Origin of the sequence: Kitasatospora sp. NPDC005856 (assembly GCF_040629945.1) — a bacterium.
GTDB lineage: Bacteria > Actinomycetota > Actinomycetes > Streptomycetales > Streptomycetaceae > Kitasatospora.
On the sequence record NZ_JBEXWT010000001.1, the window covers coordinates 57672 to 173014 of the forward strand.

Genomic DNA, 115343 nt, shown 5'->3' on the forward strand with positions numbered 1-115343 from the left:
CCCGTCAGGAGGCCGCGGCCGAGGGCGAGCCCGACCCGCGTGCTGCGCGCGGGCGGCCGGCCGGTGGTGGTCGTCATACCGGTGATTGTGCCGGGTGGCACCGACGGCCGACAGCCTCCTGCACCAACTGCGTCACCTCCGTCACCACGCTCGAGCGGAGCGCTTCCGGGAGCCGGCGGACCCGGTGTCGATCACGAGGTGGCGGCTCCGGTTCCCGGCCCGCCCGCGGGATTTGGTGACAAGTCGTCATGGTCGGCGGATCACCTGTTCTAGGATCCTGGGGCACTTCGGACCGCACGTCGCTCCTTCCGAGCCGCATTTCCTTCCTCAGCAGACCTCGTGCCCGGCGTTCGGGACGGCAGAGCCGGGTTCCCATCCCTCGATGCGGAGGCTTGACCATGAGTCGAACAGGTACGCGTCCAAGAGTTCTCATAGTCGGGGCGGGCCTGGCCGGCACCGCCACGGCCATCCGGCTGCTCTGCTTCGCGCGCAGGCCGCTGGAGATCGTCCTGCTGGAACGACGCTCCGACTACCGCTCCGCGGGCGTCGCCTACCACCGGGACGGCAATCCCTGGGACTACGTGTTCAACATCCAGGCGGGCCGGATGTCGGTGTTCCGCGAGGACGTCCTCGACTTCGTCCGCTGGGCCAACCACGAGGCCGACCGCAGCGGCTGGCCGGCTCCCTGGGCCGAACTCCGGTTCGTCGAGCAGGGACCGGCGCCCCGGCGGATCTTCCAGGACTACCTGAACGACCGGCTGGCCGAGGCGAGACGCGAAGCCCCTCCCGGTGTCGTGCTCGTCGAAGCGGAGGGCGAGGCGATCGACCTGGAAGTCGGGTCCACCGGTGTCGAGGTGACGGTCGCGCAGCCCGGGGCCGACGGGGGCGAGGCCGGTTCGCCCCCGGAGGTGACCGTGCTCCGTGCCGATCAGGTCGTCCTCGCGACCGGCCTCGAACTCCGGGAGCCGGTCTTCGCCGCCGAGGTCCGCGCCCACCCGTCCTTCGTGCGCAACCCCTACTCCGCGGCCGGAATCCGCAAGCTCGTCTCGCTCCCGTCCGGGGCGAGCGTCGCCATCGTCGGTTCCGTGCTGAGCGCCTACGACTCGGCGGGCCTCCTGCTGCGCCAGGGCCACACGGGGAGGATCCGTCTGATCTCCAGGACCGGGACGCTGTTCCGGACGTACCCCGACGGCCACGAGCACGGGGTGGTGCGGCTGCCCTGCCCGAAGTCGCTGCTGGAGCCGTACCGGAACCGTGAGGAGTTCCTCGTCCGGATCCGGGCCGAGTGGGACGCGGCGTGTTCGACGGTCGTCCGGGAGAACCCCGACGTCTCCCCGGTGGTGGTCGCCGAGCGGGTGGTCAAGGCGTGGGAGCCGCACCTCCCGGAGGCCATCGAGCGCATCCCCACTGCGGAACTGCGCGGTCTGCTGGACGAGTTCGGCACCGCGCTGGCCGCGTTGCGGGTCGGGGTGCTGGAGTACACGATGGCGGTGATCGAGCGCGCCCTGCACGCGGCGGACGGGGCGGTGGAGCTGGTCGTCGGCAAGGTGGAGGCGGTCCGGCCGGCGGAGTCCGGCCGGTTGGTCGTGTCGGTCGCCTCCCCGGAGCAGGAGCACACCATCGAGGCCGACCTGGTGGTGTCCAACTTCGGCCGGGAGTCGGACTACAGCAGGGTCGGCCGGCCCCTCTGGCGGAACCTCCTGCGGCGGGGGATCGCCGTCCCGCACGAGCGCACCGGGCGCGGCCTGGAGGTCGACGGACGGGGGGCGCTGCTGAGCCCCGGCGGGGAGCCCGGACCGGTTTCCGCGGTCGGCGCGCTGCGGGAGGGCGACGAGATCGTGCGGAACGGCCGGACCGGTGCGTTCACGTTCAATCTCGCCGCCATCAAGAACCATTCGATCGCGGTCGCCGCCCACGTGATCGAGCAACTGGAAGTGGAGGAGGACGTTTCGGCTCGGATTCCGGTGGGGAGTCCGTCGCGCGGCCTGGTCGGAAACGCGGTCGGAAACGTGGCCGGAAACGTGGCCGGAAACGTGGCCGGAAACGTGGCCCGGTACCACGGTGGCGGCATCGGCAATCTGGAGGAAGCGGCCCGGGGGGAATTCGAGGACGCTGTGGTACTGGAGGCCAGGAGATTGGCCTCGCGCGGTCGAATCGAGCGGGACCTGCTCGATTCCCGGCTGGACGCCTGCATTCGGTCCATGGGTGAACGCCCCGCCGCTCCGGCGGACGCGGCCCGGCACGACCGCCTGATGAGGGTGGTCGTCAACCGGGCCGCGGTCGAACGACTCACCGATGTTTCCGTGACACCACGACAACTGCGCCGACAGCTGGGAATGGCGACCGCCGAAGAACAGGAGGAATAGGTGGACGGGCGACGGATTCAGGGATCCCTGCTGACCGGTGGTACTCGGAGCGAAGTGCGAGGAACCTGCAATCGCTCGAGAAGTCCGCTCGAGGGATCCATCCTCGTCGCCCCTTCCCTCGACGCCGGCCTGTACGAGGCGATCGTGGTGGCGCGCGCGGTGGTCTGCGGTTCGGGCGGGCTCACCGGCCACATGCAGTCGCTCTGCCGCGGCCGGGGCATACCCGTGCTCCGCGTCGAGGAGGCGGACCTCGCCGACCTGGTCGGCGAGGCCGTGCTGGACCTCGACAGCGAGTCGATCGTCGTCGAGTCCGGCGCGGGCGCCGGGGGCGGCCCGGGCGGCTCCGGGCGGCCCTCGACGGCCGACCTCGGCGCGGCGTGCGCGGTCATCGCGGACTTCCAGGACATCCGGACGATCAACTCCTGCGGGCCGGAGGCGAAGCGGGTCGACTGCTTCTTCATCCGGGAGGAGTTCCTCTGCCTGGCGGCGGCCCTGAGCCCGCTGGACGCCCTGGACGGCGGCCCGGCCGACGCGGCGGCCTACGGGCGGGCCCTCGCCGACCGGCTGTGCACCTTCGTCGAGGCTCTGCTGCCCGGCCAGCGGCTGGTCCTCAGGCTGCTCGACCTGCGCTCCGACCACGCCGCCAGTGTCACCGAGCTGGCGCCGGTCGCGGTCGAACCCAACCCCGAACTGGGCCTGCACGGCGCACGCTGGCTGCTGGGGTCGACCGCGTACCGGGACGCGCTGCACGCCGTGCTCGACTCGTTGCGCGAGCGGCTCGGCGACGCCGCGGGCCGGGTGCACCTGTCCGTCCCGTTCGTCAACGACGCGGAGGAGTTCGCGCAGCTCAGGAAGCACCTCGAGCTGCCGGCCGAGGTGCCGCTGTCCGCGTTCATCGAGACACCGGCGGCGGTGCACGCCACCGCGGAGATCTGCGCCGCCGGGGCGAGCGAACTGTTCGTCGGGGTGAAGGACCTGGTGCAGTTCTACCTGGCCGCGGACCGCGGCAACCACCTGGTGGCGGAGTCCTACCGGACCCGGCACCCGGCCGTCCTGGACGGACTGCGCAGGGTGGTGGAGTCCGCCCGTGCCGCGGGGACCCCGGTCAAGGTGTTCGCGCTGGGCACGGACCTCGCCCACTACCTCGCCCACGTGCCGACCCCGGACGGCTACATGATGTGCACCGCCGAACTCCGGGAGCTGCTCCTCGACGCGCGCCCCTGAGCGGGCGGCGGGTGGCGGTCGGGTGGCGGTCGGTCCGGGCCGCCACCCGCCGTCGTGAGGTCGCGTGTGGGTACTACAACTCTATTGTCATCGACAGAAGTTGATCGGTTCTCCATCCATTCCAGTGAATCTGACGATGCATCAGTTTCGTTTGGTGCGCCGCGATCCAGGATGCGAACAGTATCCGCAACGGAAGGGTGGTTCGCATGACCAGCGTCACTGGAGAGCCGATCCCGGCGATCACCGAGGCCACGCTCACCGACATCGCCGACAACGGACTCCGGCGCCCCGACGGCAGCGTCAACCCGGCCGTCGTCGACCTCGGCAACGCCCTGCAGGCGGCCGCCCGGGGCGACGACACGGTGCAGCTCCCGCCGGAGCTGGCCGAGTTGGCGGCCAAGGTGCGGGAGATCGCCGACGTCGACGTCACCGGCATCGAGGTGGAGGAGGGCGTCCGCCTGTCAGCGTTCCGCATCAAGCTGAAGGGCGACGAACCGCGCCCGGTGGTGATCGTTCCGGCCGGGTGGAACCCGCTCGGCTGGCTCCCCTTCGCCTACGGCTACTTCAAGCTGGCGTTGCGCGGCTACCACGTCCTGGCCTACACCCCGCGGGGCCTCGGCTACCCGAACTGGATCTCCACTTCCAGCGGGCACGTCGACGTCGCCGGGCCCGCGGACAGGGCCGACGGGGCGAAGGTGATCACCCATGCGGAGGGCTGGTGCGGCCCGAGCAAGATCGGCTTCCTCGGCGTGTCCTACGGCTCCGGGATCAGCCAGCTGGTCGCCGCGTACGACCCCGACGACCGGGTGGACGCCGTGGTCGCGCTGAGTACCTGGGGCAACCTGGCCACCAGCCTCTACGCCAACGACACCCGGCACGTGAAGGCGGTGGAGCTGCTGGTCGGCTTCACCGGCGGGGAGAAGGAGGACAAGTTCGATGCGGAAACCATCGACATCCTCGACAAGTTCGACCAGAACCGCGACCTGAAGGACGTGGTCGACTGGGGCAACGACCGCTCCCCGGAGACGTTCCTCGCCGACACCAACGCGCGGGACATCCCGACCTTCGTCTCCAACACCTGGCACGAGACGCTCTTCCCGGCCTCCTCCGTGATCGACGTCTACGACCGGCTGACGGTGCCCAAGCAGCTGAACCTGTGGATCGGCGACCACGGCGCGCCCGAGGGCGCCGGCATGTCCGGCCTGCTGCTGCACCCGCCGTTCCCCGGACTGGCGGAGCCCCTCCGGGAGGCCTACGAGTTCCTCGACCACCACCTGCTGGGCGCCGACAACGAGGCGCCGAACCGCAAGCGGGTGACGAGTCAGGTGATGTTCACCTACAAGACCAAGCCCGTGCCGGTCTTCGGCAGGCGGATCGTCGAGGCCGCGCACCGGGAGCCGCGCGACTCGTGGGCGGATGTCACCACCGGCGAGGAGACGTGGTACCTCACCGGCGTCAACGGCGACGGTGACGGTGCGCTGGCCGACAAGCAGAACGACGGCTGGGCGCGGAGCTTCGCCGCCGGCGTGGAGACCAAGGCCACGGCGGTGGACGACGTGATGGACACCGGCCAGAAGGAGTGGACGGGCAACCCCCGGCCGTACGTGCTGGGCGACTTCGAGCGGGAGCACCTGCTGGTCTGGTCGACCGACCCGCTGACCGGGAGCGGCGGGGTGGCCCGCCGCATCCGGGGCGCCGCGAAGGTCCGGTTGACCGTGCGCAGCACCGAGGAGGCCGCCACCCTGGTGGCGTACCTGTTCGACGTCGACCCGGACGGCAACGCGCTGATCATCGCCCACGAGCCGTACACCGTGCTCGGGCTGACCCCCGGCGAGGACGCCACCGTCGACTGGAAGCTCCAGCCCGCCGCGTACGACCTGGCGGACGGCCACCGGCTGGCGCTGGTCGTCAACAGCCGGGACCAGCTGTACTCCTACGCCGCGGAGCGGGGCACCGTCACCGTCGGCTCGCCGAGCGGGAGCGAGTCCCGACTGGAGCTGCCGCTGGGCTGATCCGAACGGCGCCCCGGGTGGTGCGGGTGTGGCCGACGGGACGGTGGCATACGGCCGAGGTACGATGCAACCCATACCTGGGGGCGTCCGAGACGGAGGAGCCGATGCCAGACCCGGAAGGCCACCCCTCGATCGAGGAGATGGACCTGCGGACCGTGCTCAACGCACTCGCCGACCCGTTGCGCTTCGGGGTGATCGTCGCCCTGCTGGGGGAGGCCGAGGGGGCGGAACGCACCGTCGCCTCCTTCGGCCTCCCGGTCTCCAAGTCCACGCTCACCCACCACTTCCGGGTGCTGCGCGAGGCCGGCCTGATCCGCCAGGTCGACCGGGGCAACAGCCGCGCGGCCACGCTGCGTCGCGAGGACCTCGACCGGCGCTTCCCGGGGCTGCTCGACCTGGTCTGTGAGAACTCCTGACGGCACGGGGCCCGGGTGGGGGGGCAAGGTTCCTCGACCCCACCCGGGCTCTCCTCGTGCCGTCGCGCGCGGCGGAAGGAGCGGCGCGGGCGGGCCGCCGCTCAGGCGGGTTCGTAGGAGGTCCGGCGGACCAGGGCGCGGGCCTGCGGGGAGTCCATGGGGTGGGCGAAGAGGTACCCCTGGCCGAGCGGGCAGCCCATGGCGGCGAGCAGGTCGCGCTGGTCGGTGTGCTCGATGCCCTCGGCGATGACCTGGACACCGAGCGTGTCGGCGATCCGGGTGATGCCCTCGACCAGGGCGTACTGCTGGGGCGAGTGGCCGAGGCCGTCGATGAAGGACTTGTCGATCTTGAGCAGGGAGATCGGGAACTCGCGCAGGTAGGACAGCGAGGAGTAGCCGGTCCCGAAGTCGTCGATGGCGATGCCCACGCCGAGGCCGGACAGGGTGGCCATGTCGGCGTGGATGCGGTCGTCGCGGCGCATCAGCACGGACTCGGTGAGCTCCAGGACCAGGGTGTGCGGGTCGATGCCGGTGCTGGCCAGGGCCCGGCGGACCACGTCCACGAACCCGGCGTCGCGGAACTGCCGGGCCGAGACGTTGACGTTGACCCGCAACGGCGGCCGGCCGGCGGCCGTGCGGGCCTCCGAGCTCGCGGCCTGCCAGGCGGCGACCTCCTGGGCGGCGCGCTCCAGCACCCAGGCGCCGAGCGGGACGATCTGGCCGCTCTCCTCGGCCAGGGAGATGAACTCGTCGGGCAGCACCATGCCGCGCCGGTCGTGCGGCCAGCGGACCAGCGCCTCGAAGGCGACCAGGTCCCCCGAGCGCAGGTCGACGATCGGCTGGTAGTAGAGCTGGAAGGCCGATTCCGCGATCGCCGAGTCGAGGTGCTCGTTCAGCTCGTGCCGCTCCACCATCCCGGTCTGCAGGGCTGGCCGGTAGTGGCGCCACTGGCGGCGGCCGGCCGCCTTGGCGGAGTAGAGCGCGAGGTCGGCGTGGGTGAGCAGCTCGGTCGCGTCCACGCTGTCCTCGGTGGTCGCCACGCCGATGCTGGCCGTCACCCGCACCGCGCCCGACTTGAGCTTGAACGGCTCGGCGAACACCGCCAGCACCCCCGACGCGATGGTGTCCACGTCGGCCGGCCGCCGCGCGTCCTCCACCAGCACGGCGAACTCGTCGCCGCCGAGGCGGGCGGCGGTGTCCGAGGCGCGCAGCGCGGTGGAGATCCGCAGCGAGACCGCGACCAGGAGCTCGTCGCCGACCGCGTGGCCCTGGGTGTCGTTGACCACCTTGAAGTCGTCCAGGTCGATGAAGAGGACCCCGGTGACGGCTCCGCTGCGCTCGCCCCGGGAGAGCGCGTGGCCGACGCGGTCCAGGAACAGCACCCGGTTGGCCAGGCCGGTCAGCGAGTCGTGGAAGGCCCGGTGGGTCAGCTCGCGCTCCATCTGCCGCTGCTCGGTCACGTCGCGCAGGGTGAGCACCAGGGCGCCCACGGTCGGATCCGCGCGCAGGTCGTTGAAGCGGACCTCGGCCTCGATCGGCGTGCGGTCCTGGCGCAGCAGCCGCCAGTGCTCGCGCGGCTGCTCGCCCCGGGGCTGGTCGGCCGCCTCGCGCATCCGGGCCAGCACCCTGCCGACCTCCCGGCTGTCCTCGGGCGGGACCAGGTCGGTCAGCCGGGTGCCGGCCAGGTTCGGGTGGCCGAGCACGGTCTCGGCGGACGGGGAGGCGTAGCGCACGCCGTCGTCGGCGTCGAGGATCAGGATGACGTCGCTGGCGTTCTGCACCAGGGTGCGGAAGTACAGCTCGCTGTTGCGGCGGGTGACCTCCCGGCTCAGCACCACCCGCTCGACCGCGAGGGCCGCCTGCGCGGCGAGGATCTCCAGCGAGCTCCAGAGGCTCGTCAGCTCCTGCTCGGTGCCGGTGACGATGAGCGCGCCGATCAGCGGATCGCCGGAGGGGCGCTCGGCGAGGGTGAGCGGGCAGACCAGGGCGTACGGCATGCCGCCGAGCTGGGTGGTGCGCCGGTTGCCGTCGGGCCTGGCGGGAGCGGGCTTCGCGGCGGTGGGCTTCGCGGTGGCGGTCGGGGACGTGGCGGTCGGGGACGCCGTGGTCTGGGACGCCGTGGTCTGGGACGTGGCGGTCGGGGAGGCGGCGGTCGGGGAGGCGGCGTGCTTCGACGCGGCGGGCGGGCCGGCGGCGGCCAGGCCCAGGGAGGCCACCGGCAGCAGCAGGGTCTCCCGGGCGGCGGCGAGTTCCAGCACCCGGTCGGACGGTGCGGCGTCCTCCGGCAGCTGCCGGGCGGCGCCGCTCCCGGCGTGCCGGACGTGCAGCACGCCTTCCTCGGTCACCGCGAGCAGGGCGACGTGCCCGGCCTCGGCCGGCATCAGCGTGGAGGCGGCGGACTGGACGGCGTCGGCGACCTCCTCCACCGTGACGGCCGCGGTCAGCCGGGCGCCCGCCTCGCGCAGCGCCCGCTCCCGGGCGACGGCCTTCCGGCGGTCGGAGACGACCACCGCCAGCCGGGCCAGCACCAGCAGGTAGAGCAGCGCCGAGAAGGCGCCGATCACGCCCGCGTTGCCGGTGTTGCCGGCCAGCGCCTCGATGATCAGGATCGCCGGGGCGATCAGCGAGGCCAGGGTGAGCAGCACCAGCCGGGCGGTGCTCAGGTCCGGCTGCTGGGTGGGCGCCGGGCGGGTCAGTTCGACCATCGACGGGTGCAGCGCCGCCGCGCCCCAGGCGGTGTAGAAGGCGGCCCAGCCGAGTTCGACGGGCGTGCCGATGTGCCAGGTGCCGTGCAGCTGGATCAGCCCGTACAGCACGTCGGAGGTCAGGAGGCCGAGCGAGCCGACGGCGAGCAGCTGCAGCGAGCGGGAGTTGCCCCCGCGCGGGGTCAGTAGGCGCAGCAGCAGGGCGAGTACGACCACGTCGCCGAGCGGGTAGGCGATCGAGACGGCCTTCTGGAACCAGTCGAGGTCCGGGTTCCGGGCGTACGGGAGGATCAGGTAGATCCAGGAGAGCAGGGCCAGCCCGATGGTGGGGATGAGCGCGTCGAGCAGCCCGGCGCGGTCCTGACGGGCCGTGCGCCAGCGGATGAAGCCCAGCACGCCCACCGCGTACAGCACGTACTCGGCGAGGTAGAAGGCGTCCGCGACGGACGGGAACGGGTTGGGAAGGTGCAGGATGTCCAACTGGACAGCCTGGATCACCTCACCCACGGTGAAGCTGAGGTTGGCGAGCGCCAACACGTACCAGAACCGCGCGTGCGCGGGCCGGTTGAGACGGACGCCGACCACGATCGCGGCGACGCCGCCGAGGCCGATGCCCGTCCACCAGATGATCCGCTGGCTCGGATTCGCGTAGTAGATGCCGGTGAACAGCACCATCCAGAGCAGGTAACAGACCATCAGGCGTTGGCGCCGGCGAGTCAACGAGGCTACCTCCTCCGCGACATCACCCCGCCGGTCGGACGGGGGGAGTTCGGGCGAGGACAGGGCGGGCGAGGCGAACCGGCCGGCCCGGGTGCGGGACGGGTGAGCGCTTTCGCGCAGCAGCGAGGCGTCCGGTGGGGGTGCGACCGGACGTCCTCGACGGGGCAGGAGTGCGTATAGTCGGAAATGTCGCACTCCCCAGCATTCTGCCGCCACAGCACGAGGTCAAGCCGGTGGACGACGCAGTAGACAGCGCACAGGGCGTACGAACGGATGTGAGCTCCGGCCGTCACGCCGTGGTCCGCAATGACGACGGTCAGTGTGCGATCTGGCCCGGGGACTTGACCGTGCCGGCCGGCTGGCGGCCGGTCCACGGGCCCGCCGGGCGGGCCGACTGCCGGGAATGGGTGGAACGCGAGTGGCACCCGGCCGAACTGGGCTTCCCCGACGGCACCCCCGTACGGCGGGCGGCGGCCGGATTCGCGGACACGGTGCACGGACTGTTCCGCGCGCGGGCGGCGCACGCCCCCGAGGCGGTCGCCGTCATCGCCGACGACGCCACGCTCAGCTACCGCGAACTCGACCGGCGCAGCGACCGGTTGGCCGCCGCACTACGGGCCCGCGGCACCGGCCCCGAACAGGTCGTGCCGGTCTGCCTGGAACGCGGGACGGGCCTGGTGACCGCCTGGCTGGGCGTGCTCAAGGCCGGCGGGGCCTTCCTGCCACTGGACCCGGCCCACCCACGACGACGGCTGGCCGAGCTCGTCGAGGACTGCGGGGCGGGGGTGGTGGTCGCGGACGGTGACGGCCTCCCGGACGCCTTCCGGGTGCCCGTGCTCGGACCGCGGGGCGGCGCCGGGGAGCTCCACGGGGAGGTCCACGGGGAGGTCCTCGGCGACGACGGCGCCGTCCCGGACGACCTCGCCTACCTGATCTACACCTCCGGCACGACCGGCCGCCCCAAAGGCGTACCCGTCACCCACCGTGCGCTGCTGTTCACCCTCGACCGGATCGTCCACGCCTACCGGCTGCGCCCCGGCGAACGCGTCCTGCAACTGGCCGCCCTGGGCTCCGACACCGCGCTGGAGCAGGTGCTCGGCGCCCTCCTCGCGGGCGCGACGGTCGTGCTGGGCGGCGGCGGGAGCGCGGGCGGCACCTGGGCGCCCACCGAGCTGGCCGGCCGGCTGCCCGGGCTGGGCCTGGCCGTCGCCGACTTCACCCCCGCCTACTGGCACCACCTGCTCGACCTGCTCCCGCCCGGCGGGTCCGGCCCCGGGGAGCTGCGGCTGGTGGTGGTCGGCGGGGACGCCGTGCACGCCGACGACTGCCGGCGCTGCCTGGAGCGGCTGCCGGGTGCCCGGCTGCTCAACGCGTACGGGGTCACCGAGGCGGCCGTCACCTCGACGCTCTGCGAGGTCACGGCGGAACTCCTCGGCGGGAGCGCCACGAGGCCGGGCGCGGCGGGTGCGGGTCCGGCGGGTGCGGGTGCGGGTGCGGGTGCGGGCGCGGCGGAAACGGGTACGGCGGGTGCGGGTCCGGGGGGAACGGCCGCCTCCGCCGCGCCCGTACCGATCGGACGGCCACTGCCCGGGGTGCGGGTGCACGTGCTCGACGCCCGGCTGCGCCCCGTCCGGCCGGGGGAGAAGGGACAGATCCACCTCGGCGGGCCCGGGCTCGCCCGGGGCTACTGGCGCCAGGCCGGGCTCACCGCCGATTCCTTCCTGCCCGACCCGTACGCACCGCTGCCCGGCGAGCGGATGTACCGCACCGGCGACGCCGGGCGGTGGCGGGCGGACGGGCAGCTGGAGATCCTCGGGCGCTTCGACGACCAGGTGAAGGTGCGCGGGCACCGGGTGGACCCGGCCGAGATCGAGGCCGTCCTGGCCGCGCACCCGGACGTCCGGCAGGCGCGGATCGCGGCCGACGGGGAGGCGGCGGACGGCAGCCGCACGCTCACGGCGTACTACACGCTCGGCCCGGGGGCGGCGGGCGGGTCGCAGGGGATCCGGGCGTTCCTGGCCGAGCGGCTGCCCGACTACCTGGTGCCGGCCGAGTTCGTGCCGCTGGAGGCGATGCCGCTCACGCCGGCGGGGAAGATCGACCGGCGGCGGCTGCCGCAGGCGCCGGTGCGCCCGTCCGCTCCGTCCGCTCCGTCCGCTCCGTCCGGTCCGGCTGTTCCGGTCGGAGCGGGGGCGGTCGAGACGGACGGTGCGGACACGGTCGAGGCGGCCGTCGGGCGGCTGTGGGCGGAGCTGCTCGGCGTCGAACACGTCGGCGCGGACGGCGACTTCTTCGCGCTCGGAGGCACCTCGCTGCTCGCGATGGAGATGCTGGCGCGCGCCCGGATCATGTTCGGCGTCGACGTCGGGCAGGTGCGGGCACTCACCCGGGCACTGCTGCGCGAACCCGTCCTGCGCGCCTTCGCGGGGGCGCTCCGGGCGGCGCGCACGCAGGCCCCTGCGGGCGCCGTACGGGAAGCCGGCGTCGACTGGTTCGCGGAGGCGGGGCTCACCGAGGACCTCCGGCAGTCCTGGAGCCCGGCGCCCTCCCGGGCCGAGCCCGCCGAGATCCTGCTCACCGGCGCCACCGGCTTCTGCGGCGCCCACCTGCTGCAGACGCTGCTCGCCACCACCCGGGCGCGCGTCCACTGCCTGGTCCGCGCACCCGACGAGGAACACGCACTGGAACGGCTGCGGGCGGCGCAGCAGCACTTCCTGCGGCACGCCCTCGCCGACCGGCGGGTGGTGCCGCTGGTCGGCGACCTCACCCGGCCCCGGCTCGGGCTGACGAGCCCTCAGTTCGACTGGCTGGCTGAACACCTGGACGCGATCCACCACCTTGGCGGGCAGGTCAACTTCCTCTACCCGTACCACCAGCTGCGGCAGTCCAACGTCGGCGGAACCCGGGAGGTGGTCCGGCTCGCCGGGCACAGCCGGGGCATCCCCGTGCACTACCTCTCCACCCTCGCCGTCCTGGCCGGCTTCGGCGCGGCCGGCGTCCCGAAGGTCACCGAGCGGACCCCGCTCGCCCACCCGGAACGGCTCGGTGTCGGCTACGTCGAGAGCAAGTGGGTCGCCGAACAGCTGCTGCACAACGCGGCCGCCGCCGGCCTGCCGGTCACCGTGCTGCGCACCAACGACGTCACCGGGGACCTTGCCGGCGGGGTGATGAACACCGGCACCGAACTGTGCGCGCTGATCGCCTACCTGGCCGACAGCGGGACCTGCCCGGACGTGCAGCTGCTGCTCGACTTCGTACCCGCCGACCGCTTCGCCCGTGCCATCGCCCACATCGCCGCCCACGCGCCGGCCGCCGGCGAGGTCTACCACCTCACCTCCCCGCGGCCGGGCGTCCTCGCCGACCTCGCCGATCGGCTGCGGGCGCGCGGCCACCGGATCGCCCGACTGTCGTACGGGGACTGGGTGCGGCGGCTGGTCCGGTTCGCCGCCGGGAACCCCACGCACCCGATCGCGCCGTTCGTCCCGCTGTTCGTGGACCGCGCGCCGGGGACGGAGCTGTCGATCAGCGAGATGTACTTCCGGCCGACGTTCCCGCTGTTCGACCGGGTCAACGCGGACGCCGCGCTGGCCGGGAGCGGGGTCGAACTGCCTCCGGTGGAGGCCGGGTTGATCGACCACTACCTGGCGGGGCTGGAGCGGGAGGGCTTCCTGCGGGCGGCCTCGTCGTGAACCGCTCCGACGCCGGCCGCTCCGCCACAGGCCGTTCCGCCGCAGGCCGCTCCGCCACAGGCCGTTCCGCCGCAGGCCGCTCCGACGCGACCAGCTCCGACGCGACCAGCTCCGACGCGACCAGCTCCGAGGTGAGTCTCTTCGACGCGCTGGAGGGTCGACTCGGTTCCGGAGACGGGCCGGTGGCCTTCGGTGGGTCGCTCGGCCCCGGGGAGCTGCTGGAGGCGTACCGGCGCGGACTGTTCCCGCTGCCGGCGGGCGACGTGTACGCCAGCGCGTACAACGAGGCGGTGTACGGGGATGCCGTCGAGGCGGGCGAGGTGGCGCTGCTGCCGGGCGGGGTGGACCCGTACGCACTGGCCTGGTGGTCGCCCGACCCGCGGCCGGTGATCGCGCCCGACGGCGTCCGGCTCGGGAGCGGGCTGGCGCGGCGGCTGCGCAACCGGTCCACGTGGTGGACGAGCGCGGACCGGGCCTTCCGACAGGTGCTGGCGGCGTGTGCCGAAGGGCGTCAACCACCCTGGCTCAACGGAGAGTTGGCGGAAGCGCTGACGCGGCTGCACGAGCTGGGGGCGGCGCACAGCGGAGAGGTCTGGGAGGGGGAGGAGCTGGTCGGCGGGGTGTTCGGGGTCGCGGTCGGCCCGGTGCTGAGCCTGGACTCGATGTTCCGACGCCGCCCGGACGCCGCCCGGGTCGCGGTCGCCGACCTCGGGGCGCGGTTCGGCGCGGCGGGCGGGCGGCTGCTCGACGCGCAGTGGGACGGGCCGCACGTGCGGAGTCTCGGGGCGGAGCCGATGGCGCGCTCGCGGTACCTCGCGGAGCTGTCGGGCGAAGGGCCGGGCGGCGGCGCGGGTGGGGTCGGAGCGCTGGACGGGAGGCCGCTGCCGGCGGCGCGGCTGGGGCGGGCCGGCTCGTCCGGCTGAGCTGTCCACTCTGGCAAGCCTCGCCTGACCTGCGATTAAACCTGGTCGGGCCGGATTTTTTGGCCTGTCTTCGACAAACTTATTCCTCGTCAGTAACATGACGCCGCGTGTTCAAAAGTTCCATAGGCAGGGCCGCCGGCCCGGCCGTCCTCACCCTCGTCCTCGCCGGGGCCGCCGCGTGCGGACCTACCAGCCCCGGTACCTCCCAGGCCGGTGCCGCACCGGCCGCCGCCACCGTCGCCGACCCGGCCGGGACCGCCGCCGGGGGCAGTCCGGCGGCCGCACCGGCCGCCGGCAGCACCCCGCGGGCCAAGGCGGGCACCCCCGCCGCCGGCCGTCCGACCCCGGGCAAGACGCCCGTCGCCGCCGCCCCCGCCGGGGACCAGCAGGCCGCGATCGGCAGTCCGGGCAAGGACGGTGGCGCCGTCACGGCGGCGGCGAAGAACCTCCAGCTGACGTCCTACGACCCGGCGCACGGCACCGCGGTGCTGTCGGCGACCGGGCCGGCCGCCTCGGCCTCGGCCTCGGCCACGGGCACGGCCTCGGGCCCGGCCTCGCCGAGTGCCGCCCCGTCCGCCGCGGCCGCCGCAGCCGTCCAGCCCGGGCAGCTGATCGCCAGCCCGCCCACCGCCGCCGCCCCGCAGGGCGCGCTGGTCGCCGTCACCGGTGTCCGCCCCGGCACGGGCAACACCATCGCCCTGACCACCCGTCCGGCCACCCTGGCCGAACTCCTCGGCGGCACCGAGGCGGACGGCAACATCCCGGTCGACCCGCACGGCATCACCGTGACCCCGCTGGTCAAGGACCTCAAGGCGACCGCCGGTCTGACCGGGAACGGCGTCCAGGCCGACGCCTCCGGCACCCTGGAGGTGGACCTCAAGGCCGCCGTCCCGATGCCCGAGGGTGCGAGCCTCGACGCGTCCGGCTCGCTCCAGCTCCACCCCGCCGTCCACTTCGCCTACCACGGTGCGGCGATCGGCAGCCCCCGCACCGCCTCGATCGGCTTCGACCTCGGCGCCCACGCCCAGTGGAAGGTCACCGGCGACGCCGCCCGAGGCACCGGCGCGGCCCCCGTCCGGGTGCCCTTCGCCAGGCTGCAGGCCAGCCCGGTGCTGACGGTCGCCGGGCTGCCGGTGGTCGTCAACCTCGGCCTCACCTGCTACCTGGAGGTCAGCGCCGACGGCCAGGTCCACCTGGAGACGGAGCAGGACGCCACCGGTACCTGGGCGGTGCGTGCCGACTACACCGGTGACAAGGGCTGGACCCCGGTCACCAGCGCCGAGACCAAGATCACCCCGGTACACGTGCGGCTCAACGGCAAGGCGGGCGTCCGGGCCGCGCTCGGCGCCGAGATCAACCTCGGCCTGTACGACACCGTCGGCGTGGAGACCACCGTCGCCCCCTACCTGCGCGCCCAGGCGGAAGGCTCGCTGGTCGCCGACTCCTCCGGCAACCCGCCGCAGGTGCAGGGCAGTTGGTCGCTGGCCGGCGGCGTCGACCTGAACGGCTCGCTGCTCGGCCACCTGAAGGTCTTCGGCACCCCGATCATCGAGGGCAAGCTGCCGCTGCCGCCGTTCCACAGGGAGTGGCCGCTCCTCGCGGGTTCGGCGACGCCGCCCGCCCCGCAGCACAGCTGACCCGTTCTCACCCCGTGGGCCCCTCACCGGACTTCTCCGGCCGAGGGGCCCTCGTCGTGGGTGGGCTCGGACCGGCGGAAGGCGGCGGGGTGGGAAGCAGGCGTTCGGTGCTCGGCGGTGCGGCCGTCCTGATCTGGGTCGGGACGCTGGTGCTGCACACCGCCACCGGGATCGGCTGGTGGGCGGCCGTCCCGGCGCTGGCGGCGGCGGTGCTGGCCGCGCTGGCGCTGGCCGCGCCGCCGCGACCGCAGGCGTGGGGAGCCGGGCCCGGGAGGCGTCGGCGGGCATCGCTGCCGAAGGGGCCCGTACCCGCGGGCCGGGCGTTTTCCGCCCACGCGGGCCCGGCACCGGGCCTCTGGGAGGCGCGGCCGCCGGGCAGCGCTCCGGTCTTCCGGTCCGACGTCTCCGCGAGTTCCCTCGCCTGGGCGGACGACGACGCGGTGGCTGTCGGGAGCGGTTCCGGGGCCAGGCACCGCCCCCTGCTGGAGTACGCCGACGACCCGCTCACCCCGGTGGCCGCCGAGACCCTCGCCGACGGACTGGAACGGCTCCTCCTCCGTCTCGGCCCGCCGCCGGGCGCCGCCGGCAGCCCCGACCAGACCGCCCCCCACGCCCCGAGGTGACGACCGGTGACCACCCCCGAGGAGCGCGGCACCCGCCGTCCGACGGCGCTGGAGATCGCCACCCAGTGGGCCCGGCTTCCGCCCGCACACCTGCTTCGTGCTCGCCGCAGGGATGCTCGCCGGCTCGGTGATCGTGCCTGGACGGTCGCCAGTGGCTGGCCGGCCTGCTCGCGGGCCCCGGCCTGATCGCCCTCCCGGTGGTCTTCGTGCCGCGTCGCAGCGACCGCCTCACCGTCCGCCCGAGCATGCTCCCCCCGCCGCCTGCCCCGTCGGAGCAGTTCCCGGAGGACCAGCCGGCGTAGCGGCGCGCGGGAGGCTCTTCGAGGGGGCGGGCCGGTCCTTCCGACGGGTGGTGGCCGGGCGGCTTCGGCGGTGGTGCCGCCGCCGCCCGGAACCGGGCGTCAGGTGCCGGCGGCGGCGGTGTCGTCCTTCTTGACGCCCAGGAGGATCTGGTCGAGGACCGAGACGTCCGGGGCGGCCGGGTCGTCGTCCACGCCGCCGTCGAAGACCACGTAGCCGCCGCCCTTGGCGGGGAGGGCGGCCAGCAGGACGTAGCCCTGGGTGCCGTCGGCGTTGGTGATGTGCCAGCGGGTCGCGTAGCCGGCCACACCGGCGACGGTGAGACTGCCCGAGCCGTAGTCGGTCTGCGAGGTCATCCCGCTGAAGATCTGCTTGGCGACGGTCGGCATGGCGGCGTCGGCGGCCGCCTTCGGGGAGTCGCCCTGGATGGTGTTCTTCTCCACCGAGAACCGGCCGCGGATGCAGGCCTTGCCGTTCGTACAGGTGTAGCGGCCGTTGCCGAGGTAGACCGACCACTGCGGGGAGTCGGTCGCCACCGCCTCCCAGCCGTCGAACACCGGGAGGGTGATCGAGTGCTGCTTGTCCGCGACGGTGCTCCTGAGGACCGGGGCGGGCTTGGGCGTGGACGGCTTCGGGGTGGGGGCCGGGGTCCGGCTCGTGGTCGGACCGGCGCTGCGGCTGACGGAGGCGGTGGGGTCGGTGGTCGGGTCCGCCGTCGGGTCGCCGCCGTGGCTGAGCGCGACCCCGGCGATGCTGCCGCCGATCGCCAGGACGCCGACCGCGACGGCGATGATCACGCCCGGCTTGGCCCGCTTGGGGGCGGGGAGCGGGGCCGGCGCCATGGGCGGGTAGCCGGTGCCGGGCTGGTCGTAGCCCACGGCGGGGTACGCCTGCGGGGCCGGGTACGCCTGCGCGGCCGGGTAGGCCTGGGGCGACGGGTAGGCCTGTGCCGCGGGGTAAGCCGGGTACGCCTGCTGGGCCGGAGGCGCCTGCCCGCCCGGGTAGCCGTAACCGCCCTGGACCGGCCGGAGGTCGTCGGTCCAGGTGCTGCCGTCCCACCAGCGCTCGTGGCCGGGGGCGCCGTCCGGACCGGGGACCGGGTACCACCCGGGAGGCGTCTCGTTGCTCACGGCCGTACGCTACCGGGCGGTGCGTCACCCGAGGCGGGAGGGGTGTCGCGCCCGCCGTCACCGCCGTGCGGCCACCGCCGATCGTCACCGCCCGCCGCGGCCACCCCCGCGCCTGACCGGCCGTTCCGGGACGGAAGGCCGTACGGTGCGGCCGGCGCGGCCGGAGTGGGAAGTCGGCGGGCCGGACTTCCCGCTCCGGCCGTGCGCGAAGGACCGTGCCCGAGCGGCAGGTCGCGGCGCCGTCCCCACCCGGGGCGGGCGGTGGATCGTGCACGACACCGGCTGGATACCATCGCCCGGTGATCACCTCCAGCGCCCGCACCACGGTCTTCGACATCGACGGCACCCTCTGCTTCGACGGGCGGACGATCGACCGCCGGATCCTCGACGCCCTCGCGGACTGCGAGCGGGCCGGGCACCAGCTGGTCTTCGCCTCCGCCCGGCCGGTCCGCGACCTCCTGCCCGTCCTCGGCGGGGCCTTCCCCACCGCCACGCTGATCGGCGGCAACGGCAGCCTGGTCTCCGTCGACGGCCGGGTACGGGCGCGCGCCGCGTTCCAGGCCGGTGAACTCGACCGGCTGCTGACCGAGGTCGAGCGGTTCCGGGCGGGCTACCTCGCCGACGGCCCGTGGGACTACGCCTACACCGGACCGGCCGACCACCCGATCCGGGGCCGGGTCGACCAGGGCGGCCTCGCCCGCCGGGTGGAGCTCGCCGAACTCCCCTCCGTCGTCAAGTTCCTGGTGGTCGAGGCGACCGACCTGGCGGCCCTCGCACAGGCCGGCCGCGCGCTCGGGATGACCGTCAACCACCACCTCGACGAGGCGATCATCGACTTCGCCCCGGGCACCACGAACAAGTGGGAGGCGCTGACCTCGCTGGGGATCGACGCCTACAACGCCTTCGGCAACGACATCAACGACCTCGACCTGCTGCGCAACGCCCGGCACTCCGTCCGGGTCGGCACCCACCCGGGCCTGGACGGCGTCGCCCGCGTCACCGTCGCCGCGGAACCGGAGGCCGTCGCCGCCGAGATCTCCCGGCTGGCCGGGGCGCCCGGCCGGTAGCCGCCGGGCGCCGCGACCGCTCGGGACCGGGAAGAGTGCATCGGTGTTGCCTTTCGGGAAAGCCTGCTCGAAGCGGCGCTCCCGGCGACACCTGCGTCAGTCGCCGGCCGTGATCTCCAGGGGGAGCACCCGTATCGGTACTGCGTTCACGGGTCTCACCTCCTCGCACGGTTTCACGGTCGACCGGAAGCCAACAGCCCGGTCGCCGTCCCCGCCGGCCGTTCTTCCGACGCCTGATCAAAGCGTGGGAGAGTCGGGGGAGAGGCGGGAGAGCCGACTGCCGCCCGGCCCTTGGGGAGAATCGGGGGAGAACATGTCCGAGCCCGCCGTTCCGTTGCCCAGCCACCGGGCGATCGAGAACCTGATCGCGCGCTACGCCGAACTCGTGGACGACGGCGACTTCGCGGGGCTCGGCGCCCTGCTCGCCGACGCCGTCTTCGTCGGCAGCGGCGCGCCGGTGCGCGGGGCCGCGGCGATCGAGGCGATGTTCCGGGAGACGCTCCTCGTGTACGCCGACGGGACGCCGCGGACCCAGCACGTCACCAGCAACGTGGCCGTCGAGGTCGACGAGCCGGCGGGGACGGCGGTCGCGCGCTCGTACGTCACCGTGCTGCAGGCGCTGCCCGAACTGCCGCTCCAGGCCGTTGCGGCGGGCCGGTACCACGACCGCTTCGCGCGCGGGGAGGACGGGCGGTGGCGGTTCGTGGAGCGACGCGTGCGGATCACCCTGGCCGGTGATGTGAGCCGCCATCTGCGACGGTAGGGTGCGCCGAGCGCGACCGCGACCGCTTCGAGGAGCGGCTGCGGGGCCTGGCGGCGGCGGTGCGGCCGCGCGCGGAGCACGCGGTGGTGCACGGCGAACTCGGGCCCGACCACGTGCTGGTGGACACCGACGGCCGCCCGGTGCTGATCGACCTCGAAGGCACGATGTACTTCGACGTCGAGTGGGAGCACGTCTTCCTGCGGATCCGCCTGCCCGGAGCCGACTACCGGCCGCTGGCGGCGGCCGGACTGGACGAGGACCGGCTCGCCCTCTACACGCTGGCGCAGCGCCTCTCGCTGACGGCGGGACCGCTGCGCCTGCTCGACGGGGACTTCCCGGCCCGCGAGGCCATGGCCGGCATCGCCGAGCACAACCTGCGGCAGGCCCTGTGGCTGCTCGGCGACTGACGGGCCGCTGCCACCGGCCCCGGCCTCGGCATGGTCGGTTCGGGGGATTGCGGCCGGATTCCTGACATGGACAGGGCGGCGGGGGAATCCATGGCCCGGAAGGGTGCCGTAACCGGTTGGGCACCCTCGGAAGGGAGAACAGTCATGCGTCGTCGGATTGCCGCGGTCGGGATGCTGGCCGCCGTCGGAGTGCTCGCCTCTGCCGTGCCCGCACAGGCGGCGACGGGGGTGCTGGTGGTGAACGGCGTGTCACACCAGAACCCGGCGCGGGGGTGCTACCCGACCTTGTCGCCCGTACTCGTCGAGAACCTCACGGATGCGCGGGTCGACGTGTTCTCCGCGGCGAACTGTCAGGGGGCGGTGACGCGGGAGATCGCACCCGGGATGTCCGCGGCGACGGTCGGATTCAGCTACTTCGTCAACTGAGACCGGCGTAGGGCCGGGGAGTGGGAAGTCGGCCCTGCCGACTTCCCACTCCGTCACGAGGGGGGAGGGCGAGCGAGGGGTGCAGGGCGAGGACGCGCGGGTCTGGCGGGAACCCCTGTCGCGAAGAACCGCCGGGCGCCGGACTCCGGCGTGCCCACCACCCTGCGGGTGGAGCTGGTCGGCAGGAAGCGCCACGGCCGCGTCGTCGTACGGCAGGCGCGCAGGACCGCCGGGCGGTGGCTGTCGAGGAAGCCCACGCCGCTGCCCGCCGACGGCTGACGGCGCGCCCCGGCAGCGGAGTTCGTGTCGTCCGCCGCAACCGTCGAGGTCCGACCGGTTCTGCCCTACCCTTCGTCCATGCTCTCTGTGGTGGTGGCCCCCTGGGTGGGTGACTCGAAGCCGGTGTACGTCCACAACCCGGACGAACTGCACGACGCCGCGAGCACGATGAAGATCGCCGTGCTCGCCGCGCTCTGCCGCAGTGGCGTCGGCCTCGACGCCGAAGTCCCCGTGGTGAACCGCTTCGAGTCCGTCGTGGGCGGGGAGTTCGGCAACGACCCGGACTGGGACAGCGATCCGCTGCCCTGGGAGCTGCTCGGCACCCACGTCCCCCTCCGGCTGCTCGCCGAGCGGATGATCACCCACTCCTCCAACCTCGCCACCAATCTCTGCCTGGCCCGCACCACCCAGCGGGCCGTCGCCGACGTGTGGCGCCGCGCCGGCGCCACGCACAGCTCCACCCCGCGCGGGATCGAGGACTACGCGGCCCGCGCCCAGGGCGTGCACAACCGGGTGACCGCCCGCGACCTGGTCCGGCTGCTGCGCTCGCTCGCCGGGGAGCCGGAACTCCTCGCGCTCCTCGAACAGAACGACTTCCGGGTCGACCTGGCCGCCGGCCTCCCGTCCAACACCCGGATCGCCTTCAAGAACGGCTGGTTCCCCGGAACCCGGCTCAGCGTCGGCCTGGTCCAGTCGGCCGACTGCCCGCCCTACCTGATCGCGGTCTGCTACACCGGCCCGCTCGCCGACGGCACGGACCGCACCGACCCGGCGGCCCGCCTGCTCGCCCGGATCTCCAAGGCGGTCTGGGACCGGCGCGACCAGATCACCGTGCGAGCGCCGTCAACCCGTCCAGCGCCGCTTCGTTCAGCAGGTTGATCCGTACGAACCCCTCATGGCCGGTGAGTTCGAAGTGGCGCTCGTCGAGCGCGAGCAGCCGGTCGGCCGGGGCGGTGACCCGGGCGAACAGGAAGAACCCGGCGTCCACCGGCGCGGAGGCCCGCAGCGCGCCGCTGCGGAGGATCCGCCGGTGGTTGGCACGGATGTGCTCGACCAGCCGCCGGTTGCCCTCACCGTCGAGCATCAGGTCGGCGGCCCGGTGGGCGAACAGGCGGTCGGCGAGCGTGACGTCCCCGTGCAGGTTGATGTGGAGGTCGGCGAGCGGCTCGCGCAGCCGTTCCGGGACGAGCAGGTGGGCACAGCGGTAGCCGTGGATGGACAGGTACTTGGTGGGGCACACCAGTCGCACCGTGAGGTCGGCCGGCAGGGTGGCGCTCTCCTCGCGCCGGCCGCCGTCCCAGCGCAGGTACTGGAAGGTGCCGTCCACGAACACCAGTGACCCGGTGGCCCGTTGCCATTCGGCGATCCGCTTGACCGCCTCCACCGGGACGGGCTGACCGGCGTACCAGAGCGGATCGGTGAGCAGCAGGACCGTCCGCTCGTCGGGTAACTCCGGTGCGAAGCCCGGCTGCTGGGCGTGCAGCTCGCTCACCCGGACCGGCTCGATGCCGAACTTCCGGAAGAAGTAGGCGAACTTGTAGTAGACGGGCGGCAGGTAGTGGACGCGCCGCACGCCGCTCAGGTGCAGCCAGGTGCAGAAGGTGCCGAGCAGGCTGCTGGAGCCGCCCGCCGGGATCACCCGGCCGGGCCCGTACTCCACCTCGTCGTACGTGCTGTGCAGCCGGGCGATCTTGGACCGCAGTGCGTGGTCCTCGTCGATCGCCGAGTAGCGGGTGACGTCGCCGAGCAGGTACGGCGGGGTGTCGGCGAGCGGGCCGAGGTAGTCGGCGACGAACGGGTGCCCGCCGTTGTAGTCGGAGACGAACAGCCGACCGCCCGGGTGCTGCCGTTCACGCTCCACGGCCTCGTGCAGGTCGAGCATGCGGAACAGGGACGGCACCGGACCCCCAGGGCGTCGACTGAGTGGGACGGCCGACAGCCTCTACCGCGACCGGGCGCGGGCACAAGACCGCCCGCCGGGGGCGTGCGCCCCGAAACCGGCACCGGTCGCACACGCATGACGGTCCGCCGGTTGCGGTATCGGATTGAAGGGTCCTGCTCAAAGGGCCTGTACGAGGGCCAGGGGGTGGATCGACGTGTCGTCCCGTCTACGGATGTTCGCCCGGTGGATCACAACGATCGCGGTCACCGCGGCCTATGTGGCGCTGCACCTGTCCGTCAACGTGGGCCTGGGGCAGCACGTGAACGGGAGCAGGGCGGGGGCGCTGTGGAGCGGTGCGATCGCCCTGGCGCTGCTCGGGCCCGCCCTGTGGCTGCGGCACCGCCGCCGGTCGGGCGCCGCCGAGGTCGTCGGGCTCGTCAACCGGTACGGCACCCGGCAGCCGCGCTGGCGGCGGACCGTTCGGGCCGCCAACGCCGCCGGCTGCGTGCTGGTCGGGGGCGGAACCCTCGCCGTCGCCGTGGCGGAGCACGGTGACCTGCTGCCGCCGGAGCCGTCGTTCCGCCTCCTGGCCGGAGGCGTGACGGCCGTGGGGGCCGGCCTGGTGATCCTGCGCCGCACCCGTCGGTACGCGGCGCGCGGGGCCGCCCAGGCACTGCTGCGGGACGGTCGCAGACCGGTGCTCTACCTGCGCAGCTTCGACGACGAGGCCGCCGCCCGGGTGGACGCCGGGGCGGAGGCCGGCCTCCGCGCGCGGGAGGCGCAGTTCGCCGCAGCGCTGGGCGCCGTCGGGCCCGTGATCGCGGTGGGACGGCCGGGGGAGACCCTCCCGCTCCTGGGCGCCGCCCGGTTCTACCTGCCGCTCGACGACTGGCAGGGCACCGTGCGCCGGTTGATGGACCTGTCCCAGCTGATCGTCCTGCGCCTCGGGCCGGGGGAGGGGCTGCGGTGGGAGATCGGGGAGGCGCGGGCCACCCAGCCGCCGGCGAAACTGATCCTGCTCGCCCCGCGCGGCCTCCCGGAGCTGGCCGGGCCGTTGAACGAGAGCCTCCCCACCCCGCTGCTGCCCCGGGAGATGGTCACGGGCGGGCACTGGATCGGCGCCGTCATCGCCTTCGACGGCCACTGGAACCCGCGGGTGTTCCCGGTGAAGGAGCGCAAGGGGCGGGCGGCGTGGACGGCCCGGTCGGTCGGCTCCTCCTGGCACACGCCCACCGTGCACCTGGTCCACACCATCCACACGGCGCTGGCCGCGACCGGGAGGCGGCAGCGGGCGATGGCCTGGAGGGCGCGACTCGTCACGCGGAAGGCCGACCTGGTGACGGTGGGGCTGGCCCTGGTGCTGGTCCTGCCGGGGTGGCTCGGTTACCGGGTCCTGCAGTTGGCCGGTCGCTGGTGAACCGCCCCGCCGGCCCCGCCCGCCCCGCCGGCCCCCGGCGGCGCGCCGGTGCGCGCCGCCGAGCCCGTTGCCCTTCAGCCGTACCCGCGGCCGCAGGCGTCAGTACGGCTGGACCAGGACGTGCGCCGCGCCGGGGATGCCGACCTTGAGGAGCTCGTCCTCCTCCGGCGTGGTCGGCGCACCCGTCTCCTGCTTGAGGACGGCCCGGGACAGGGCCTGGACCCACATGGCGCGGGGGCGGCGGCGCTCCTCCCAGGCGGTGAGGGCGGCCGGCACGGTGTCGGCCTCGTCCAGGCTCCGGGCGAGCACGATCGCGTCCTCGACGGCCATCGCGGCGCCCTGGGCGAGGTGCGGGGTGGAGGCGTGGGCGGCGTCGCCGGCCAGGACGATCCGGCCGACGTGCCAGGGCTCCTCGACGGTGACCTGGGAGATCCGCGAGTGGACCACGGCGGCCGGGTCGGTGATCCGGGCCAGCGCCTCGGCGATCGGGCCGCCGAAGCCGACCAGCCGCTCGCGCAGCTGCTCGTGGGCGCGCTCCGGGTCCGGGCGGAAGTCCTCGGCCTCGGCGAAGACCGCGCCCAGGTACATCTCCTCCGCGCTGATCGGCGTGAGCAGCGCCTTGGCCCTGAGGTTGCCGGAGGACATCACCACGCCCCGCACCTCGGGCGAACGCGGCAGCGTGACACGCCAGTTGGCGAAGCCGGTGTACTCGGGCAGGTACTTCTCGCCGTACAGGTGGCGGCGCAGCGGCGAGCCGATGCCGTCGAAGCCGACGACCAGGTCGTAGCGGCCGGCGTGCCCGTCGGTGAGGGCGACCTCGACGCCGTCGGCGTCCTCGCGCAGGGTACCGATGGTGGTGCCGAAGCGGACCGTGACGCCCGCCCCCACCGCGGCGTCGGCGAGGACGCGGGCCAGCGCGGGGCGCGGGATGCCGTTGTTGGAGGGGGCGTCGCCCATCCGGGGCTGCGGGATCTTCGCGACGGTGGTGCCGGCTGGGTCGCAGATGGTCAGCACCTCCCACTCGAAGCCGACGGACAGGCAGTCCTCCAGGACGCCGATCTCGCGCATCACGTGCAGGGCGTTGGACGGCTGGATGATGCCGACGCCGAGGGCCTCCAGCTGCTCGCGCAGCTCGGCGACGTCGACCTGGTGGCCGCGCTGGGCGAGGGCGGTGGCGAGGGTGAGGCCGCCGATGCCGCCGCCGTTGACGAGGACGCGCAGGGGACTGGTCATGAGGATTGCTCCCAAAGGAAGTTCACAGGAGGTTCGGGGGCCCGGCCGGGGCCGGTTCAGCCGACGGGCGCGGCGGCGAGGTCCATCAGGTGGTCGACCAGGGCGAGCAGCAGGTCCCGCCCGAAGGCGCGCTCGCGCACGTCCCCGAGCAGCATCGGCACCTGCGGGTCGAGGTCGAGCGCGGCCCGGATCTCGTCGGGGGTGCGGGTGTTGGTGTTGTGGAAGCAGTTGATCGCGACCACGAACGGGATGCCCCGGCTCTCGAAGAAGTCGATGGAGGCGAAGCTGGTCTCCAGGCGGCGGGTGTCGGCGATGACGATCCCGCCGAGCGCGCCGTTGACCAGGTCGTTCCACATGAACCAGAAGCGCTCCTGGCCGGGCGTGCCGAACAGGTAGACGACCAGCTCGCGGCTGACCGTGATCCGCCCGAAGTCGAGCGCGACCGTGGTGGTGGTCTTCTGGTCGACGCCGGCCAGGTCGTCGACGCCGATGCTGGCCCGGGTCAGGTACTCCTCGGTGCGCAGCGGGGTGACCTCGCTGACCGAGCCGACCAGCGTGGTCTTGCCCACGCCGAAGCCGCCCGCGATCAGGATCTTGACGGCGGCCGGGGCGGCGGCGGGGTCGTCGGTGGCGGAGTGGGGTGATGCCATGTTCAGAGTCTCCGGAGTCCTTCGCGTACGGCCGTGAGCAGGCCGAGGTCCACGCCCCCGGCGGCCCGGGCCACCGACAGCGGTGCCCGGGCCTTCAGCAGGCCCTGGGCGACCAGGTCGCCCAGCAGGATCTTGGTGACCGAGACCGGGAGGTCCAGGCCGGCCGACACCTCGGCGACGGCGATCGGGCGCCGGCAGCGTTCGAGGATCAGCCGGTGCTCGGGCTGCAGGCCGCGAGCACCGGCGCGGCTGCCCCGCGCCAGGGCCGCGTCGGCCTCCTCCTCGACCGTGGTGAGCACGGTGATGAGGGTGAGGTCGTCGCGCTCGGGCGCGGTCCGGCCGCGGGTGATCGTGTACGGGCGCACCATGCTGCCCGACTCGTCCTCCGCGTCCTCCTCCTCCAGCTCGCTCCAGTGCGGCACCGCGCCGCGCCGCCAGCGGTCGTCCCAGCCGGACTGCGGACCGGGCGGCGGACCGGACTGCGAACCGGACGGCGGAGCCGAGGAGCCGGACGGCGGGCCGACCCGCCGGTCGTCGTCGGAGCCGTCCCCCCAGGCGTCGCTCCCGAACGGTTCCACCCGCGTCAGCCCCGGTTCCGGGAGGCGAAGGCGTCGAAGGACGCCGGGGCGGCGGGGGCGCCCTCGCCGCGGACCGGGGTGGTGAGCTTCTGACCGACCTGCTGCACCAGGGTGTGCATCGCGACGGACATCACCTCGGCGTCCACCTCCTGGGAGGCGACCACGGCCAGGTGGGTGCCCTGGGCGGCGGCGATGACGAACAGCCAGCACTCGGCGAGCTCGACGATCACCTGGTGCACCGGACCGCCGTCGAACAGCGCGCCGACCCCGCGGGCCAGGCTCTGCTGGCCGGTGGCGACGGCGGCCAGGCGCTCGGCGTCGGCCCGCTCGATGGTGCGGGAGTGGCTGACCACGAGACCGTCGTCGGAGAGCAGGACGGCGTTCCTGGTCCCGGGCACCGAGTCGACGAGTCCGTCCAGCAGCCAGTCCAGGTCCTGGTGGGTGGCGATCGTGCGGTTCATGACTGGTCATCCGTTCGTGTGGTTCGGGAGTCCGCGGCCGGAAGGGCCCAGGGGGACGGCGCGGGCGCGGGCGCGGGGGAGGGGGTGGGGGAGGGCGGGGCGACGGGCAGCGGGTGCTCGCCGCTGTCCTGGGCCCGGGCGGCGCGGGACTGGCGCTGGAAGGCGCCGATCGCCGCACCCGAGCGCCGCACCGGGCAGTCGGTGCGCTGGAACGGGCCCGCGGGCGGGGCGGCCGCGGCGGGCCGCTCGACCCACTGCGGCTGGTCCGGCGGAGGCACCCGCAGCTCGGCCGCCAGGCTGGCCTGCCGGACGCGCTGCGGCAACGGCGGCTGGCCGCTCTCGGCCGGGCTGAACGGCACCGAGGTCTGGTACTCGCGGCGCTGCCGGCGCTCGGCCAGCCGGTAGTGGTCGGCCGGGCGGTACTGCTCGTCGGCGTACGGGGCCTCGGCCTCGGTGACCCGGGCGTAGGCGATGTCCGGGTAGACGGGGGCGTCCAGGACGGGTGCCGGGTCGGCCGGGGAGCAGTGCTCGATCGGCTGCTCCGGCTGGAAGGACGGCTGGGCAGCCAGGATGGGCTGCTCCACCCCGTAGGACGTCTGCGGGGCGTAGGAAGGTTCAGCGCCGTACGACGGTTCGGACCCGTACGACTGCTCGGGGTCGAAGGACTGCCCGACCGGGTACGCCGGGTGGGGCTGCTCCGCCGGGAACGGCTGCTCCGCCGGGAACGTCGCCGGCGGCACCGGAACGTCCTGGAGCGTGGTCTGCGGCCCTTCGCCCACCCCGGCGTCCGCCGAAGGCAGCCGCAGCGGAACCCGCACTGGCAGGGGCGCCGGGGCCGGCTCCGGCTCCGGCATCGGAGCGGCCTGCGGGACGAACTCGCTCCGGGGGAAGGAGTCCACCGGCGCGACCGGCGGACCGGCCGGCACCGGGGCGGGCGTCTCGTCGGAGGCCGAGCGCACGGCCCGGCGCGAGCGGCGCACCAGCGGGATCGGCTCGATGGCCGTACCGCCGGCGCCGTCCGGCAGCCCGGTGTCGCCCTCGAGGACCAGCTCGTCCGGGACGAGCACGACCGCCCGGGTGCCGCCGAAGGCGGACGGGCGGAACTCGATCCTCAGCCCGTGCAGGGCGGCCAGCCGGGAGACCACGTGGAAGCCGAGGCGGATGTCGTCGGCCCGGGCCAGCACGTCGGTGCGCGGCGGGCGGCTCATCAGCTCGTTGGCGGCGTCGTACTGCTCCGGGTCCATGCCGAGGCCCCGGTCCTCGATCTCGATCGCGAGCCCGCGGCCGACCACGGCGGCGCGCACCTCGACCGGCGTGGGCGGCTTGGAGAAGGTGGTGGCGTTCTCCATCAGCTCGGCGAGCACGTGCGCCACCGGGCCGACGGCCCGCTCGGACAGCCACGGGTCGCCCTCGATGTCGATCGAGATCCGGCGGTAGTCCTGCACCTCGCCCTGCGCGGCGCGCAGCACGTCCAGCAGCGGGACGGGCTTGCGCCAGCGCCGCTGCGGCTGGCCACCGGCCATGATGACGAGGTTCTCCTCGTACCGGCGCAGGCGGGCGGTGAGGTGGTCGAGGTCGAAGAGGCCCTCCAGGACCTCCGGGTCGTCGTGCTTGCGCTCCAGCTCGTCCAGCTTGCGCAGCTGGCGGCCGATCAGCAGCTGGGTGCGGCGGGCGATGCGCTGGAGCAGCCGCTCGAAGCCGCGGTGCTGCTCGGCCTGGCCGACGGCGGACTCCAGGGCGGCGGAACGGGCCAGGTTGAGCGCCTGGCCGAGCCGGGCCAGCTCGTCGGTGCCGTTGCCGTGCGGGCCGGCCGTGATGGTGCGGGTCTCGGCCTCGACGTCCACCTGCTCGCCGCGGCCGAGTCGTTCGACCACCTCGGGCAGGGTGCGCTGCATCTCCTCGGCCTGGGTGTGCAGGTCCTTGATGCGGCGGCGCAGCGAGCGGCTCAGGCGCCAGGAGGCGATGACGACCGCGACGACCGTGATCAGGCCGATGACGGTGGTCAGCACGACTCGGGTGAGCATGCCGATGATGGCGTTCTTGGCGACCTCGATGATGCCGTTGGTGCGGTCCTCGATGGCCTTGACCAGCGGCGGGTTGAGCCCGTCGAGGGCCTGGCGCCACTGGTCCTGGGTGCCCGGGAGCTTGACGGTGCCGGCGGCGTCGGCGGCGGTGGGCTTGAGCAGGGCCTGCTCGACGGCGGCCTTGGCCTGCCAGGACGGGCTGTTGACCAGCTCGTGCCAGGCCGGCGCCTCGGCCTCCGGGATGTACGGCAGGACCTGGACGTTGAGCAGGTGGTCCTGCGCGCCGATCAGCTGCTGGACCTGCTGGTAGTCGGTGGCGGACAGCCGCCCGCTGGGCCAGCCGCGGGCCAGGATGGCGTCCTCGCGGGAGAGCATCTCCTTGGCCCAGAAGGAGTTGACCAGGGTCTTGGACAGCCAGGTGACCTCGCCGGTGTCGACCCGGCTGAGCGCGGTGAACAGCCGCAGGTCGACGCTGATCAGGTCGGTGTAGTAGGTGAAGACGCTCTGCTGGTCGGTGGTGGCGCGGTCGACGGCGGCGCGCTGCTCCGGCAGCTTGCCCATGGCCTGGCGGGCCTCGACGACGGCGGCCCGGATCTCGGCGGGGGCGTTGTCGGCGGTCGCCACGGAGAGGGTCTGGAACTGCCGGACCGCGTCGTCGGTCAGCTGGCGCTGGTGGCGCAGCTGGTCGGCGTTGGAGCCGGGCCGGGCGAGCGCCTCGGCGCTGAGCCGGCGCTCCTCCTGGAGGTTGTAGTAGACGATGTTGGACGGCTGGCCGGCCTTCTGCGCGATGGTGGCCTGGTCGGCCAGACGCTGGAAGTCGGCGATGGTCTCACCGCTGGTCACGGCCCAGAGGGCGACCAGGGCGATGCTGGGGACGACGGCCAGGACGAGCAGCGCCGTCCGCAGGGACAGGCGTGGACGCCTGCGGGGGCCCTTCGGCGTCGGGGGCCGCCGATTCGCACGCGCGCGCAGAGCTGACTCCTTGAGGCTGGCGGCCGGCCGGTGAGGGGCGGGCCGTCCGGGGCACGGTTTTTTGACGAAGCGATACTAGTCATACCGTGTGATTAGAGTGATAGTCCGTTCGCCGTCTGGACTGTGCTTGCGCACGAGGTGAACACAACGTCACCGGGTCGTCAACCGTCCGTATGCGGAGCAGGTGCTTCCGGACCAGCTCGACACAGTGTCAGCGAGGCGCACAGCCGGCGGATGGCCGGGGTGTGAAAACTGTGTGACGCCCCGGCGGGAGGCCTCGGGCGCGCCGGCCCCCGGCGTGAGGCCCGGGCGCGAGGCCTCGGTGCGAGCCTCGTTGCGAGCCCCTGGGAGCATCCGTCAGAGGGCCGGCGGACAGCCGTCGGCACGGAAGGCATGATGGGTCGGTGACCTCCTCCCTCCCCACCCGCAGTCAGGCCGTCGCCGAAGCGCTGGCGGCGGCCGGCGTCCGCGGCGAGATCCGCGTCCTGCCCGACTCCGCCCGCACCGCCGCCGCGGCCGCCGCCGCGCTCGGCTGTGAGGTCGGCGCCATCGCGAACAGCCTGGTGTTCACCTGCGACGGCGCGCCGCTGCTGGTGATGACCAGCGGCGCCCACCGGGTCGACACCGCCCACCTGGCCGAGCGGCTGGGCAGCGGCCCGATCGAACGCGCCACCGCCGCCCAGGTCCGCGAGGCCACCGGCCAGGCCATCGGCGGCGTCGCCCCGACCGGCCATCCGACGCGGCTGCGCACCGTGGTCGACACGGCGCTCGAAGCGTACGAGGTGCTCTGGGCCGCAGCCGGGCACCCGCACACCGTCGTACCGATGACGTACCGGGAGCTGCTGGCCGTCACCGGCGGAACGCCGGCCACGGTGGTGGTCGAGACGGTCGAGACGGCCGAGTAGCCGCACCGGCCGGACTGGGATACTGCTGCGATGCTGTTGACGTGGATCGCCGAGTTGGCCGAGGAGCCGCTGGCGCTGGAGCCGGATGACCACCCCGTGGAGTGGGAGACCAACACCTGGTGGCTGAGCGCCGAGGTCGAGGACCGGCAGGCGCTGACGGTCCGGGAGGTGGTGGACGCCTTCGAGCGCACCGCCGCCCTGCTCCGGGAACGGGTCCGCGCCCTGGGCCACGACGGGCCGGCCACGTTCTACGTCTGGCACGACGACCAGGCCGGGCAGCTGCGGTGCTCGACCGGCTCGGTCGGCCCGGACGACCTGCCGTTCGGCGGCGCGTACGAGCCGGTGGCGGACCTCGGGCCGATCGTCGCGGACTACCTCGCCGACGAGGAACCCGGCAGGACCACGATCACGGACGAGCCGGACGAGCCGGACGGGGAGGAGCCGGTGCTCCGGCCGTTCCCCGTCTGGGTCCGTGACATCGCGGTCGTCGACGCGCCCGTCGACGCGCCCGTGGACACGCCCGTCGAGGTGCCCGTGGACGCGGCGGACTACGCGCCGAGGTAGTGCAGGACCGCCAGGATGCGGCGGTTGTAGTCCGTGGTGCGGGGCAGGTCCAGCTTGTCGAAGACGGCGTTGAGGTTCTTCTCCACCGCGCTCAGCGAGACGTGCTGCCGCTGCGCGATGGCGGCGTTGGTCCAGCCCTGGGCGAGCGCCTCCAGGACGCTGCGCTCGCGTGGGGTGAGCCGGGCCAGCGGGTCGGTGCGGGTGGTGCGTCCCACCAGTCGGCGGACCACCTCCGGGTCGATCACCGCGCCGCCCGCCGCGACCCGTACCAGGGCGTCCAGGAACTCGTCGACCTCGGCCACCCGGTCCTTCAGCAGATAGCCGACCCGCTCCGCGCCCGCGTCCAACAGTCGCACCGCGTAGCCGCGTTCGATGTGCTGGGAGAGCACCAGGACCCCGACCTGCGGCCACCGCTCGCGGATCTCCACCGCCGCCCGCAGCCCCTCGTCGGTGTGGGTCGGCGGCATCCGGATGTCCACCACCACCACGTCCGGCGGCTGCTCCGCCACCGCCGTGGTCAGTGCCGTCGCGTCGCCCACCGCGGCCAGCACCTCGTGCCCCTCCTCGGCGAGCAGGCGGACCAGCCCCTCCCGCAGCAGGGTCGAGTCCTCGGCGAGGGTCACGCGCATGGCAGCTCCGCGGTGATGACGGTCGGGCCCCCGACGGGGCTGTGGACGTGGAGGGTACCGTCCAGCGCGGCGACCCGCCCGCGCAGCCCGGTCAGGCCGCTGCCCGCCGGATCCGCGCCGCCGCGGCCGTCGTCCTCCACCCGTACGGTGAGCAGCTCGGCGGCCCTCTCGACCCGGGCCGAGATCGCCGAGGCGGCGGAGTGCTTGGCCGCGTTGGTGACGCACTCCGACACCACGAAGTAGGCCGCGGTCCGCACGGGTTCGGGGAGCGGGCCGGCCACCTCGTAGCGCAGCCGCAGGGGGATGGCGCACCGCTCGGCCACCCCGCCGAGCGCCTCCTCCAGCCCCAGGACGTCCAGCGCCGACGGGTAGGCCCGCCAGGCCACCTCGCGCAGTTCGGTCAGCACCTCCTGCGCCTCCCGGTGCGCCTGGTGCAACAGCGCCTCCGTCCGCTCCGGGTCCTGGTGGCGGTCCAGGCCGCGCCGTACCCGGCCGAGCAGCATCGCCAGTGCCACCACCCGCTGCTGCACGCCGTCGTGCAGATCCCGCTCGATCCGCCGCCGCTCGGTGTCCACCGCCCGCACCATCGCGGCCCGGCTGTCGGCGAGTTCGGCGATCCGGCGGCGCAGCAGCTCGGCCTCGGACGGCCCGAAGCACTCCCGGGCGGTCCGGGCGTCCAGCGCGGCCAGCGAGAACAGGCCCTGAACGGCCAGGAAGAGCAGCACCCCGCCGAGCACCACCTGGGTCGCCAACTCCTCCCAGCCCAGCGAGCCGCGCAGCACCCCGCCCACCAGCAGGACGGCCAGCACCAGCCCGAAGGCCAGCAGGCCGAGCACCACCCCGGCGACCAGCCCGTTGCCGCTGCGCACCACCAGGTAGCGCAGCACCCTGCGGTCGTCCGCCCGGTACCGGAGGGGGAAGCGGTCGCCGAAGAACGTCCTGCGCCGGGCCCGCTCCAGGGCGGCCAGCCGGCGCACCCCGGACAGCAGGCCCGGCATCGCGTACGGGCGGGTGCGCGGCCAGAGCAGGAACGGGCCGAGGACGGCGCCGGCCAGCAGCAGGTACAGCGCGGCGAGGACGGCGCTCGGGCAGCCGAGCAGAACTCCGACGGCGCGGCGCGGCCATGACGTGGTGTCTGCTCCATCCCCCTGCACGGGGTCCGAGCTTACGGGGGCGGTGCGGGTGGTGTGTTCGGGGCTGGTGTGTTCGGGGTTGGTGCGTTCGGGGCCGGTGTGGCCGGTGCGTGTGGTGGGTGCGGCGCCGAGCGGGGCTGCGGTGCCGGCGTGGGCCGTGTCGCCGGGCGGGACGGTCACCGGGCGCGACGGTGCTGGGCGGCGCTGTTGCGTCCGCGCCAGCGCATCACGACGTACCCGGCCACGGCCACCGCGACGACCACCAGGACCGCCTTGGAGAGCAGGCCGACGTACGTCTCCACCGCGTCCCAGCGGTCCCCGAGCAGGAATCCGGCCATCACCAGCACGCTGTTCCACACCAGGCTTCCGATCGTGGTCAACATGACGAAGGCGGGCAGCGGCATCCGTTCGACCCCGGCCGGCACCGAGATCAGACTGCGGAAGATCGGCACCATCCGGCCCAGCAGCACCGCCTTCGTCCCGTGCCGGGCGAACCAGGCCTCGGTGCGTTCCAGGTCGGACGCCTTGACCAGCGGCAGCCGGGCCCAGATCGCGTGCATCCGCTCCCTGCCGAACAGGGCGCCCAGCCAGTAGAGGACGACGGCCCCGGCGACCGAACCGAGGGTGGTCCAGGTCAGTGCGGAGGCGAGGCTGATCACGCCCTGCCCGGCGGCGAAGCCCGTCAGCGGGAGGATCACCTCGCTGGGCAGCGGCGGGAACAGGTTCTCCAGGGCGATGGCCAGGCCGGCCCCCGGGCCGCCCATGGTGTCCACCAGATCGGCCGCCCAGCCGGCGAATCCGCCGGAGGGCTGCTGGGCGACGGCGAGGACGGTGTGCTGCATGCGGGGCTCCGGAAATGGTCGGGGGGACTGCTCGTCCCCGGCTGACTCCACGCTAGGAACCGCAGGTCAGTGGCGGTATGCGGGTTTCCGGCGAACCTCCTGCGGGAAGCCGCAGCACCGCACCCTGCGGTTTCCCGCAGGGTGCGGCGAATTCGGTGGCGATGCCCCGGTCGTGGCGTCAGGATGGCGCCATGGACGCCGCATTCACCCTGGCCTGGCGGCACGCCGCCGGGCTGGTGTTCCCCGAGGACCTGCCGATGGCCGCCGCCGACCTGCTGGCGCGGGGAATCGGCGCGGATTCACCCGCGCTGTGCGAGCTGGCCGGGCGGCCGGGTCGGGGTGAGCACTCGGACGAGCTGACGGAGCTGTTGCGACAGGCGATGGAGGACCTCGGTCTGCCGGCCCTCGACGAGGAGCTCGTCGAGCGCTGCCGGATGTACGAGACGGCGCTCGGGCTGCTGTCCGGGGAGATCGAGCCCGGTGAGGTCGCCGTCGAGGGCTGGCACCGGATCGGCGAGAACGCGACCGAGGCGGAGCGGCGGTTCGCGACGGCGGTCGACGGGGCCGGCTGCCCGGACTACCTCGGCGCGTGGCCGGTCGAGGCGGTGCGGGCCTGGGTGCGGGAGGTGATGGCGGCGGCCGCCGAGGTCGTGGCCGCCGACGATCCGCGCACCGCTGGCGGGCCCGGGCGCTGAACGCCCGTCGCCCGCAGGAGCGTTCGGCGCGGGAGGTCGGCCGGCCCGACTTCCGGCGACCGGCTCAGGGGTGCAGCGCGGCCACGGTCTGCCGGGTCAGCTCCCGCGCCCGGGTGACCGTGGCCGCCAGCTCGGCCGCCGACCCGCCGGGGGCGGCGAGCAGGTCGCGCGCCAGTCTGCCGAAGTGCTTCGGGGTGTCGGGCAGTTGCTCCGCGAAGGCCAGGGCGCCCTTCTCGTTGAGGCACCAGCGGCGGTGGTGGGCGTGGAGGGCCTGGACCAGGACGCCGACGGCGCGCGACAGGCAGAGCGAGACGTGCAGGGTGTCGGCGCGCTCGACGCTCTTCGCGGCGGTGTCGAGCAGGAAGCCGGCCTCCCAGGTGGCCGCGGTGAGCGCCTCGCGCAGCGGCTCCGGGTAGTCGGTGGTCTGCCGCTTGAGTCGCGTCAACTCCCCGGCGGGGTCGGCCAGTGGCCGGCCGAGGGCGACCTCGCCCGGGTAGCAGGGAGACCAGAAGCCGAGCGGGTGCCCGGCCTGCGTCCCCACCTCGTAGCGGCCCTCGCGGCAGTCCGCCCACACCTGTCCGACCCGGTCGAGGTCCCGCAGGATCCAGTCCACGGCGACACCGTCGACCCGCAGCCAGGCCCCGCCGTTCACCCACGGACCCCAGCCGCCCGGACCGGTCACCTCGACCTCCGGTCCGGCGAGCGCCCGCAGCGCGTCGAGGTCGAGGCCGCCCCGGTAGTACACCCCGAGATCCCAGTCCGACCCCGGCCGCTCCTCGCCCCGGGCCCGGCTCCCGCCGAGCATCACCCCCACCACGCCCGGCACACGGGCGAGTTGACCGGCCATGTTCTCGATGATCGCGCGCATGGGGGAGAGTCTGGCAGGTGGTTCGGTGCCGGCCCGGGGAATTCGGGTGTCGCGATGGCGTCCGCGTCGGGGGCCGTTTCGGCGCGCATGTCGGCGCGCGTGTCGTCGCGCGTGTCGTCGCCGTGTCGGCGTTCGCGGAGGTGCACCCGCTCCCCGCCACTCTCAACGTATAGCGCACGGGGGGCCTTGCCGCAAGGCCCCGGTAGTGCCGCAGAATCACCGACTCAAGGATGCGAACCGAGATGACGGGGAGTCACGAAGTGCGAGTGGTGTTGTCGACGTACGGGTCGCGCGGGGACGTCGAGCCGATGGCCGCGCTGGCGCTGCGGCTGCGGGAACTGGGCGCCGAGGCGCGGGTGTGCGCGCCGCCGGACGAGGAGTTCGCGGCCCGGCTGGCCGAGGCCGGGGTGGAGCTGGTGCCGGTCGGGCAGTCGGTGCGCTCGCTGGTCAGCGGGCCGCCCCCGGCGCCCTCGGAACTGCCCGAGCGCGCCGCCAGGCTGGTCGAGCAGTTCCACGCGGCGGTGCTCGCGGCGGCCGAGCCGGGCGGTGCGGTCGTGGCGACCGGTCTGTTCCCGGCGATGGCCGGCGCCCAGGCGGCGGCCGAGCAACTGGGCGCCCGCTTCACCTGCGTCGCCCTCCAGCCGACCATGCTGCCCTCCCCGCACCACCGGCCGTTCGAGTACCCGATGCTGCCGTATCCGCCGGAGGTGACCGACCTCCGGGAGCTGTGGAAGCTCAACATCGGGACGATGAACGCGCTGTTCGGCGAAGCGGTCAACACCCGCCGGGCGGCCGTCGGACTGCCCGAGGTCGCCAACGTCCGGGACCACGTCCTCACCGGACGGCCGTGGCTGGCCACCGACCCGCTGCTCGACCCGTGGACGGGCCCGGGCGAGGCCGCCGGGGGAGAGGGTGGGGCCGGTGCGGACTGGCCCGCGGTGACGCAGACCGGCGCGTGGATCCTGGCGGACGAACGCCCGCTGCCCGCCGACCTGTCGGCCTTCCTGGCGGCCGGCGAGGCGCCGGTGTACGTCGGATTCGGCAGCATGCCGCTGCGCGACCCGGCGGAGGCCGCCCGGGTCGCGGTCGCGGCGGTCCGGGCGCAGGGCCGGCGGGTGCTGCTGGGCCGCGGCTGGGCCCAACTGGCCGAGGTGGACGGGGCCGAGGACTGCTTCGCGGTCGGCGAGGTCAACCAGCAGGCGCTGTTCCCGAGGGTCGCGGCCGTCGTCCACCACGGCGGCGCGGGCACCACCACCACGGCCGCCCGGGCCGGTTCGCCGCAGGTGCTGGTCCCGCAGATCGTGGACCAGCCCTACTGGGCCTCGCGGGTGGCGGAACTGGGCATCGGCGTCGCCCACGACGGTCCGACCCCGACCACCGAGTCCCTCACCGAGGCCCTGCGCCGGGCCCTCGCCCCCGACACCCGCGAGCGCGCCGCTGCCCTCGCCGTCGACATCCGCACGGACGGCGCGGCGGTGGCCGCGAAGCTGCTGCTGGGCTGAGGGGCTGAGGGGCTGAGGGGCTGAGGGGCTGAGGGGCTGTGCGGGGGTGGGAAGCCGGCCGGGCCGACTTCCCACTCCCGCCGGTGCGTCTGCCGCGGTAGACCTCGTGCGGTCCGCCTCAGAAGGTCGGTTCCGTCAGGTACTTGGCGTCGGCGTCCGGGAGCCTGTTGCCGTCCTTGTCGAAGAACTGCCAGGACTTCGCCCGCATGGTCCCCGGGCGGGCCACCACCATCTCCCGGATGGGGGAGTCGGCCACGGTGACGGACGGCGGCTCGGTGGTGCTGCCGTCCATCCAGGTCACCACCACCCGGCCGACGTCCGGGCCGAGCGAGAGCAGCACCACGTCGAGCGGGGCCACGGTGTCGCCCTTGCCCCGGTGGCCGACCAGGCCGCCGCCGAACTCGGTCCGCCTGCGCGGGTCGACCGTGCCCGGGGCCGGCTGGGCGCCCTCGGAGTCATGGCTGAGCCGCTCGCCGTCCAGCGTGAAGTAGACGTTGGTGACGTCGCAGTCCGGCTGCCAGTACCGCTGGACGTACTCCGGAGTCGGCTTGGCCACCGCCGAGTCGTACCTGCTGCGCTCCTCCCACACCGCCGTCGCCTGCTCGAACGCCCGCTCCCGCGGCGCCACCGGCCACAGGGCCTCCCACAGCTGCCAGTGCTTGCCGTCCGGGGTCCGGCCCTCGCCCAGCAGCACCCGGGTCGGGGTGAGCGGGTCGCGCACCACGGGGGCGGTGCTCGTCGCGGGGGCGGTCGGCGCGGCGGTGGCCGCCGGTGCGAGCACGGCGCCGATCTCCGCCGGACCGATCCCGTGGGCGGGCGACGGGTTCGGGCGCAGCTGCGCCAGTGCCCCGCCGCTCAGGGCCACCACCGCGGCCAGCGCCACCGTGCCGACCACCGTGCGGCGGCGGTGCCGCAGCCGGCGGCCGCCCGCCACGATGTCCGCCACCGGCACCGGGCCGATCCGCGCGCCGGCCGCCGCCTCGGCCAGGCCGAGCCCCACCCACAGGTCCCTGCCGTCGTCCACGCCCGCGCCCGGTTCCCGCTCCGTGCCGCTGCTCATGCCGCTCCTCCGATGTGCGTCGTGTCCTTGAGTTCCACCAGTGCCGAGACCTGCCGCAGCCGTGCGATGCCCTTCGCCGCGTGGCTGCGCACCGCGCCCACCGAGCACCCCATGGCGGCCGCCGTCTGGCTGTCGCTCAGGTCCTCCCAGTGCCGCAGCACCACCGCCTCGCGCTGGCGCGGCGGCAGGGTGGCCAGTGCGGCCAGCAGGGCCCCGCGCTGGTCGGAGCGGGCGAAGCCGTCCTCCGTCCCCGGTGCGTCCGGCACCGCGTCCACCAGCAGCTCCGGCGCCCGGCGCCGCCAGCGGCGGGCGTGCTGGTTGACCAGGATCCGCCGCACGTAGGCGTACGGATCGTCGGCCCGGCGCACCTTCGACCAGGCCGCGCAGGCCTTCTCGGCTGCGGACTGCACCAGGTCCTCGGCCGCGTACTGCTCGCCGGCCAGCAGGTACGCCGTCCGCACCAGACGTGGCCAGACCGCGACGATGAACGCCTGGAACCCTTCGTCCCGCTCGCTCTTCGCTACTCCCATGAGCACTTCCGATCACCTCCTCCACCCGTCCAGAGCCCGGGAGCGGCCGGAAGCGCTTACCGGTGCGACGGCTTCAATTCGCTTGGGGAACGACGGCGGGGGCGCTACCATCCGCCTGATGATCATTTCTCATGATGTAGCAGGCAGTGGGCCCGCCGTGGTGCTGCTGCACTCCTCGGTGTGCGACCGACGGATGTGGGACGCGCAGTGGCAGCCGCTGATCGACGCCGGGTACCGGGTGGTCCGCTGCGACTTCCGCGGCTTCGGTGACACGCCGCTCGCGGACGCCCCGTACAGCGACACCGGGGACGTCCTGGCCCTGCTCGACCACCTGGGCATCGAGACCGCCGCCCTGGTCGGGGCCTCCCACGGCGGCCGGATCGCCCTGACGGCGGCCGCGCTGCGCCCCGAGGCGGTCACCCGGCTGGCCCTGCTCGGCGCCGGCATGCCCGGACACCAGCCCAGCGACACCCTGCGCGCCTTCGGCGGCCGCGAGGACGAGCTGATCGAGGCCGGGGACATCGACGGGGCCGTCGAGCTGAACGTCGAGTCCTGGCTCGGCCCGGAGGCCGACGAGCAGACCCGCGCGAACGTCCGCCGGATGCAGCGCCACGCCTTCGACGTCCAGATGGAGGCGACGATCGGCCCCGACCGCGAGGAGGTCGACCTCAGCCGCGTCACCGCCCCGACCCTGGCCGTGGCCGGAGCCCACGACTTCCCGGACTTCCGCGACATCGCCGCCGCCCTGCCCACCCTCCTCCCCGACGCCCGCCACCAGGAACTCCCCTGGGCCGGCCACCTCCCCAGCCTGGAACGCCCGGCCGAAACCACCGCCCTCCTCCTCGCCTTCCTCGGCGAGCCGGCCCCGGCCGCCCGCTAGCGCCCGCAGGTACCGGAGCCCCTGCCGAGCCCCTGCCGAGCCCGCCCCGGAGTGGAAAGTCGGCCCGTCCGACTTCCTGCGCGGCGGCGGCGCCGGCCGGGCCCGGTGGGGCCGCGGTCGGCGCCGCCGCCCGGGCGATCGGCACTCTGCCGGGCCGGTCCGGCACTCGAAGGCCCGGCGGTGGGTCGTTCCGGTGGCAACACGGAAAAGCCGGGACTCGAACGTGTGTCTGGGTCCATGATGGCGGGGTGCACTTCACCTCGGAATCCAGCACGGACGGCGTGACGCAGCGCCACTTCACCCTCGACGGCGTGCCCGGTGTGCTCTGGCAGCCGGACGGACTCCCCCTCGGTGGACGGCCGTTGGTGCTGCTGGGGCACGGTGGCGGGCAGCACAAGCTGGGGTCGGTGGACCGGGCGCGGCGGTGCGTGCGCGAGCGCGGGTTCGCGGCGGTGGCGCTGGACGCGCCGGGCCACGGGGAGCGGCCGCGCAGCGCGCAGGACGAGCGGTTCGCCACCGAGATCGGGGAGCTGATCGCGGCGGGCCGGCCGATCAGCGCGTGGGTGGCGCGGCACACGGCGGCGCTCGCGGAGCGGGCGGTGCCGGAGTGGGTGGCCGTGCTGGACGCGCTGGAGGAATGGGCGGAGGGCCTCGGCCCGGTGGGGTACTGGGGGCTGTCGCTGGGGAGCGTGATCGGCATCCCGCTGGCGGCGGCCGAACCGCGCGTCGCCGCCGCGGTGTTCGGACTGGCGGGGCACGCGTCGCAGGTCGAGGCGGCGGGGCGGGTCGGTGTGCCGGTGGAGTTCCTCCTCCAGTGGGACGACGAACTGGTCCCGCGCGAGGGGGCGCTGGCGCTGTTCGGCGCGCTGGGTTCGCGGGAGAAGACCCTGCATGCCAACGCCGGGGGCCATCTGGAGGTGCCGGAGCTCGAACTGGAGTCCTCCGAACGGTTCCTGGCGCGGCATCTGGGCCGGGTGGGGTGAGCGCCGGCTCCGTCGGCGCCGATGCCAACCGTCAGTAGAACCTCGCAAAGGATCTACACCCAGGAGGACGCCCAGCACGTGCGGCACACCCTGGCCGGGGTGCTGGACCCCGAACGGGTGGTCGGCGTGGAGACCGGCGCCTGCCCGCACACCGCCGTCCGGGACGACCCGACGATGAACCTCGCGGCCGGCGCCGAACTGCTGGAACGCTTCCCGGACGTCGACACCCTGCTGTTCGAGTCCGGTGGCGACAACCTCACGCTGACCTTCACCCCGGTGCTGGTGGACCTCTTCCTCTTCGTCCTCGACACCGCCGAGGGCGAGAAGATGCCCCGCAAGCGCGGTCCGGGCATCACCGAGTCGGACCTGCTGGTCATCAACAAGATCGACATCGCCCAGTACGTCCGCGCCGACCTCGGGGTGATGGAGTCCGACGCCCGCCGGGTGCGCGAGGGCGGTCCGGTGGTGCTCACCAACTGCCTGACGGGGGAGGGGCTGGAGGAGATCGCGGCCTTCCTGGAGACCTTCCGCAAGGTCCCGGCGTGACCGCGGCCGCGGAGCGGACGGTGCCCCGGCTCGACCCCCGGCACTACGAGCCCGCCCGCGTCCCGTACGAGGTCCGGCGCCACGCCGGGACGCCCGACACCCTCGCGGTCGGGCGTCCCGGCAAGGTCGGGCTGCTGGAGCCGGCCTTCGAGAAGGTCGCCGGGCGCACCGAACTCACCGGCCACTACCAGAAGTCGCCGTTGCAGATCACGCGCCCGCTGTACTTCGACCCGGCCCGGCCCGACCTCGCCGTCACCTTCCTGATGTCCACCGGCGGCGGCATCCTCCAGGCCGACCGGCTCCGCACCGACCTGCACTGCGGCGCCGACACGGCCGTCCACCTGACCACCCAGGCGGCCACCAAGGTCTACCGGATGGAACACGACTACGCGACGCAGCTGGTCGACCTGACGGCCGGCCCGCGCGCCTACGTCGAGTACCTGCCCGAGCCGGTGATCCCCTTCGGCGACTCGCGGCTCTACCAGCGGACCGTCCTCACCGTCGACCCGGACGCGACGGCGCTGGCCGGCGAGACCGTCCTGGCCGGCCGGCTCGCCCGGGGCGAACGCGACGCCTACCGGGTGTTCGCCTCCGACCTCGAAGTGCGGCGCCCGGACGGCGGGTTGGTGGCACTGGACACGGTGCGGCCGGAGCCCGCGCCGACCGGCGGCGGAGGAGTCACCGGGCCGGCGGTGCCGGCCGGCTACGACGTGATGTCCAGCCTGTACGTCCTCAGCCCGCTCGCCCCGGCGGGCCGGATCGCGGACGTCCTGCACGAGGCGGTGGCCGGGAGCGGTCAGGGGCGCGACGAACAGCTCTATGCGTTCGATCTCGCGACGAGCGGGCTGCGCTGGCAGGCCGAGTCGGAGTCGCCAGGCCGCGACACCGGGGCCGACCACCCGATCCGGCTGGCCGCCGTCGGCGGGACCGTCTACCGCTCCAGCCGCGCCGGCGTCCTCGCGCTCGGCGCCCTGCCGCCGCTGCCGCCGCTGCCGCCGTCGGCCTGACCGGGCTGAGAACCCGGCTCGGCGGCCCGGGACAGGCGGCCACCCACCCGCCCTAGGCCAGCCGCTCCACGAACTTGCGCTGCCAGGGCGTTTCGACGGCATGCCGGCTGTAGTGCTCGCGCACGTACGCCACCGCTTCCGCGGCCGGGACGCCGTCCAGGACGGCGATGCAGGCGAGGGCTGTGCCCGTACGTCCTCGCCCGCCGGCGCAGGCGAGTTCGACGCGTTCGGTGGCGGAGAGCTCCCAGGCCTCGTGGAAGGCGTCGGCGGCGTCCGCGCGGTCCGCGGGGAGGCGGAAGTCCGGCCAGCGCACCCAGCGGCTCGGCCAGTCGACGTGCGGCGGGCGGCCCAACAGGTAGAGGCCGAAGTCCGGTCGGGGGCCGGGCGGCACGGGGCGGCTGAGGCCGCGGCCGCGCAGCAGGCGGCCGGAGGGCAGTCGCAGGATGCCGGGGGCGGTCGGGTCCCAGGTGGTGGGGTCGGTCATGTCGGCCGTTCTCAGGAGGGGGAGGGGGCTCAGGACGCCGCGTGCAGCCCGACCGGCCCGCGCGGATGGCCGGCGCGGTGGGCGAGCGCAGCGGCCTCGCCGCGCGAGGATACGTCGAGTTTGGCGAGGATGTTGGCGACGTGGAACTTCACCGTCGACTCGCTGATGTGCAGCGCCGCCGCGATGTCCCGGTTGCGGCGGCCGCGCGCCAGCTGGTCGAGGACCTCCCGCTCGCGCGGCTGGAGGCCGTCCAACGGGTCCGTGACGTGAGCGGGTTCGGGCAGGGCGAGCGGGAGGTCGACGGTCACCGTGGTGCCCCAGCCGGGGACGGCCTCCACGCCGTGGTGTCCGCCGAGGGCGGTGACGCGATCGGCGGTGCGGTGGACGGTGAGGGCGTCGGCGGTGAGGGTACCGAGGCCGTCGCCGCGCACGACGGCGCGCAGCAGGCCGTCCGCGGTGAGCTGCCAGCTCACGTGCAGCCGGGTCGGCTTCTCCTGGTCCAGCATCAGCAGCACGGCCACCCGGACGGCGTCGCGGGCGGTGTGCGCGGCGTCCGCCGGGACGGAGCGGTCGGCCTGCGCCGGGGGCGCGACGTCGAGGTGGACGCTGGTGTGCCGCAGCAGCGGGCGCAGCTCGCGCACCAGCCGGGCGAAGGCGGCGTCGGCGGGTTGCTCGCTGAGGGTGCGGTCGAGTTCGGCGCCCTGGCGCAGGTCGAGGAGCGCGGTGACGGCCAGCTCGGTGGCGCTGCGGCGGGCCGCGGCGTCGTCCAGGTCGGCCGAGCGCAGCGGCGCCAGGATCGCGGTGAGCGCGGCGCTGTGGGTGCCGGTGAACTCGGCGATGGCGCGGGCGCGGGCGTTGGCCGAGGCGCGGGAGGCGGCCGTCTGGGTGGGGGCGGCGTCGGTCGCGCGGTGGTCGGAGTGGGCGATCACCAGGTCCCACAGCTGTTGCAGGACGGCGAGCGCCCCGGGGGCCACCGGCTCGGCGCCCGCCCGGACGAGGACCAGGACGGCGCCGCCGCCGTCGCCCGGGGTGGTGGCGACGACCACCACCGGCCGGGACCGTCCGGCGAGTTCGGCCTCGCCCTGCCAGGGCCGGCCGGCCGAGGTGGTCCCGGCCGCGCGTTCGGCCAGCCGGGAGAGGTCCCGCGCGCTGAGTGCAGCGGTGAGCTCGGGCGAGCCGTGGCCGTTCGTGGGGCTGAAGGTGCAGACGCCGCTGAGCTGCGCGAGCGCCGTGTGCGGGACGAGGGTGCCGAGCACCTCGGACAGGCGGGGCAGGAGGTCCGGGCGGGGAGCGCGCAGCACCTCGACGGCCCGCGCCAGCGCGTCCTCGGGGCGGCCCCAGTGCCGCCGCCAGGCCTCGTCCGGTCCGGCGGCGTCCGCCGTGCCGGCCTTGACGTCCGTGCCGGCCCGGCCATCCGTGATGTTCCGGCGGTCCGTGCCGTCGGTGAGGTCCCTGCCGGCCCTGCCGTCCATATCGCCCTTGCCGTCCATGCGGTCCATGCGGTCCATGCGGTCCATGCGATCCAGCCTAGTTCGGGTACCGCCGCCGCGGCCTGGCCGTTCGGACAGGTCGAACCGTCCGAAGGGCCAGCCGGGCGGCCGCCGTCCCCGGCACAGGATGGAAGGCGTCGGAAGCGACCAACTCCACTGAAACCGAAGGACCTTCCATGACCAAGGCGATCGCCTTCTCCGAGTTCGGCGGCACGGACGTGCTGCGCCTGACCGACATCGAGCTGCCCGGGCCCGGGCCCGGCCAGGTGCGGGTCGCGGTCCGTGCCGTCGGCGTCAACCCGGTGGACCGCAGGCTGCGCACCGGTGAGCTGGCCGCGCTCATCCCGGTCGTCTTCCCCTATGTGCCGGGTGTGGAGGTGTCCGGCGTGGTCGAGGCCGTCGGCGCCGGGGTGAACGGCTTCGCGCCCGGCGACGAGGTGTTCGGCAGCATGATGGGCGGCGCCTACGCGGAACACGCGCTGGTGGACGTGGCGATGCTGGCCCCCAAGCCGGCCGGGCTGAGCTGGGAGGAGGCCGCCGCGATCCCGACGGCGGCCGAGACCTCCGAGCGGGTCCTCGACCTCCTCGGCGTCCAGCCGGGCGAGACGCTGCTGGTGCACGGCGCCGCCGGCGGGGTGGGGACCCTGCTGCTCCAGCTCGCCCGGGCGCGCGGGATCACCGTGGTCGGCACCGCGAGCGAGGCGAACCAGGCCTACCTGCGGGAACTCGGTGCGATTCCGGTGACGTACGGCGAGGGGCTGGCCGAGCGGGTGCGGGCCGCCGCCCCGGGCGGGGTGGACCGGGCGCTGGACGCGGCCGGGCGGGGCGGGGTGCTGCCGCTGTCGATCGAGCTGACGGGCAGCGCGGACCGGGTGCTGACGATCGCCGACTTCGAGGGAGCGCAGGAGCACGGTGTGCGGTTCAACGGCGGAGTCGAGGGCGTCGAGCCGTACCACCGGCGCGCCTACGCGGCCGCGCTCGCCCTGTACGAGGCGGGCACCCTGCGGCTGCCGGTGCACCGGGTGTTCCCGCTCGCGGAGGCGGCCGAGGCGCAGCGGGTCAGTGAGGCAGGGCATCTGCGCGGCAAGATCGTGCTGACGGTCCGATAGGCGCCGGAAGCCCCTCCTGTCCACGTCTGCCCGTTTTACCTCCGTTTTGCATTGGGCTCGCCATTTTCGTACGGTTTCATCCGTTCGGAGTAATTCGGCAGGCGGACGCGCCGTGAACACGGCGGTACGCCGTTCGGCCGACATGCGGTCCCTCGAACGGTCGACCAGGGTTGGCCGGGTGCGGGCGGCACCGGACCGCCTGCCCTGACGGTCAGGAGGACCAGGCGCATGGGTGGAACGGACAGGCGGGCGGTGATCGGCGAGTTCCTCGGGACCCTGCTGCTGGTGCTGCTGGCGGTGGGCGCGGCGGTGCTCGCGGGGGAGGCGATCGGTCCGGTGGGCATCGCGCTCGCGTTCGGCTTCGTGCTGCTCGCGCTGGCGTACGCGCTCGGCCCGGTCTCCGGCTGCCACGTCAACCCGGCGGTGACGCTCGGCTTCCTGCTGGCCCGCCGGATCGACGGCCGCACGGCGGTGTCGTACTGGGTGGCGCAGGTGCTCGGCGGCATCGCCGGCGCGGCGCTCGTGCTGCTGCTGGCGAAGCAGGTACCGGGGCTGGAGACCCACGGCAAGCTCGGAACCAACGGCTGGGGTGACCGCTCCCAGGTGCACATCAACGCCGGCGGCGCGTTCCTGACCGAGGTCGTCCTCACCTTCCTGCTGGTGTACGTCGTGCTGGCGGTCACCCACCGGCTGGCCGCGGTCGGCTTCGACGGGCTGCCGATCGGTGTCGCGCTGGTGGTCGTCCACCTGGTCGGCATCCCGCTCACCGGCACCTCGGTCAACCCGGCGCGCAGCCTCGGCCCGGCGCTGTTCGCGGGCGGCGACGCGCTGTCGCAGCTGTGGCTGTTCCTGCTCGCCCCGCTGGTCGGCGGCGCGCTGGCGGCGGGCGTGCACCTGCTGACCCACCCGCAGCCCAACCTTCCGGTGGCGCAGGCCCTGGCCACCGACGCGCGGGTGTAGTCCCCGCAGTCGATCCGGCGCGGCGGCCGGGACCGTACCGACGGTCCCGGCCGCCGCCGTCGTTGCCCTCCGTGGTGCCGCGGCCCGGCCCGCCTGCTCGGGGCGCCTCGGGTTCCCTCCATGCCGTTCGGGGTCTGCTCCGCGCCGTTCGGGGTCCGCTCCGCGTTGCTTCCCGTCCTTTCCGTGCCGCTTCCCGTCCCTTTTCACGCCTCTTCGCGTCCCCTTCGGACCGCTTTTGCGTCACCGACCACCCGGATCCGGCGTACTGGCCGAAGAGGCCCGGCCCCCGCCCGCCGGCTGGGTAGAGTCCCGCCATGGTGACTGAGAACGCGGGGAGTCCGGCGGGCGGGCGGCTGGCCGGCCGCTCCTGTGTGGTGACGGGCGCGGCCAACGGCATCGGGCGGGCCGTCGCGGAACGCTTCGTCCGGGAAGGCGCGTCGGTGGTCGCCACCGATGTGGACGCGGCCGGGCTGGACCGGCTGGTCGAGCAGTTCCCCGACGCCGTCAGCGCGGTGGTCGGTGACGTGGCCCGGGACGAGGACGCCCGCCGGATGGTGGCGGCCGCCGTCGAGCGGCACGGGCGACTGGACGTCCTGGTGGCCAACGCCGGGATCATCCCGCTGATGGAGATCACCGAGGCCACCGCCGAGGACTGGGACCACGTGATGGCGGTGGACGGGCGCGGCATGTTCCTCACCTGCAAGTACGCGATCGAGGCGATGACGGCGCAGGACCGGCCCGGCGGCTCGATCGTCTGCCTGTCCTCCATCTCCGGCGAGGCCGGCCAGCGCGGCCAGGCGGTGTACGGGCCCGCCAAGTTCGTCGCCTCCGGCCTCACCAAGCACCTCGCCGTCGAATGGGCCGACCGCGGCATCCGGGTCAACGCCGTCGCCCCCGGCACCATCACCACCGCGCGCGTCGCCCGGCTCTACGACGAGCCCGGCGGTCCCGAATACCTCGAGGCGATCGAGAAGCGGCACCCGATGGGGCGGCTCGGCGCCCCGGCCGAGGTCGCGTCGGCCGTCCTCTTCCTCGCCTCCGACGACGCGTCCTTCGTCACGGGGGTCGTGCTGCCGGTGGACGGCGGGTACATGGCGCAGTAGGGCCCCGGGGCAGCCGGCGAGCCGCTCGACCGGCACGGACACCCGCTCGCGCCGGTGCCCGGACGAGTGGTTCCGAAGTCGGCCGGGTTCGCGGATTCCGCTCCGGTCATGCAGGAAGGGTGTCCAGCAGCGGGTTGTGACGACCGAAGAGCCGGACACCCTCCTGACGGCACTCTACGTGCGATCGGTGATCACCCGTCCCGGACACGCTGGTTGGGGCGCCCGCCGGGATCCTCCGCGGCCTGCCGTTTCCGCGCGCCCGACCGCCAGGCCCGGCCTGCCCCGAGCCGCTCTCCGGCCCGGCCTGCCGCTTCCGCGCGCCCGGCCGCCCGGCGCCGCCTGCCCCGAGCCGCTCTCCGGCCCGGCGGATGCGCGAACTCTCCCAGGCCGGAGGCCGGTTGGGCGACATGATGGACGCGAGGCTCCGGGCCGGGTGATCCGGTCCGGCCGGCTCGCCGCCGGGGGCGCGGAAACCCGATGGCGTTCCGCTCCCGGGCCGTGCTGGACTGAGCGGATGAACCATGACGAGGTGCTCGCCCTGTACGACGACCGGCTCCGGCGCAACGCGCCGCCCGACCCGGGCTGCCGCGTCGAACTCGACGGCGCGGTGGTTCGGCAGGTGGGCCCGGAGCACAGCTGGAACGGTGTGGTCTGGTCGGGCCTGGACGAGGCCGGGGCGGACGCGGTGATCGCCGCGCAGGTGCGTCACTTCGCCGGACTGGGGCTGGAGTTCGAGTGGAAGGCCTACTCCCACGACACCCCCGCGGACCTCGGCGCCAGGCTGCTGGCGGCCGGCTTCACCCCGGAGCCGGCCGAGGCGCTGATGCTCGCCCGGATCGCGGACCTGCCCACCGAGGCCGCCCTGCCCGAGGGCGTCCGGCTGCTCCAGGTGACCGACCCGGCCGGGGTGGACCTGCTGATGGAGGCCCACGAACAGGCCTTCGGCTCCGAGCACCCCGGCCTGCGCGAGCGGATGCTGGACCACCTGCGGCACGGCACCGAAACGGTCAGCATGGTCGTCGCGATGGCCGGTGACCGCCCGGTCAGCGGTGCCCGGATGGAGCTGACCCCGGGCACCGGGTTCGCCGGCCTCTGGGGCGGCGGCACCGCACCGGACTGGCGCGGCCGGGGCATCTACCGCGCCCTCGTCGCCCAGCGGGCCCGCCTCGCGGCCGAGCTCGGCTACGAGTACCTCCAGGTCGACGCGAGCGACCAGAGCCGGCCCATCCTCCAGCGGCTCGGCTTCGCCTGGGTGAGCACGACGACTCCGTACGTCCGCCGGCCGTAGGCCCCGCCGCGAGGGGCGCTGGCTCGCCCTCGGTCGCCCCGTGGCCGGCCCTCGGACCGGGGAGGTGCGGCCCGGACCGGCCCGGACCTGAAGGCCTCCGGAGGCCTGTGCCGGTGGCCTTCCGCCTCTGCTGCTCCGACGCATTGCGCCCCCTGCCGATCGGCAGGGGGCGCGCGAGGTGTCGCTGTTCAGGTTGTGCCGTTCGGTCCATGTGCGGGAGGGGTGGCCGGGGTCATCGTTGGGGCATCACGAGCGGGGGCCGGCCGGGTCCCCGGGAAGGAGCCTCAGCATGTTCGACCTCTGCCATCCGCGCATCCTCGGAGCGACGGCCGTCGCGCCCGCGGCGCTCCTCGGCCTCGGGCTCGGTTGCGGCCTCGGGCTCGGCCTCGGTTGCGGGCTCAGCCTCGTACTCGCCCGGCGGCGATCAGGCCGGGAGCCGTGTCCGGGGCGCCGCGGCTGGATCCACCGTGTCCGTGAGCCGGTCCTGCCCGAAGCAGGTGCTCCGCTGAGTCCCGGTGTCGTGCACGGCGGTCTTCGCGAGGGCGTACTGGAACGGCACCCCGATCGCCGCCAGCGGCAGCAGCGCGCACAGCAGGGCGTGCCCCAGGCCGATCCGGAACGTCCTGCGCCGGACGGCGGTGACGAGCTGCCAACCGCCCCAGCCCACCGCGCCGACGGCCAGTACCAGTCCCGCCCAGGCGAGCGGCAGCACGTGGGCCGGGGCGCCGGGGCTGTCCTGGCAGCGGCTCACGAGGTCGTGGATGTCGCCGTCCGCGAGGAGTGTCGGCACGCCGCACGCCCACCCGAGACAGGTGAGCAACAGCGGGCCGCCGGCCCGGAGCCACCGGGAGGAGTGCTGTTCTTCCTTCATACGCCTAGTACCAGTCCGGATTCACGCGGACGAAGTGCAGCTTCTGGTGCCCGCGCTGCTCCTGGAAGCTGTCGATCCGGCCGCCCAGGCTCGCGTTCTGCTGGCCGCCGCTGTGCTGGGTGTAGCGGATGTCCCCGTCCGGGGTCACCGCCGTCACCACCGCGGTGTGGTGGACGACGCCCTTCTTGTCCTGGGAGTCCTGGTCGGAGTCCTCCTCGTAGTAGACGATGTCCCCGGGCCTCACCTCGTCCGGCGAGAGCTCCTGGCCACCGTGGCGCATCATGAAGTCGTGCATGTTCTGCGCCCCGGCCCAGCTCTTCGAGTAGTCGAGCCGCTGGTCGAGCCAGTCGCCGCCCGCGTCGTCGCTGCGCCCCCAGGTGTCGTCCCCGCGCCAGCCCCACCACTGATCCCACTTGGCGTGCACGCCGCCCTGGCGCAGCGCCTCGGAGGCGAAGTTGGTGCAGTTGTCGTCGAAGACGTCGATGGTGGTGTCGTTCCAGTGCTCCAGCGCCCACTGCACCGTCTTCACCCGGTCGTACTTGGCGTTGGGCCCGCCGCGCAGGCCCACCTTCACGTCGTCGGGGATGCCCGGGAGGTTGGCGAGGGTCACGGGATCGGAGAGCATCAGCTGCTTGCGCTGGTTGTCGGTCAGCGCCTTCCACCAGTCGGCGACCAGCCGGGGGTCCTGCCCGTTGGGGATGTCCCCGGTGTACATGAGCAGTTCGGTCTGTGAGGCTTCGCGTTGGAGCTGGTCCAGGGCCTTGCGCGGGTCGGTCTCGCAGGTCGCTCCGGCGAGCTTGCGCAGTTCGGCGGAGGCCAGCTTGTCGGCCTGAGCGGCCTCGCGCAGCGCCTCCTGGAGCATCGCGTTGACCTCCTGGACGGCGTTGTCGTCCGACGTCGCCGCACCGCCGCTGCCGTGGACGGTGGCCGTGGTCTCGTCCACGGTGAAGCCGTACTGCTTGGCCATGTCCAGGGCGGAGTTCAGGGTGAGCTTCGCCCGGGTGATGCTGGCGCTCAGCCCGTCCAGGATCATCACGACGCCGCGCATGATGTCCGCGCCGGCCTCCAGGATCTGGGCCTGCTCCTGGAGCTTGCGGCCGGCGGCCTCGCCGACCTTGTCCTTCCAGTTCTCCTTGAGCGGGTCGACACCGTTGGCGTGGATGTCGTTGACGGCCTGCCACGCTTGCTTGGACAGGCCGAGCCAGGAGCCGGCGGCGGCGTCGACGGCGATGCTGTTGGCGGCCTTGAGCGCTGCGATGGTCATCGTCACGGCTGCTGCCCCGCTTCCGTCCCCCCGAGGTCGCCGAGCGCCGTGTCGAGGCGGCGGGCGTACTCCTGGTCGGCCTGGTCGTAGGACTGCGCCGAGTCGTGCAACTGTGTGGAATAGAGGTGGAGTTGGTCGACGACGGACTTCACGTGGGCCTGCCAGGCGTCGGCGCAGTCCTTCAGTGCCGGGCCGGATTCCCAGGCCGACATGGTGTCGGCGGCCGTGTGGCTGTTGTCGAGCCAGTGTCCGGCGGGCCCGAAGGTCTTGGCGGCCTCCGTGAGGCCGTTCGCCGACTGTCGCAAGGCATGCGTCTGGACGTGGATGTGGTTCACGGTCGGTTCCCCCTACCCGGATATGTCGACGGCGATCGACATGGGTGTGGTCATCGTAACGACCGGATTGGAAGGGAAAGGTCATCTGAAAGTCATGAGAAAGGCAATTCAGCGGGCCGGCGGCCTTGGTTTCTGCGGGATCGGGGGCCGCCCGTCACAGGGTGATCGTCAACCGCCCGGGGACGGTCTCTCCGGGCTCGCCGGAGAACACCACCTCGCCCCGGTGCAGCACGTGCACCACCGCCGCCCCGGCCAGGGTGCTCGGCAGCGACCGTGCGGCGAGCACGACCGTACGGCCGTCGGCGGCGCCCGCCAACAGGTGAGCGTGCAGCCGTGCGGCGACGGCGGGGGCCAGTCCGCGCTCGGGCTCGTCCAGCAGCAGCAGGGCGGGCCGTGATGCCAAGGCCCGCCCGATGGCGACGAGTTGCTGTTGGCCACCGGACAGGATACCGACCCGGCGGTCCAGCAGGGTGATCAGCTCGGGGAACAGCTCCAGCACCTCGGCGCGCCCCGGCCCGCCCAGCGTCAGGTTCTCGGCCACGGTCAGCGAACCGAACACCCCGCGCTCGGCCGGGACCAGGGCCAGGCCCCGCCGCACCCGCTGGTGCACCGACAGCCCGCCGAGGTCCCGGCCCCGCCAGAGCGCCCGCCCGCCCGCCAGCGGCACCACCCCGGCCAGGGCGTGCAGCGCGCTGGTCCGCCCGGCCCCGTTGCGGCCGAGCAGGACCGTGACGGCGGCGGACGGGAAGTCCAGGTCGACGCCGTGCAGCGCCTCCAGTGGGCCGTAGCGGACCCGGGCGGCCCGGAGGGCGGCTTCGACGGGCATCAACCCACCTCCGGGGCAGGTCGGTTCGGCCTCATGTGGCGGCTCCCCAGGCCGCGGTGACCCGGGGATCGGCGAGGACGGCCGCGGCGGCTCCGGCGGCGACCACCCGGCCCTGCGCCATGGCGTAGACGGCGTCGGCGAGTTCGGCGACCAGCTCGGCGTCGTGCTCGACCAACAACAGGGCCATGCCGCGCTCGGCGAGCCCGCGCAGTACGGACACCAGGCGAGCGGTCTGCGCGGCATCGAGGCCCGCCGCCGGTTCGTCCAGCAGCAGCACCCGGGGCCCGCCCGCCAACGCCCGTGCCAGCTCCACCAGCCGCAGCACCCCCGTGGGCTGCCCGCCGGCCGGCTCGGCGGCCAGTTCCTGCAAGCCGAACAGTTCCAGCGCGCGGGCCGTACGCTCGGCGGCCGTCCGGGCGTCCACCCGGCGGGCGTACTGTTCGGCGCCCACCCGGACGTTGTCGGCCACCGAGAGGGTCGGAAAGACGGCGATCTGCTGGAAGGTCCGCCCCAGCCCCAGCCGCACCCGCCGGTGCGCGGGCAGCCCGGTGACGTCCCGCCCCCCGAGCAGCACCCGCCCGCCGTCGAGCCGCACCGTCCCGGCCAGACAGTCGAACAGCGTGCTCTTCCCCGCCCCGTTGGGCCCGATCAACGCCGTGATCCGCCCCGCCCGCGCCACCAGGTCCACCCCGCCCACCGCCTCGATGCCCCCGTACCGGCGCACGATGTCCCGTGCGGTGAGTCGGGCGGGGGGAGGTGTGGTGGTCACGGTCGGTCCTTGTGCCGGGGGGTGTGGCTTGCCGGGGGGTGTTGTGCTCGGTGTCGGTCGTGTCGTCAGGTCCGCCTCGCTCATGGCTGCACCTCGTGCGGCCTGCCTTTCTCACGCCTGCCCTTTCTCGCGGTCGGCCCGTTCGTGGCGTTGTCCGCTGCGGTGAGCGTGGGGAACTGGGATCGGCTTCGCGCGTGCCGCGGTGCTCATCGCTCGCATCCGCTGATGCCGATGGTCCCGCGCGGGCCGCAGTGCTGGGCGCTGAGGGTCGGATTCGGGCTCCGGGAACGGTCTCCTTGCGCTGGACAGGAGCCGGGGCGGCGGACCGGGCCGTTGGCGCACGCGGTGGGGTCGGCGGCAGATGGGTGGCGGTTTCGGATTCGCTGCAACTCGTAGCCGTCGCACCGCTGTTCCGGAGCGCGGGCGCCTCCACCCGTCGGTGGGTACTGCCGTCGGGCCACGGCGAACCGCGCCCGGTTCGGCTGCTTCCCTGCCTCCTGCGATCCGCGCGATGACCGTCTTCCGTGGCCGTGAGGGCGGGGGCGGTTCGTGCCATCCCGGAGTGCTGTGCGGGAGCCCTCCCTGCTGCCGGTCTGCCGGTCTGCCGGTCTGTCGCTCGGCAGCCACGGCGGTCGTCACCCGGCCCGGGCGCGTACTTCCGTCCGCCCCTTCCGCGATCCGCGCGATGGGCCGCTGCCCGTGGCAGTGGTGGCTCGGCGGTCCTCGTCGCGGCAGGGGGCTCGGCGGTCATCGCCGTCCGTCCCGTGCGCTGAGGGTCTCCCGTAGACGGCGGCCCGTCGGGGTGAGGTGGGACGGGGGGAGAGGGGGTGTCGGGGGTGGGCGGCGGTGGGGGAGGGGGAGGGCGGTGAGGCCGCCGGGGAGGCGGCCGATGGTGGCGGCGAGGAGGCCGACGGCGACGGCGGAGACTCCGGCGACGGTGCCCGCGTCGAGGCCGATGAGGAGGGCGGCGGCGAGGAGGGCGGCGAGGGCGTTGTCGGCGCCGGCGACCACCACGGCGGCGAACCAGAGGAGCCCGCGTACCGGGTCGAAGGAGGTGGGGTCGAAGGCGCGTCCGGCGAGGCCCATCAGCCCGCCGCCGAGGGCCGCCAGAGCCGCGCCCGCGACGAAGGCGAGGAGCTTGAGACCGGGGACGTCCACACCGGCCGCGACCGCGCCCGGTTCGTGGTCCCGCATGGCGGTCAGTGCCCGGCCGAGGCGGCCCCGGTGCAGGGCGCGGACGGTGAGCAGGCCGAGGCCGAGGAGGAGGAGTTCGGCGAGGTAGAAGACGCGGTCCCCGGCCAGGAAGGCGGGGCGGTCGAGCACGAGCCCGGTCGTGGCGTACGGCTGCTCGAAGACGAACCGGCTCATCGCCGTCCCCACCGCGAAGGTGACCAGCGCGAGGGCGAGTCCGCGTCGGCGGATCGCGGGCCAGCCGGTGAGCAGGCCGAGCGGGGCGGTGGCGAGGACGGCGATCAGCAGCGCCGGCACGGCGGGCAGTGGCGGGAGGCCGGGGATCCGGCCGGACATCAGCAGTGCGGTGCCGAGCGCGCCGAGACCCGCGTAGCCGGCCTGTCCGAGCGAGATCTGCCCGCCGTAGCCGGTGACCACGACGATGGACAGCAGGACGAGTGCGAGCGCGGGTACGAGCAGGGCGTTGCGCAGGTCGTTGCCCCGGAAGCCGAGCGGCAGCAGGAGCAGTACCAGGCAGACGGCCCCCGCCAGTCGTGCGCCTCCTGCTCCTGCTCCTGTTCCGAATCCCGTTCCGGCTCGGCCACTGCCACTGCCACTGCCACGGCCTTCGGCTCCGCCACGTCCCCTGCCCGCGTGCTCCGTACGGCGGGCGGACGGCGGCGCGGCCCCGGCCCCGGCGCCGGTCCGTTCCCCGGTGATGCCCGGCCCGGCGAGCAGGGCGGTGGCGAGCAGCGCGATCACGAACAGGTTGGACTGCACGGCCTGGACCAGCGGCAGCAGTTGCCCGGACGGCCGCAGCCGGGTGAGCTCGGCCTGGGCGATGCCGAGCGCGAGCCCGGTGGCGACCGCGACCGGGATGCTGCGCAGCCGGGCGGCGACCGCGACGGCCATGGTCTCCATCACCAGCAGCGGCAGACCGTACGGGTCGAGCAGCAGGTACGGCGCGAGGGCGACGCCGACGAGTCCGGCGGTGAAGGTGCCGAAGGCCCAGCCGGCGGCGGAGACCCGGTCGGCGTCGACTCCGGTGAGGGCGGCGAGGCGGCGGTCGTCGACGACGGCGCGCAGCCGGAGGCCGAAGCCGGTCCACCGGGTGGCGGCGAGGACGGCGACGCCGAGCACGAGGATGGCGGCGAGCTGGGCGACGGTGTCAGGCCGCAGGCCGTGCCCGCCGGGCAGCCGGATCGGGGCGCCGCCGAGCGGGGAGGGCGCGCCGGCCAGTGGCGCCGAGCCCCACAGGAGGACGGCCAGGCCGATGAGCAGCACGAACACGCCGATCCCGGCGACCATGGTCTCGGCCGGTCCGGCGCCACGCCGTTGCAGCGGGCGGTAGACCAGGAGGTCGAGCAGCACCCCGAGGGCGGGGGCCACGATCAGCAGGCAGCAGGCGACGGCGGGCCACACCGGCCAGTGCCGTACCACGACGAGGTCGCGCAGCAGGTAGGCGATGGCCATGGCCTGGGCGCCCTGGGCGATGTTGAGCACGCCGGTGGCGCGGTAGCAGACGACCAGGCCGATGCCGCTGAGCGCGGCGGCGGCGCCGACGGTGAGCCCGGCGAGCGCGAGGTCGACGGTGAGGTCGAACGAGCCGGGGGAGGCGAACGCGCCGGGGGAGAGGGTGAGGGCGCTGATGGCGGTGAGGGGTGACGAGCTCATGGGCGGTCAGCCGCTCGGCGGGGTGGATTCGCCCGGGCGGGTGGGGCCCGGTCCGGCGGCGGACGGTGAGCAGAGCGGGCAGGGCGTCAGACCTCGGGCCCGGACGGCGTTCGCGTCCACAGGTGCGGCCCGCTCCTTGCCGGTGACCAGCGGGCAGTGCGGCCGGTGGTAGCGGGTGCCCTCTGGGACGGCCAGCCATCCGGCGTCATCCGCGTCATCCGCGTCATCGGTGTCACCCGCGCCACCCGCGTCATCGGTGTCACCCGCGCCACCCGCGTCATCCACGTGATCGGCGCTATCGGCGATGTCGGCCCGGCTGGCTTGTCCGGGCCGGTGGGCCGGGTCCGGCGGAGCGGGCCCGGCGTCCGGTTCGACCAGCAGGTCGTACAGCCGCTCCACCCGGCGGTCGGTCAGGTCCGCGCGCTCCGGCGGGGACGGCGGCGGCCGCAGGACGACCAGGATGGTCCCGGACACGATCAGCGCCGCGCCGGGGATGGTGGACGAGGCCAGGTAGGGGACCTGCTGCTCGACGAAGCGCTCACCGGAGGTCCCGTACCAGCCGAGCACGCACAGGACGGCGCCGGCCGCGGCGAGCAGCCAGCCCGCCCACTCCCGGCCGGTCCGGAGCGGCCGGGGCTGACGGAACCCACTCCGACGGAAGCCGTCCCGCAGCGAGCGTCCGGCGCGCCGGACGGGCGAACCCTCCGGGGCGTTACGGGTGATTTCTCCGTCAGATTGCGATTCGTCCATGGATCCGCCTTCATGGTGTCACTTGAGACGTTTCCAGGAATGGCTTGGAACAGCATCCGGGACACCGAGAGCGGGGCCCGGGCGGCGCAGTCGAGAGGGAAGACCACCATGCACGTGACGCGAAGCGGCACCCCCGAGGACGGCGGACGGGCCCGGCGGGCGGCGAGCGTGCTGCTCGCCCTGTTGCTCGCGGGTACGGCGGCCGCGTGCGGCAGCAACGGCAAGTCCGGCTCCGCGGCCACGTCCCCGGCGGCGACGGGCGCCACCGCCACGGCAACCGCCACCGAGTCCGCCCCCGCGACGGTCACCGCCACCGCCACCGGTACGGCCCCCGCCGACCCGGCCGCCGCCAAGGCGGAGATCACCACCAACTGGGAGAGGTTCTTCGACCCCAGCACCCCGATCGCCGAGAAGGCCAAGCTGCTGCAGGGCGGCGAGGAACTGCTCCCGGTGCTCGAGGGCTTCGCCCAGGACCCGCGGGTCGGCCAGGTGCAGGCGAAGGTCGACGACGTCGCGTTCACCGACGCGAGCGATGCGACCGTCACCTACGCGCTCTCGCTCCAGGGCAACGTGGTGGAGCCGAGCGCGACCGGCCAGTCCGTCCTCGACAACGGCACCTGGAAGGTGTCCCGCTCGACCCTGTGCGGTCTGCTGACCCAGGCCGGTGGCGCCACGGCCACCCCGATCCCCGGTTGCAGCTGACCGGATGCGGCCGACCGCCCCGCCGCGCGGCCGGGCCGGCGACGCGTTCGCGCGCCGTCGGCCCGGCCGTGTCCCGCCGGCGGCCCGTCACAACCGTTCCCGCAGCGCCCTCACCGCCCGCTTCGTCGTCCTCCTGCTGCCCCTCGCCGTGCTGCTCCCCGGTTGTGGCACCCGGCTGCCGAGCGAGGCCTTCACCGTCCGGCCCACGCTCGCCTCTCCTGCCACCGGTGCTACCGGCGGCACCGGAACCGGCGGTGCGACCGGCGCGACCGGGAGCGCCAACCCCGCCTCCGACACCGGGGTCACCGCCACCGAGATCAGGATCGGGCTGGTCACCTCGGTCACCAGCCCGGTGGGCAGCGAGGTGTTCAGCGGCCCGCGCTACGGCGCCCAGGCCTTCTTCCAGGCCCTCAACGACCGCGGCGGCCTGCACGGACGCACCGTCCGGCTGGTGACCTGTGACGACGGCGGCAGCGGGGTCGGCAACCAGGACTGCGTGCACCGGCTGATCGACCAGGCACACGTCTTCGCCTTCGTCAGCGGCAGCGTCCTCGACTACGCGGGCGCCCCGTACGTGAGCGGCAAGGCGGTGCCGGACGTCGGCGGCCAGCCGATCGGCACGGAGTACGACCGCTGGCCGCACCTGTACGGGATCTACGGCAGCGCCGCCCCACGGGACGGGCGGTCGGTCGGCTGGAACGGGACGCTCTACCAGAGCACCGAGGTGTTCCGTTTCTTCAAACAGCGACTGGGTGCGACCAGCGCCGCCGTGGTCGCCTACAACCAGGCCGACTCGACCCGTTACGCCGGACAGCTGAAGGCCGGGCTGGAGGCCGAGGGATACCGGGTGCTGCTCCAGACGGTGGACTTCGCACTGCCGAACTTCCAGGCGGTGGCCGCGGCGGTGCGCGCCGACGGCTCGCAGTTGCTGTTCGACGCGATGGACTCCCGGGGCAACGCGGCGCTGTGCAGGGCGCTGGACGAGGCCGGGGTGACGGTGGCGGCGAAGGTCACCAACGTGCAGAACTGGTCGGAGACGGTGCGTACCGACTACGCCGCCTCGCCGAACTGCCGCAACGTGCTGTGGGCGACCTCGTCGAGCCTGAACTACGAGGACGAGCAGTACCCGGCGGTGCACGACTTCCGGACGGCGATGGCCCGTTACTACCCGGACCGGGCCGCGAGGATGTCCGCCTGGGAGCTGGAGGGCTGGGCGGGTGCACAGTGGCTGACCGACGCGCTGGACTCCTGCGGCGTCGCGCCGACCCGGTCCTGCGTGGAGGCGTTCATGAACCGCGCCGAGCCGTACGACGCGCACGGTCTGATCCTGCCCGCGTCCTTCGTCCCGCAGCCGCCGCCCACCGGGCTGACCCGGGCCTGCCTGAACGCCGCCCGCTGGCAGGACCCGGCCCAGGAAGGGCAGGGCGGCTGGGTCACCCAGGTGCCGTCGATGACCACCAACTGCTTCGACGTGCCGCAGCTGCCGTACAAGCCGTAGTGCAGGGTCCGGGCCGACAGCCGACAGCTGACAGCCGACAGCCGACAGTCGACAGATTTCGGATGACCGGTAACAGGTAACAGATGACAGAGTTCGAAATCTGTCATCTGTCATCCATCATCTGTTACTCGTCGGCTGTCCGTCGTCCGTCGCCCCGCCCTCACGGCAGCCGCTCGACCACGACCATGGCCGCGTCGTCGTCCAGCCTGCCGCCGACGTGCGCGAGCAGATCGCGGCGCAGGTGCTGGAGTAGGGCGGTGGGGCGCTCGGCCCGCCAGGCGGTGACGCGTTCGGTGAGCGGGTAGAAGTGCCGCTGGGCGTCGCGGGCCTCGATCACGCCGTCGGTGTAGATCAGCAGTCGGTCGCCGGGCCGGAACGGGAAGGTCTCCGTCTCGTACCGCACCGGTGCGAGGTCGCCGAGGCCCAGCGGCGGGGAGGGGCGGCTGGCGGCGAGGGTGGTGATGCCGCCGGGGCGCAGCAGCAGCGGAGGCGGGTGGCCGCAGTCGATCAGGCGGACCGGGGAGCCGTCGTCGGGGATGTCGAGCAGGACGGCGGTGATGAAGGATTCGCCGGCCTCGCCGCTCTCCGCGGGGGGCTCCTCGGGCGAGGGGAGGGGCAGCGCGGACAGCGCTTGTCGGAGCTGGCGGTCACGCCGGTCCCGGCGGGACTGTTCCGCGAGCTGGGCGAGGTCCCAGCTGACGCTGCCGTCCAGGTAGGCGGCCAGGTCGGGCAGTTCGGCGTGCAGGTGGGCGGCGGCGCGGAAGGCGCCGAGCAGCAGCGCCGCGTCGCCGAGCGAGGACAGGCCCTTGCCGCGCACGTCACCGACCAGCAGTCGGGTGCCGGTGGCGGTGCGGGCGGCCGCGTACAGGTCGCCGCCGACCTGCGCCTCGGCCTCGGCTGCCAGGTAGACGGAGGCCAGGTGCAGCGGTCCGATCCGTTCCGGCAGCGGCCGCAGCAGTACCCGCTGGGCGGCCTCGGACACCGAGCGCACCCGGGCCAGCTCGCGCTCGTGCCGCTCGCGCAGCACCCGCAGGCCGACGATCAGCACCGAGACGATCAGCTGTGCGCTCAGCTGGGTCTGGATGTTCGCGCTGGTCAGGCTGTCGCGGACGGCGCCGATGACGGTCAGTGCGGCGAAAGCGAGTGCGGCGACCCCGGCGGTGGCCCGGGGGCCGGCGAAGGAGGCGGTGAGGGCGGGGGCGACGATCAACAGCGGGCCGAGGTGGATTTCCGGCGGGGAGAGGATGTCGACCACGGCGATCAGCACGATCAGCGCGAGGGTGAGCGCCGTCAGCACCCGGCGGTCGGGCAGCCAGGCGCGGCGGCGGTCGGGGGGATGTGGCGCGGTCGGAGGACGCGGCGCATCGGGACGCTGCCGGAGGGGCACTCCTCCTCTGTACACCGTGGGAGCGGCAGGGCGCACCCGGAAGGGCTCGACCAGCTCCGTGACCGGCTCCGTGACCGGCTCCGCGACCGGTTCTGCGGCCGGTTCTGCGACGGGCCCTGCGACCGGTTCTCGGGCCGCCCCCGCCGACGGGTGGCCCGGTCAGCCCTCCTGGCCGTAGCGGGCCAGGTAGTCGGCGAAGCGGGCGACGTCCTCGTCGGACCAGTCGGTGAAGCGCGCGGTGAACGAGAGCCGCCGCTGCTCGTTGGCATCCCGCAGCAGGGTGAGGCCGGCCTCGGTGGCACGCAGGATCTGGCCGCGCTGGTCGTCCGGGTCGGTCTCGCGCGCCAGCAGGCCGAGCTTTTCGAGGGCGGTGACCTGACGGCTGACGGTGGACTTGTCGAGCATGAAGTACGCGGCCACGTCGGCGGCCCGGCAGCCGCCGCGCTCGGTGATCAGGTCGAGGATGCTGTAGGTGACCAGGGAGAGGTCGGGGTGCAGCTGGGAGGCCTTGTGCCGGGCGCGGCGGGCGAAGGCGGTCAGCTCGCGCTGGATGGTCTCGATGGACGACTGGCGGCCGGGCACGGCGTTCCTACCTCCTCGATTTTTGTTGCACTATACAACGGATTTGCCCGGGGTCGCGCGCCGCTCCGGCGCCCGCTGCTCCGGTGCGGCCTGCCAGGCGCGGGCGGCGGCGATTCGCCTGGTCGCACTCGGGTGAGTGGCGAACAGTAGCTCAAGCACCCTCGGCGGGTCGACATCGGAGACGTTCGCCACCGCCAGTCTGCGCTGCATGGCCACGAACTGCTCGACGTCCCCGGTCAGTTCGAGCGCGTGCCGGTCCGCCCTGGACTCGATCCGGCGGCTCACCGCGCACTGCGGCGGCCCCGACAGCGCGCCCAGCAGCGCCGCGAGCGCCGCCAGCAGCGGCAGTGCCCCGGGGTCCGCCGCGTCCGTCGCCCCTGCGGCCTCCAGCAGCGGCCGCCAGGCGGTGAGCAGGCCGAGGACGACCACCGCGACGGCCGCGCCGACCGCACCCAGCGCGGTGCCGACCGGCACGTCCCGGTGCTTGACGTGGCCCAGCTCGTGCGCGACCACCAGCTCCACCTCGCGCGGCGCGGCAGTGGTCAGCAGCGTGTCGTACGCGACGATCCGACGCGTCGCCCCGAACCCGGAGACGTAGGCGTTGAGCGCGGTGGTGCGGCGGGAGGCGTCCGCGACCAGGACGTCCCGCACCCGGACGCCGTCCCGATCGGCCAGCGCGAGCAGCGCGGTGCGCAGCTCCCCCGGAGGCATCGGGGAGAAGCGGTTGAACACCGGCTCGATCAGCAGCGGATGGAGGAAGGAGAGCGCGGCCGTCAGCAGTGCCGCCGCGCCCGCCGCCGGCAGCCACCAGCGCTGCGGCGACCAGGCGGTCAGTGCGAACAGGCCGAGCGCGAGTGGGAGGACGAGGGCGAGGGTGAGCGCGAGGCCGCGTACGGCGTCCAGCGCCCAACCGGCCCACCCCTGGGTCACCAGCCCGTACCGGGCCCGGACGGTCCGCGCCCCGGCGGCGAACGGCAGCTGCAGTGCCTGGCCGAGCAGCACCAGGGCCGCCGCCCCGGCCAGCACCCCGGCCGTCCGGGAGCCGCCGAACCAGTCGCCGACTGCGGTCACCAGGGTGGCGCCGGCCGGGGTGAGTCCGAGCAGCAGGGCCAGCGCCAGGCCCGCCAGCCGCCCGCCGAGCGCCCACGGCAGCTGGGCGCGGCGCAGCGCGCGGCCCCGGGCGCGCTGGTCGGGGGTGAAGTCCGGGGCGGGGGTTCCGGCGGGCGGGGTGCGCTCCCAGGCCACGGCCTCGGAGGTCGCGGCCTCGTCGGTCGGGGGTTCGTCGGTCGGGGGCTTGTTGGCCGGAGGTTCGGGGGCCGGGGTGGTGTCCATGGCGGCGGTGCGGCTCTTCCGGTCGGGTCGCGGGAGGGACGGTACGGCGGTTCGGCGGACGGTTCGGCGGACGGTTCGGCGGACGGTTCGGCGGTGACTCGGCGGTTCAGCGCTTCATCGGTTCATCGGTTCAGCAGTGATTCAGCATGGCGTACCCGACCGGTCGGTGCGCATGCCCCGGCCCGGCGGTCACCGTTGGGTGCGGGTGGGTCTTCACGCCTCGGTGGGCCCGGTGGCGCCGTGGACGCCGGCGCGCAGCAGCTGGTGGCCGAGGTCCACCAGGGCGCGGCCGACCGCGAACTCGTCACCGACGGCCGGGGCCGGGGCGTCACGCGGGTTGCGGCGGGCGCGGGCGTCACTGTGCAGCACGTTGCCGTCGGCGTCCAGCACGGCATGCACCCGGGTGGTGTCCTCGTCCTCGACCACGTGCAGGCTGAGCTGCCAGTCCTTGGTGCGCACGGCGCCGGCGGCCTGCTGTCCGATGTCCGTGGCCGTGGCGGTGGCGGTGGCGGTGGGTGGAGCGGCCGCCGTCCCGTCGGCGCGGACGATCACCACCGGGCAGGCGCCGTGCACCGCGCAGCGGGTGGACACCGAGCCGAGCAGCGTCCGGGCGAAGGTGCCCCGGCCCCGGCTGCCCAGTACCAGCAGGTCGGCCCCCTCGGCCGCCTCCAGCAGCACCTCGGCGGCGTGGCCGAGCACCAGGCTCTCCCGGACCTCCACCGCGCGGTCCGGGCCGAGGATCTCGTTGATCTCGGCGGTGAGCGTGCGACGGGCGGTCCGCTCGAAGCCGTCGTCCACCATCGGGGCGAACCACCCGTACAGCGAGGGGTACTCCCAGGCCGCCACCGCGTGCACCGCCGCCCCGGTCAGCACGGCCTGGTCGACCGCCCAGCGAAGCGCCGCCTTCGACGGTCCGGAACCGTCGATCCCGACCACGATCCGGCGCTCCCGGGCGGGGGAGGGTCGACCGCCGCCCACGGAAGAGAGCTGATTGCTGCCCATCACGTCACACCTCCCGGCCCTTCGGCGCGGAAATCCGCCCTTCGGTACGGAACTCGCTCCCTGTACACCACGCTGCGCGCCCCGCCCGCCCCGCGCCAGGGACGCGGTGGCCGGGTCGGCGGGGGTGATTGGGACGGGCGGGCCAGCGCCGCCCTCCGGGGACCAGCTGTCGACATCCGGCCGCCGACACCCGGCCGTTCGTGTCCTGCCGGCATGTCCTGGCCGTGGATGCCCGGCCAGGGCGGGCGGTGCCCCTTGTGGCCGGAATGTTGCGGACTCGGGTCCGGGGGGTGGTGATTCGGTGGCGTAGGCTGACCGCTCTCGCATCATCCTCGGGGGGATCCACTCATGCGCCGTGTCGCGGCCGCCGTCGCGCTGCTCGTCGGAATGACCGCCGTCGCCGCCTGCGGGCCGGACGACCCCGACCCGGCCCCGGCCTCGGCCGCCCCCGCCCCACCGTCCTCCGTGCCGGACGGTTCGCCCTCCGGTACGGCCCCGGGCAAGAGCGCTCCGCCCCGGCCCGACGGCACCATCACGGTCGCCTTCGCCGGGGACGTCCACTTCGAGGGCCGCACCGAGGCGCGGCTGGCCGTCCAGCCGCCCGAACCCGCGCTCGGCCCGATCTCCCGCACCCTCGCCGACGCGGACCTGTCCGTCCTCAACCTGGAGACCGCGATCACCGGGCGCGGCGCCCCGGAGCCGAAGACGTACACCTTCCGCACCTCGCCCAAGGCGCTGTCGGTGCTCAAGGACTCGGGCGTCGACGTCGTCTCGATGGCCAACAACCACGCCGTGGACTTCGGCGCCGACGGCCTCACCGACACCCTCGCCGCCAAGGACTCCTCGCCGGTACCGGTGGTCGGCGTCGGGCACAACGCCAAGGAGGCGTACGCCCCGTACGTCACCACCGTGCGCGGGGTGAAGGTCGCCGTGGTCGCCGCCAGCCAGGTCGAGGACCTCACCAACCAGAAGTGGCGGGCCGGCGCCAACAAGCCGGGAATCGCCTCGGCCCTGGACGTGCCGGCGCTGGTCAAGGCGGTGGAGACGGCCAAGCAGCAGGCCCCGGTGGTGCTCGTGTACCTGCACTGGGGCGACGAGGGCAAGGCCTGTCCGACCGGCCCGCAGACCACCATCGCCAAGAAGCTCGCCGCCGCGGGCGCCACCGCCGTGGTCGGCACCCACGCCCACACCATGGTCGGCTCGGGCATGCTCGGGAACACCTACATCGGCTACGGCTTCGGCAACTTCCTCTGGTACGGAACGTCCAACTACGCCAACTCCAACGAGACCGGCGTCACCACCCTCACCCTCACCGCCGACGGCAAGGTGACCGGCGAGGCCTTCACCCCGGCCACCATCGACGACAAGGGCGTCCCGGAGCCGGTCAGCGGCGCCACCGCCGAGGCCGCCCTCAAGCGCCGCGACGGCCTGCGCGGCTGCACCGGCCTCTCCCCGGCACCGTCCGCCCCGGGCGGCGCCCCCGCCCCTGCCGCTCCCACCGCTCCCACCGTTCCCGCTTCCGCGCCTCCCGCCAAGGCTCCTTCGGGCTCCGCGAAGGCGTCGACCACCCCTGCCGCACCGCGCTAAGGTGCCCGCCATGGGCGGATACGGGGAACTGACGACCGACCGACTCTCCTTGCTGCGCCCCACCGAGGGCGACGTGGACGCCATCCTCGCCGTCCACCGCGACCCGGCCACCTGCGTCCACAACCCCTCGGACGCCCTCGCCACCCGTGCCGAGGCCGAGGAGCTGTACGGCCGCTGGAACGCGGTCCGGGAGTGCCACGGTGTCGGGTACCGGACCGTCCGCGAGCACAACTCCCCGGCGGTGGTGGGCTTCTGCGGCGTCAAGCCGATGGCGCCGGCGGGTCTTCCGGTCCTCAACCTCTTCTGCCGGCTCGCCCTCGCCGTCTGAGGCTGAGGGGTGGCGACAGAGGTCGCCGTCGCCGTCACCGCCCGGGCGTCCGCCCACGTTCCCGACCTCTCTCCGATGCCCGGGTCCGCCCGGAGAACCTCACCTCCTGGCGCGTCGCCCTGCGCGCCGGCCTGCACCGCGCGGAGCACCTCGACGGCGAGGGCTACGACGGCTTCGACCTGATCTTCGCGAGCCGCCTGCCGTAGCGGTCCGCCGGACGTACCACCACTGCCGGCGGGCCGCCGAGGCCGCCCGCCCCACCGGGGGTCGGGCGGCCTCGGCGTGTCCGGGCGGGGCTTTGGTCAGGGATGCCCGGCGCGGGTGCAGCGGGGCGAGTTGACGTTCGCACAGGCTCTCGGCGTAGGCGAACAGCTGTGTTAGGTTAGGCTTGCCTAATCTTGCTGGTCGGAGGGATGTCCTGTGCAGCAACAGTCCGAATTCGCCGGTGCCGTCGCGTTGGTCACCGGGGCCGGGCAGGGCATCGGCGCGGCCGTGGTGCGGGCGCTGGTGGCCGAGGGGGCCGTCGTCGCCGCGGTGGACCGCCGTCGTGGCGGGCTCGACGCCCTGATGGCCGAGCTGCCGACCGTGCGGCCGTACGTGCTGGATGTCTCGGACGGCCAAGCCGTCGGCGATGTCGTGGAGTTGATCGAAAGTCAACTCGGGCCGATCGGCTTGCTGGTGAACGTCGCGGGAATCCTGCGCACCGCTCCGGTCGTCGAACTCACCGACGGGGACTGGGCGGACACCTTCGCCGTCAACACCACCGGCGTCTTCCACACCGGCCGCGCCGTCGGCCGTCGGATGGCGGCCCGTGGGCGTGGGGCGATCGTGACCGTGGGGTCCAACGCCGCCGGGGTGCCGCGGGCCGGGATGGCCGCCTACGCGGCGTCCAAGGCGGCGGCCACCATGTTCACCCGTTGCCTGGGGCTGGAGCTCGCCCGGTCCGGGGTGCGGTGCAACGTGGTGTCGCCCGGCTCGACCGACACCGAGATGCAGCGCGCGCTGTGGGGCGAGGACGCCGAGGCGGCCGAACACCGGGTGATCGAGGGCGACCTGGGCGCCTGGCGGGTCGGCATCCCGCTCGGGCGGATCGCCGCGCCCGCCGACATCGCGGAGGCGGTGGTGTTCCTGGCCTCCGACCGGGCGCGGCACATCACCATGCACGACCTGTACGTCGACGGCGGTGCGACCCTGCGCGCCTGAACGGTGCGGGGAGGTGCCGGGTGACGCCGGGCGGTGCCGATCGGCGCTCGGCCCGTCGCTCCGCCATGCCCTCCCGCCCCCCGCCTTCCGTTACTCCTCGTCCCCTGTAGAACCGTCCCAGACTGGAGAATCCGCCGTGACCACGGTGCACCACGCCCCTGCCGGGCCGATACCCGCCGGGGCCGACGCCTCGGCGACCGCCCTCGCCGAGGGCCCGGACCACGCCGTCATCGGCGCGGCCAGCGGACTGCTCGGCCAGTACCGGGCCGGCTCCGACGAGGCGTTCTTCGCCTCGCCGACCCGCACCCTGCTCGGCTCCGGCGTGCACGCCCGGGTGCCGCAGGACGGACGGCCGCTGCCGGTGCGGGTCGCCGAGACGCTGGCCGCGGCGGGCCGGGCCGGGGTCGAACGGCCGCTGGTGGTCGGCGCGGTGGCGTTCGACCGGGACGGTCGGGTCGAACTCGCCGTGCCCGCCCGGGTCCGGGCCGCCGGACCGCTGCGCGACGACCCGCTGGTCGCCCTGCCCGCGCCGGCGGCCGAGCGGACCGAGTGGCGGATCGCCGAGGTGCCCGCGCCGGAGGCGTACGGCGCCGGCGTCGCGGCGGCCGTCGAGCGGCTGCGCGGCGGGGAGCTGAGCAAGGTGGTACTGGCCCGGACACTGGAGCTGAGCGCCGCCGAGCCGCTCGACCTGCCCGCCATCCTGCAGCGACTGGCCCGACGCGATCCGGGCGGCTACACCTTCGCCGTCCCGTCCGGCGGCGGCCGCACCCTGATCGGCGCCAGCCCCGAACTCCTGCTCTCCCGGCGGGGAACCGCCGTTCTGGCCAACCCGTTGGCCGGGTCGGTCCCGCGCAGCGAGGACCTCGGCGAGGACGTCCGGCGCGCCGCCGCACTGCTGGAGTCGCCCAAGGACCTGCACGAGCACGCCGTCGTGGTGGAAGCCATCCGCGAGGCCCTGGCGCCCTACTGCCGCACCCTGGAGGTGCCCGAACGGCCCACCCTGGTGCGGACGGCCGCGATGTGGCACCTGGCCACCACGATCCGCGGCGAGCTGGTCGATCCCGCGGTCTCCGCCCTGGAGCTGGCCTGCGCGCTGCACCCCACCCCGGCGGTCTGCGGCACGCCGACGGACGTCGCGCGCCGGGTGATCGGCGAGGTCGAGCCCTTCGACCGCGGCCTCTACACCGGCATGGTCGGCTGGGAGGACGCGACCGGCGACGGCGAGTGGGTGGTCACCATCCGCTGCGCCGAGGCGGAGGAGCGGACGCTGCGGGTGTACGCCGGCGCGGGCGTGGTCGAGCAGTCCCGGCCGGAGGCCGAACTCGCCGAGACCAGCGCCAAGTTCCGCACCTTCCTGGATGCCGCGGGGGTGGCCCGGTGACGCCGCGGGACGGGTTCACCCCGTACCCCGCCGAGTTCGCCGAGCGCTACCGGGCCGCCGGGTACTGGCGCGGCGAGACCTTCGGGCGGATGCTGCGCGAACGCGCCGCCGCGCACGGCGAGCGGACCGCCGTCGTCGACCCGGGCGGTCACTCGGTGGCGGCCGGCGAGCGGCGCTGGACGTACGCCGAACTCGATCGCCGGGCCGACCGGATGGCCGCCGGGCTGCTCGCCCGCGGCATCAGGGCCGGGGACCGGGTCGTGGTCCAACTGCCCAACGCCGCCGAGTTCTTCGAGATGGTCTTCGCGCTGTTCCGGATCGGCGCGCTGCCGGTCTTCGCGCTGCCCGCTCACCGGTACACCGAGATCGGGTACTTCTGCTCCTTCACCGAGGCGGCCGCCTACGTGGTGCCGGCCGTCGAGGGCGGCTTCGACTACCGCGAACTCGCCACCCGGGTACAGGCGGAGAACCCCGCGCTGCGGCTGGTGCTGGTGGCCGGCGAGGACCCGGGGAAGCACGTCCGGCTCGCGGACGTGCCCTGCGACGGGCCGGGCCCGGAGGCCTTCGGCGGGGAGCCCCGACCCGCGGACGTCGCCTTCCTCCAGCTCTCCGGCGGCAGCACCGGCGTGCCGAAGCTGATCCCGCGCACCCACGACGACTACATCTACTCGCTGCGCGGTTCGGTCGAGCTCTGCGGGCAGGACCGGGACAGCGTGTACCTGTGCGTGTTGCCCGCCGCCCACAACTTCCCGCTCAGCTCGCCGGGTTCGCTCGGCACGCTGTACGCCGGAGGCCGGGTGGTGCTCTGTCCGCAGCCCGCCCCGGAGACGGCCTTCCCGCTGATCGAGCGCGAGGGAGTGACCATCACCGGGCTGGTGCCGCCGCTCGCCCTGCTCTGGCTGGACGCCGCCGAGCGCGGCGCCCGCGGGTACGAGAGCCTGGAGGTGCTGCTGGTCGGCGGCGCCAAGTTCAGCGAGGAGGCGGCCCGCAGGGTGCGGCCGGTGCTGGGCTGCACGCTCCAGCAGGTGTTCGGGATGGCCGAGGGGCTGGTCAACTACACCCGGCTGGACGACCCGGAGGAGCTGATCACCACCACCCAGGGACGGCCGATCTCGCCGGACGACGAGGTCCGGGTGGTGGACGACCAGGACCGGGACCTGCCCGACGGCACCACCGGCCACCTGCTCACCCGGGGCCCGTACACCATCCGCGGCTACTGGAACGCGCCCGAGCACAACGCCGACTCCTTCACCGCGGAAGGGTTCTACCGCACCGGAGACCTGGTCCGGCGCACCCCGACCGGCCACCTGGTGGTCGAGGGGCGGGCCAAGGACCAGATCAACCGCGGCGGCGAGAAGGTCGCCGCCGAGGAGATCGAGAACCACCTGCTCGCACACCCCGCGGTGCACGACGCGGCGGTGGTGTCGATGCCCGACCCGTACCTGGGCGAGCGCACCTGCGCCTATGTGGTGCTGCGCCCCGGGCATCGCGAAGACCCGCCGAAGGGCGTCGAGTTGAAGAGGTTCGTGCGGCAGCGCGGGCTCGCCGAGTACAAGGTGCCGGACCGGGTCGAGTTCGTCGCCGCTTTCCCGGCCACCGGGATCGGGAAGGTCAGCAAGAAGGACCTGCGCGCCGCGATCGCGGCCTCGCTGAACGCGCGCTGAGCGCAAGCCGAACGCCGGGCGGCCGGCCGCCTCCCGATCCCGCCTCCCGATCCCGCCACACGGTCGCGCCGCCACACCGCCACATCGCCACATCGAGTTAAGGAACACCGCCGTGGGCCTGCCCCGCATTCCCCGCTATCCCATGCCCGCCGCCGAGGACCTGCCCGCCAACCGGGTCTCCTGGACGGTCGACCCGGCGCGCGCCGTGCTGCTGGTCCACGACCTGCAGAACCACTTCCTGGACGCCTTCGACGCCGAGGCCGCACCGGTGCCCGAACTCCTCGGCAACGTCTCGGCGTTGGCCGGGGCGGCGCGCGCCGCCGGCGTCCCCGTCGTGTACTCGGCGCAGCTCGGCGGGCAGAGCCCGGCCGAACGCGGTCTGCAGCAGGACTTCTGGGGACCGGGCATCCCGAACGACCCGCGGGCCACCGCGATCGCCGAGGCCGTCGCCCCGGAGCCGGCCGACACCGTGCTCACCAAGTGGAAGTACAGCGCCTTCGTGCGCACCGAGTTGGAGCGGCTGCTGCGCGAGCAGGGGCGGGACCAGCTGGTGATCACCGGCGTGTACGCGCACATCGGTGTGCAGGCCACCGCCTGTGACGCCTGGATGCGGGACGTGCAGGCCTTCGTGGTGGCCGACGCCGTCGCCGACTTCGGCCCGGCGGAGCACCGTGGCGCGCTGTCCTGGGTGGCCGGGCGCTGCGGAGTGGTCACCACGGCGGAGGCCGTGCTCGGGGCGCTGGGCTCGGCCGCGCGGTCGGCGGCCGCCTCGGGCCTCGTGGGCGTTCCGGGCGCCGCAGGTGCTGCGGAAGCTGCGGATGCTGCGGTACTCGAAGGGGTGAGCGGGAAGTGACGGGCGTGGATTTCACCGTGGAGCGGATCCGGGCCGAGGTCGCCGACCTGCTCGGCGAGGACCCGGCGGAGATCCCGCTGGACGAGAACCTGGTCGACTGGGGGCTGGACTCCATCCGGCTGATGACCCTGGCCGCACGCTGGCAGGAGGCGGGCGCCGAGGTGGCGTTCGTCCAGCTCGCGGAGCGCCCGGCGATCGAGGCCTGGGCCGAGCTGCTGGGCGTGGAGTGATGGCGCCGGAGCTGGTGGCGGCGGAGCTGGTGGCGCCGGAGCTGGTGGCGCCGGAGCTGGTGGCGGCGGGGGCGGGCGTGGCGGTCCGGGACGCGGTCCGCAGAGCGCTGCCGCCCGCGGTGCCCGAGCTGCCTGCGCTGCCTCGCCGTGCGGTGCGGTATCCGGCGACCACCGTGGTGGGCCCGGTCGAGGCGCAGGCGGCCCGGACACCGGACGCGCCGGCGCTGGTGCTCGCGGGCGGGGAGACCGTCAGCTACCGGGAGCTGAACGCCTCGGCCAACCGGTTGGCGCGCGCCCTGGCCGCCCGCGGGGCCCGCCCGGGCACGGTGGTCGGCCTGGCGGGTCTGCGACCTCCGGTGGAGCTGCTGACGGCGCTGCTGGCGGTGGTGAAGTCGGGCGCGGCGTACCTCCCGCTGGACCCGACGGACACGCCCGGGCGGCGGGAGCGGCTGCTCACGGAGAATGCTCCGGTCTGCGTGCTGGGGGAGGGGGTGCCGGGAGCGCTGGCCGGGCTGGAGACGGACGGCGAGCTGCCGACCGACCCGCCCCGGGCGTTGACTCCGCAGCACCTGCTCTGCGTCGGGTACGGACCGGGCGGGCGCCCGGCCGCCGTCCGGCTCACCCATGCCGAGGCGGACCGCCGGGTGCGCGAGCTACAGGCGGAGCACCCGCTCGGGCCGGGCGACCGGGTGCTGCACCTGGGCCTGCCGCTCTGGGAGCACCTGTGGCCGCTGCGGACGGGTGCCGCCGTGGTGCTCGCCGATCCGTGGCAGGAAGGCGAGGTCGGGCCGTTGGTGCGGAAGCTGGGTGTGACGGCGGTGCGGGTGGCGCCGGGGGTTCTGCTCGGCGGCTGAGGGCAGGCGGAAGCGGGCGGGCGCCCGGTGACGGGCGCCTGGCAGATGGATGACAGCTTTCAGCGAACAGATGACGAAATCTGTTCGCTGAAAGTTGTCGACTGTCATTCGTTCGCCGTCGCCGTCCCTGACTCCATCCCCGCCGTCCGCCCCGCCGCCAGGTCCGCCGCCGTCCACGCCATCGCCACCGCGCCGTCCAGCACCGCCCGCTCCGCCTCCGCGCCCAGCGCCGCTTCGGCGAACGCCACCTCGTGCGGGGCGCAGGCGCCACCGGTGATGTCCAGTGCCGGATGGATCGACGGCACCGCGTGCGACACGTTCCCCATGTCCGTACAGGCGAAGGGGCCGCTCTCGACCGGTTCCGGCCGACCGAGCGCCGCCGCGTTGGCCCGCCACAGCGCCAGCAGCCGTGGGTCGGAGCGCATGTCCAGGTAGTCCGGCTCCGGCCGGGTCAGTTCCACCTCGCAGCCGGTGGCGAGCGCCCCGGCGCGGAAGCAGTCCTCGACCCGGGAGCGCAGCTCGGCGAGGTCCTCGGCGACCGAGGCCCGGATCTCGTACTCGGCGCTGGCGCTGTCCGGGATCAGGTTCGGCGCCGTCCCGGCCGCCGTGGTGATGCCGTGCACCCGCCACTGCGGCGGGAGTTGCTGGCGCAGCAGCCCGATCGCGACCTGGGCGACGGTGAGCGCGTCGGCGGCGTTGCGCCCCCGGTGGGGGTCGAGGCTCGGGTGGGCGGCGCGCCCGGTGTAGCGCACGGACAGCGTGCCGAGCGCGAAGGAGTGGAAGTCGGCGACCTCGACGGGGCAGGGGTGGACCATCATCGCCGCGTCCACCCCGTCGAACGCCCCGGCCTCCAGCAACAGTGCCTTGCCGGCCCCGCGCTCCTCGGCCGGAGCACCGATCACCCGCACGGTGAGCCCGAGTTCGTCCGCGTACGGGGCGAGCCCGAGCGCCGCGCCGATCCCGGCGGCGGCGATCAGGTTGTGCCCGCAGGCGTGGCCGAGTCCGGGCAGCGCGTCGTACTCGCAGACCAGCGCGACGGTGACCGGCCCGCTGCCGAGGTGCGCGTCGAACGCGGTGGCCAGGCCGTGGGCGGGCGCGGTGACCGAGTAGCCGTGTGCGCTTAGTAGTTCGGCGCACCAGGCGGCCGCGAGGTGCTCCTCGAAGGCGGTCTCGGGGTGGGCGTGGATGCGGCGGCTGAGTGCGAGCAACTCGGCCCGGTGGGCGTGGACGCGGTCGCGCACGGCCTGCTTGGCCTCGGCGGGGGGAGTGATCGGCGGCGCGGGCAGGGGCATGGGTGGCGTCTCCGGGGTGTCAGGGGCCCGGCCGCGCGGGGCCGTTGACCAGATCATATGAAGTTAGATTAGGCTAACCTAAGTAAGGCGTTCCGGATCCCCGAGGAGCTCTCCACCCCATGCCCGCCGTCGACACCCAGACCGCCGACATCCCCCTGCTCGCCGCCCAGGCCGCCATCTGGTACGCCCAGGCCCTCGACCCCGCGAGCCCGGTCTACAACACCGGCGACGCCGTCGAGATCACCGGTCCGCTCGACGAGGACCGGTTCGAACAGGCGCTGCGGCAGGCGGTGGACGAGGCGCAGGCGCTCAGCGCCGTCGTCGTCACCGGTCCGGACGGCACACCCCGCCAGCGGCTGCGCACCGGCCGCCGCTGGCCGCTCCACCGCCTCGACCTGCGCGCCGCCGACGACCCGGCCGCCGAGGCCGAGGCCTGGATGCGCGCCGACCTCGCCCGCCCGGTCGACCTCGCCGAGGGCCCGCTCTTCACCCACGCGCTGATCCGGCTCGCCGAGGACCGCCGGCTCTGGTACCGCCGCATCCACCACCTCGCCGTCGACGCCTACGCGTTGACCCTCCTCGGCGAGCGGATCGCCGCCCTCTACGCCGCCCGCACCACCGGCGCCGAACCCGCCCCGAGCCCCTTCGCCGGGCTCGCCGAGGCCGCCGCCGAGGAGGCCGCGTACCGCGAGAGCGCGGAGTACGAGGCCGACCGCGCCCACTGGTCCGCGCGGATGGCCGACGCCGACACCCCGGCCACCCTCCCGGGCATCCCGGCCACCTCCCCGGGCATCCCGGCCACCCTCCCGGGCACCCCCGCCGTCCTCCCGGGCGCCCCCGAGTCCATCGTCGGCGACCAGGACGCCGCGCCCGGCGAAACGATCCGCCTCACCGCCGACCTGCCCGCCGGCACCCGCGACCGCCTGGAGCGCGCCGCCGGCGCCGTCCGCGCCACCTGGGCCGAGCTGCTCCTCGCCGCCGCGGCCGGCTACCTGCACCGCCTGACCGGCACCCAGGACGTGGTCCTCGGTCTGCCGCTCGCCAACCGCCGCGGCCCCGCCGCCCTGCGCACCCCCGTCGCCGCCGCCAACGTGCTCCCGCTGCGCCTCGCCGTCCGCCCCGCCGACAGCGCCGAGGCCCTGCTGCGCGCCGTGGTCCGCGAGCTGCGCGCCGTCCGCCGCCACCAGCGCTACCCGCTGGAGGAGCTGCGCCGCGACCTCGGCCGCACCGGCGACCGCCGTGCCCTGTTCGGCCCGATGGTCAACATCAAGGCCTTCGAGAGCGACCTCGACCTCGGCGGCCTGCCGGGCACCGTCCGCAACCTCGCCGCCGGCCCGGTCGACGACCTCGCCCTGAACGTCTCGCCCGGTCCGGAGGGCGCGCTGCGCCTGGTGATCGACGCCGACCCGGCCCGCTACGGGACCGCCTCGCTCGCCGCCCACCGCGACGGCCTGCTGCGCTACCTCGACGCGCTCGCCGACCTGCTGCTGACCGACCCGCGCACGCCGATCGCCCGGATCGACCTGCTCGACCCGGACGGCCTGCGCCGCGCCACCGAAGGCCGTACCGAGCCCCCGGTCGAGCGGACCGTGCCCGAGCTGTTCGCCGCCCAGGCCGCCCGCACGCCGGACGCCGTCGCCGTCCGTTCCGGCTCGACCGCGCTGACCTACCGGCAGCTCGACGCCGCCGCCAACCGGCTCGCCCACCGCCTGACCGCCCTGGGCGTGCGGGCCGGGGCGCCGGTCGCGATCGCCCTGCCGCGCGGCACCGACACCCTGGTCGCGATGCTCGCCGTCCTCAAGGCGGGCGGCGCCTGCGTCTCGCTCGACCTCGCCCACCCCGCGCAGCGCCTGGCCGCCGTCCTGGCCGACGCCCGCCCGGTCTGCGCGGTCGGCACCGCCGAGGCCCTCGCCGGACTCGACCTGCCCGCCGGCCTGCCCACCCTCCGCCCGGAACCGGCCGGCTCCGAGGCCGACGGCGAGCCCGGAGCCGCCCCGCCCGCCCCGCGACTCCACCAGCCCGCCTACATCCTGCACACCTCGGGCTCCACCGGCCGCCCCAAGGGCGTCATCGTCACCCACGCCTCGCTGGCCAACCTGCACGCCGGCCTCGGCGAGGACCACATCGCCCCCGCCCTGCGCCGCGCCGGCCGGGACCGGCTGCGCGTCGCCCACAGCGCCTCGTTCGCCTTCGACGCCTCCTGGGACCCGGTGCTCTGGATGGTCCACGGCCACGAGCTCCACCTGCTGGACGACGTCACCTACCGCGACCCGGCCGCACTCGCCGCCCACCTCGACCGCGAGCGCGTCGACTACCTCGACCTCACCCCCTCCTACCTCGAAGTCCTGCTCGCCGAGGGCATCCTGGACGAGGGCCGGCACCGCCCGTCCGTCCTCGTGGTCGGCGGCGAGGCCACCCCGCCCGCCCTCTGGCAGCGACTGACCGCCGTCCCCGGCCTGCACCCGGTCGACCTCTACGGCCCGACCGAGACCACCGTCGACGCCTACGCCTGGACCCCGGGCCCGGACGGCGCCCCGAGTGGCCGGGTGGTGCGCGGCTCCCGCGCCTACGTCCTGGACGGCTCGCTGCGCCCCGTGCCCGACGGCGTCACCGGCGAGCTGTACGTGGCCGGCGCCTGCCTGGCCCGCGGCTACCTCGGCCGCCCCGACCTCACCGCCGAACGTTTCCTCGCCGACCCGTTCGGCCCGCCCGGCAGCCGGATGTACCGCACCGGCGACCTCGCCCGGCGCCGCCCAGGGGGGTCCTCCCGGCCGGAGGCCGGGGGCACCCTGGAGTTCCTCGGCCGGGCCGACGACCAGGTGAAGATCCGCGGCTTCCGGATCGAACCCGGCGAGATCGCCGCCGTCCTCGCCGAACTGCCCGGCGTCGCCCAGGCCGTGGTGATCGCCCGCCCCGGCCCGCAGGGCAAGCGGCTGCTCGGCTACGCCGTCGCGGAGAGCGGCGGCTCCCCCGACCCGGACGGGCTGCGCGCCGCGCTCGCCGCCCGGCTGCCCGCGCACATGGTCCCGGCGGCGGTCCTGCTGCTGGACGAACTGCCGCGCACCGCACACGACAAGCTCGACCACCGCGCCCTGCCCGATCCGGCCGTCGCCACCGAAGGCGCCGTGGCGGCCACGCCCCGGGAGGAGCTGGTCTGCGGCCTGTTCGCCGAGGTCCTCGCCCTGCCGCAGGCGCCCGGCCGGGACGCCTCCTTCTTCGACCTCGGCGGCCACTCGCTGCTCGCCGGCCGCCTGGCGGCCCGGCTGCGCGACACCTTCGCCGTTCCGGTCGGCTTCGCCGACGTGTTCCGGCATTCGACCCCGGCCGGCCTCGTGGCCCTGTTCGGCGAGACGGAGGGCGGGACGGTCGGCGCCGGCGCGGGTTCCGAAGAACTCCGGTCCGTCCCGGTGCCGGTACCCCGCACCGAGCGGATGCCGCTCTCGCCCGCCCAGCGCGGCCTCTGGTTCCTGCACCGCCTCGAAGGCCCCAGCCCCACCTACAACATCCCGCTGGCGCTCACCCTCACCGGCCCGCTCGACCGGCACGCCCTCACCCTCGCCCTCGGCGACCTCGTCGCGCGGCACGAAGTCCTGCGCACCGTCTACGGCGAGGAGGTGGACGGCACGCCGTACCAGCGCATCCTCTCCCCGTCGACGGTGGAACTGCTCGACGGCACCGGCGAGTTGGCCGAGGCGGTCCGGCACGCCTTCGACCTGACCGCCGAACCGCCGATGCGCGCCACGCTGTTCGGCGAGGGCCCCGAGCGGCACACCCTGCTCCTGCTGCTCCACCACATCGCGGGCGACGGCGCCTCCACCACCCCGCTGCTGCGCGACCTGGCCGCCGCCTACACCGCCAGGATCGCCGGACGGGAACCCGGACTGCCGGAGCTCACCGTCCAGTTCGCCGACCACGCGGCCTGGCAGCGGGAGCGGCTCGGCACCGCCGAGGCGCCCAGCCCGCTCGCCGTCCGGCAGGCGGAGCACTGGCGCGCCGCGCTCGCCGGGCTGCCCGACCAGCTGGAGCTGCCCTTCGACCGCCCCCGCCCGGCCGTCGCGGGCCACCGGGGTGCCACCGTGCCCTTCGCGCTCGGCGCGGAGGCGCACAGTGCCCTGGCCGGGCTCGCCCGGGCCGCCGACAGCACCGTCTTCATGGCCGTCCAGGCCGGGCTCGCCGCCCTGCTCACCCGGCACGGCGCCGGCACCGACATCCCGGTCGGCACCCCGGTGGCCGGCCGCGAGGACGAGGAGACCGCCGCACTGGTCGGCTACTTCGTCAACTCGGTGGTGCTGCGCACCGACACGTCCGGCGACCCCACCTTCCGTGAACTGCTGGCCCGGGTCCGCGCCACCGTGCTCGCCGCGCACGAGCACGCCGAGTTGCCCTTCGACCGGCTGGTCGAGGAGCTCAACCCGGCCCGCTCGCTCGCCCGCCACCCGCTGTTCCAGGTGATGCTCGCCTGGCAGAGCCGCCCGGACGAGCGGATCGCCCTGGGCGGCGGCCTCACCGCCGACGTCGCCGCGATCCCCAGCGGTACGGCCAAGTTCGACCTCACCCTGAACGCCGGCGAGCTGCCCGACGGCGGCATCGGCGGCTTCCTGGAGTACCGCACCGACCTGTTCGACGCCGCCACCGTGGCCGCCCTCGGGGAGCGTCTGACCAGGCTGCTCACCGCCGCCGCGAGCGCCCCCGACACCCCGATCGGCCGGCTGCCGCTGATCGGCGAGGAGGGACGGCGGCGCGCCCTGGTCGAGTGGAACGGTGCGCCGGCCGAAGGGAGCGGCGTCCAGGCCGGGGGGATCGGAGGCCGGGCCGAGGGGAACGGAGTCCCTCTCGCCACCCTGCCTGACCTGTTCGAGGCGGCCGCCGCCGCCCATCCGCATGCCGTCGCGGTCGGCTACCAGGACGAGCGGCTCGACTACACCGAACTCGCCGCCCGAGCCGACCGGCTGGCCCGACTGCTGGCCGCCGAGGGCATCGGCCCCGGCACCATCGTCGCGCTCGCCCTGCCACGCTCGCTCGAACTCGTCGTCGCCCTGCTGGCGGTGGCCAAGTCCGGTGCCGCGTACCTGCCGCTCGACCCCGACTACCCGGCCGACCGGCTCGCCTACATGCTGGCCGACGCCGCCCCCGCCGCCCTGCTCACCGACCGGGCCACCGCGCCCCGACTGCCCGCCCACGAGGTGCGCCGACTCCTGGTCGACGGCCCGGAGTCCGCCGCCTTCCCCGCCACCCCGCTGGAGCAGCACGAACGCACCCGCCCGCTGCGCGCCGAGGACACCGCGTACGTCATCTACACCTCCGGCTCCACCGGCCGGCCCAAGGGCGTGCCCGTCACCCACCACAACGTGGTCCGGCTGTTCGGCTCCACCGACCACTGGTTCGGCTTCGGAGCCGAGGACGTCTGGACGCTGTTCCACTCCTACGCCTTCGACTTCTCGGTCTGGGAGCTGTGGGGTGCTCTGCTGCACGGCGGCCGGCTGGTCGTCGTCCCGCACCTGGTCAGCCGCGACCCTTCCGCCTTCCTGGAGCTGCTCGCCCGCGAGCGGGTCACCGTGCTCAACCAGACGCCCTCCGCCTTCTACCAGCTCAGCGCCGCCGACCGGGACCGCCCCGGCTCCGAACTCGCCCTGCGCTACGTGGTGTTCGGCGGTGAGGCGCTGGAACTCGCCCGACTGGACGACTGGTACGACCGGCACGCCGAGGACGCCCCCACGCTGGTCAACATGTACGGCATCACCGAGACCACCGTGCACGTCTCGTACATCGCCCTGGACCGGGCGAGCGCCGCCGCCGGAAGCAGCAGCACCATCGGCGTCAACATCCCCGACCTGCGGGTCTACGTCCTCGACCAGCACCTCCAGCCCGTCCCGCCCGGCGTCACCGGCGAGATGTACGTGGCCGGGGCGGGACTGGCCCGCGGCTACCTCGGCCGCCCCGAGTTGACCGCCACCCGCTTCGTCGCCGACCCGTACGCCGAGCTGTTCGGCGAGCGCGGCACCCGGATGTACCGATCCGGGGACCTCGCCCGGCGCCGCACCGACGGCGTTCTGGAGTACTTCGGCCGCGCCGACCAGCAGGTCAAGCTGCGTGGCTTCCGGATCGAACTCGGCGAGATCGAGGCGGTGTTGGCCGCCCATCCGGCCGTCGCCGACGCCGCCGTGGTGGTCCGCGAGGACGTGCCGGGGGACAAGCGGCTGGTCGGGTACGTGGTCGGCACCGCCGAACCCGAGGCGGTGCGCGCCCACGCCGCCGCGGAACTGCCCGTCCACATGGTGCCCTCCGCCGTCGTCCTGCTCGACCGCCTGCCGCTGACCGCCAACGGCAAGCTCGACCGGCGCGCCCTGCCCGCCCCCGAGGCCCCGACGGCGGGCCCCGGACGCCCGCCGCGCACCCCGCGCGAGCAGCAGCTGTGCGAACTGTTCGCCGAGGTGCTGGGCGTGGCCTCGGTCGGCGTCGAGGACGACTTCTTCGCGCTCGGCGGGCATTCGCTGCTGGTCGTGCGCCTCGCCGGGCGGATCCGCGAGGTGCTCGGACTGGAGGTCGGCATCGGCGCCCTGTTCCAGGCGTCCACCGTGGCCGCCCTGGACGCCGCCCTCGCGGCGGGCGCGCCGGGCGCCGACGCCCTGGACGTGCTGCTCCCGCTGCGGCCCGTCGGCCCAGGCCGGCGGCGCCCGCTGTTCGCCGTCCACCCGGCCGGCGGCCTCAGCTGGTGCTACACCGGACTGATCCGCAACCTGCCCGGCGAGGTGCCGATCTACGGCCTCCAGGCCCAGGGCGTGGGCGCCGCCACCGCCGGACTCCCCCTGCCCGCAACGCTGGAGGAACTGGCCGCGCACTACGCCGACCGGCTTCGCGAGGTCCAGCCCGAGGGCCCGTACCGGCTGCTCGGCTGGTCCACCGGCGGGATCATCGCGCACGCGGTGGCCGTCCGGCTCCAGGAGCTTGGCCAGGACGTGGAGTTGCTCGCGATCCTGGACGCCTACCCGGCCGAGGGCTTCCGCGAGCTGCCCGTCCCCGACCAGGCCGAGGCACTGGAGGCGTTGCTCACCATGGGCGGCTTCGGGCCCGAGGACCTCGACGGACGGTCCCTCGAACTCGGCGCCGTCACCGCGCTGTTGCGTCGCGAGGGCAGCCCGCTCGCCGGGCTCGACGAGGCCACCGTGGCCGCGCTGAACGAGATCTACCTCAACACCAACCACCTGGTGCGCGGCTACGACCACCGCCGCTTCGAGGGCGACGTGCTGTTCTTCCGCGCCACCGTCGACACCATCGACGACACCCTGGTGCCCGAACTCTGGGAGCCGTACGTGTCCGGCCGGATCGCCAACACCGACGTGGCCTGCTCCCACAAGGACATGACCCTGCCCGCCCCGATCGCGCACATCGCGAGCGTGATCGCCCACCACCTCTCGATCACCGATGCTGGAGACCACCGATGAGTGACGCCCCCGCCAACCCCTTCGACGCCGACGGCGAGTTCCTCGCGCTCGTCAACGCCGAGGGACAGCACTCCCTGTGGCCCGCCTTCGCCGCAGTTCCGGCCGGCTGGGGCATCGCCCACGGCCCGGGTGAGCGAGCGGCCGTCCTGGAGTGGGTCAGCGTGCACTGGACCACCCTGTGACCCCTCCGGCGGTCGAGACCCCGGCGCGCCCCCTCCTCGCGGGGCGCGCCGCGGTGGTGGTCGTCTACACGGCCGCGATGTGCATGAACGGCCTGGACTCGACGATCGTCAACCCGGCGCTGTTCAGCATCGCCGAGGACTTCGGCCGGCCCGTCTCGGCGGCCAACGCGGTGGAGACGGCCTTCCTGGTCGGCCTCGCCCTCGGGTTGCCGGTGGCCGGCTGGCTCGGTGACCGGTACGGAGTCAAGCGGATCTTCCTCGGCTCGCTCGCCGCCTTCACCCTCGCCTCCGCGCTCTGCGCGGCGGCACCCGGCCTGGGCGCGCTGTCCGCCGCCCGGGCCGTCCAGGGCGTGGCCGGCGGGCTGCTCACGCCGGTCGGGATGACCCTGCTGTTCCGGGCCTTCGCCCCGCACGAGCGGGCGGGCCTCGGCCGCATCCTGATCGTCCCGACCGCGCTGATGCCCGCCCTCGGACCGCCGCTCGGCGGCTTCCTCACCGAACACCTCTCCTGGCACTGGCTGTTCCTGGTCAACGTGCCGATCGGGGCAGCCGCCGTGCTCATCGGGCTGATCGGCCTGCGCGGTGCCGAGGAGCCCCCGGCCGGCCGTTTCGACACCACCGGCTTCCTGCTCGCCACCCCCGGCCTCGGCCTGCTGACCTACGCCCTGGGCTTCGGCCCGGCGCACGGCTGGACCTCGCCCGCGGTGGCGCTCAGCGGCCTGCTCGGCCTGGCCCTGCTGGGGGCGGCCGTGCGGCACCAACTGCGCTCGGCGCAACCGCTGGTGGACCTGCGGCTGCTCGCCGACCGGACCTTCGGCGCGGCGAGCTGGCTCGCCCTGCTGACCTCGGCCGGGCTGATGGGCGCGCTGTTCGTGCTGCCGCTGCTCTACCAGGCGGCGCGCGGCGCCAGCGCCCTGGACGCCGGGCTGAGCGTCTTCCCCGAGGCGATCGGTCTGATGGCCGCCTCGCAGGTGGTGGACCGCCTGCTGCCCCGGCTCGGCCCGCGCCGACTCGCCCTGCCCGGGCTCCTGCTGGCGGCGCTCGTCCTCGCGGCCCTGGGCTTCGCCGAGAATCCCTGGGCGGTACGGGTGTTGATGTTCGCCGTCGGCCTGATCCTGGGCACCGCCGTCCTCACCGTCCAGATCGCCGGCTTCGCCGATGTACCCGGCCCCGCCATGGGCCGCGCGATGGGCCTGTTCACCATCCTGCGCACCCTCGGCGGCGCCCTCGGCATCGCCGCCACCGCCGCCCTGATCGACGCGGTCGGGGACGGCACGAGCGTCGGACCGTACCGCCTCGCCCTCGGGCTCACCGCCGCCCTGGTCGCCGCCGGCGCCCTCCTGGCCACCCGACTCCCCGCCGAGGCCCCGGGCCCGCCGCCGGAGGACTGACGGCGGAGCGGACCGTGCCGCCTCCGGTGCTCCGACTGTCGTACGGTGGTCGGAGCACCGGAGGAGAGCGCATGAACCCTGAGCAGTGCCGTCTGCTCGAAGAGGCCCGTCGCAGTCTGCCGGACGGCTACAAGGTCGAGCTGTCCGGCGACGTCATCGTCATGCAGGCGCCACCGTCGTCGATCCACCAGCTCAACCTGGCGATCGTCCAACGCCAGTTCGAGGCGCACTGCCCGGCCGGGTACTTCCCGACCGGGAACAGCGACCTCTCCTCGCCCGAGGTCGGTTCGGTCCGGAACCCCGACCTCACCTACCTGCCCGAGGACGTCATCGAGCTGGGTCGCGAGATCCCGGCCGAACTGGCACTGATCGCGGTCGAGATCGTCTCGCCGTCCAACCCCGACAACGACTGGAGCGGGAAGGTCCGCGACTACCCGCGGATGGGCTTCCCGCTCTACCTGATCGTGGACCCGGGACAGAAGACGGTGACGCTGTTCTCCGAGCCCAACCGCGACCGCTACCACACCCGGACGGAGCGGGAGTTCGGCGAGAAGATCCGGATCCCCGCGCCGTTCGACTTCGAGCTGGACCTGGCGCGGCTGGTGCCCTACCGGGACTGACCGGCTCCGAGGGCGGTGCCGTGGGCCAAGCCGATGAAGTCGGCCCAGGCCTCGGCCGTGAAGGTGAGCTGGGGGCCGGCCTTGTCCTTGGAGTCGCGGACATGGACGGTGCCCGTGGTGTGGGCGACCTCGATGCAGGCGCCGCCCTCGGTTCCGCTGTGGCTGGACTTGAACCAGACCAGTTCGGTGCTCATAGCTCCTCCGCCAACTTGGCGATGAATTCCACCGAGGCCTCGGGGTTGAGGGCTCGTTGAAGGATCATTGCATGGCGTTGGCTCAGGAGGCTGACCTTCCCGGGCTCTGAGTGGAGCAGGCCCATCGCCTGTCCTTCCTCGTACGCCAGCCGCTGGTGCTCTTGGCTGTCGAGAAGGATGAAGGGGCCGTTCAATCCCGGGTGCGCTCCCGCATCGGGTACGACCTGGATGACGATGTGGCGTGCTTCGCCGACGGTCAGCAGGTGGAGGAGCTGGCGTTTGTGGGCTTCTCCGGTGCTGAGGGGGTTCCGTAGCGGTGCCTCACCGATCAGGAAGTTGAACGACTTCGTCTGGGTCGTCAGAACGGTTTGGCGTGAGAGCCGCGCCGCAACACGCTCCTCGATGGTGTCGTCATCGAGCGGCGGCCAGTGTGCGTTGAGGAGGGTCCGAGCGGTCTCCTCGGTCTGGAGGAGACCCGGAACGAGCAGCATTTCGAACCAATGGACGACGACGGCCTCGGCCTCGTAACGCATGTACTCCTCGGCGAAGTACGGATACTTCTCGGGTAGCAGGAACTGTGCTCCCGCCGCCAGAATCCCCTTCGCGTCGCACATGTCGTCCGCCACCTGCAGCAGGTGCATCGACGGCTTCCGCCGCCCCGCCTCCATCGACCGCAGGCTCTCGATGCCGTACCCGGCCTCGGCGGCCAGGTCCTCACGGCTGATGCCGGCTCGGGTCCGCCAGAGTTTGATCTGGTTGCCGCAGTACCGCCACGACATCGGCGGCGGCGTGGCGGACGAGGATGCGTTCAAGGGGTACCTCCAGGCCGGTCGGTGCGAAGTTCGACGCTAGACGCCCTATGGCCTGGAGGTATGCGAATCAGTCCGAAACCATCCCTCCGGGTGACCCCAACAGGTGTGCGAGCCCGTCCGCCAGGCCGCCGCGCCAGCAGGCGTAGTCGTGGCCGCCGTTGAACTCTCGGTAGGCGAGGTCGTAGCCGCGGGCGGTGAGGACGTCGCGCAGGTGGCGGTTCTGGGCGAGGAGCATCCACTCCTGGAGGCCGACCTCGATCCAGAAGTGGGCCGGCCGCCGTTCCTCGGCGGCGAAGCGGCGGGTGAGCCATTCGCTGCCGGCGTCGAACTCGGTCTCGTCGGGCCACCAGAAGGAGCCGGACTGGGAGAGCGCGTTGCCGAAACGGTCCGGGCGGTGGTAGGCGGCGTAGGCGGCGGTCAGTCCGCCGGCGCTCTGGCCCGCGATCACGGTCGTGGCGGGGTCGGCCGTCGCGCCGAACTCCGCCCCGGCCCAGGGCAGGAGGCGGTCGGCGAGGAGGTCGACGAAGGCCGGGTTGCAGCTCAGGTCGTCCGGCCGCTGCGGGCCCATGGTGTGTACGAGCAGGGTGACGGTCGGCGGGATCACGCCGTCCGCCGTCAGGTTGTCGAGGGTGTCGCCGACGGACAGCACCTCGCCCCACATCTCCCCGTCCAGCAACACCGCGACCGGGTACGGGCCGCCGTCCGCCCTGTGTCCCGCCGGGAGGTGGACGTCCACCCGCTGCCCGGCCACCGTGCGGGCGAGCGTGCGCCCGCGCGGCACGCCGTCGCGCCGCCGCACGTACGGCTGCGCGGGCGCGGCGGGCAGGCTGAGCACCGAGGACGGGTGGCGGCCGTCGCGGGCGGGCAGTCGGGGCTCGGTGTCGTACGGGTCGGGTCGGGCCCGGTCGAGGACGCGCAGCCAGTCGGGGCGGGTGGTGCCGGGGACCTCGCCTCGGAACGGGTACAGCTGGTAGGAGGCGCGGTGGTCCTCGCGCAGCCGGTAGGTGATCGACCATGTGCCACTGTCCTGACGGTTCATCAGATGAGGTGTCAGGTCCCCGGCGTGGCGGTCCTTGTCGGTGACGGTGTGGAGCAGGGCGAGCACGCCGTCGCAGTCCCCGTCCCGGTGGGTGAAGGTGACCAGGCGGTAGGCGGGATCGTCGGGGTCGGGGGCTATGACGAGAGGGGTTTCCATCGCGGGGTCTCCAGGAGTGGTCACGCGGGGCTGCCCTTGCGGCCGAGCAGCACCCAGAGCAGGAAGGGGCCGCCGAGGACGGTGGTGACGATGCCGACGGGGATCTCCACCCCGGCGAACAGCACCCGTCCCAGGGTGTCGGCGAGCACGACGAGCAGGGCGCCGGTCAGCGCCGAGCCGAGCACCGGCACCCGTGCGGGCCCGGCCAGGCGCCCGGCGATCACCGGCGCGGCCAGTGCCACGAAGCCGACCGGTCCGCAGACACCGACGGCCAGTCCGGCCAGCGCGACGGCCAGCAGCAGGCAGGCGAGCCGGACCCGGCCCGGGTCGACGCCCAGGGCGGAGGCGACGCTGTCGTCGAAGCGCAGCACCGCCAGCCGCCGGGCCACCGCCAGCGCGAGCGGCACCAGCACGGCCAGCCCGATCAGCACGGGGGTGGCGATGGCGAGGTCCCGTCCGTTGAGGCTGCCGTTGGTCCAGATGTACAGCGAGCCCGCCGAGTTGAGCGAGCGGCGGGCCATCGCGACCTGGATGACCGCGGAGGCGAGCGCCGACATGGCGAGTCCGACCACCAGCACCCGGTAGCCGCGGGCGCCGAGCCCGCCGGAGGCGAGGGTGACGACCAGGACGGCGACCAGTGCGCCGAGCGGTCCGGCCCACCAGGCGCCGAAGGTGCCCGCGGTGCTGGCGGAGATCAGTACGGCGGCCGTCGCGCCGTCGTTGACGCCGAGGAGTTCGGGGGTGGCCAGGCGGTTGCGGGCGAGGGTCTGGGTGAGGCAGCCGGCCAGGCCGAGGGCGGCCCCGGCGGCGAGCCCGGCGACGATCCTGCCGAGCCGGAACTTCTGCACCAGCAGCACGTCCAGCCGGTCGCCGTACCCGAATACGGCCTGGAAGGTGCGGGCGAGGTCGAGTTCGCTCTGCCCGGCGTGCGCCGAGACCACCACGGCGGCCAGCAGTGCGGCGGCCAGACCGAGTGAGGTCAGGAGTGCCCGGTGTGGCAGCAGCAGCGACCACGCACCGTATCGCAGGGTCAAGTCCGCTCTGGGAGGGGCGGGTTCGCCGCTTCGCGCGGCCGGCGCCGACTCGGCGGGGTCGGCCATGGCCAGGGCGGCGGAGCGCCGGGAACGGACGATCGCGATCAGCGCCGGGGCCCCGATCAGCGCGACGATCACCGACACGGGCGCCTCGAAGGGCCGGGCCACCACCCGGGCGAGCACGTCCGCTGCGGTCAGGACGACGGCGCCGAACAGTGCGGCGAGCAGGGTGAGTCGGCCGATCCGGGGGCCCGCGACGGTGCGGGCGAGGAAGCCGGCGAGCAGCCCGAGGAACGCGACCGGTCCGGCCAGCGCGACGGCCGAGGCGGTCAGCAGGGTGACGGCGACGGCGACGGCGGCCCGGGTGGCGCCGGGGCGGTGGCCGAGGCCGCGGGCGAGGTCGTCACCGAGGGCGAGGGCGGTCAGCGGGCGGGTGGTGAGGGCGGCGAGCAGGAAGCCGGCGCCGAGTACCGGGGCGAGCTGGCGCAGCGTCGTCCAGCCCTCCACCCCGGCCAGCGAGCCGAGCACCCACACCCGGTACCGCTCGTAGGCCTCGGGGGAGTTGACGATGAGCACGTCGGTGAGCCCGCGGAAGATCGCCGCGACGGCGGAGCCGGCGAGCACCAGTCGCATCGGCGATCCGCCGCCCCGGGTGCTGGCGACCAGCAGCACCACCGTGCTGGCGAGCACCGCACCGCCGAAGGCGAGAGCGAGGTAGCCGAAGGAGGTCTGCACGCCGAGGACGGCGATGCCGAACACGACGCCCAGCGAGGCGCCGGCGTTGACGCCGAGCAGGCCGGTCTCGGCCAGCGGGTTGCGGGTGACGGACTGCAGTTGTGCCCCGGCGACGCCGAGCGCGGCACCGACCAGCAGGGCGGTGAGGGTGCGGGGTAGCCGCAGGTCGCCGACGACCAGGGCGAGCCGGCCGTCGGCGCGGGCGCCGTCGTGGTTCAGCAGGTAGTCCAGCACCTGCCCGGGGCCGACCTCGCCGGCGCCGACCGACAGCGAGAGCGCGGCCAGGGCGAGCAGGAGAAGCACCGTCGCGGTGACGGCCGGCCAGGTGGGGCGGGCCCCCTCGGGCCGACGGCTCCGCCGGCCCGGTGGCGGCGAGTCCGGCGCGGTGGCGGGGGGCGCCGCGGGGACGCCGACTTGCGACAATGTCATAAGGTAAGGCTAACCTAATGACCGAGCCCGTCCCGCGGGGCACCCCCGTCCCGCCCGGCTTCCCGGACGCCGCTCAACTCCCGTACCACCGTTGCCCGGAGGCACCCATGCCGTTCGCCCGTCGCCCGCTCAGCCCCGTCCGCCGCCGTGCGGCCCAGGCGCTGGCCGTCACCGGGGCGGCCGCGCTCCTGCTCACCGGTTGCGGTTCCTCCGGCTCCTCGTCCTCGGGCTCCGCCGCCGCCTCCCCGGCGGCGGACGCGGCGGGCGGTGGCAACGGCGGCGCTGGCAACGGTGGCAAGCGGACCGTCAAGGACGCCACCGGCAAGGCCGTCGAGGTCCCCGCCGAGCCCCAGCGGATCGTCACCCTCACCCAGGAGGACCTGGACGCCGTGCTCGCCCTGGGCGTCAAGCCGGTCGGCATCACCAACGGTCAGGGGCTGGCCGAGCCGCCCGCGTACCTCAAGGACAAGGTGCAGGGCGTCCCGGTGGTCGGGAACCTGCTCCAGCCCGTGATGGACAAGGTGATCGCCGCCAAGCCCGACCTGATCCTGGCCGGCGACATGCAGGACGAGCAGGTGCTCAAGCAGCTGCGCGAGATCACCCCCGCCACGCTGGTCACCATGGCACCCACCGATGACTGGAAGCTCGCCTTCCGCGGCATCGGCAACGCCGTCAACAAGCTCGACCAGGCGAACAAGGTGATCGGCGACTACGAGGCCAAGGCCGCCAAGGCGGGTGGCGAGCTCACGAAGAACAAGGGGGCCGCCGTCTCCATCGTGCGCTGGAACCCCACCGGCCCGAGCTGGATGGAGAAGAAGCAGTTCGCCGGCGGTGTCGCCCTGGACATGGGCCTGACCCGCCCGGCCGCGCAGGACAAGGACGGCAACGCGCACAGCCCGGCGCTCAGCCTGGAGAAGCTCAACGAGATCGACGGCGACTGGCTGTTCCTGTCCACCCTGACCGACGACGGCAGGGCCGCGCTCAAGGACGTCCAGTCCAAGCCCGCCTACCAGGAGCTGGGCGCGGTGAAGAACGACCACGCCGTCACCGTGGACGGCTCGGTCTGGTCCACCCGGGGCGGCCCGCTCGCCGCCGACGTCGTCATCGGCGACATCGGCAAGGCCCTCGGCGGCAACTGAGCGCGCGTCGAACCAGGGGGATCTGCCATGGAGTTGACGATCCAAGGGCTCAGTGCCGGCTACGGGCCCGGGCGCCCGGTGCTCGGCGGCGTCGACCTCACCGTTCCGGCCGGACGGGTGGTGGCGGTGGTCGGTCCGAACGGCTGCGGGAAGTCCACCCTGCTGCGGTCCGTCGCGAGACTGCACCGTCCGGACGGCGGTCGGGTGCTGGTCGGCGGCGAGGACGTGTGGCGGCTGCGCCCGCGCCGCGCGGCCCACCGGGTCGCGCTGCTGCCGCAGAGCCCCCAGGCCCCGGAGGCGGTCACCGTCTCCGGACTGGTCCGCTACGGCCGCCACCCGCACCAGGGGTTGTTCCGCCAGTGGTCGGCGCAGGACGAGCGGCTGACCGCCGAGGCCCTGCGCGCCACCGGCGTGGAGGACCTCGCCGACCGCCGGCTCGACCGGCTCTCCGGCGGCCAGCGCCAGCGCTGCTGGCTCGCCATGGTGCTGGCCCAGGACACCCCGGTGGTCCTGCTCGACGAGCCGACCAGCGCGCTCGACCTGGGACACGCGGTGGAGGTGCTGGAGCTGGTCCGGCGGGTCGCGGCCGGCGGGCGGACGGTGGTGATGGTGCTGCACGACCTCGCGGCGGCCGCCCGCTACGCGGACCTGCTGGTCGCGCTGCGGGACGGCGCGGTGGTGGCCTGCGGGCCACCGCGTGAGGTGGTGGACGCGCCGCTGGTGCGGGCGCTGTACGACATCGACAGCCATGTGCTCGCGGCGCCGGGTGACGGCGCGCCGGTGATCGTGCCCCGGGCGCCTTCGGTCTGACGGGGTGGCCGCTTTCGAGCGGCCGCCCCGTTTTTTCATCTCTTCGATCACTCGTTCGAGTGGTTTGAATTCGCCATGTCAGGGCTCGAGTTCACCCCGCCCGTCGTCTTGTCAGTGCCCCTCGCTACGTTCCTCGCATCGCTGGTCAGCAGGCGATCGACAGGTGTTTCCGGTGGGAGGAGTACGGCCGTGGCATGGGTGGAGACGGACGCGGGAGGGTACCGCGTCGCACTCGACGGGGAGGGCAGGGTGGTGTGCCGCAACGCGGCGGGGCGCGACCTCAAGACCCTGCCGTCGAAGCTCGGTGACGACCGGGTGGTCATCCAGCTGAAGCAGCTCGCCGAGTGGCTGGCCGCGCACGAGCGCGGCTGCCTGGAGGACGTCGAGCGCTGGATGGTCCGCTCGCTGCCGGTGCCCGCCGCCGTGCTCGCCGCCGTGTGGCCGGACGAGGCCTGGCAGGGCGTCCTGAAGGACCTCGTGGTCACCGCCGTGGACGGTTCCGTGGCCGGCTTCCTGCGCGGCGCCGACGCCGAGCGCGGCCTCGGCCTGGTCGACCTGGACGGCGACACCGTGCGCCTCACCGACGGCGAGGTGCTGATACCGCACCCCGTCCTGCTCCAGGACCTCGACGAGCTGCGCGAGTTCGCCGTCGAGCTCGGCGTCTCCCAGCGCGTCCAGCAGCTCTACCGCGAGGTCTGGCACCGGCCCGCGGAGCCGCCGGCCGGCACCGAGGTCACCACCTACGCCGGCGGCCGCTACCGGGAGCTGCGCGAGCTGCTCGGGCGCTCCACCCGGCTCGGCTGCCGGGTCCGCGGCGGGTTCGCCGTCCAGCCCGTCACCGAGGGTGGCCGCACCGTCGAGGCCCGGGTCTGGGCCGGCGAGTACTACGAGTACGCCGAGTGCGAGACGGGCGCGCTCAGCTGGGCCGGCCCCGACGGCCGTGCCCTGCCGCTCACCGAGGTCGGACCGGTCGCCTGGTCCGAGGGCATGCGGATGGCCGCCGCCCTGTACGCCGGCCGCACGATCCAGGGAGAGGAAGCCGCATGACCGTCACCGCCGCCACCCACCGGGCCGCCTCGCCCGAGGAGCTGCTCGACGCCGGAGCCGTACTCCCGGCCGGCACGCTGCCCGACGCCGGCCGCCCCGACAGCGCCGCCGACGTGCTCACCGCCCGCGGCTACACCCATCCCGCGCTCGACGGGCGCCGGATCGTCCGGCTCGTCCCCGGCGCGCTCGGCCCCGCCGAGGACCTCGCCCTCGACTTCCTCGGCCTGGAGCCGGAGGCCGCGTCCGCCGAGGTCGGCCAGGTCCGCCAGGAGGCGCTCGGCTTCCCCGCCTGGGCGCTGGTTCACGACCCGGCCAACGGCCACCACGCGCTCGCCCTGGTCAAGGAGCTGGAGCGGCTCGCCCGCCAGGCCGCCTCCAAGCCCGGCGCCGCCAAGGACGGTTTCGACGAGCTGGCCGTCCGCCTCGGCCGGGCCGTCCCGCACTTCCTGCCCACCTTCTGCGAGGAGGTCGGCCGGATCTTCCTCCGCCACGAGAACCGGACGTACGCCGCCGCCTGGTTCGGCAAGGCCCGCGAGGCCGAGCGCACGTACGGCCTGACGGTGGACGAGGAGCGGCTGCGCGCCGTCTTCCTGGAGTTCGCCCTGGCCGGCGCGCTCACCGTGAAGTCCCTGCGCCAGTACGTCAAGGAGCTCGCCCAGCGGCTCGACCCGCTGACCGCCTGGCAGCGCTTCCGCCAGCTGTGCACCGAGCGCTCGGCGGCCGGCATGGCCCCGTACGCCGGGGTCGCGGAGGACGCCCGCGCCCTGACCAGGGCCGCCGGACTGGACCGCGCCGAGCACGAGCAGGCGCTGCTCGCCGAACTGCTGGACTCCCCGGCGGTCAACCGGGCACCCGTCGCGTTCTGGAAGTCCTGGCACGGCGCGCTGGTCGAGCTCGGCCGCGGCGATGCGGCCGTGCGCACCCGCCTGCTGGAGCTGATGCCCGACCCGGCCTCCTCCGAGCCGGCCCCGCACGACACCGCCTGGCTGGCGGTCCTCGCCGAGACCGGCGCCGAGGAACTGCTCACCGGGCCCCGCGCCGAGGGCGCCGAGCCCGCCGCCGCCTGGCTCCAGCGCTGGTGCAACCACATCGGCCGAGGCTGGCGCAGCCGGCCCAGCTGCCCGGACACCCTCGCGCTGGCCGGCCGGATGGTCGAGCGGCTCAAGGCCGACGCCGTCCCGGTGGACCTCCACACGGGCATCCGCGCCAGCCGGACCAGGATCGACCTGCTGGACCTGCTGCTCACCGCGGGCGTGCCGGTGGCCGGTCCGCCGGACGGCCTCGGCATCGAGCTGCACGACTGGGTCTCGGAGTGCGGCCCGGACAGTCCCGCCCTCGCCGCCGTCGGCGCCGACGAGCGCTACCGGCCGCTGCTGCGCCGAGCCGCCCCGGCCGCCTGGAAGACGGCCGCCGAGCGCGAGGTGCCCGCCCTGCCGCTGCTGAACGAGCTGTTCGCCGAATGGGCCGAGGAGCGCGCCGAGGAGCTGTTCGCCGCCCGCGGCCTGGCCGCCGTCGCCGACCTGGTCCGCGCGTTCGGCCAGCACCGCACCGCCGTCCGGACGGTCGCGCCGGCCGTCGCCGACCGGGTCGCCGCCCTCGACGTCGCCGCGTTGCTCACCGACGCCCTCCGAGCCGGCATCCTGGACGAACTCGGCTGGCCCGCCCTGGAGGAGGCACTCGGCAAGATCGCCGACCCGCCCGCCGAGGACACCCCGCAGCACCCCGTCCCCAGCCTGGGTGGCGCGGGCCTGAGCGGCCTGGTCATCGAGGACGCCTGGCCGAACCTGCTCCTCACCCGCCTCGACCGGGCCGTCGTGGTCGGCCCCGAGGGCATCGTGCTGGAGCACACCCTGCGCCTGCCCGAGCGGCCGTCGAACGACCGGAACCAGGTCAGGCTGCGCTTCGTCGACGGTGAACTGCTGGTCGTCTGGCCCCAGGACGGCAAACAGCTCGCCTACTGGTCCAGCCGCCCGGACGAGCAGTTCGAGCTGGAGGGCGAGACCCTCGTCGGGTACTACTACCGCGATCGGGACCCGGAGCCGCCTTCCCTCCAGCTGCCCGGCGGCGGCCGCACCACCGGCGAGCGCCCGCTGCACGCCGGCGACACCCGGATGCCCGACGAGCACCCCGTCCTCGGCGACGGCACCGGCTACTGGACGGTGCGTCACGCCTCCGACGGCGAGGCCGTCCTGCGCGAACTCGATCCGGCCACCGGCGCCCTGGGCCGCGCCGCCGAACCGCCGGTGATCGCCGCCACCGCCCAGGCCGGCCGGCTCGTCCGGAAGAGCACCTGGCTGCTGCCGCTGCAGCCCGGCCTGGAGCGGACCCCGCTCGGCACCGACGGCACCGTGCTCGGCAGCTGGACCAGGGTCGAGCCCCACAAGGCCGTCACCACCTTCACGGCCGACGGCCGGCGCATCGTGCTGCCGCTGAGCGGATACCGGTCGGACACCGTCCCGGTCGGCCGGCTCGCCCTGCCGGGCGCGGCCGCCCCGGTGGTCAGCCACACCTCCGGCGAGCACTTCTCGCTCAACCTGCCCGACCTCACCGGCCGCGCCGACCGCACCGTCGACCTGCGCCCCTGCCGCGCCGGCGAGCTCTCCGCCGCCGGCACCCCGCTCGTCCCGCCGTTCCCGCACTGGCACGCCCTGCGCCCGCGTGACGAGGCCGGCTCCACGGTGCTGCGCGGCGTCACCGCCGAGCAGGCCGCCCGGCTGATCGATGCCGCCTGGCCGGCCGACACCGAGCCGGTCCCCGAGGACGAGCGGTGCTGGCTCACCGTCCAGGGCGTGCGCCGTCCGCTCGCCCGGCGCACCCCGCGCACCCTGCCCGTTCCGGAGGTCGGCGCGATCCTGCCCGGCATCGCGGACCAGCGGCTGCTCGCCGGCGTCGCCGGCCTCGCCCGCCTCGCCGCCGACCTGCTGGACCGGATCGCCCGGTTCGCCCCGCAGCCGGAGGCCGAGCGCCCGGGCAAGGAGCAGGACACCGAGTGGCAGCCCGAGCACGGGCGCGACCACGAACTGCGCGACGCCGTGCGTGCCGTGCTGCCCGAGATCGGTGGCTTCGGCAACAACTGGGGCTCCGCCGAGCACTGGTGGGTGCTCAACAACCTGCGTGCCGTCACCGGGGTGCTGGCCGCCCCGCCCGCCGCCGACGGCGAGGGCTGGAGCAGCCCGGCCACCGTCGCCCTGCGCCACGGCGATGTGAGCCACGGCTGGCTGCACCTGCTCGGCCGGGTCCACGCGCTGGCCCACGCGGCGGCCTCGCCGTTCACCGAGCCCGCCCACCGCTCCTCACTGGTCCTGCTGCTCGGCGAGCTGACCAAGGGCCCGCTGGCCGACCGTGGCACCACCCTGCGCGAGATCGTCCTCGCCGAGCAGGCCCCGGTCGCCGTGAACGCCACCCACGGCCGAGCGGTCGCCCAGCGCCAGGGCGAAGTGCTGCGGCACGGCGGGCGCACCGTCGTCATCCTCGGCCACCTGCGGCAGTACACCGACGGCATCGTGCACTGGCTCGCCGTCGACCACGACCCGAGCGGGGAGTTCGGGCCGGTCGCGCACTTCTCCACGGTCGAGGAGCGCGGCACCGGGGAGCTGGTCGACGCCGCCTGGGTCGCCAAGTTCTGGCGGGTCGCCGCCCTGCGCGGCGCCGTCCCGTACGACCGGGCCAGGGCCGAGGCCTTCAGCGGGCTCACCGGCATCGGCACCGCCCGCTCCGCCCTGCTGCTCAGCCCGCCGTCCGGTCTGCTGTACTGGTCGGACGTCGCCGTTCCCGCCGAACTCGACATCAAGAAGGCCGAGTTCAAGGCCGCCAGGCAGTGGCTGCGCCAGCACGACCACGACGGCCTCGCCGCCGTCTGGGGCGCCCTGCTGCCCGCTGACCCGAAGACGCTGTGGACCGAGGGGCCGGACGTCGCCGCCGGAGCCGAGGCGTGGATCAGGCGCTTCGGACGGCTGGTCACCCTCCCCGAGGAGGTCCTGGGCACCATCCAGGGGGTGTCCATCGACACCGTCGAAGCGGTGCTCAACCCCGCCCGCACCCCGTGGCTGACCGGCCGCACCGGCTTCCGGTTCATCGACGCGGGCGGAGCCGGCCCGCGGCTGGCCCCCGAGGACGAGTCCGCCGTCCCCGAGCGGGGTGTGCTGAGCTCCACCATCTCAGCGCTGCGCTGGCTCGCCTACCACCTGCCCGCCGACAGTCCGCTGCGCCCGCTGCTGCCCACCGCCGCCGAAGCGCTGCGCGACCGCCTGGCCGACCCGGAGCTGCTGCTCGACCTCGACCTGGTGCGCACCCCGAAGGGCACCTCGCTGTCCGCCGTCCTGCGCACCCACTTCGGCCTGCCCGCCGAGGGCGGCGCCGACCGGGACGGCCTGGTCCGCTGCGGACCGGCACTCGTCCTGACGCCGTACCACGAGGAGACGGAGCGGGTCTGGCTGCGCCCGGCCGCCCTCACCGGGCCCGACGACCCGCTGCTCGAGCTCCTCGAAGGGCTCTCCGGAAACTACTGGTACCCGGCCGAGCGGCGGGCCATCGAGGCCGTGCTGCGCGGCGAGCCGGAACGACTGGCCGCCTCCGCCGCTGCGGTGCCGCCCGCCGGCGAGGGCCCGGCCTGGCTGCAGAACCCGCAGCTGTCCGTTCCCGAGCTGGTCGCCGAGGTGTCCCGCACCCACGGCCTGGGCGAGGACGCGGCCACGCTCTACCTCCAACTGCTCGCCCTGCCCGACCCGACCGACCGCAACACGGCCCGCTGGACGGGCTGGAAGCCCGCCCGGCTGAAGAAGGCCCGCGCCGAACTCGCCGCCACCGGCCTGGTGCTGGAGGCCAAGCGCTCCCGGGCCGGCCGCGGCCTCTTCGTGCCCGGCGGCTGGCAGGAGGCCAAGTCGCCCGGCCTGCCGGCCGAGACCTGGAAGGCCGCCCTGTACGAACTGCCCACCCACCGGCCCGCGCTGGTCACCCTGCCCGTCCCCGAGCTGTTCGCCCGGGCCTGGCAGCGGACCGTCGACGGCGACGCCCCCGGTTACGAAGAGCTCCAGACCAGCAAGCGCAGGAAGGCCCGCCGATGACCGCCACCGAGACCACCCCCGGCACGACCACCGTCGCCGCCGCGGACCGGCAGACCGTCCCGCCCGAGGAGAAGTACGCCGCCGAGCTGGAGTTCCTGGCCGCCCACGACAGCGGCCCGCGCCCGCCAGGCTGGCGCCTGACCCCGCGAGCCGTGGTCACCTTCGTGATGGGCAGCGGCGGCGAGAAGCTCAAGGCGGGGCGCAAGGGCCTGGTCATCGAGCCGAAGTTCGTCGGCGAGCGCGCCCTGGTCGAGCGCTGCGTCGTCACCCTCGCCGGAGAGCGCGGCCTGCTGCTCGTCGGCGAGCCCGGCACCGCCAAGTCCATGCTCTCCGAACTCCTCGCCGCCGCTGTCTGCGGCACCAGCGCGCTCACCGTCCAGGGCACCGCCGGCACCACCGAGGACCAGCTCAAGTACGGCTGGAACTACGCCCTGCTGCTCGCCAAGGGGCCCAGCCGCGAGGCCCTCGTCCCCTCGCCGGTGCTCACCGCGATGACCGGCGGCGCGGTCGCCCGGGTCGAGGAGGTCACCCGCTGCCTGCCCGAGGTGCAGGACGCCCTGGTCTCGCTGCTCTCGGAGCGGCGCATCGCCGTCCCCGAGCTGGCCGGCACCCCCGACGGGCAGCTGCACGCCGCGGCCGGCTTCACCCTGATCGCCACCGCCAACCTGCGGGACAAGGGCGTCAGCGAGATGTCCGCCGCGCTCAAGCGGCGGTTCAACTTCGAGACGGTCGGCCCGATCGGCAACCTCGCCGCCGAGGTCGACCTGGTCCGCCGCCAGTCCACCGCCGCCGTGGCCCGGGCCGGCGCCGCCTACGCGGTGGACGACGCCGTGCTGGAAGCCCTGGTCACCGCCTTCCGAGACCTGCGCACCGGCCGCTCCACCGAGGGCTGGGAGGTCGAACGCCCCTCCACCGTGATGAGCACCGCCGAGGCGGTCTCCGTCGCCACCTCGCTCGGCGTCAGCGCCGCCTACCTGCCCGACGGCGGGGACCTGCTCGGCCGGCTGCCCGGCCAGCTCCTCGGCGTGGTCCGCAAGGACGAGCCGGCCGACGCGGCCCGGCTGCTCGGCTACTGGGACGGCCCGGTCCGCCGCCGCGCCGAACAGGGCGCCGCCACCTGGCGCACCCTGTGGGACCTCCGCTCGGCACTGGAGGCCTGATCCGATGAGCAGCGCGGAGATCCCCCGCCCGGACGACGCGGACCGGGTGGTCCGGGCCGAGGCCCGCCGCCTGGCCGCCTCCGGCACCGGTCGCCCCGGGCCCTACCTGATCGGCGTGCGCCACCACGCGCCGTCCCTCAGCGCGGTCGTCCCCGCGCTGCTCGACGCCGCCCGGCCGGACGCCGTCCTGATCGAGCTGCCCGCCGAGTTCCAGCCCTGGCTCGGATGGCTCGCCGACGAGGCCACCCTGGCCCCGGTCGCCCTCGCGGCGGCCCCGGCCGGGCCCGAGGAAGCGGCCGGGCCCGCCTTCTACCCGTTCGCCGACTTCTCCCCGGAGCTCGCCGCCCTGCGCTGGGCCCGGCGCAACGGGGTGGAGGCCGTCGCCTGCGACCTCCCGCTCGCCCACCGCGCCGCCGCGCGGGCCGGGGAGCGCGGGCGCACCGACGGGGGCCCGGACGCACCCGGCGTCGCCGACGCGCTGCGCCACCGCCTCACCGGCCGGGACTCCGACGAGGACCTGTGGGACCGTCTGGTCGAAACGGCCGCCCCGGGCTCCACCCCGGAGGCCGTCCGGCGTGCCGCCCTGCTCGTCGGCTGGGCACTGCGCCGGGACGCCGAGACCGGCCCCGGCGTCGACCCGTACGACCTGCGCCGCGAGGCCTGGATGCGGGCCCGCGTCCAGGCCGCGTCGGCCGGCGGGCGCCGGGTCGCCGCCGTGGTCGGCGCCTTCCACGCCCCCGCGCTGCTGGACGGACCGCTCGCCGCCGAGGAGCCGCCGCGCCCGGACGACCCCGGGCACGCCCTGTCGCTGATCCCGTACACCTACCCGCTGCTCGACGCCCGCTCCGGCTACCCGGCGGGCATCCGCGACCCGGAATGGCAGCACGCCGTCCTGGACGCCGGCGGGGACCAGGAACGCCTCAACGAGGCGCTCACCACCACCGCCGTCCGGATCTGCGCCGCCCTGCGCACCCAGGACCACCCCAGCGGCCCGGCCGACGCCCGCGAGATCGTCCGCCTGGCCGGCGACCTCGCCCGGCTGCGCGGCCACGCCGCTCCCGGCCGCGGCGAACTCGTCGAAGCGGTGCAGACCGTCCTCGCCCAGGGCGAACCCCTCGGCCGCGGCCGGGCCGTCGCCCGCGCCCTCGAACAGGTCCTGGTCGGCACCCGCACCGGCCGGCCCACCCCCGCCGCCCCGCGCAGCGGCCTCGCCCCCGCCGCCGAGAGGCTCCTCGCGGACCTCGGCCTGCCCGGCCCCGCCGACCCCGGCCCGCGCGACCTGCGCCTCGACCCGCTGCGCAGCGACCTCGACCGCCGCCGCGAGATCCTCCTGCACCGGCTGACCGCCTGCGACGTCCCCTACGCCGAGCCCGTCGCCACCACCGGCGCCGGCGGCACCGACACCCTCGGCACCCGCTGGCGCCTGCACTGGACGCCCGCCACCGCCGCCATGCTCACCGTCGCCGGCACCCGCGGCGTCACCCCCGCACAGGCCGCCGAAGGCGCCCTACGCGCCCGCCTCACCGACCAGCCGGCCCCGCGCGAGATCCTCGACGGCCTCACCGCCGCCGCCTCCTGCGCCCTCCCGGCCCTCGCCGAGGCCCGCCTCGCCCAACTCGCCGCCGTCCTCCCCACCTCCGCCACCCTCCCCGACCTCCTCGACGCCCTGGCGCTCGTCGACCGGCTGAGCGCGGGCCACTTCCCCGGGTACACCCCGGCGGGAGGGCAGGAGCCCGCCGTCGGTGGTGGCGCTTCGGGAGGAGGGGAGGCCGTCGCCTCTGCGTCCGGCAGTGCGGCCCCGGCCGCCGACGGCCGCGACGGTTCCGGCGGCGACGTTCCGGCGGGCCGATCGGTGCTCGCCGCGGCCGGGGAACTGCTCACCGTTGCCGCCGTACGGCAGCTGGAGGGCGTGGGCGGGTCGGACGATCCGCGGGACGCGCGGGCGCTGGTCGAGCTGGTGCGGCGGGCGGACCGGCTCGGCGGAGTACGGCTGGCGTACGTGCTGGCCGAACTCGCCGAGCAGGGGAGCCCGTTGGTGCGGGGCGCGGCCGGTGCGGTCCGGGTGCTGCTCGGGCAGGAGCCGGCCGAGGTGTTGGGCGGTCGGGCCGCCTCGTGGGTGGACGGCGCGACCGGTCCGGAGGCGCGACGGGCGCTCGGGCGGGCGCTGGTCGGTCTGCTGACGGCAGCGGAGGGGCTGTTCGACTCCGCGCCGCAGGCGCTGGAACCGGTGCTGGAGCGGGTCACCTCGCTGCCCGACGACGCCTTCCTGGACCGGCTGCCCGCACTGCGCGGCGGCTTCGACACGCTCAGTCCGGCCGCCCGCGACCGGTTGCTGGCCCTGGTCGAGGAGCGCCTGGGCACCCGGCTCGCCGCGCTGCCCGAGGAGGCCGGCCCCGCCGTGCTCGCCGGCTGGGTGCGGGCGGACCTCGCGGCGCGTGCGGCACTCGCCCGCCGCGGCCTCCTGCCCCCGACGGCCGTGGACACCCCGACGGCCGTGGACACCTCGACGGCCGCGTCGCCGCCCGCGGCCTCGGAACAGCTCCCCGACCGGCGCCCCGCCGCGACCTCCGCGACCTCCGCGACCTCCGCGACCTCCTCACCTCACGCCCTCGCCCCCGCCGAGCGCTGGCGGCTGCTCCTCGGCCGCCCCGGAAACGGCGGCCTGACCGGGCGCGGTACCCGACTCGCCACCGCCCTGGACGAGTTGTACGGCACCGGCCACGGCGAGGGCTCGGGCCCGGGTCTGGACAGCCGGGCCGGCAGGGGCGGGCGGGAGGCCCCGTACCCCGGCGTGCGGGAGTGGGCCGAGGAACTGGAGTCGCTGTTCGGCCCCGGCGTGCGGGAGGAGGTGCTGGCCGCCGCCGTCGCGCAGGGCCGCACGGACGTCCTGGAGACGATCGACCCCGCCGCCGTCCGCCCGTCCGTCGACCTGCTGCGCACCGTGCTGGACCACGCGGGTGGTCTGCCCGAGGCCCGGGTGGCCCGGCTGCGCCCGCTGGTGCGGCGGCTGGTGGACGAGCTGAGCCGGGAGCTGGCCACCAGGCTGCGCCCGGCGCTGACCGGGATCGCCGTGCCGCGCCCGTCCCGCCGCCCGGGCGGCGGGCTGGACCTGGACCGGACGATCCGGGCCAATCTCGCCACCGCCCGGCCCGCGCCGGACGGCGGCACCCTGATCGTGCCCGAGCGCCCGGTCTTCCGGACCAGGGCGCGGCAGGCCAACGACTGGCGGCTGATCCTGGTCGTGGACGTCTCCGGGTCGATGGAGGCCTCCACGGTGTGGGCCGCACTGACGGCCTCGATCCTGGCCGGGGTGCCCTCGCTGAGCACCCACTTCGTGGCCTTCTCCACCGAGGTCCTGGACCTCACGGCGCGGGTGGACGATCCGCTGAGCCTGCTGCTGGAGGTGAGGGTCGGCGGCGGCACCAGCATCGCGAGCGGGCTGCGCTACGCGCGGGAGCTGGTGACGGTGCCGTCCCGCACGCTGATCGCGGTGGTCAGCGACTTCGAGGAGGGCGGGCCGGTCGGCGGGCTGCTGGCCCAGACCCGGGCGCTGGTGGACTCCGGCGTGCACCTGCTCGGCTGCGCGGCGCTGGACGACACCGGGACGGCCCGCTACTCGAAGGCGGTCGCGGGCCAACTGGTCGCGGCCGGGATGCCCGTGGCGGCGTTGAGCCCGCTGGAACTGGCCCGCTGGGTGGGGGAGAAGGTGCGATGAGTGTGACGGCGCGGACGAGTGACTGGCCGGGTGTGCGGCCCGAGGTGGTCGCCGAGGTGGTGGCCGGGCTGAGCGCCCGGTTGCAGAAGAGGCTGGACGGTGCGGCGGCGAAGCTGGCGGATCGTCCGGTGGCCCGGGAGGGCGACGAGTGGCGGGTGGAGGTGGACGAGGAGACGGTGCTCGTGCTGCACGCCCCGGGTGGGGTGGTCGCGGCGGAGGCCGATGTCCGCTGCGGCTGTCTGCTGGCCCCGGCCTGTGTGCACCGGGCCGCCGCCGTCTCCCTCTGCCCGCTCGCCGAGCCCGAGCCTGAGGCCGAGCCTGAGCCCGAGCCCGAGCCCGAGCCCGAGCCCGGGTCTGTGTCCGGGGCCGAGCCCGCGCCCGAGGGCGGCACCGGCCCGGCGGCCGTGGAAGCGCCCGAGGCACCGGCCGGTGAGCCGGCGCCGGCTCCGCTCACCGCCGCCGAACTCGCCGCCGCCCGCCACCTCCACGCGGCCGCGGCCGCCGTCCTGGCCGCCGGGGTGAGCGGGGCGGGCGCCGTCTCCCAGGCCGAGCTGCTGCGCGCTGCCCACCGGGCGCGCCTCGCGGGCCTGTACCGCCCGGCCGCGGCGGCCGTCACCGTCGCGACGAGGGTCCGGGCGGCGCGTTCCGGCGCTCCCGACCACCGCCTGGTGGACCTGGTGGCCGGCCTGCGCGAACTGCTCGGCCTCACCACCGCCCTGGTCTCCGGCGCCGCCCCGGTCGCCGAACTGCGCGGCACCGCGCGCCAGGCCTACCGGGACGAGGGGAGCCTGCGGCTCTACGGGCTGTTCGCCGAGCCGGTGCTGACGGCGACGCACGCGGGCGCGGTCAGCTGGGCGGTGGACGCCACCGGGCGCCTCGGCACGATCTCCGAGGTGATGCCGCACGACGACGTGGCGGCCGCCGTCCCGCAGGCGGTCGGGGCGGGCAACCGGACGGTCCGGCTGGGTGACGCCGCGCTCAGCCACCGCGAGTTCAGCCGGGCCGGGCTGGCCGTCCAGGGCGCGACCAGGTCCACCGGCGGCCGGCTGGGCGCCGGAGCCTCGGTACGGGCGGTGCGTGCGACGGGCACGGCGTGGACGGCGGAGCCGGCCGCCCGGCTCTGGTCCGAACCGGCGCCCGCCCAGGTGGCCCGGGCGCTCGCGGCGCAGGAACTGCCGTACGAGAGCCGCCCGGCCGGGAGCGACCTGCTGTTCCTGGACGTCACCCTGCTGGGCACCGCCCCCTGCGGCCCGGGCGGGACACCGCAGCTGCTGGCGCGCTGCACGGCGGGTGGCCCGTCGGGCGCTGAGAGCGGTCCGGACTGCCAGGGCGGTCCGGTGGTCGTCCTGCGCCCGGCGCACGAACACCCCGACCTGCCGTTCCGGGCGAACCTCGCGCTGCTCGCCACCGCGCCCGGCCTGCGGCTGCGGGTGATCGGCCGCCTGGAGCGCGCGGACCGCCCGGAGCTGCGCCTGCTCGCGATCGGTACTCCCCCGGACGAGCCCGACCCGCTCACCCTGCCCGCGGACCGGGCGGGCCGGGTCAACCTCGGCCTCGAACGCCTCCAGACCGCCGACCTCGCGGGGCCCGCCTCCGCCTCCGCCTCCGCCACCGCGCCCGGGCCCGGCCCGGCGGACGATCCGGGCGGTGAGCCGGGGGACGAGCCGGAGGCCCCGGCGCCGTACGGCCCGCCCGTCCACGTACTCGGGCGCCGGATCGAGCAGACGGTCACCACCGGCCGGCACGCCCTCGCCCCGAGCGAGGCCTCGTCGACGGCCGACCGCGCTCTGCTGCGCGCCGCCGGGCTGGTCACGGCCGCCGAACTCCTCGACGCCCTGCGGGCCACTGCGGCCAACCGGCAGCGCGACGTCTTCGGCCGGATCGTCACGGACGACCACGAGGCCTTCGCCACCGCCTGGCTGACTGCGGCCTCCTACACCGAGGAACTGGCCACGGCGCTGTGCGCGGCGGCCTGGTCCGGGGAGGGGTGAGAGGACACCTGCACCCGGGGTGGGTGAGAAGCCGACGGGGTATAAGTCGAACTATTTGCACAGACCGGTATTCCGCGCCAACTGGCATACTTGTCGTAGGAAGACACGGGACGAGACCTCGCACGGGGCTCGTCCGGCACACGGTACGAGCAGCGCGACGGAAGGGTGGGCGAGTCATGGGAATCCGCGACGATGCGGCCGAGATCCGAGCCCGCGGCTGGCGGACGCTCGCCGCGCTGCACGGGATGATCGACACCGCGCTGGAGAAGGCTCTCCAGGCCGAGTTCAAGCTCTCGGTGGTTGAGTACACGGTGCTGGACGCGCTCTCCCGCCAGGACGGCTGGCACATGCGGATGCAGCAGCTGGCGCGGGCGGCGGCGCTGAGCAGCAGCGCGACGACCCGACTGGTGAGCCGTCTGGAGGACCGGGGCCTGCTCAGCCGCTTCCTCTGCGCGGACGACCGGCGCGGCATCTACACCGAGCTGACGCCCGACGGCCGTGACCTGCTGACGGCCGCCCGCCCGGTGCACGACGCCGCCCTGGAGTCGACGCTGGCCGATGCCACCGAGGTCCCCGAGCTGGCCCCGCTGGTCGAGTCGCTCACCGAGCTGCACCCGGTCCACGCGAAAGCCTGAGTCCTGGTCGGGCCCGCCCCTGCCGGGGCCTCACCGTGATCCTGCGTCTCCGGGCCTCCGTGCACGGGAGCGGGGAGAGCCGGAGGGCGCCGGGATCCGGTGCGCCGCGTCGTCACCGCTCACCGCCCTCAGGCGCGTGCCGCGGGGCGGACGGTGCGCCCGTCCCGGCGTCAAGGGCCCGCCGCGGCAGGACCCGGGGGGCGTCCGGTTCGCCGTCCGGTTCGCCGTCCGGGCCGTTGTCCGGGCCGTTGTCCTGGCGACCGGTGGAGCGGACGACGGGTCCGCCGGTGGGTGGTCCGGCGGCGTGGCTCCCCGCGGGGCTGCCCGACAGGTCGTACATGCGCGGCAGTACGGGCCGGGGCACGACCACGGCGCCGGGCAGTCCGGGGATCTCGGCTCCGACCGCCAGACCCCCGTAGGCGGGCGGCGCATCGACACGACCGGCACCGGCGGCACCGCCGGGCCCCGCGGAGCCCGTCCGGGGGTCGTGCGCGGCATAGAGGACGGCGGGAGCCCCCGGGGCCCCGAAGGGTCCCGGAGCCCCCTGGATCCCGTCCAGCGGCCCGCCGAGCCCCCCGTCCGCCGCGCCCGACGGCTCCTCTCCGAGGCCGCCGGGCCCGGAACCCGAATCGGGGTCGGATCCGAAACCCGGACCCGCACCGCCCCCGGCCCCCGCCTGCCCGCCCTGTCCCGGAGGCACGTCGGACACCGGGGCCCGGGTGATCCGGGCCCCCGACGGCAGCCCGGGCACGGCGGCCGGCTGTCCGGCCTGCTCCAGCAGCGCCGAGGGCACCAGCACCACGGCCCGGGTGCCGCCGTACGGGGACGGCCGCAGCGAGACCCGGACGTCGTGCCGGGCGGCGAGGCGCGCGACCACGAACAGGCCCAGCCGCAGGTCGTCGCCGAGCGCGGAGACGTCCAGCTCGGGCGGGTCGGCCAGGTAATCGTTGAGCCGCTGGTACTCCTGCTCGGTCATGCCGAGCCCGCGGTCCTCGACCTCGACCGTCAGGCCCCCGGTGACCTCCTGCGCCGAGACCTGCACCTGGGTGTACGGCGGGGAGAAGGTGGTGCCGTTCTCGATCAGTTCGGCGACCAGGTGGATGACGTCGGCGACGGCCTGCCCGTCGAGCGAGACGCGCGGCACGCCCTGGACGACGACCCGGGAGTAGCTCTCGGTCTCCGAGACGGCGCTGCGCAGCACGTTGACGACGGGCACGGCGTTGCGCCAGCGCCGGGCGGGCAGGGCGCCGCCGAGGATGACCAGGTTCTCGGCGTTGCGCCGCATCCGGGTGGCCAGGTGGTCGACCGCGAACAGTTCGCGCAGCAGTTCCGGGTCCTCGTGCTCGCGTTCCAGCGCGTCGAGCATGCTGATCTGCCGGTGGATCAGGATCTGGGTGCGCCGGGCGATGTTGAGGAAGACCTTCTTCGTCCCTTCGCGCCCCTGGGCCTGGTGGACGATGGCGGCGGTCGCGGCCTGGCGGACGGCGGCGAGGCCCTCCGAGGTCTGCTGGACGTCGTCGCCGGCCCGCCGGGACGGTGTCCGGACGGGCGGGGCGGGCACCTGCTCCCCGGCGCGCAGCCGCGCGACCACCTCGGGGATCTCCTGCTGGGCGAGCGCGAAGGTGTCGGCCCGCAGTGCGGAGAGCCGCGCGGACAGGACCACGGCGGTCCGCACGCCACGGAACAGGCTGATCAGCAGCACCAGCGCGACGGCCGCGCTGCCGGCCAGCAGCGCGGTGTTCTGTCCGGAGTCCCGCAACAGGTAGCCGGCGTAGCCCCAGGCGGCGGCGAGGCCCAGGCTGGGGACGAGGACGAGGGCGAGGAGCGGGCTGCGGAGGGAGCCGGACCGGCCGGCGCGGTGGCCCGTGCGGGGGGCCGGTTTGCCTGGCATCTGATTCCTTGCTGCAGGGCCGAGTCGCGGGACCGGGACGCCGGTTCGGACCGGTGGGTCCGGGTGGCGGGTCGATCCCGTACGGGGCGGCCGGGCTTCAGGGAGTCGAGGCCGGGGTGCCGGAGCCGGTGACGGGCTGCCACTGGCCCGGCGCGGTGCAGCAGGCCGCCGACGGCATGGAACGCTATCAGCCCCCGGTGCCGTCGGCGCAATATCAACTGGCCGGGAATGAACGGCTGATGGCGTCTCGACGGAGCCCGGGTCGGATGGTTCGCCGGCGCGAACCCGCAGCTCGCGGCCCTCGCCTCGACGGCGCCGACGGTCCTCGGAGGGCGGGGACGACCGTCCGGGGAATTCGCCAGGAACAGGTCAAGTGGCGCCGCGGCGGGCGGGCTTCAGCCCGCCAGTGGCATCGGCAGGACCCGTCCGCTCCTGCCCGGCGGCTTCTCCACCGAGGCATCCCGCTGGGCGGAGAGTTCGCTCCAGGCCCAGCTGGTCAGGTCGGACAGCTCCGCCGACCACTGCTTGCCGTACGTGCCCGAGGCGAACTGCCCGAGCCGCAGCCGCTGGACGTCCGAGGTGCCGGCCGGCGGGTAGACGTGGGTGGCGTCCCGCAGGTAGCGCTCGATGCCGAACTCGGGCTGGAGGCCGCGGGCGGCGTGGATCTCCATGGCGTTGCGCGCCGAGTCCAGCGCGTACTCGGTGTTGATGAGCTTGGCGTTCATCAGCTCGGCGTCGCAGGCGCGGCCGTGGTCGAGCAGGTGGGAGGCGTGGTAGGCGGCGAGCCTGGCGGTCATCAGCCGGGACTGCATCTCACCCAACTTGAGCATGATGTTCGGGAGTTGGTTGATCGACTGGCCGTACAGGACGCGCCCCTCGGCGAACCGGACGGTGTCCTCGACGATCGCGGTGTGGATGCCGAGTGCGACGGCGGCGAGGTTGATCCGGCCGTAGAGGGTGGAGGAGGAGTAGGCGACGTCCAGCCCCTGTCCCTCCCAGCCGAGCCGGTTGCCGGCCGGGACGCGGCAGTCCTCCAGGAGGATCTCGCCGAAGCTGAAGCCGTGCAGCCCGCTCTGCGAGCCGGGGGAGCCGGTGCGGAACCCGGGGCGGTCGCTCTCGACCAGGAAGGCGGACAGGCCCCGACTGCCCTGGCCGGTGCGCAGGACCACGCCGTGCACGTCCCCGATGTGGGAGTTGCCGACGAAGCACTTGCGGCCGTTGAGCACGTACTCGTCGCCGTCGCGCACCGCGGTGCCGGTCATCCCGAGCACGTGCCCGCCGGATTCCGGCTCGGTGACGGCGATGGTCGGCAGGCACTCCCCGGAGGCGAACTTCGGCAGCCACTTGAGGCGTTGGGCCTGGGAGCCGTAGTGCAGGACCTTGGCCACGCCCAGCTGGGAGGCCTGCGCGATCGAGCCCGCGGCCCCGCTGACCCGGGCCAGCTCCTCGATGATCACGGTCTTGGCGACGTGCCCCAGGCCGAGGCCGCCGAACTCCCGCGGGATCGTCACACCGATCCAGCCCTGGCGGGCGATCTCCCGGGCCAGCTCGAACTCGATCTTCCGCTCGGTCTCCATCCTGGCCACCCGCGGACGCACCTCCTTCTCCGCGAAGTCACGGACCTCGGCGCGCAGGTCCTCGTGACGGTCGTCGGTGAAGTAGTCCATCGCCATGCTCCGGTCCTCTCGGTGGATGCGGTGCCGTGCCTCCGTTCGTGCCGTCGATGCCGCTCCGGCAACCCCCGCGGGGGGCAGTGGGTGTGCGGGAGTTCCGGCCGGTCGCCCCGGTGCGATCGGCGCATGCGTCACCGGGCGGTGTCCCGGTGGCGGGTACCGTCCGTGTCTTCGGCAGGGCTCATTGTTGTATGGGGTGCCGGGGCATCCCATAGTCGATCTTGGATTGGCGCGATTCGGCCCATCCCCACCCGTGAGGGTTTCGCCCCGATCCCGGCCGGGAATCGATCTCCGCTTCCGTGACGGTCGGTCGACCGGTCGTTCACGTGCAGTTTTGACGGGCCATCGGCAAGGCTGAGGAACGGTCGATCGGACCGGGCCGGGCGTTCTGATGTCTGGTTACATGTGCGCCATGACTGATGTGATGAGCACTCAAGGCCAGTTCCCGGGTGCCTCCGGCGAGTCCGCGCGAACCCGCAGGCTGCGCGGCCTTGGGCTCAACGACCCGTCCGCGGACCAGGCCTTCGACCGCTTCGCCCACCTGGCAGCCAGTATCACGCGCGCTCCCATCGCGATGGTCAACTTCATCAACGACGAGCGCCAGATGTTCCGGGGGCTCTACATTCCGCCAAGTTCGGCCGACGCCGGGGCCGGGGAAGGATCGTCCTGGGCGGACCGCGGCATCGCGTTCGACCTCCCCACCCGCGAGATGCCGCTGAGCCACGGCTTCTGCCCGCACGTGGTGGCCCAGCGCTCCCCCCTCGCCCTCGACGACATCCTCGCCTACCCCAGGTTCGCCGGGAACCCGGTGGTGGACGAACTCGGCGTCCGCGCCTACCTCGGCGCCCCGCTCGTCGACGACACCAACACCGTCATCGGCACCGTCTGCGTCCTCGACCGGGAACCCCGGCAGTGGGGGCGCGAGCGGCTGCGCGACATCCAGCACCTCGCCGAGGCGCTGCTCTCCGAGATCCGGCTGCGCGACAGCCTGCTCGCCCAGCGCCAGGAGATGTTCGCCGCCTTCGACGGCTCGCCGTTCCCCATCATGCTCACCGAGGGCCCGGACCAGGAGATCCGGTACGCCAACGCCCAGCACGCCGGCACCTTCGGCGCGCCGACGGCGTACGGGACGATCGCCGCCACCTACCCGCAGCTCGGCGCCGCTGGCCTCGAACAGACCGTCGTGGAGGCGTACCACACCGGTCGCACCGCCGTCCTCGACGACGTCCGGATCCAGTCCACCCGTCCCGACGCGCAGCGCGGACGGCAGGTCTTCAGTTTCACCTGCACCCCGCTGCGGGCCGCGCTCACCGGACGGATCAACGGCGTCCTCACCGTCGGCATGGACATCACCGCCCAGTCCCGCACCGAGGAGGAGCTCGGCACGCTGGCGGCCCTGCTCGTCGACCGGCTCCAGCAGAGCGGCGCCTCCGTGCCCGGCCGCCCGGCCGTCCCCGGCGGGGCCGGACCCGGTCTGCCCGGCTGAACCCCGGCCGGTGCGGACCGACCACCACCGTGGCGGGGCGCCTCTCACCCCCGTGGAGAGGACCCCGCCACGCTGCCGTCCGGCGCCGGGAGGAGGTCGGGAGGCCGCCGGGCTTCCGTCGGAAGCCCGCCCGCAGTCCGTCGGGATTCGGCCGAGCGCCTGCGGGAGTCGGCCGGGAGGCCGCCGAGGGCCGCCGAGGGCCGCCGGACTCCGGGGCCCGGGCCGAGCGGGTGAACCCTCCCCGCTGCGCCGCCCCGACCGGGCCCGCGCCCGGGGGCCGGATGGTAGGCATGGGCCGCATGGACTGGTTCGCCGCCCCCGACTACTGGCTGAGCCGGTTGCTCGTCCAACGCCTGCTCGCCGCCCTCTACCTGATCGGATTCCTGGCCGCCGCCGCGCAGTTCCGCGCCCTGATCGGCGCCGACGGCATGCTGCCGGTGCCCCGCTTCACCGCCCGGGTCCCGTTCCGCCGTTCGCCCGGACTGTTCCACCTCCACTACAGCGACCGGTTCTTCGCCGCCGTCGCCTGGAGCGGCGCCGCGCTCGCCGCCGCCGTGACGGCCGGACTCGGCGACGCCGTCCCGCTCTGGGCGTCGATCCTGCTGTGGGCGGTGCTCTGGGTCCTCTACCTCTCCATCGTCAACGTCGGGCAGACCTGGTACTCCTTCGGCTGGGAGTCCCTGCTGCTCGAAGCCGGTTTCCTCGCCGCCTTCCTGGGCAACGCCGACACCGCCCCGCCCACCCTGGTGCTGTGGCTGATGCGGTGGCTGGTCTTCCGGGTCGAGTTCGGTGCCGGACTGATCAAGCTGCGCGGCGACAGCTGCTGGCGGGACCTGACCTGCCTCCGGTACCACCACGAGACCCAGCCGATGCCCGGACCGCTCAGCTGGTTCTTCCACCACCTGCCCGCCCCGCTGCACCGGGTCGAGGCCGCCGCCAACCACGTCGTCCAACTCGTCGTACCGATCGGCCTGCTGCTGCCACAGCCGATCGCGAGCGGCGCCGCCTGCGCCGTCCTCGCCACCCAGCTCTGGCTGGTCGCGTCCGGCAACTTCGCCTGGCTCAACTGGCTGACCATCGCCCTCGCCCTCGCCGCCGTCCAGCCGGACCGGCTCGGCCTGCCCGTCCACGCCCGCGCCTACCCCGGCACCCCGGTCTGGTACGAGGCGCTGGTGATCGGGCTGACCGTCGCCGTCGTGGTGCTCAGCTACTGGCCGGTGCGCAACATGATCTCCCGCGGCCAGGCCATGAACCGCTCCTTCAACCGGCTGCACCTCGTCAACACCTACGGCGCCTTCGGCAGCGTCAACCGGCTCCGCCAGGAGGTGGTGGTCGAGGGCACCGACGAGGCGGTGCCCACCCGGCACACCGTCTGGCGCGAGTACGGCTTCAAGGGCAAGCCCGGCGACGTGCGCCGCCGCCCGCGCCAGTTCGCGCCCTACCACCTGCGGCTCGACTGGCTGATGTGGTTCGCCGGCATCTCCCCGGCCTACGCCCGCCCCTGGTTCCTCCCCTTCGTCGCCCGCCTGCTGTCCGGAGACCGGGCCACCCTGCGCCTGCTGCGCCACAACCCGTTCCCGGACGCCCCACCGACCCACGTCCGGGCGACCCTCTATCTCTACCGGTTCACCGATTGGCGCGAACTGCGGGAAACCGGCGCGTGGTGGCACCGCACCGCGCTCGGCGAATACCTCGCGCCGGTCGACCTGCAGGCCCTCGACCGGGCCGGCTACCGCCCGCCGCTCGGCCGGCGGGGTCCGGTAGGCGGCCGTGGCGTCCGGGCGGTGCCGATGGAGCGGTTGCGCCGGAGTGACCGTCGGGCCGGGGGCGGCCCCGAACGGCGCCCTGAACGCCGGGGCGGCCCGTCCGGGACCGGGTCGCGCGACCCACGGTGAGGACCCACCGCGGGGCCCTCGATGGGGACCGCGACGAGGAGCCGTGAGCAGCGAAGGGGGCCCGACCGGGCCACCGCCGGACCACCGCCGGACCACCCGGGCGGACCCCCCGAGTGGCGGCCAGGCGGGCGGTATGGCATACGACACCCGTCCGTCGGGGCGGTGGGTGCGTGCAAGGCTCGAACGGGCACCCGTATTCTGGGCCTCCACAACCGGCAGCCCGACCGCGCGCCCCCAGCCCCGCCCCAGGGGCGACCCCGCGCAACCGGTCCGCCGCCCCCTCGCCGCCCGCCCCGCCGTCGTCGCCCAGAACCGGACCTCACATGACAGTGCTTCACTCGCGCAACGCCGACGCAGCCGACCCGGCGGACGTCGCCGACGCCGCAGACGTCAAGGACCCCCAGGACGCCGTGGCGGAGCCCGACCTCCGCGAGGACCTCGGCCGCTACGCCGAGCTCGGGGCCTTCACGCTCACCGCCGAGACCCACGCCTGGTACGCGGCCGTCGACACCGTCGCCACCCCCGAGGACGCCCGCGCCGCCTCCACGGCCCTCGCCGAACTGCGCGGCAGCGACCTCCAGGAGACCTGGGAGGCGGTCACCGCCCTCGCCGCCGACGTCAAGCTGGACGAGCCCGACACCGTCGCCAAGACCGCGCTGCTGGTCGAGATGCTCCAGCGGGTGCACCGCACCTCCGCGGCCCTCTTCCCCGCCGCGTACGACGCCGACCTCGGCACCCTCGCCGCCGCCACCGCCGACAGCACCTGGCGCCGCGAGAACGGCGTCAAGCTCTCCTGGCTGCGCGGCCGCTCGCTGCGCAAGCAGGCCGTCGCGCTCGCCGTCGACCGCCGCATCCGTCGGGAGGACCTGCACGAGGCCCTCACCTCCGCCGAGATCGAGCGCCGTGCCTGGGCCGCGCTCGCCCCGACCGGCACCCTCCTGCGGGTGCCCGGCGACGGCGCCCTGGTCGACCGCACCGCCCAGGCCTTCGAGGCGATCAACACCGGCCTGCGCGGCCTCGCCCGACTGCTGCCCGACCACGACCTGGACGGGCTGCCCTTCGCCGAGCTGATCGACCTGGTCGAGCGGCTCGCCGCCGACGAGGGCACCCTCTACCGCCTGCCCACCATCCGCGGCCTGCGAGTCGGCCTGGAGGAGGCCGGCCTCGCCGACCTGCTCGCCGAACTCGCCGCCGCCAAGGCCGACCGCCGCGCCGCCGAGGCCGCGTACACGGCCCGCCAGGCGCTGGCCGCCGGGCAGCGGGACGGACTGGGGGAGAAGGCCACCGCCGTTGAGGAGCCTGCCGCCGAGGAGACGGCGGTCGAGGAGCAGCCGGCCGTCGAGGACGCCGCCGAGGCTGCGGTTGAGGTCACTGCCGAGGTCGACGGTGAGGCCGCCGGTGCCGAAGCCGGTACCGAGGCCGGTGCGGAGGCCGGCGCCGAAGAGGGCGCGGCCGAGGCGTCCGGGACCGACGGGTCGGCGGAGCGGGCTGACGCCGAGGCGGCTGCCCTGCAGGCGCTGGCCGGTGGGCAGCGGGACGGGCTGGTGGAGGAGACCCCGGAGCTGGTGACGGCTCCGGCGGAGGAGGCTGACGAGGCCGTCGCGGAGCCTTCGGCCGCTGAGGCAGAGGTCGAGATCAAGCCCGAGATCAAGACCGAGGTCGAGGTCGAGGCCGAGACCAGGACCGACGCCGAGGCGGAGACGTCGGCGGACTCGGACGCCGCTGACGACGAGCCGGCGACGGCGCAGGTCGACGAGGAGGCCCCGGCCGCAGTGGTCGCCCTCCCGGCGCCCTCCCCGGCGGCCGACGACCTGGTGGCCGCCGCGACCGCCGCCCTGGCCGAGGCTGCGGAGGAGACGACGGCGGAGACGGAACCGGAGGCCGCCCCGGTCGCCGAGGTTGTCGAGGTCGAAGAGACCGCCGTCGAGGCTGAGCCCGAGCCGGCGGCCGAGCCCGAGCTTGAGCCCGTCGTCGAGGAAGCGATCGCGGAGGCCACCGGCACCGTTGAGGCCGAGGAGGACACGGTCGAGGAGCCGGCCGTCGAGACCGACGCGCCGGCGGTCGAGGCTGCTGAGCCTGCCGTCGAGGTCGCTGCCGAGTTTGTGGTCGAGGAGCCGGCCGTCGAGGCTGAGACCGCGCCGGCGGCCGAGCCCGAGCTTGAGCCCGTCGTCGAGGAAGCGACCGCCGAGGCTACCGACACCGTTGAGGCCGAGGAGATTGCGGTCGAGGAGCCGGCCGTCGAGGTCGTGGCCGAGGCCGAGGCCGTTGTCGAGGAGCCCGTCGCCGAGACCGAGCCCGAGACCCAGGCTGCCGTGGAAGCGCCTGTGGTTGAGGCCGAGGCCGTCACCGAGGACAGCGTCGTCGAGCCCGAGCCGGTCGTCGAGCCCGAGCCCGCCCCCGCCGCTGAGCCCGACGCCGAAGCCGCGCCCGCCGCCGAGCCGGAGGCCGCCGCTCGTCCCGCGAAGCCGGACTTCACGCCCGGTCGCCCTGTCACCGCCTACTCCGCCGACGAGCTGCTGGCCGTCGTGCGGTGGGTGGACGGTGACGGTGTCGAGCGGACCGACGAGGAGCTGCTGCGGGCGGCCATGAAGGAGCTGGGCTTCGCCCGCCTCGGCCCCCGGATCAAGGAGGCGCTGGGCGCCGCCGTCACCGCCGCGCGCGGCTGACGACGGAGTACCGCAGGGCGCAGGGCCCGGGACGCGAGCACGCGTCCCGGGCCCTGGCGCGTTCCGGAGGGCTTTCCGTCGGAACCAGGGCTCGTGCTCACTCTCCTCGGCGGCCCCCACTCTCCACCGGCGTGTCGCCGGTGAGTGGCGGTCGACTTAGGCGGTGGTGTCCGTACCGCCCGGAGCGTACGGGTGGTCGAGGGCCTGCCGGAGTACGGCGGGGGCGGTCACCAGCGACGGGCCGTACCAGGTCAGGTGCCGTCCGCTGACCAGCGCCGCCGGCGTGTCCGGGAACGCCTCCGGGCCGTCCTCGGCGGTGAAGCGGTACGGCTCGTCCGGCAGGACGACCAACTCGGGTCGGCAGGCGAGCAGTTCGGGCAGCGAAACGGCCGGGTAGCGCTCGGGGTGGTCGGCGTGGACGAGCCGCAGGCCCAGACGGTGCAGCAGGTCTCCGGCGAAGGTGTCGCGGCCGAGGACCATCCACGGGCGGCGCCAGATCGGCACGACGGTCCGGGGGCCGCCGGCTTCCGGAGGGGGGCTGCCGCTCCCGACCGGGGCCCAGGCCGCCTCCGCCTCGTCCAGCCACCGCGGCCGGGGCAGTCCGCAGGCGGTGGCCAGCAGCCGGTCCAGGGAGCGGAAGGCGTCTTCCAGCGTGCGGATGTCGGTGACCCAGACCGGGACGCCGGCCGCCCGCAGCGCGTCCAGGTCGGGGCGCCGGTTCTCCTCGTCGTTGGCGAGGACGAGGTCCGGTGCGAGCGCGAGGATGCGCGGGACGTCCGGGTTCTTGGTGCCGCCGATCCGGGTGACGGACAGGTCGGCGGGGTGGCTGCACCAGTCGGTGGCGCCGACCAGCAGTCCGGGCGCGGTGGCGGCGACGGCCTCGGTCAGCGAGGGCACCAGCGAGACCACCCGGCGGGGCGGACGCGGCCCGAGCCGGACGGGGAGGTCGAGGTCGTCGCGGAGCGGGGCGGTGGGGTCGGCCATCCCGCCAGCCTATGTCCGGCTCCGCGGTGGTGGGGCGGCCGGCGACGGCGTCCTGCCGCGAATCGCGGGGAACCCATCGCCCCGGCCGCCCGACTACCTGGTCCGGGTCCGCAGCACGGGCCCTCGACACGATCACCCACGACCAGCATCGAGCACGGCACCGGCGCCGCCACCGAGCACCGATACCGAGCCCGATCACCGACCAGGAGGAAGTTGTCATGCGCCCTCGCGTCGTCTGCGGAATCGCGGCCGCCGTCGCCCTGTTCGCCACGGCCTGCGGAAGCGGGAGCGGGGGCGGGCCGAGCGCCTCCGTCACCGTCCGGACGGAGCCGGGCGGTGGATTCCCCGTCAAGGTCGCCGACTGCGCGGGGAAGGAGACCAGCATCGCCAAGGCGCCCGCCAGGATCGTCACCAGCAACGCCGCCGGCCTGGAGCTGCTGCTCCAACTCGGCGCGGGGGAGAAGGTGATCGGCACCGGCTTCCCGCCCGGCAAGGGCACTCTGCCCGTCGCCCTCGCCGAGCAGGGCGCCAAGGTGCCGGCGCTCGGGGACAAGGGCATACCCAAGGAGAAGCTGCTCGGTTCCGGCGCCGACCTCTACGTGGACACCTTCGGCGCGATGCCGATGATGGGCGGCGGCGCCACCGGGCCGAGCGAGGAGGAGTACGCGGCGGCCGGCATCCAGCACGTGTACCTGCTCTCCACCGCCTGCGCCGGGACGCCGAAGGCCGCCAAGGCGCCGCGCACCGACCTCGCCGGGATCGAGGAGGACGTCCGCCGACTCGGCGCCGTCACCGGCACCGCCGCGCGGGCGGAGGAACTGGTCGCCGGGATGGAGAAGCAGCTCGGTGACGTCCGCACCGCGCTCGCCGCCGTGCCGGAGGCGCAGCGGCCGAGCTACTTCGTCTTCGACTTCGACGCCGGCACCAAGCAGCCGGTGGCGGTCTGCGGCCGGCAGGTCGCCAACGCCGTGATCACCCAGGCCGGGGCGCGCAACGTGTTCGCCGACTGCGACGCCGACTTCAAGACCGGCTCCTGGGAGGACGTGGTCGCCAAGAACCCGGACTGGATCCAGCTGGCCGTGCGCAACCGGGGCAGCGAGGAGGCCACCCGCAAGGCCTTCGACGAGGCCGAGGCCTTCCTGAAGGGCTTCCCGGCGACCCAGGGCCTGAAGGCCGTCCAGGAGGGGCACTTCGTCCGGCTGGGCTCCGAGGTGACCACCATCGCGGGGGTGCGCAACGCCGACGCCGTCCGGCAGATCGCCGCCACCGTCCACCCGGATCTCGTCAAGAGCGGGAAGTAGTCGGTGACTTCGGCCATCGCTCGGAACGAGCGCGGCGAATCCCGCCCGGCCCGCACCCTGCGGGCCGGGCCGCTGGCCGCCGCCCTCGCCGTCGCCCTGGTGCTCGCGCTGACCGCCGCCGTCTCGCTCGGCTCGGTGGACGTCCCGCCCGGCGAGGTCTGGTCGGTGGTCGCCCGCCGGCTCACCGGCCGGGCCCCCGAACCCGGCACCCGTGACCTCATCGTCTGGCAACTGCGCGTCCCGCGCGCCCTGTTGGCGGCCGTGGTGGGCGCCGGACTCGGCCTGGTCGGCACCGCCGTGCAGGCCTTGGTCCGCAACCCGCTCGCCGACCCCTACCTGCTCGGCATCTCCTCCGGGGCCTCGCTCGGCGCGGTCGCCGCCATCGTCCTCGGCACCACCCTCGGACTCCAGCTCTCCTTCGGCAGCGCGCTCGGCCTCACCGTCTCCCTGGCGGCGTTCGCCGGCGCGCTCGCCGCGTTCTCGCTGGTCTGGCTGATGGCCCGGCGCGGCGGCGGCTTCTCCCCGCTGCGGCTGGTCCTCGCGGGCATCGGCATCGCCCAGTTCCTCGGCGGCATCACCAGCTACCTGGTCCTGCAGACCCGGGACGAGCAGCAGACCAGGGGCGTGCTGTTCTGGCTGATGGGCAGCCTCGGCGGCGCCGTCTGGGCCCAACTCGCCGTCCCCGCCGTCGCTGTGGCGCTCGGCCTGGCCCTGCTCCAGGCCCGCGCCCGGGGGCTCAACGCGATGCTGATGGGCGACGAGACGGCCGCCGGGCTCGGCGTGGACGTCACCCGGCTGCGCCGCGAGGTCTTCGTCGTCACCAGTGTGCTCACCGGTGTGCTGGTCGCCGTCTCCGGGGCGATCGGCTTCGTCGGGCTGATGGTGCCGCACGTGTGCCGGTTGCTGGTCGGCGGCGACCACCGGAGGCTGCTGCCGCTGTCCGCGCTCACCGGGGCGCTGCTGCTGGTCGTCGTCGACACGGTGGCCCGCACCGCCCTGGACGGCCAGGAACTGCCGATCGGCGTGGTCACCGCCGTCCTCGGCGCCCCCACCCTGCTCTACCTGCTGGACCGACGACTGGAGCGCAGTTGAGGATCGCCGTCGAGGACCTGAGCGTCGCCCTGGCCGGCCGGACGGTGCTGGCCGGGGCCAACCTGATCGCCGAGGAGGGGGAGATCGCCGGACTGGTCGGGCCCAACGGCAGTGGCAAGTCCAGCCTGCTGCGCACCGTCTACCGGCACCTGCGGCCCAGCGCCGGCCGGGTGCTGCTGGCCGGACGGGACCTCGCGGACCTGCGGCCCGCGCAGTCCGCCCGGCACATCGGGGCACTGCCCCAGGAGCGCGGCGGGGACTTCGAGTTGAGCGTCCGCGAGGTGGTCGCGATGGGCCGCACCCCCTACAAGCGGGCCTTCGCGGCCGACGATGCCGAGGACCACCGGATCACCGCCGAGTCCCTGACCAGGGTCGGCATGGCCGGGGCCGCCGACCGCCGGTTCACCCAGCTCTCCGGCGGTGAACGGCAACGGGTGCTGCTGGCCCGGGCGCTCGCCCAGCAGCCGGACGTCCTGGTGCTGGACGAGCCGACCAACCACCTGGACGTCCGGCACCAGGTGGAACTGCTCGCCCTGCTCCGGGAACAGCGCCGCACCACCCTGGTCGCCCTGCACGACCTCAACGCCGCCGCCTCGGTCTGTGACCGGCTGCACGTCCTGCACCGCGGCGCCCTGGTGGCCTCCGGGACGCCGCGCGAGGTGCTGACCGCCGAGCTGCTGGCCGAGGTCTTCGGCGTACGGGCGGCGGTGGTCGAACACCCGCTC

At 74.6% G+C, this 115343-nt stretch carries 89 protein-coding genes and 3 pseudogenes (2 of these 92 cut by a window edge); 56 read left to right on the forward strand and 36 right to left on the reverse strand.

Going from position 1 to position 115343, the window contains the following annotated elements:
- Positions 1 to 77, reverse strand: the 5' portion of a protein-coding gene (locus tag ABZ449_RS00235) for a hypothetical protein (RefSeq protein WP_360337564.1). 1093 nt of this gene lie to the left of the window's left edge; 77 of the gene's 1170 nt are visible here — the first part of the coding sequence; it begins with the start codon at positions 75 to 77; the stop codon falls past the left edge of the window.
- A 321-nt stretch (positions 78 to 398) separates the two neighbouring features.
- Here ABZ449_RS00235 and ABZ449_RS00240 point away from each other — a divergent pair, with 321 nt between their 5' ends.
- The 4 genes from ABZ449_RS00240 (at position 399) to ABZ449_RS00255 (ending at position 6018) form a co-directional block, all read left to right on the forward strand.
- Entirely contained in the window at positions 399 to 2366 is a 1968-nt protein-coding gene (locus ABZ449_RS00240) for an FAD/NAD(P)-binding protein (protein ID WP_360337567.1), read from the forward strand.
- The gene (locus tag ABZ449_RS00245) at positions 2367 to 3590 is read left to right on the forward strand and encodes a putative PEP-binding protein (protein WP_360337570.1); all 1224 of its coding nucleotides are present in this window, start codon (positions 2367 to 2369) and stop codon (positions 3588 to 3590) included.
- Positions 3591 to 3796: 206 nt separating this feature from the next.
- Positions 3797 to 5602, forward strand: a complete 1806-nt coding sequence (locus tag ABZ449_RS00250) for a CocE/NonD family hydrolase C-terminal non-catalytic domain-containing protein (protein ID WP_360337573.1) — start codon at positions 3797 to 3799, stop codon at positions 5600 to 5602.
- Positions 5603 to 5706: 104 nt separating this feature from the next.
- On the forward strand, positions 5707 to 6018 hold the full coding sequence (locus tag ABZ449_RS00255; protein WP_360337576.1) for a helix-turn-helix domain-containing protein: 312 nt from the start codon (positions 5707 to 5709) through the stop codon (positions 6016 to 6018).
- 101 nt (positions 6019 to 6119) lie between these two features.
- Here ABZ449_RS00255 and ABZ449_RS00260 read toward each other — a convergent pair whose 3' ends face one another.
- A complete protein-coding gene (locus ABZ449_RS00260) occupies positions 6120 to 9443 on the reverse strand; it encodes an EAL domain-containing protein (protein ID WP_360337579.1) in 3324 nt (1107 codons plus the stop codon).
- Positions 9444 to 9718: 275 nt separating this feature from the next.
- On the opposite strand from ABZ449_RS00260, the gene ABZ449_RS00265 reads away from it, so the two are divergent.
- The 5 genes from ABZ449_RS00265 to ABZ449_RS00285 all read left to right on the forward strand — a co-directional run bounded on the left by ABZ449_RS00265 (position 9719) and on the right by ABZ449_RS00285 (position 16501).
- Positions 9719 to 13132 carry a thioester reductase domain-containing protein gene (locus ABZ449_RS00265; protein ID WP_360338730.1) on the forward strand — a complete coding sequence of 1138 codons (3414 nt, stop codon included), beginning with the start codon at positions 9719 to 9721 and terminating at the stop codon, positions 13130 to 13132.
- A gap of 131 nt (positions 13133 to 13263) precedes the next feature.
- The gene (locus tag ABZ449_RS00270; protein WP_360337582.1) at positions 13264 to 14055 is read left to right on the forward strand and encodes a leucyl/phenylalanyl-tRNA--protein transferase; all 792 of its coding nucleotides are present in this window, start codon (positions 13264 to 13266) and stop codon (positions 14053 to 14055) included.
- 107 nt (positions 14056 to 14162) lie between these two features.
- Positions 14163 to 15692 (forward strand): hypothetical protein, encoded by a 1530-nt coding sequence (locus tag ABZ449_RS00275; protein WP_360337585.1) that lies wholly within the window; start codon positions 14163 to 14165, stop codon positions 15690 to 15692.
- Positions 15693 to 15781: 89 nt separating this feature from the next.
- Positions 15782 to 16315: a hypothetical protein gene (locus ABZ449_RS00280; RefSeq protein WP_360337588.1), complete on the forward strand. Its 534-nt coding sequence runs from the start codon at positions 15782 to 15784 to the stop codon at positions 16313 to 16315.
- A 6-nt stretch (positions 16316 to 16321) separates the two neighbouring features.
- Positions 16322 to 16501 (forward strand): hypothetical protein, encoded by a 180-nt coding sequence (locus ABZ449_RS00285; RefSeq protein WP_360337591.1) that lies wholly within the window; start codon positions 16322 to 16324, stop codon positions 16499 to 16501.
- Positions 16502 to 16716: 215 nt separating this feature from the next.
- Here the strand turns inward: ABZ449_RS00285 and ABZ449_RS00290 are convergent, their stop codons facing one another.
- Positions 16717 to 17745, reverse strand: a complete 1029-nt coding sequence (locus ABZ449_RS00290) for a DUF2510 domain-containing protein (RefSeq protein ID WP_360337594.1) — start codon at positions 17743 to 17745, stop codon at positions 16717 to 16719.
- A 299-nt stretch (positions 17746 to 18044) separates the two neighbouring features.
- On the opposite strand from ABZ449_RS00290, the gene ABZ449_RS00295 reads away from it, so the two are divergent.
- The 6 genes and pseudogenes from ABZ449_RS00295 to ABZ449_RS00320 all read left to right on the forward strand — a co-directional run bounded on the left by ABZ449_RS00295 (position 18045) and on the right by ABZ449_RS00320 (position 21566).
- The gene (locus ABZ449_RS00295; protein ID WP_360337597.1) at positions 18045 to 18812 is read left to right on the forward strand and encodes an HAD family hydrolase; all 768 of its coding nucleotides are present in this window, start codon (positions 18045 to 18047) and stop codon (positions 18810 to 18812) included.
- Between the two features lie 313 nt (positions 18813 to 19125).
- Positions 19126 to 19575 (forward strand): nuclear transport factor 2 family protein, encoded by a 450-nt coding sequence (locus tag ABZ449_RS00300; protein WP_360337599.1) that lies wholly within the window; start codon positions 19126 to 19128, stop codon positions 19573 to 19575.
- 17 nt (positions 19576 to 19592) lie between these two features.
- Positions 19593 to 19982 (forward strand): annotated as a pseudogene (locus ABZ449_RS00305) (phosphotransferase); the annotation flags it as partial.
- A 144-nt stretch (positions 19983 to 20126) separates the two neighbouring features.
- Entirely contained in the window at positions 20127 to 20408 is a 282-nt protein-coding gene (locus tag ABZ449_RS00310) for a hypothetical protein (protein ID WP_360337602.1), read from the forward strand.
- Positions 20409 to 20558: 150 nt separating this feature from the next.
- Positions 20559 to 20687 carry a hypothetical protein gene (locus tag ABZ449_RS00315; RefSeq protein ID WP_360337604.1) on the forward strand — a complete coding sequence of 43 codons (129 nt, stop codon included), beginning with the start codon at positions 20559 to 20561 and terminating at the stop codon, positions 20685 to 20687.
- A 78-nt stretch (positions 20688 to 20765) separates the two neighbouring features.
- The gene (locus tag ABZ449_RS00320; RefSeq protein ID WP_360337607.1) at positions 20766 to 21566 is read left to right on the forward strand and encodes a serine hydrolase; all 801 of its coding nucleotides are present in this window, start codon (positions 20766 to 20768) and stop codon (positions 21564 to 21566) included.
- Here ABZ449_RS00320 and ABZ449_RS00325 read toward each other — a convergent pair.
- Positions 21514 to 22569 (reverse strand): aminotransferase class I/II-fold pyridoxal phosphate-dependent enzyme, encoded by a 1056-nt coding sequence (locus tag ABZ449_RS00325; protein WP_360337610.1) that lies wholly within the window; start codon positions 22567 to 22569, stop codon positions 21514 to 21516. The two genes, ABZ449_RS00320 and ABZ449_RS00325, sit on opposite strands and share 53 nt — an antisense overlap.
- 214 nt (positions 22570 to 22783) lie before the next feature.
- Here ABZ449_RS00325 and ABZ449_RS00330 point away from each other — a divergent pair, with 214 nt between their 5' ends.
- Positions 22784 to 23986, forward strand: a complete 1203-nt coding sequence (locus tag ABZ449_RS00330; RefSeq protein ID WP_360337613.1) for a transferase — start codon at positions 22784 to 22786, stop codon at positions 23984 to 23986.
- Between the two features lie 99 nt (positions 23987 to 24085).
- Here ABZ449_RS00330 and ABZ449_RS00335 read toward each other — a convergent pair whose 3' ends face one another.
- From ABZ449_RS00335 to ABZ449_RS00355, 5 genes are all read right to left on the reverse strand, one after another.
- Positions 24086 to 25219, reverse strand: a complete 1134-nt coding sequence (locus tag ABZ449_RS00335; RefSeq protein WP_360337616.1) for an FAD-dependent monooxygenase — start codon at positions 25217 to 25219, stop codon at positions 24086 to 24088.
- Positions 25220 to 25275: 56 nt separating this feature from the next.
- Positions 25276 to 25869, reverse strand: a complete 594-nt coding sequence (locus ABZ449_RS00340) for an ATP/GTP-binding protein (protein ID WP_360337619.1) — start codon at positions 25867 to 25869, stop codon at positions 25276 to 25278.
- Positions 25870 to 25871: 2 nt separating this feature from the next.
- Positions 25872 to 26237 carry a DUF742 domain-containing protein gene (locus tag ABZ449_RS00345; protein ID WP_049654465.1) on the reverse strand — a complete coding sequence of 122 codons (366 nt, stop codon included), beginning with the start codon at positions 26235 to 26237 and terminating at the stop codon, positions 25872 to 25874.
- Positions 26238 to 26452: 215 nt separating this feature from the next.
- A complete protein-coding gene (locus ABZ449_RS00350; protein ID WP_359914137.1) occupies positions 26453 to 26908 on the reverse strand; it encodes a roadblock/LC7 domain-containing protein in 456 nt (151 codons plus the stop codon).
- Positions 26905 to 29775, reverse strand: a complete 2871-nt coding sequence (locus ABZ449_RS00355) for a nitrate- and nitrite sensing domain-containing protein (RefSeq protein ID WP_360337622.1) — start codon at positions 29773 to 29775, stop codon at positions 26905 to 26907. The genes ABZ449_RS00350 and ABZ449_RS00355 overlap by 4 nt, the downstream gene beginning before the upstream one ends.
- A gap of 533 nt (positions 29776 to 30308) precedes the next feature.
- On the opposite strand from ABZ449_RS00355, the gene ABZ449_RS00360 reads away from it, so the two are divergent.
- Together ABZ449_RS00360 and ABZ449_RS00365 are read left to right on the forward strand one after the other, a co-directional pair.
- The gene (locus tag ABZ449_RS00360; protein ID WP_360337625.1) at positions 30309 to 30809 is read left to right on the forward strand and encodes a YbaK/EbsC family protein; all 501 of its coding nucleotides are present in this window, start codon (positions 30309 to 30311) and stop codon (positions 30807 to 30809) included.
- A gap of 30 nt (positions 30810 to 30839) precedes the next feature.
- On the forward strand, positions 30840 to 31373 hold the full coding sequence (locus ABZ449_RS00365) for a hypothetical protein (RefSeq protein ID WP_360337627.1): 534 nt from the start codon (positions 30840 to 30842) through the stop codon (positions 31371 to 31373).
- Here ABZ449_RS00365 and ABZ449_RS00370 read toward each other — a convergent pair.
- The 3 genes from ABZ449_RS00370 to ABZ449_RS00380 all read right to left on the reverse strand — a co-directional run bounded on the left by ABZ449_RS00370 (position 31358) and on the right by ABZ449_RS00380 (position 33977).
- The gene (locus ABZ449_RS00370) at positions 31358 to 32002 is read right to left on the reverse strand and encodes a response regulator transcription factor (RefSeq protein WP_360337630.1); all 645 of its coding nucleotides are present in this window, start codon (positions 32000 to 32002) and stop codon (positions 31358 to 31360) included. The genes ABZ449_RS00365 and ABZ449_RS00370 overlap by 16 nt on opposite strands.
- The gene (locus ABZ449_RS00375) at positions 31993 to 33156 is read right to left on the reverse strand and encodes a histidine kinase (RefSeq protein WP_360338734.1); all 1164 of its coding nucleotides are present in this window, start codon (positions 33154 to 33156) and stop codon (positions 31993 to 31995) included. The genes ABZ449_RS00370 and ABZ449_RS00375 overlap by 10 nt, the downstream gene beginning before the upstream one ends.
- A gap of 155 nt (positions 33157 to 33311) precedes the next feature.
- Positions 33312 to 33977: a DedA family protein gene (locus ABZ449_RS00380; protein WP_360337633.1), complete on the reverse strand. Its 666-nt coding sequence runs from the start codon at positions 33975 to 33977 to the stop codon at positions 33312 to 33314.
- Between the two features lie 191 nt (positions 33978 to 34168).
- Here ABZ449_RS00380 and ABZ449_RS00385 point away from each other — a divergent pair, with 191 nt between their 5' ends.
- Positions 34169 to 34672 carry a hypothetical protein gene (locus ABZ449_RS00385; protein ID WP_360337636.1) on the forward strand — a complete coding sequence of 168 codons (504 nt, stop codon included), beginning with the start codon at positions 34169 to 34171 and terminating at the stop codon, positions 34670 to 34672.
- 64 nt (positions 34673 to 34736) lie between these two features.
- Here the strand turns inward: ABZ449_RS00385 and ABZ449_RS00390 are convergent, their stop codons facing one another.
- A complete protein-coding gene (locus ABZ449_RS00390) occupies positions 34737 to 35540 on the reverse strand; it encodes a nucleotidyltransferase domain-containing protein (protein ID WP_360337639.1) in 804 nt (267 codons plus the stop codon).
- A gap of 260 nt (positions 35541 to 35800) precedes the next feature.
- Here ABZ449_RS00390 and ABZ449_RS00395 point away from each other — a divergent pair, with 260 nt between their 5' ends.
- Positions 35801 to 37042 (forward strand): glycosyltransferase, encoded by a 1242-nt coding sequence (locus ABZ449_RS00395; RefSeq protein ID WP_360337642.1) that lies wholly within the window; start codon positions 35801 to 35803, stop codon positions 37040 to 37042.
- Between the two features lie 118 nt (positions 37043 to 37160).
- On the opposite strand, the gene ABZ449_RS00400 is transcribed toward ABZ449_RS00395, so the two are convergent.
- Both ABZ449_RS00400 and ABZ449_RS00405 read right to left on the reverse strand, forming a co-directional pair.
- On the reverse strand, positions 37161 to 38102 hold the full coding sequence (locus tag ABZ449_RS00400) for a hypothetical protein (protein WP_360337645.1): 942 nt from the start codon (positions 38100 to 38102) through the stop codon (positions 37161 to 37163).
- Positions 38099 to 38632 carry a SigE family RNA polymerase sigma factor gene (locus ABZ449_RS00405; RefSeq protein WP_360337648.1) on the reverse strand — a complete coding sequence of 178 codons (534 nt, stop codon included), beginning with the start codon at positions 38630 to 38632 and terminating at the stop codon, positions 38099 to 38101. The genes ABZ449_RS00400 and ABZ449_RS00405 overlap by 4 nt, the downstream gene beginning before the upstream one ends.
- Positions 38633 to 38750: 118 nt before the next feature.
- Here ABZ449_RS00405 and ABZ449_RS00410 point away from each other — a divergent pair, with 118 nt between their 5' ends.
- The 4 genes and pseudogenes from ABZ449_RS00410 (at position 38751) to ABZ449_RS00425 (ending at position 42048) form a co-directional block, all read left to right on the forward strand.
- Complete coding sequence (locus ABZ449_RS00410; RefSeq protein WP_360337651.1) at positions 38751 to 39512, forward strand: alpha/beta fold hydrolase; 762 nt, start codon at positions 38751 to 38753, stop codon at positions 39510 to 39512.
- Positions 39513 to 39760: 248 nt separating this feature from the next.
- Positions 39761 to 40495, forward strand: a complete 735-nt coding sequence (locus ABZ449_RS00415; protein WP_360337654.1) for an alpha/beta hydrolase — start codon at positions 39761 to 39763, stop codon at positions 40493 to 40495.
- A 51-nt stretch (positions 40496 to 40546) separates the two neighbouring features.
- Positions 40547 to 41041 (forward strand): annotated as a pseudogene (ureG, locus tag ABZ449_RS00420) (urease accessory protein UreG); the annotation flags it as partial.
- Positions 41038 to 42048 carry an urease accessory protein UreD gene (locus tag ABZ449_RS00425; protein ID WP_360337657.1) on the forward strand — a complete coding sequence of 337 codons (1011 nt, stop codon included), beginning with the start codon at positions 41038 to 41040 and terminating at the stop codon, positions 42046 to 42048. The pseudogene ureG and the gene ABZ449_RS00425, both read left to right, overlap by 4 nt.
- Before the next feature lie 52 nt (positions 42049 to 42100).
- Here the strand turns inward: ABZ449_RS00425 and ABZ449_RS00430 are convergent, their stop codons facing one another.
- Both ABZ449_RS00430 and ABZ449_RS00435 read right to left on the reverse strand, forming a co-directional pair.
- Positions 42101 to 42532, reverse strand: a complete 432-nt coding sequence (locus ABZ449_RS00430; RefSeq protein ID WP_360337660.1) for a protein phosphatase — start codon at positions 42530 to 42532, stop codon at positions 42101 to 42103.
- 29 nt (positions 42533 to 42561) lie between these two features.
- Entirely contained in the window at positions 42562 to 44049 is a 1488-nt protein-coding gene (locus ABZ449_RS00435; RefSeq protein WP_360337663.1) for a helix-turn-helix transcriptional regulator, read from the reverse strand.
- A 149-nt stretch (positions 44050 to 44198) separates the two neighbouring features.
- On the opposite strand from ABZ449_RS00435, the gene ABZ449_RS00440 reads away from it, so the two are divergent.
- The 4 genes from ABZ449_RS00440 (at position 44199) to ABZ449_RS00455 (ending at position 48482) form a co-directional block, all read left to right on the forward strand.
- Entirely contained in the window at positions 44199 to 45131 is a 933-nt protein-coding gene (locus tag ABZ449_RS00440) for an NADP-dependent oxidoreductase (protein ID WP_360337666.1), read from the forward strand.
- 228 nt (positions 45132 to 45359) lie between these two features.
- Positions 45360 to 46091, forward strand: coding sequence for an MIP family channel protein (locus tag ABZ449_RS00445; RefSeq protein ID WP_360337669.1), 732 nt, complete (start codon positions 45360 to 45362; stop codon positions 46089 to 46091).
- A 314-nt stretch (positions 46092 to 46405) separates the two neighbouring features.
- Positions 46406 to 47194 (forward strand): SDR family NAD(P)-dependent oxidoreductase, encoded by a 789-nt coding sequence (locus ABZ449_RS00450; RefSeq protein WP_360337672.1) that lies wholly within the window; start codon positions 46406 to 46408, stop codon positions 47192 to 47194.
- A gap of 514 nt (positions 47195 to 47708) precedes the next feature.
- Positions 47709 to 48482, forward strand: coding sequence for a GNAT family N-acetyltransferase (locus ABZ449_RS00455; RefSeq protein ID WP_360337674.1), 774 nt, complete (start codon positions 47709 to 47711; stop codon positions 48480 to 48482).
- Positions 48483 to 48906: 424 nt separating this feature from the next.
- Here ABZ449_RS00455 and ABZ449_RS00460 read toward each other — a convergent pair whose 3' ends face one another.
- The 7 genes from ABZ449_RS00460 to ABZ449_RS00490 form a co-directional block, all read right to left on the reverse strand.
- Positions 48907 to 49353, reverse strand: coding sequence for a hypothetical protein (locus tag ABZ449_RS00460; protein ID WP_360337677.1), 447 nt, complete (start codon positions 49351 to 49353; stop codon positions 48907 to 48909).
- A 4-nt stretch (positions 49354 to 49357) separates the two neighbouring features.
- Positions 49358 to 50617, reverse strand: a complete 1260-nt coding sequence (locus tag ABZ449_RS00465; protein WP_360337680.1) for an amidase domain-containing protein — start codon at positions 50615 to 50617, stop codon at positions 49358 to 49360.
- Between the two features lie 2 nt (positions 50618 to 50619).
- Positions 50620 to 50952: a type VII secretion target gene (locus ABZ449_RS00470; RefSeq protein WP_360337683.1), complete on the reverse strand. Its 333-nt coding sequence runs from the start codon at positions 50950 to 50952 to the stop codon at positions 50620 to 50622.
- 154 nt (positions 50953 to 51106) lie between these two features.
- On the reverse strand, positions 51107 to 51778 hold the full coding sequence (locus ABZ449_RS00475; protein WP_360337686.1) for an ATP-binding cassette domain-containing protein: 672 nt from the start codon (positions 51776 to 51778) through the stop codon (positions 51107 to 51109).
- Positions 51779 to 51809: 31 nt separating this feature from the next.
- Entirely contained in the window at positions 51810 to 52547 is a 738-nt protein-coding gene (locus tag ABZ449_RS00480; protein ID WP_360337689.1) for an ATP-binding cassette domain-containing protein, read from the reverse strand.
- 747 nt (positions 52548 to 53294) lie between these two features.
- Positions 53295 to 55367: an ABC transporter permease gene (locus ABZ449_RS00485; RefSeq protein ID WP_360338737.1), complete on the reverse strand. Its 2073-nt coding sequence runs from the start codon at positions 55365 to 55367 to the stop codon at positions 53295 to 53297.
- A gap of 30 nt (positions 55368 to 55397) precedes the next feature.
- The gene (locus tag ABZ449_RS00490) at positions 55398 to 56141 is read right to left on the reverse strand and encodes a hypothetical protein (protein ID WP_360337692.1); all 744 of its coding nucleotides are present in this window, start codon (positions 56139 to 56141) and stop codon (positions 55398 to 55400) included.
- 39 nt (positions 56142 to 56180) lie between these two features.
- Between ABZ449_RS00490 and ABZ449_RS00495 the strand changes: the two genes are divergently transcribed.
- Positions 56181 to 56843 carry a hypothetical protein gene (locus ABZ449_RS00495; RefSeq protein ID WP_360337695.1) on the forward strand — a complete coding sequence of 221 codons (663 nt, stop codon included), beginning with the start codon at positions 56181 to 56183 and terminating at the stop codon, positions 56841 to 56843.
- 4 nt (positions 56844 to 56847) lie between these two features.
- Complete coding sequence (locus ABZ449_RS00500; protein ID WP_360337698.1) at positions 56848 to 58341, forward strand: ABC transporter substrate-binding protein; 1494 nt, start codon at positions 56848 to 56850, stop codon at positions 58339 to 58341.
- 160 nt (positions 58342 to 58501) lie between these two features.
- Here the strand turns inward: ABZ449_RS00500 and ABZ449_RS00505 are convergent, their stop codons facing one another.
- The 4 genes from ABZ449_RS00505 to ABZ449_RS00520 form a co-directional block, all read right to left on the reverse strand.
- The gene (locus ABZ449_RS00505) at positions 58502 to 59653 is read right to left on the reverse strand and encodes a PP2C family protein-serine/threonine phosphatase (protein WP_360338740.1); all 1152 of its coding nucleotides are present in this window, start codon (positions 59651 to 59653) and stop codon (positions 58502 to 58504) included.
- Positions 59654 to 59887: 234 nt separating this feature from the next.
- Positions 59888 to 60310: a MarR family transcriptional regulator gene (locus ABZ449_RS00510; protein WP_049651037.1), complete on the reverse strand. Its 423-nt coding sequence runs from the start codon at positions 60308 to 60310 to the stop codon at positions 59888 to 59890.
- A gap of 30 nt (positions 60311 to 60340) precedes the next feature.
- Positions 60341 to 61642 carry a M48 family metalloprotease gene (locus ABZ449_RS00515; protein WP_360337702.1) on the reverse strand — a complete coding sequence of 434 codons (1302 nt, stop codon included), beginning with the start codon at positions 61640 to 61642 and terminating at the stop codon, positions 60341 to 60343.
- 213 nt (positions 61643 to 61855) lie between these two features.
- Positions 61856 to 62644, reverse strand: a complete 789-nt coding sequence (locus ABZ449_RS00520; protein ID WP_360337705.1) for a universal stress protein — start codon at positions 62642 to 62644, stop codon at positions 61856 to 61858.
- Positions 62645 to 62992: 348 nt separating this feature from the next.
- Here ABZ449_RS00520 and ABZ449_RS00525 point away from each other — a divergent pair, with 348 nt between their 5' ends.
- The 8 genes and pseudogenes from ABZ449_RS00525 (at position 62993) to ABZ449_RS00560 (ending at position 70744) form a co-directional block, all read left to right on the forward strand.
- Positions 62993 to 64231, forward strand: coding sequence for a CapA family protein (locus tag ABZ449_RS00525; RefSeq protein ID WP_360337708.1), 1239 nt, complete (start codon positions 62993 to 62995; stop codon positions 64229 to 64231).
- Positions 64232 to 64241: 10 nt separating this feature from the next.
- Positions 64242 to 64559, forward strand: a complete 318-nt coding sequence (locus ABZ449_RS00530) for a hypothetical protein (RefSeq protein WP_360337711.1) — start codon at positions 64242 to 64244, stop codon at positions 64557 to 64559.
- A 420-nt stretch (positions 64560 to 64979) separates the two neighbouring features.
- Positions 64980 to 65762, forward strand: a complete 783-nt coding sequence (locus ABZ449_RS00535; protein ID WP_360337714.1) for a 2,3-dihydro-2,3-dihydroxybenzoate dehydrogenase — start codon at positions 64980 to 64982, stop codon at positions 65760 to 65762.
- A 229-nt stretch (positions 65763 to 65991) separates the two neighbouring features.
- The gene (gene dhbC, locus ABZ449_RS00540; protein WP_360338743.1) at positions 65992 to 67143 is read left to right on the forward strand and encodes an isochorismate synthase DhbC; all 1152 of its coding nucleotides are present in this window, start codon (positions 65992 to 65994) and stop codon (positions 67141 to 67143) included.
- Positions 67140 to 68807: a (2,3-dihydroxybenzoyl)adenylate synthase gene (locus tag ABZ449_RS00545; protein ID WP_360337717.1), complete on the forward strand. Its 1668-nt coding sequence runs from the start codon at positions 67140 to 67142 to the stop codon at positions 68805 to 68807. Before dhbC ends, ABZ449_RS00545 begins: the two co-directional genes overlap by 4 nt.
- A 112-nt stretch (positions 68808 to 68919) precedes the next feature.
- Positions 68920 to 69537, forward strand: a pseudogene (locus ABZ449_RS00550) (isochorismatase family protein); the annotation flags it as partial.
- Positions 69538 to 69665: 128 nt separating this feature from the next.
- Entirely contained in the window at positions 69666 to 69890 is a 225-nt protein-coding gene (locus ABZ449_RS00555) for a phosphopantetheine-binding protein (RefSeq protein WP_360338746.1), read from the forward strand.
- Positions 69890 to 70744 carry an AMP-binding protein gene (locus tag ABZ449_RS00560; RefSeq protein ID WP_360337720.1) on the forward strand — a complete coding sequence of 285 codons (855 nt, stop codon included), beginning with the start codon at positions 69890 to 69892 and terminating at the stop codon, positions 70742 to 70744. Before ABZ449_RS00555 ends, ABZ449_RS00560 begins: the two co-directional genes overlap by 1 nt.
- Positions 70745 to 70848: 104 nt before the next feature.
- On the opposite strand, the gene ABZ449_RS00565 is transcribed toward ABZ449_RS00560, so the two are convergent.
- A complete protein-coding gene (locus ABZ449_RS00565; RefSeq protein WP_360337723.1) occupies positions 70849 to 72036 on the reverse strand; it encodes an amidohydrolase in 1188 nt (395 codons plus the stop codon).
- Between the two features lie 119 nt (positions 72037 to 72155).
- On the opposite strand from ABZ449_RS00565, the gene ABZ449_RS00570 reads away from it, so the two are divergent.
- The 4 genes from ABZ449_RS00570 to ABZ449_RS00585 all read left to right on the forward strand — a co-directional run bounded on the left by ABZ449_RS00570 (position 72156) and on the right by ABZ449_RS00585 (position 81671).
- Entirely contained in the window at positions 72156 to 79478 is a 7323-nt protein-coding gene (locus ABZ449_RS00570) for an amino acid adenylation domain-containing protein (RefSeq protein WP_360337726.1), read from the forward strand.
- Complete coding sequence (locus tag ABZ449_RS00575) at positions 79475 to 79660, forward strand: MbtH family protein (RefSeq protein WP_360337729.1); 186 nt, start codon at positions 79475 to 79477, stop codon at positions 79658 to 79660. The genes ABZ449_RS00570 and ABZ449_RS00575 overlap by 4 nt, the downstream gene beginning before the upstream one ends.
- Positions 79657 to 81051, forward strand: coding sequence for a DHA2 family efflux MFS transporter permease subunit (locus ABZ449_RS00580; protein ID WP_360337732.1), 1395 nt, complete (start codon positions 79657 to 79659; stop codon positions 81049 to 81051). Before ABZ449_RS00575 ends, ABZ449_RS00580 begins: the two co-directional genes overlap by 4 nt.
- A gap of 71 nt (positions 81052 to 81122) precedes the next feature.
- A complete protein-coding gene (locus tag ABZ449_RS00585) occupies positions 81123 to 81671 on the forward strand; it encodes a Uma2 family endonuclease (RefSeq protein WP_360337735.1) in 549 nt (182 codons plus the stop codon).
- On the opposite strand, the gene ABZ449_RS00590 is transcribed toward ABZ449_RS00585, so the two are convergent.
- The 4 genes from ABZ449_RS00590 to fhuB all read right to left on the reverse strand — a co-directional run bounded on the left by ABZ449_RS00590 (position 81659) and on the right by fhuB (position 86070).
- Complete coding sequence (locus tag ABZ449_RS00590; RefSeq protein ID WP_360337738.1) at positions 81659 to 81865, reverse strand: DUF397 domain-containing protein; 207 nt, start codon at positions 81863 to 81865, stop codon at positions 81659 to 81661. The two genes, ABZ449_RS00585 and ABZ449_RS00590, sit on opposite strands and share 13 nt — an antisense overlap.
- The gene (locus tag ABZ449_RS00595) at positions 81862 to 82677 is read right to left on the reverse strand and encodes a helix-turn-helix transcriptional regulator (RefSeq protein ID WP_360337741.1); all 816 of its coding nucleotides are present in this window, start codon (positions 82675 to 82677) and stop codon (positions 81862 to 81864) included. Before ABZ449_RS00595 ends, ABZ449_RS00590 begins: the two co-directional genes overlap by 4 nt.
- Before the next feature lie 67 nt (positions 82678 to 82744).
- Complete coding sequence (gene fes, locus ABZ449_RS00600; protein WP_360337744.1) at positions 82745 to 83872, reverse strand: enterochelin esterase; 1128 nt, start codon at positions 83870 to 83872, stop codon at positions 82745 to 82747.
- 20 nt (positions 83873 to 83892) lie between these two features.
- Positions 83893 to 86070: a Fe(3+)-hydroxamate ABC transporter permease FhuB gene (gene fhuB / locus ABZ449_RS00605; protein ID WP_360337747.1), complete on the reverse strand. Its 2178-nt coding sequence runs from the start codon at positions 86068 to 86070 to the stop codon at positions 83893 to 83895.
- Between the two features lie 107 nt (positions 86071 to 86177).
- Here fhuB and ABZ449_RS00610 point away from each other — a divergent pair, with 107 nt between their 5' ends.
- The 8 genes from ABZ449_RS00610 to ABZ449_RS00645 all read left to right on the forward strand — a co-directional run bounded on the left by ABZ449_RS00610 (position 86178) and on the right by ABZ449_RS00645 (position 101630).
- Entirely contained in the window at positions 86178 to 87209 is a 1032-nt protein-coding gene (locus ABZ449_RS00610; RefSeq protein ID WP_360338749.1) for an ABC transporter substrate-binding protein, read from the forward strand.
- Between the two features lie 27 nt (positions 87210 to 87236).
- The gene (locus tag ABZ449_RS00615; protein WP_360337750.1) at positions 87237 to 88019 is read left to right on the forward strand and encodes an ABC transporter ATP-binding protein; all 783 of its coding nucleotides are present in this window, start codon (positions 87237 to 87239) and stop codon (positions 88017 to 88019) included.
- Positions 88020 to 88217: 198 nt separating this feature from the next.
- Positions 88218 to 89066: a DUF4132 domain-containing protein gene (locus tag ABZ449_RS00620; protein ID WP_360338752.1), complete on the forward strand. Its 849-nt coding sequence runs from the start codon at positions 88218 to 88220 to the stop codon at positions 89064 to 89066.
- Positions 89063 to 94129: a hypothetical protein gene (locus ABZ449_RS00625; protein WP_360337753.1), complete on the forward strand. Its 5067-nt coding sequence runs from the start codon at positions 89063 to 89065 to the stop codon at positions 94127 to 94129. The genes ABZ449_RS00620 and ABZ449_RS00625 overlap by 4 nt, the downstream gene beginning before the upstream one ends.
- Entirely contained in the window at positions 94126 to 95289 is a 1164-nt protein-coding gene (locus ABZ449_RS00630; RefSeq protein WP_360337756.1) for an AAA family ATPase, read from the forward strand. The genes ABZ449_RS00625 and ABZ449_RS00630 overlap by 4 nt, the downstream gene beginning before the upstream one ends.
- Positions 95290 to 95293: 4 nt before the next feature.
- Positions 95294 to 99004 carry a DUF5682 family protein gene (locus ABZ449_RS00635; protein WP_360337759.1) on the forward strand — a complete coding sequence of 1237 codons (3711 nt, stop codon included), beginning with the start codon at positions 95294 to 95296 and terminating at the stop codon, positions 99002 to 99004.
- Complete coding sequence (locus tag ABZ449_RS00640; protein WP_360337762.1) at positions 99001 to 100995, forward strand: hypothetical protein; 1995 nt, start codon at positions 99001 to 99003, stop codon at positions 100993 to 100995. Before ABZ449_RS00635 ends, ABZ449_RS00640 begins: the two co-directional genes overlap by 4 nt.
- 176 nt (positions 100996 to 101171) lie before the next feature.
- Positions 101172 to 101630 (forward strand): MarR family transcriptional regulator, encoded by a 459-nt coding sequence (locus ABZ449_RS00645; RefSeq protein WP_360337765.1) that lies wholly within the window; start codon positions 101172 to 101174, stop codon positions 101628 to 101630.
- A 112-nt stretch (positions 101631 to 101742) separates the two neighbouring features.
- On the opposite strand, the gene ABZ449_RS00650 is transcribed toward ABZ449_RS00645, so the two are convergent.
- Positions 101743 to 103521 (reverse strand): ATP-binding protein, encoded by a 1779-nt coding sequence (locus ABZ449_RS00650; RefSeq protein WP_360337768.1) that lies wholly within the window; start codon positions 103519 to 103521, stop codon positions 101743 to 101745.
- 395 nt (positions 103522 to 103916) lie between these two features.
- Entirely contained in the window at positions 103917 to 105188 is a 1272-nt protein-coding gene (locus tag ABZ449_RS00655) for an acyl-CoA dehydrogenase family protein (protein ID WP_360338755.1), read from the reverse strand.
- A gap of 418 nt (positions 105189 to 105606) precedes the next feature.
- On the opposite strand from ABZ449_RS00655, the gene ABZ449_RS00660 reads away from it, so the two are divergent.
- The 3 genes from ABZ449_RS00660 (at position 105607) to ABZ449_RS00670 (ending at position 111241) form a co-directional block, all read left to right on the forward strand.
- Positions 105607 to 106680: a GAF domain-containing protein gene (locus ABZ449_RS00660; RefSeq protein ID WP_360337771.1), complete on the forward strand. Its 1074-nt coding sequence runs from the start codon at positions 105607 to 105609 to the stop codon at positions 106678 to 106680.
- 299 nt (positions 106681 to 106979) lie between these two features.
- Positions 106980 to 108575, forward strand: coding sequence for a lipase maturation factor family protein (locus ABZ449_RS00665; RefSeq protein WP_360338758.1), 1596 nt, complete (start codon positions 106980 to 106982; stop codon positions 108573 to 108575).
- 323 nt (positions 108576 to 108898) lie between these two features.
- Positions 108899 to 111241 carry a hypothetical protein gene (locus ABZ449_RS00670; RefSeq protein WP_360337773.1) on the forward strand — a complete coding sequence of 781 codons (2343 nt, stop codon included), beginning with the start codon at positions 108899 to 108901 and terminating at the stop codon, positions 111239 to 111241.
- 156 nt (positions 111242 to 111397) lie between these two features.
- Here ABZ449_RS00670 and ABZ449_RS00675 read toward each other — a convergent pair whose 3' ends face one another.
- Entirely contained in the window at positions 111398 to 112225 is an 828-nt protein-coding gene (locus ABZ449_RS00675) for a helical backbone metal receptor (protein WP_360337776.1), read from the reverse strand.
- Between the two features lie 218 nt (positions 112226 to 112443).
- On the opposite strand from ABZ449_RS00675, the gene ABZ449_RS00680 reads away from it, so the two are divergent.
- The 3 genes in view from ABZ449_RS00680 to ABZ449_RS00690 are tightly spaced (at most 3 nt apart) and all read left to right on the forward strand, a layout consistent with a single transcriptional unit that may run on beyond the window.
- On the forward strand, positions 112444 to 113526 hold the full coding sequence (locus ABZ449_RS00680; RefSeq protein WP_360337779.1) for an ABC transporter substrate-binding protein: 1083 nt from the start codon (positions 112444 to 112446) through the stop codon (positions 113524 to 113526).
- A 3-nt stretch (positions 113527 to 113529) separates the two neighbouring features.
- Positions 113530 to 114618, forward strand: coding sequence for an iron ABC transporter permease (locus tag ABZ449_RS00685; protein WP_360337782.1), 1089 nt, complete (start codon positions 113530 to 113532; stop codon positions 114616 to 114618).
- Positions 114615 to 115343, forward strand: partial view of an ABC transporter ATP-binding protein gene (locus tag ABZ449_RS00690; protein ID WP_360337784.1) — the 5' portion only. Its footprint extends 72 nt past the window's final position; 729 of the gene's 801 nt are visible here — the first part of the coding sequence; the start codon lies at positions 114615 to 114617; its stop codon lies beyond the right edge, outside the window. The genes ABZ449_RS00685 and ABZ449_RS00690 overlap by 4 nt, the downstream gene beginning before the upstream one ends.

Bases quoted from the DNA above. Each gene is read 5' to 3' on its own strand.
- ABZ449_RS00240 (WP_360337567.1), top strand. From the start codon at position 399: ATGAGTCGAACAGGTACGCGTCCAAGAGTTCTCATAGTCGGGGCGGGC.
- ABZ449_RS00250 (WP_360337573.1), top strand. From the start codon at position 3,797: ATGACCAGCGTCACTGGAGAGCCGATCCCGGCGATCACCGAGGCCACG.
- ABZ449_RS00255 (WP_360337576.1), top strand. From the start codon at position 5,707: ATGCCAGACCCGGAAGGCCACCCCTCGATCGAGGAGATGGACCTGCGG.
- ABZ449_RS00300 (WP_360337599.1), top strand. From the start codon at position 19,126: ATGTCCGAGCCCGCCGTTCCGTTGCCCAGCCACCGGGCGATCGAGAAC.
- ABZ449_RS00310 (WP_360337602.1), top strand. From the start codon at position 20,127: ATGCGTCGTCGGATTGCCGCGGTCGGGATGCTGGCCGCCGTCGGAGTG.
- ABZ449_RS00320 (WP_360337607.1), top strand. From the start codon at position 20,766: ATGCTCTCTGTGGTGGTGGCCCCCTGGGTGGGTGACTCGAAGCCGGTG.
- ABZ449_RS00325 (WP_360337610.1), bottom strand. From the start codon at position 22,569: ATGCTCGACCTGCACGAGGCCGTGGAGCGTGAACGGCAGCACCCGGGC.
- ABZ449_RS00335 (WP_360337616.1), bottom strand. From the start codon at position 25,219: ATGACCAGTCCCCTGCGCGTCCTCGTCAACGGCGGCGGCATCGGCGGC.
- ABZ449_RS00340 (WP_360337619.1), bottom strand. From the start codon at position 25,869: ATGGCATCACCCCACTCCGCCACCGACGACCCCGCCGCCGCCCCGGCC.
- ABZ449_RS00345 (WP_049654465.1), bottom strand. From the start codon at position 26,237: ATGGTGCGCCCGTACACGATCACCCGCGGCCGGACCGCGCCCGAGCGC.
- ABZ449_RS00350 (WP_359914137.1), bottom strand. From the start codon at position 26,908: ATGAACCGCACGATCGCCACCCACCAGGACCTGGACTGGCTGCTGGAC.
- ABZ449_RS00365 (WP_360337627.1), top strand. From the start codon at position 30,840: ATGCTGTTGACGTGGATCGCCGAGTTGGCCGAGGAGCCGCTGGCGCTG.
- ABZ449_RS00370 (WP_360337630.1), bottom strand. From the start codon at position 32,002: ATGCGCGTGACCCTCGCCGAGGACTCGACCCTGCTGCGGGAGGGGCTG.
- ABZ449_RS00380 (WP_360337633.1), bottom strand. From the start codon at position 33,977: ATGCAGCACACCGTCCTCGCCGTCGCCCAGCAGCCCTCCGGCGGATTC.
- ABZ449_RS00385 (WP_360337636.1), top strand. From the start codon at position 34,169: ATGGACGCCGCATTCACCCTGGCCTGGCGGCACGCCGCCGGGCTGGTG.
- ABZ449_RS00390 (WP_360337639.1), bottom strand. From the start codon at position 35,540: ATGCGCGCGATCATCGAGAACATGGCCGGTCAACTCGCCCGTGTGCCG.
- ABZ449_RS00400 (WP_360337645.1), bottom strand. From the start codon at position 38,102: ATGAGCAGCGGCACGGAGCGGGAACCGGGCGCGGGCGTGGACGACGGC.
- ABZ449_RS00405 (WP_360337648.1), bottom strand. From the start codon at position 38,632: ATGGGAGTAGCGAAGAGCGAGCGGGACGAAGGGTTCCAGGCGTTCATC.
- ABZ449_RS00410 (WP_360337651.1), top strand. From the start codon at position 38,751: ATGATCATTTCTCATGATGTAGCAGGCAGTGGGCCCGCCGTGGTGCTG.
- ABZ449_RS00430 (WP_360337660.1), bottom strand. From the start codon at position 42,532: ATGACCGACCCCACCACCTGGGACCCGACCGCCCCCGGCATCCTGCGA.
- ABZ449_RS00435 (WP_360337663.1), bottom strand. From the start codon at position 44,049: ATGGACCGCATGGACCGCATGGACCGCATGGACGGCAAGGGCGATATG.
- ABZ449_RS00440 (WP_360337666.1), top strand. From the start codon at position 44,199: ATGACCAAGGCGATCGCCTTCTCCGAGTTCGGCGGCACGGACGTGCTG.
- ABZ449_RS00445 (WP_360337669.1), top strand. From the start codon at position 45,360: ATGGGTGGAACGGACAGGCGGGCGGTGATCGGCGAGTTCCTCGGGACC.
- ABZ449_RS00450 (WP_360337672.1), top strand. From the start codon at position 46,406: ATGGTGACTGAGAACGCGGGGAGTCCGGCGGGCGGGCGGCTGGCCGGC.
- ABZ449_RS00455 (WP_360337674.1), top strand. From the start codon at position 47,709: ATGAACCATGACGAGGTGCTCGCCCTGTACGACGACCGGCTCCGGCGC.
- ABZ449_RS00460 (WP_360337677.1), bottom strand. From the start codon at position 49,353: ATGAAGGAAGAACAGCACTCCTCCCGGTGGCTCCGGGCCGGCGGCCCG.
- ABZ449_RS00465 (WP_360337680.1), bottom strand. From the start codon at position 50,617: ATGACCATCGCAGCGCTCAAGGCCGCCAACAGCATCGCCGTCGACGCC.
- ABZ449_RS00475 (WP_360337686.1), bottom strand. From the start codon at position 51,778: ATGCCCGTCGAAGCCGCCCTCCGGGCCGCCCGGGTCCGCTACGGCCCA.
- ABZ449_RS00490 (WP_360337692.1), bottom strand. From the start codon at position 56,141: ATGGACGAATCGCAATCTGACGGAGAAATCACCCGTAACGCCCCGGAG.
- ABZ449_RS00495 (WP_360337695.1), top strand. From the start codon at position 56,181: ATGGCTTGGAACAGCATCCGGGACACCGAGAGCGGGGCCCGGGCGGCG.
- ABZ449_RS00500 (WP_360337698.1), top strand. From the start codon at position 56,848: ATGCGGCCGACCGCCCCGCCGCGCGGCCGGGCCGGCGACGCGTTCGCG.
- ABZ449_RS00515 (WP_360337702.1), bottom strand. From the start codon at position 61,642: ATGGACACCACCCCGGCCCCCGAACCTCCGGCCAACAAGCCCCCGACC.
- ABZ449_RS00520 (WP_360337705.1), bottom strand. From the start codon at position 62,644: ATGGGCAGCAATCAGCTCTCTTCCGTGGGCGGCGGTCGACCCTCCCCC.
- ABZ449_RS00525 (WP_360337708.1), top strand. From the start codon at position 62,993: ATGCGCCGTGTCGCGGCCGCCGTCGCGCTGCTCGTCGGAATGACCGCC.
- ABZ449_RS00530 (WP_360337711.1), top strand. From the start codon at position 64,242: ATGGGCGGATACGGGGAACTGACGACCGACCGACTCTCCTTGCTGCGC.
- ABZ449_RS00560 (WP_360337720.1), top strand. From the start codon at position 69,890: ATGGCGCCGGAGCTGGTGGCGGCGGAGCTGGTGGCGCCGGAGCTGGTG.
- ABZ449_RS00565 (WP_360337723.1), bottom strand. From the start codon at position 72,036: ATGCCCCTGCCCGCGCCGCCGATCACTCCCCCCGCCGAGGCCAAGCAG.
- ABZ449_RS00570 (WP_360337726.1), top strand. From the start codon at position 72,156: ATGCCCGCCGTCGACACCCAGACCGCCGACATCCCCCTGCTCGCCGCC.
- ABZ449_RS00575 (WP_360337729.1), top strand. From the start codon at position 79,475: ATGAGTGACGCCCCCGCCAACCCCTTCGACGCCGACGGCGAGTTCCTC.
- ABZ449_RS00585 (WP_360337735.1), top strand. From the start codon at position 81,123: ATGAACCCTGAGCAGTGCCGTCTGCTCGAAGAGGCCCGTCGCAGTCTG.
- ABZ449_RS00590 (WP_360337738.1), bottom strand. From the start codon at position 81,865: ATGAGCACCGAACTGGTCTGGTTCAAGTCCAGCCACAGCGGAACCGAG.
- fes (WP_360337744.1), bottom strand. From the start codon at position 83,872: ATGGAAACCCCTCTCGTCATAGCCCCCGACCCCGACGATCCCGCCTAC.
- fhuB (WP_360337747.1), bottom strand. From the start codon at position 86,070: ATGACATTGTCGCAAGTCGGCGTCCCCGCGGCGCCCCCCGCCACCGCG.
- ABZ449_RS00610 (WP_360338749.1), top strand. From the start codon at position 86,178: ATGCCGTTCGCCCGTCGCCCGCTCAGCCCCGTCCGCCGCCGTGCGGCC.
- ABZ449_RS00615 (WP_360337750.1), top strand. From the start codon at position 87,237: ATGGAGTTGACGATCCAAGGGCTCAGTGCCGGCTACGGGCCCGGGCGC.
- ABZ449_RS00625 (WP_360337753.1), top strand. From the start codon at position 89,063: ATGACCGTCACCGCCGCCACCCACCGGGCCGCCTCGCCCGAGGAGCTG.
- ABZ449_RS00630 (WP_360337756.1), top strand. From the start codon at position 94,126: ATGACCGCCACCGAGACCACCCCCGGCACGACCACCGTCGCCGCCGCG.
- ABZ449_RS00635 (WP_360337759.1), top strand. From the start codon at position 95,294: ATGAGCAGCGCGGAGATCCCCCGCCCGGACGACGCGGACCGGGTGGTC.
- ABZ449_RS00640 (WP_360337762.1), top strand. From the start codon at position 99,001: ATGAGTGTGACGGCGCGGACGAGTGACTGGCCGGGTGTGCGGCCCGAG.
- ABZ449_RS00645 (WP_360337765.1), top strand. From the start codon at position 101,172: ATGGGAATCCGCGACGATGCGGCCGAGATCCGAGCCCGCGGCTGGCGG.
- ABZ449_RS00650 (WP_360337768.1), bottom strand. From the start codon at position 103,521: ATGCCAGGCAAACCGGCCCCCCGCACGGGCCACCGCGCCGGCCGGTCC.
- ABZ449_RS00655 (WP_360338755.1), bottom strand. From the start codon at position 105,188: ATGGACTACTTCACCGACGACCGTCACGAGGACCTGCGCGCCGAGGTC.
- ABZ449_RS00660 (WP_360337771.1), top strand. From the start codon at position 105,607: ATGACTGATGTGATGAGCACTCAAGGCCAGTTCCCGGGTGCCTCCGGC.
- ABZ449_RS00665 (WP_360338758.1), top strand. From the start codon at position 106,980: ATGGACTGGTTCGCCGCCCCCGACTACTGGCTGAGCCGGTTGCTCGTC.
- ABZ449_RS00670 (WP_360337773.1), top strand. From the start codon at position 108,899: ATGACAGTGCTTCACTCGCGCAACGCCGACGCAGCCGACCCGGCGGAC.
- ABZ449_RS00675 (WP_360337776.1), bottom strand. From the start codon at position 112,225: ATGGCCGACCCCACCGCCCCGCTCCGCGACGACCTCGACCTCCCCGTC.
- ABZ449_RS00680 (WP_360337779.1), top strand. From the start codon at position 112,444: ATGCGCCCTCGCGTCGTCTGCGGAATCGCGGCCGCCGTCGCCCTGTTC.